This is a genomic window from Mesorhizobium montanum (genome assembly GCF_033977145.1).
Classification (GTDB): domain Bacteria; phylum Pseudomonadota; class Alphaproteobacteria; order Rhizobiales; family Rhizobiaceae; genus Mesorhizobium; species Mesorhizobium montanum.
In genome coordinates this window covers 170,804-281,451 of the sequence record NZ_JAVIJF010000005.1, presented here as the reverse complement: position 1 = coordinate 281,451, position 110,648 = coordinate 170,804, and the positions used below count along the sequence as shown (strand labels likewise).

111 protein-coding genes and 1 tRNA gene (2 of these 112 running past the window's edge) are annotated in these 110,648 nt (G+C 63.5%); 50 read left to right on the top strand and 62 right to left on the bottom strand.

Going from position 1 to position 110,648, the window contains the following annotated elements:
- A protein-coding gene (locus RFM68_RS09225; RefSeq protein WP_320232420.1) for a dihydroorotase crosses the window boundary here: on the bottom strand, positions 1-429 show its start. It extends 903 nt beyond the left edge of the window; 429 of the gene's 1,332 nt are visible here — the first part of the coding sequence; the start codon lies at positions 427-429; its stop codon lies off the left edge, out of view.
- An 85-nt stretch (positions 430-514) separates the two neighbouring features.
- Between RFM68_RS09225 and ygfZ the strand changes: the two genes are divergently transcribed.
- The 3 genes from ygfZ (at position 515) to RFM68_RS09210 (ending at position 4,224) form a co-directional block, all read left to right on the top strand.
- On the top strand, positions 515-1,378 hold the full coding sequence (ygfZ, locus tag RFM68_RS09220; RefSeq protein WP_320232419.1) for a CAF17-like 4Fe-4S cluster assembly/insertion protein YgfZ: 864 nt from the start codon (positions 515-517) through the stop codon (positions 1,376-1,378).
- Complete coding sequence (locus tag RFM68_RS09215; protein ID WP_320232418.1) at positions 1,378-2,016, top strand: YfbR-like 5'-deoxynucleotidase; 639 nt, start codon at positions 1,378-1,380, stop codon at positions 2,014-2,016. The genes ygfZ and RFM68_RS09215 overlap by 1 nt, the downstream gene beginning before the upstream one ends.
- Before the next feature lie 66 nt (positions 2,017-2,082).
- Positions 2,083-4,224 carry an EAL domain-containing protein gene (locus RFM68_RS09210; protein WP_320232417.1) on the top strand — a complete coding sequence of 714 codons (2,142 nt, stop codon included), beginning with the start codon at positions 2,083-2,085 and terminating at the stop codon, positions 4,222-4,224.
- Between the two features lie 17 nt (positions 4,225-4,241).
- Here RFM68_RS09210 and RFM68_RS09205 read toward each other — a convergent pair whose 3' ends face one another.
- Positions 4,242-5,159 carry a fatty acid desaturase family protein gene (locus RFM68_RS09205; protein WP_320232416.1) on the bottom strand — a complete coding sequence of 306 codons (918 nt, stop codon included), beginning with the start codon at positions 5,157-5,159 and terminating at the stop codon, positions 4,242-4,244.
- A gap of 83 nt (positions 5,160-5,242) precedes the next feature.
- Between RFM68_RS09205 and RFM68_RS09200 the strand changes: the two genes are divergently transcribed.
- Positions 5,243-6,166 (top strand): LysR substrate-binding domain-containing protein, encoded by a 924-nt coding sequence (locus RFM68_RS09200; RefSeq protein WP_320232415.1) that lies wholly within the window; start codon positions 5,243-5,245, stop codon positions 6,164-6,166.
- A 25-nt stretch (positions 6,167-6,191) separates the two neighbouring features.
- Here the strand turns inward: RFM68_RS09200 and RFM68_RS09195 are convergent, their stop codons facing one another.
- The 8 genes from RFM68_RS09195 to RFM68_RS09160 form a co-directional block, all read right to left on the bottom strand.
- Positions 6,192-6,464: a DUF3303 domain-containing protein gene (locus RFM68_RS09195; protein WP_320232414.1), complete on the bottom strand. Its 273-nt coding sequence runs from the start codon at positions 6,462-6,464 to the stop codon at positions 6,192-6,194.
- A gap of 37 nt (positions 6,465-6,501) precedes the next feature.
- Positions 6,502-7,965: a RimK family ATP-grasp domain-containing protein gene (locus RFM68_RS09190; RefSeq protein ID WP_320232413.1), complete on the bottom strand. Its 1,464-nt coding sequence runs from the start codon at positions 7,963-7,965 to the stop codon at positions 6,502-6,504.
- A gap of 4 nt (positions 7,966-7,969) precedes the next feature.
- Positions 7,970-9,067: a peptidase C39 family protein gene (locus RFM68_RS09185; protein ID WP_320232412.1), complete on the bottom strand. Its 1,098-nt coding sequence runs from the start codon at positions 9,065-9,067 to the stop codon at positions 7,970-7,972.
- A gap of 207 nt (positions 9,068-9,274) precedes the next feature.
- Positions 9,275-10,069 carry an anti-sigma factor family protein gene (locus tag RFM68_RS09180; RefSeq protein ID WP_320232411.1) on the bottom strand — a complete coding sequence of 265 codons (795 nt, stop codon included), beginning with the start codon at positions 10,067-10,069 and terminating at the stop codon, positions 9,275-9,277.
- Positions 10,066-10,584 (bottom strand): sigma-70 family RNA polymerase sigma factor, encoded by a 519-nt coding sequence (locus RFM68_RS09175; RefSeq protein WP_320232410.1) that lies wholly within the window; start codon positions 10,582-10,584, stop codon positions 10,066-10,068. Before RFM68_RS09175 ends, RFM68_RS09180 begins: the two co-directional genes overlap by 4 nt.
- Before the next feature lie 164 nt (positions 10,585-10,748).
- Positions 10,749-11,168, bottom strand: coding sequence for a type II toxin-antitoxin system VapC family toxin (locus RFM68_RS09170; RefSeq protein WP_320232409.1), 420 nt, complete (start codon positions 11,166-11,168; stop codon positions 10,749-10,751).
- Complete coding sequence (locus RFM68_RS09165; RefSeq protein WP_320232461.1) at positions 11,168-11,413, bottom strand: type II toxin-antitoxin system VapB family antitoxin; 246 nt, start codon at positions 11,411-11,413, stop codon at positions 11,168-11,170. Before RFM68_RS09165 ends, RFM68_RS09170 begins: the two co-directional genes overlap by 1 nt.
- Before the next feature lie 60 nt (positions 11,414-11,473).
- Complete coding sequence (locus tag RFM68_RS09160; RefSeq protein WP_320232408.1) at positions 11,474-14,224, bottom strand: DUF2339 domain-containing protein; 2,751 nt, start codon at positions 14,222-14,224, stop codon at positions 11,474-11,476.
- A 248-nt stretch (positions 14,225-14,472) separates the two neighbouring features.
- On the opposite strand from RFM68_RS09160, the gene RFM68_RS09155 reads away from it, so the two are divergent.
- Positions 14,473-14,937 (top strand): NUDIX hydrolase, encoded by a 465-nt coding sequence (locus RFM68_RS09155; RefSeq protein ID WP_320232407.1) that lies wholly within the window; start codon positions 14,473-14,475, stop codon positions 14,935-14,937.
- Here the strand turns inward: RFM68_RS09155 and recO are convergent.
- On the bottom strand, positions 14,934-15,710 hold the full coding sequence (gene recO / locus RFM68_RS09150; RefSeq protein ID WP_320232406.1) for a DNA repair protein RecO: 777 nt from the start codon (positions 15,708-15,710) through the stop codon (positions 14,934-14,936). The genes RFM68_RS09155 and recO overlap by 4 nt on opposite strands.
- Before the next feature lie 117 nt (positions 15,711-15,827).
- On the opposite strand from recO, the gene RFM68_RS09145 reads away from it, so the two are divergent.
- On the top strand, positions 15,828-15,950 hold the full coding sequence (locus RFM68_RS09145) for a hypothetical protein (RefSeq protein WP_320232405.1): 123 nt from the start codon (positions 15,828-15,830) through the stop codon (positions 15,948-15,950).
- Positions 15,951-16,077: 127 nt separating this feature from the next.
- Here RFM68_RS09145 and RFM68_RS09140 read toward each other — a convergent pair whose 3' ends face one another.
- The 6 genes from RFM68_RS09140 to RFM68_RS09115 form a co-directional block, all read right to left on the bottom strand.
- Complete coding sequence (locus RFM68_RS09140) at positions 16,078-16,971, bottom strand: aminoglycoside phosphotransferase family protein (protein ID WP_320232404.1); 894 nt, start codon at positions 16,969-16,971, stop codon at positions 16,078-16,080.
- A gap of 41 nt (positions 16,972-17,012) precedes the next feature.
- Positions 17,013-17,945, bottom strand: coding sequence for a GTPase Era (era, locus tag RFM68_RS09135; protein WP_320232403.1), 933 nt, complete (start codon positions 17,943-17,945; stop codon positions 17,013-17,015).
- Positions 17,930-18,664, bottom strand: a complete 735-nt coding sequence (rnc, locus tag RFM68_RS09130) for a ribonuclease III (protein WP_430694836.1) — start codon at positions 18,662-18,664, stop codon at positions 17,930-17,932. The genes era and rnc overlap by 16 nt, the downstream gene beginning before the upstream one ends.
- Positions 18,651-19,400, bottom strand: a complete 750-nt coding sequence (gene lepB / locus RFM68_RS09125; RefSeq protein WP_320232401.1) for a signal peptidase I — start codon at positions 19,398-19,400, stop codon at positions 18,651-18,653. The genes rnc and lepB overlap by 14 nt, the downstream gene beginning before the upstream one ends.
- Positions 19,401-19,479: 79 nt before the next feature.
- Positions 19,480-19,893 carry a holo-ACP synthase gene (gene acpS / locus RFM68_RS09120; RefSeq protein ID WP_320232400.1) on the bottom strand — a complete coding sequence of 138 codons (414 nt, stop codon included), beginning with the start codon at positions 19,891-19,893 and terminating at the stop codon, positions 19,480-19,482.
- Positions 19,890-20,474 (bottom strand): DUF2062 domain-containing protein, encoded by a 585-nt coding sequence (locus RFM68_RS09115; RefSeq protein WP_320232399.1) that lies wholly within the window; start codon positions 20,472-20,474, stop codon positions 19,890-19,892. The genes acpS and RFM68_RS09115 overlap by 4 nt, the downstream gene beginning before the upstream one ends.
- 215 nt (positions 20,475-20,689) lie before the next feature.
- Between RFM68_RS09115 and RFM68_RS09110 the strand changes: the two genes are divergently transcribed.
- The gene (locus RFM68_RS09110) at positions 20,690-21,205 is read left to right on the top strand and encodes a GNAT family N-acetyltransferase (protein WP_320232398.1); all 516 of its coding nucleotides are present in this window, start codon (positions 20,690-20,692) and stop codon (positions 21,203-21,205) included.
- A gap of 13 nt (positions 21,206-21,218) precedes the next feature.
- Here RFM68_RS09110 and RFM68_RS09105 read toward each other — a convergent pair whose 3' ends face one another.
- The 4 genes from RFM68_RS09105 to rpoZ form a co-directional block, all read right to left on the bottom strand.
- On the bottom strand, positions 21,219-21,599 hold the full coding sequence (locus RFM68_RS09105; protein WP_430694835.1) for a VOC family protein: 381 nt from the start codon (positions 21,597-21,599) through the stop codon (positions 21,219-21,221).
- Between the two features lie 67 nt (positions 21,600-21,666).
- Positions 21,667-22,245: an orotate phosphoribosyltransferase gene (gene pyrE / locus RFM68_RS09100; protein ID WP_320232396.1), complete on the bottom strand. Its 579-nt coding sequence runs from the start codon at positions 22,243-22,245 to the stop codon at positions 21,667-21,669.
- A gap of 102 nt (positions 22,246-22,347) precedes the next feature.
- Positions 22,348-24,579: a RelA/SpoT family protein gene (locus tag RFM68_RS09095; RefSeq protein ID WP_320232395.1), complete on the bottom strand. Its 2,232-nt coding sequence runs from the start codon at positions 24,577-24,579 to the stop codon at positions 22,348-22,350.
- A gap of 123 nt (positions 24,580-24,702) precedes the next feature.
- Positions 24,703-25,104 (bottom strand): DNA-directed RNA polymerase subunit omega, encoded by a 402-nt coding sequence (gene rpoZ, locus RFM68_RS09090; RefSeq protein ID WP_320232394.1) that lies wholly within the window; start codon positions 25,102-25,104, stop codon positions 24,703-24,705.
- 303 nt (positions 25,105-25,407) lie between these two features.
- Here rpoZ and RFM68_RS09085 point away from each other — a divergent pair, with 303 nt between their 5' ends.
- Both RFM68_RS09085 and RFM68_RS09080 read left to right on the top strand, forming a co-directional pair.
- Positions 25,408-25,989 (top strand): LabA-like NYN domain-containing protein, encoded by a 582-nt coding sequence (locus RFM68_RS09085; RefSeq protein ID WP_320232393.1) that lies wholly within the window; start codon positions 25,408-25,410, stop codon positions 25,987-25,989.
- Positions 25,986-26,657 (top strand): uracil-DNA glycosylase, encoded by a 672-nt coding sequence (locus RFM68_RS09080; protein ID WP_430694832.1) that lies wholly within the window; start codon positions 25,986-25,988, stop codon positions 26,655-26,657. The genes RFM68_RS09085 and RFM68_RS09080 overlap by 4 nt, the downstream gene beginning before the upstream one ends.
- 30 nt (positions 26,658-26,687) lie before the next feature.
- Here RFM68_RS09080 and RFM68_RS09075 read toward each other — a convergent pair whose 3' ends face one another.
- Entirely contained in the window at positions 26,688-27,149 is a 462-nt protein-coding gene (locus tag RFM68_RS09075) for an Lrp/AsnC ligand binding domain-containing protein (RefSeq protein ID WP_320232391.1), read from the bottom strand.
- 155 nt (positions 27,150-27,304) lie between these two features.
- On the opposite strand from RFM68_RS09075, the gene RFM68_RS09070 reads away from it, so the two are divergent.
- The gene (locus tag RFM68_RS09070) at positions 27,305-28,234 is read left to right on the top strand and encodes a DMT family transporter (RefSeq protein ID WP_320232390.1); all 930 of its coding nucleotides are present in this window, start codon (positions 27,305-27,307) and stop codon (positions 28,232-28,234) included.
- 35 nt (positions 28,235-28,269) lie between these two features.
- On the opposite strand, the gene RFM68_RS09065 is transcribed toward RFM68_RS09070, so the two are convergent.
- The 3 genes from RFM68_RS09065 to dapA all read right to left on the bottom strand — a co-directional run bounded on the left by RFM68_RS09065 (position 28,270) and on the right by dapA (position 30,452).
- A complete protein-coding gene (locus tag RFM68_RS09065; RefSeq protein ID WP_320232389.1) occupies positions 28,270-28,995 on the bottom strand; it encodes a glycoside hydrolase family 25 protein in 726 nt (241 codons plus the stop codon).
- Between the two features lie 70 nt (positions 28,996-29,065).
- Positions 29,066-29,545 carry an SsrA-binding protein SmpB gene (gene smpB / locus RFM68_RS09060; RefSeq protein ID WP_320232388.1) on the bottom strand — a complete coding sequence of 160 codons (480 nt, stop codon included), beginning with the start codon at positions 29,543-29,545 and terminating at the stop codon, positions 29,066-29,068.
- A 25-nt stretch (positions 29,546-29,570) separates the two neighbouring features.
- Positions 29,571-30,452 (bottom strand): 4-hydroxy-tetrahydrodipicolinate synthase, encoded by an 882-nt coding sequence (gene dapA / locus RFM68_RS09055; protein ID WP_320232387.1) that lies wholly within the window; start codon positions 30,450-30,452, stop codon positions 29,571-29,573.
- A gap of 260 nt (positions 30,453-30,712) precedes the next feature.
- Here dapA and RFM68_RS09050 point away from each other — a divergent pair, with 260 nt between their 5' ends.
- Positions 30,713-32,746 (top strand): lytic transglycosylase domain-containing protein, encoded by a 2,034-nt coding sequence (locus RFM68_RS09050; protein WP_320232386.1) that lies wholly within the window; start codon positions 30,713-30,715, stop codon positions 32,744-32,746.
- A 245-nt stretch (positions 32,747-32,991) separates the two neighbouring features.
- The gene (locus tag RFM68_RS09045; protein WP_320232385.1) at positions 32,992-33,882 is read left to right on the top strand and encodes an alpha/beta fold hydrolase; all 891 of its coding nucleotides are present in this window, start codon (positions 32,992-32,994) and stop codon (positions 33,880-33,882) included.
- A 187-nt stretch (positions 33,883-34,069) separates the two neighbouring features.
- Here the strand turns inward: RFM68_RS09045 and RFM68_RS09040 are convergent, their stop codons facing one another.
- Complete coding sequence (locus RFM68_RS09040; protein ID WP_320232384.1) at positions 34,070-35,146, bottom strand: tyrosine-type recombinase/integrase; 1,077 nt, start codon at positions 35,144-35,146, stop codon at positions 34,070-34,072.
- 242 nt (positions 35,147-35,388) lie between these two features.
- Positions 35,389-36,564 (bottom strand): porin, encoded by a 1,176-nt coding sequence (locus RFM68_RS09035; RefSeq protein WP_320232383.1) that lies wholly within the window; start codon positions 36,562-36,564, stop codon positions 35,389-35,391.
- Between the two features lie 449 nt (positions 36,565-37,013).
- Between RFM68_RS09035 and RFM68_RS09030 the strand changes: the two genes are divergently transcribed.
- The 3 genes from RFM68_RS09030 to RFM68_RS09020 all read left to right on the top strand — a co-directional run bounded on the left by RFM68_RS09030 (position 37,014) and on the right by RFM68_RS09020 (position 38,749).
- A tRNA-Ser gene (locus RFM68_RS09030) sits at positions 37,014-37,104 on the top strand.
- Between the two features lie 94 nt (positions 37,105-37,198).
- Positions 37,199-37,450, top strand: a complete 252-nt coding sequence (locus RFM68_RS09025; RefSeq protein ID WP_320232382.1) for a GIY-YIG nuclease family protein — start codon at positions 37,199-37,201, stop codon at positions 37,448-37,450.
- A 99-nt stretch (positions 37,451-37,549) separates the two neighbouring features.
- Positions 37,550-38,749, top strand: coding sequence for a porin (locus tag RFM68_RS09020; RefSeq protein ID WP_320232381.1), 1,200 nt, complete (start codon positions 37,550-37,552; stop codon positions 38,747-38,749).
- A 146-nt stretch (positions 38,750-38,895) separates the two neighbouring features.
- Here RFM68_RS09020 and RFM68_RS09015 read toward each other — a convergent pair whose 3' ends face one another.
- A complete protein-coding gene (locus RFM68_RS09015; protein WP_320232380.1) occupies positions 38,896-40,572 on the bottom strand; it encodes a tetratricopeptide repeat-containing sulfotransferase family protein in 1,677 nt (558 codons plus the stop codon).
- A gap of 233 nt (positions 40,573-40,805) precedes the next feature.
- Between RFM68_RS09015 and RFM68_RS09010 the strand changes: the two genes are divergently transcribed.
- The gene (locus tag RFM68_RS09010; RefSeq protein WP_320232379.1) at positions 40,806-41,918 is read left to right on the top strand and encodes a pyridoxal phosphate-dependent aminotransferase; all 1,113 of its coding nucleotides are present in this window, start codon (positions 40,806-40,808) and stop codon (positions 41,916-41,918) included.
- A 108-nt stretch (positions 41,919-42,026) separates the two neighbouring features.
- Here the strand turns inward: RFM68_RS09010 and RFM68_RS09005 are convergent, their stop codons facing one another.
- Positions 42,027-42,515, bottom strand: a complete 489-nt coding sequence (locus tag RFM68_RS09005) for a winged helix DNA-binding protein (protein WP_320232378.1) — start codon at positions 42,513-42,515, stop codon at positions 42,027-42,029.
- Positions 42,516-42,666: 151 nt separating this feature from the next.
- Here RFM68_RS09005 and RFM68_RS09000 point away from each other — a divergent pair, with 151 nt between their 5' ends.
- The 3 genes from RFM68_RS09000 to RFM68_RS08990 all read left to right on the top strand — a co-directional run bounded on the left by RFM68_RS09000 (position 42,667) and on the right by RFM68_RS08990 (position 44,925).
- Positions 42,667-42,948 carry an acylphosphatase gene (locus RFM68_RS09000; RefSeq protein WP_320232376.1) on the top strand — a complete coding sequence of 94 codons (282 nt, stop codon included), beginning with the start codon at positions 42,667-42,669 and terminating at the stop codon, positions 42,946-42,948.
- Positions 42,949-43,045: 97 nt separating this feature from the next.
- Complete coding sequence (locus tag RFM68_RS08995) at positions 43,046-43,696, top strand: TetR/AcrR family transcriptional regulator (RefSeq protein ID WP_320232375.1); 651 nt, start codon at positions 43,046-43,048, stop codon at positions 43,694-43,696.
- A 65-nt stretch (positions 43,697-43,761) separates the two neighbouring features.
- Positions 43,762-44,925 carry an isovaleryl-CoA dehydrogenase gene (locus RFM68_RS08990; protein WP_320232374.1) on the top strand — a complete coding sequence of 388 codons (1,164 nt, stop codon included), beginning with the start codon at positions 43,762-43,764 and terminating at the stop codon, positions 44,923-44,925.
- A 17-nt stretch (positions 44,926-44,942) separates the two neighbouring features.
- Here RFM68_RS08990 and RFM68_RS08985 read toward each other — a convergent pair whose 3' ends face one another.
- Positions 44,943-45,347 carry a hypothetical protein gene (locus RFM68_RS08985; protein ID WP_320232373.1) on the bottom strand — a complete coding sequence of 135 codons (405 nt, stop codon included), beginning with the start codon at positions 45,345-45,347 and terminating at the stop codon, positions 44,943-44,945.
- A 233-nt stretch (positions 45,348-45,580) separates the two neighbouring features.
- Between RFM68_RS08985 and RFM68_RS08980 the strand changes: the two genes are divergently transcribed.
- The 5 genes from RFM68_RS08980 to RFM68_RS08960 all read left to right on the top strand — a co-directional run bounded on the left by RFM68_RS08980 (position 45,581) and on the right by RFM68_RS08960 (position 50,724).
- The gene (locus RFM68_RS08980) at positions 45,581-47,188 is read left to right on the top strand and encodes a carboxyl transferase domain-containing protein (protein WP_320232372.1); all 1,608 of its coding nucleotides are present in this window, start codon (positions 45,581-45,583) and stop codon (positions 47,186-47,188) included.
- A 2-nt stretch (positions 47,189-47,190) separates the two neighbouring features.
- Complete coding sequence (locus RFM68_RS08975) at positions 47,191-47,721, top strand: O-acetyl-ADP-ribose deacetylase (RefSeq protein ID WP_320232371.1); 531 nt, start codon at positions 47,191-47,193, stop codon at positions 47,719-47,721.
- A gap of 119 nt (positions 47,722-47,840) precedes the next feature.
- Complete coding sequence (locus RFM68_RS08970; protein ID WP_320232370.1) at positions 47,841-48,212, top strand: hypothetical protein; 372 nt, start codon at positions 47,841-47,843, stop codon at positions 48,210-48,212.
- Positions 48,213-48,248: 36 nt separating this feature from the next.
- Positions 48,249-48,608, top strand: coding sequence for a hypothetical protein (locus RFM68_RS08965; RefSeq protein WP_320232369.1), 360 nt, complete (start codon positions 48,249-48,251; stop codon positions 48,606-48,608).
- A 151-nt stretch (positions 48,609-48,759) separates the two neighbouring features.
- Positions 48,760-50,724 (top strand): acetyl/propionyl/methylcrotonyl-CoA carboxylase subunit alpha, encoded by a 1,965-nt coding sequence (locus RFM68_RS08960; RefSeq protein ID WP_320232368.1) that lies wholly within the window; start codon positions 48,760-48,762, stop codon positions 50,722-50,724.
- Between the two features lie 126 nt (positions 50,725-50,850).
- On the opposite strand, the gene RFM68_RS08955 is transcribed toward RFM68_RS08960, so the two are convergent.
- Positions 50,851-51,972 (bottom strand): ABC transporter substrate-binding protein, encoded by a 1,122-nt coding sequence (locus RFM68_RS08955; RefSeq protein ID WP_320232367.1) that lies wholly within the window; start codon positions 51,970-51,972, stop codon positions 50,851-50,853.
- Between the two features lie 372 nt (positions 51,973-52,344).
- The gene (locus RFM68_RS08950; RefSeq protein WP_320232366.1) at positions 52,345-52,611 is read right to left on the bottom strand and encodes an SEL1-like repeat protein; all 267 of its coding nucleotides are present in this window, start codon (positions 52,609-52,611) and stop codon (positions 52,345-52,347) included.
- A gap of 435 nt (positions 52,612-53,046) precedes the next feature.
- On the opposite strand from RFM68_RS08950, the gene RFM68_RS08945 reads away from it, so the two are divergent.
- The 5 genes from RFM68_RS08945 (at position 53,047) to RFM68_RS08925 (ending at position 56,871) form a co-directional block, all read left to right on the top strand.
- Complete coding sequence (locus RFM68_RS08945; protein WP_320232365.1) at positions 53,047-53,388, top strand: DUF2147 domain-containing protein; 342 nt, start codon at positions 53,047-53,049, stop codon at positions 53,386-53,388.
- Between the two features lie 199 nt (positions 53,389-53,587).
- Complete coding sequence (locus RFM68_RS08940; RefSeq protein ID WP_320232364.1) at positions 53,588-53,722, top strand: hypothetical protein; 135 nt, start codon at positions 53,588-53,590, stop codon at positions 53,720-53,722.
- 66 nt (positions 53,723-53,788) lie between these two features.
- On the top strand, positions 53,789-53,992 hold the full coding sequence (locus RFM68_RS08935) for a hypothetical protein (protein ID WP_320232363.1): 204 nt from the start codon (positions 53,789-53,791) through the stop codon (positions 53,990-53,992).
- Between the two features lie 181 nt (positions 53,993-54,173).
- Positions 54,174-55,631 (top strand): AMP nucleosidase, encoded by a 1,458-nt coding sequence (locus RFM68_RS08930; RefSeq protein ID WP_320232362.1) that lies wholly within the window; start codon positions 54,174-54,176, stop codon positions 55,629-55,631.
- A gap of 229 nt (positions 55,632-55,860) precedes the next feature.
- A complete protein-coding gene (locus RFM68_RS08925) occupies positions 55,861-56,871 on the top strand; it encodes an endonuclease/exonuclease/phosphatase family protein (RefSeq protein WP_320232361.1) in 1,011 nt (336 codons plus the stop codon).
- Between the two features lie 117 nt (positions 56,872-56,988).
- On the opposite strand, the gene RFM68_RS08920 is transcribed toward RFM68_RS08925, so the two are convergent.
- Positions 56,989-57,582 carry a DUF922 domain-containing protein gene (locus tag RFM68_RS08920; protein WP_320232360.1) on the bottom strand — a complete coding sequence of 198 codons (594 nt, stop codon included), beginning with the start codon at positions 57,580-57,582 and terminating at the stop codon, positions 56,989-56,991.
- A 66-nt stretch (positions 57,583-57,648) separates the two neighbouring features.
- A complete protein-coding gene (locus RFM68_RS08915; protein WP_320232358.1) occupies positions 57,649-59,328 on the bottom strand; it encodes an electron transfer flavoprotein-ubiquinone oxidoreductase in 1,680 nt (559 codons plus the stop codon).
- Positions 59,329-59,578: 250 nt separating this feature from the next.
- Here RFM68_RS08915 and RFM68_RS08910 point away from each other — a divergent pair, with 250 nt between their 5' ends.
- The 3 genes from RFM68_RS08910 (at position 59,579) to RFM68_RS08900 (ending at position 62,069) form a co-directional block, all read left to right on the top strand.
- Positions 59,579-60,217 carry a hypothetical protein gene (locus RFM68_RS08910; protein ID WP_320232357.1) on the top strand — a complete coding sequence of 213 codons (639 nt, stop codon included), beginning with the start codon at positions 59,579-59,581 and terminating at the stop codon, positions 60,215-60,217.
- A 71-nt stretch (positions 60,218-60,288) separates the two neighbouring features.
- Positions 60,289-61,224: a uracil-DNA glycosylase gene (locus RFM68_RS08905; protein ID WP_320232356.1), complete on the top strand. Its 936-nt coding sequence runs from the start codon at positions 60,289-60,291 to the stop codon at positions 61,222-61,224.
- 32 nt (positions 61,225-61,256) lie between these two features.
- On the top strand, positions 61,257-62,069 hold the full coding sequence (locus RFM68_RS08900) for a helix-turn-helix domain-containing protein (RefSeq protein WP_320232355.1): 813 nt from the start codon (positions 61,257-61,259) through the stop codon (positions 62,067-62,069).
- A 3-nt stretch (positions 62,070-62,072) separates the two neighbouring features.
- Here RFM68_RS08900 and RFM68_RS08895 read toward each other — a convergent pair whose 3' ends face one another.
- The gene (locus RFM68_RS08895; RefSeq protein ID WP_320232354.1) at positions 62,073-63,020 is read right to left on the bottom strand and encodes a DMT family transporter; all 948 of its coding nucleotides are present in this window, start codon (positions 63,018-63,020) and stop codon (positions 62,073-62,075) included.
- Positions 63,021-63,234: 214 nt separating this feature from the next.
- Here RFM68_RS08895 and pepN point away from each other — a divergent pair, with 214 nt between their 5' ends.
- Both pepN and RFM68_RS08885 read left to right on the top strand, forming a co-directional pair.
- Complete coding sequence (pepN, locus tag RFM68_RS08890; protein ID WP_320232353.1) at positions 63,235-65,880, top strand: aminopeptidase N; 2,646 nt, start codon at positions 63,235-63,237, stop codon at positions 65,878-65,880.
- Positions 65,881-66,178: 298 nt separating this feature from the next.
- Positions 66,179-68,500, top strand: coding sequence for a PAS domain-containing sensor histidine kinase (locus RFM68_RS08885; RefSeq protein WP_320232352.1), 2,322 nt, complete (start codon positions 66,179-66,181; stop codon positions 68,498-68,500).
- A 54-nt stretch (positions 68,501-68,554) separates the two neighbouring features.
- On the opposite strand, the gene RFM68_RS08880 is transcribed toward RFM68_RS08885, so the two are convergent.
- From RFM68_RS08880 to RFM68_RS08865, 4 genes are all read right to left on the bottom strand, one after another.
- Complete coding sequence (locus RFM68_RS08880; RefSeq protein ID WP_320232351.1) at positions 68,555-71,521, bottom strand: bifunctional [glutamine synthetase] adenylyltransferase/[glutamine synthetase]-adenylyl-L-tyrosine phosphorylase; 2,967 nt, start codon at positions 71,519-71,521, stop codon at positions 68,555-68,557.
- Positions 71,522-71,532: 11 nt separating this feature from the next.
- On the bottom strand, positions 71,533-73,014 hold the full coding sequence (locus tag RFM68_RS08875) for a sensor histidine kinase (protein WP_320232350.1): 1,482 nt from the start codon (positions 73,012-73,014) through the stop codon (positions 71,533-71,535).
- A gap of 8 nt (positions 73,015-73,022) precedes the next feature.
- On the bottom strand, positions 73,023-73,697 hold the full coding sequence (locus RFM68_RS08870) for a response regulator transcription factor (RefSeq protein WP_320232349.1): 675 nt from the start codon (positions 73,695-73,697) through the stop codon (positions 73,023-73,025).
- A gap of 306 nt (positions 73,698-74,003) precedes the next feature.
- Positions 74,004-75,560: a Do family serine endopeptidase gene (locus RFM68_RS08865; protein WP_320232348.1), complete on the bottom strand. Its 1,557-nt coding sequence runs from the start codon at positions 75,558-75,560 to the stop codon at positions 74,004-74,006.
- Positions 75,561-75,765: 205 nt separating this feature from the next.
- On the opposite strand from RFM68_RS08865, the gene RFM68_RS08860 reads away from it, so the two are divergent.
- Together RFM68_RS08860 and RFM68_RS08855 are read left to right on the top strand one after the other, a co-directional pair.
- A complete protein-coding gene (locus RFM68_RS08860) occupies positions 75,766-76,035 on the top strand; it encodes a CopG family ribbon-helix-helix protein (protein WP_320232347.1) in 270 nt (89 codons plus the stop codon).
- The gene (locus tag RFM68_RS08855) at positions 76,032-76,346 is read left to right on the top strand and encodes a type II toxin-antitoxin system RelE/ParE family toxin (protein ID WP_320232346.1); all 315 of its coding nucleotides are present in this window, start codon (positions 76,032-76,034) and stop codon (positions 76,344-76,346) included. Before RFM68_RS08860 ends, RFM68_RS08855 begins: the two co-directional genes overlap by 4 nt.
- On the opposite strand, the gene RFM68_RS08850 is transcribed toward RFM68_RS08855, so the two are convergent.
- The 8 genes from RFM68_RS08850 to RFM68_RS08815 all read right to left on the bottom strand — a co-directional run bounded on the left by RFM68_RS08850 (position 76,343) and on the right by RFM68_RS08815 (position 83,533).
- Complete coding sequence (locus tag RFM68_RS08850; protein ID WP_320232345.1) at positions 76,343-76,807, bottom strand: cytochrome c-type biogenesis protein; 465 nt, start codon at positions 76,805-76,807, stop codon at positions 76,343-76,345. The genes RFM68_RS08855 and RFM68_RS08850 overlap by 4 nt on opposite strands.
- Positions 76,804-78,786, bottom strand: a complete 1,983-nt coding sequence (locus RFM68_RS08845; RefSeq protein WP_320232344.1) for a heme lyase CcmF/NrfE family subunit — start codon at positions 78,784-78,786, stop codon at positions 76,804-76,806. The genes RFM68_RS08850 and RFM68_RS08845 overlap by 4 nt, the downstream gene beginning before the upstream one ends.
- Positions 78,786-79,229, bottom strand: coding sequence for a cytochrome c maturation protein CcmE (gene ccmE, locus RFM68_RS08840; RefSeq protein WP_320232343.1), 444 nt, complete (start codon positions 79,227-79,229; stop codon positions 78,786-78,788). Before ccmE ends, RFM68_RS08845 begins: the two co-directional genes overlap by 1 nt.
- Positions 79,230-79,233: 4 nt before the next feature.
- The gene (ccmI, locus tag RFM68_RS08835; RefSeq protein WP_320232342.1) at positions 79,234-80,370 is read right to left on the bottom strand and encodes a c-type cytochrome biogenesis protein CcmI; all 1,137 of its coding nucleotides are present in this window, start codon (positions 80,368-80,370) and stop codon (positions 79,234-79,236) included.
- 130 nt (positions 80,371-80,500) lie between these two features.
- Complete coding sequence (locus tag RFM68_RS08830; protein WP_320232341.1) at positions 80,501-80,941, bottom strand: RT0821/Lpp0805 family surface protein; 441 nt, start codon at positions 80,939-80,941, stop codon at positions 80,501-80,503.
- A 152-nt stretch (positions 80,942-81,093) separates the two neighbouring features.
- On the bottom strand, positions 81,094-82,521 hold the full coding sequence (locus RFM68_RS08825) for an ATP-binding protein (protein WP_320232340.1): 1,428 nt from the start codon (positions 82,519-82,521) through the stop codon (positions 81,094-81,096).
- A complete protein-coding gene (locus RFM68_RS08820) occupies positions 82,505-83,170 on the bottom strand; it encodes a response regulator transcription factor (protein ID WP_320232339.1) in 666 nt (221 codons plus the stop codon). The genes RFM68_RS08825 and RFM68_RS08820 overlap by 17 nt, the downstream gene beginning before the upstream one ends.
- A gap of 63 nt (positions 83,171-83,233) precedes the next feature.
- Positions 83,234-83,533, bottom strand: a complete 300-nt coding sequence (locus RFM68_RS08815; RefSeq protein WP_320232338.1) for a hypothetical protein — start codon at positions 83,531-83,533, stop codon at positions 83,234-83,236.
- 227 nt (positions 83,534-83,760) lie between these two features.
- Between RFM68_RS08815 and RFM68_RS08810 the strand changes: the two genes are divergently transcribed.
- Positions 83,761-84,147, top strand: coding sequence for an ester cyclase (locus RFM68_RS08810; protein WP_320232337.1), 387 nt, complete (start codon positions 83,761-83,763; stop codon positions 84,145-84,147).
- A 139-nt stretch (positions 84,148-84,286) separates the two neighbouring features.
- Here the strand turns inward: RFM68_RS08810 and RFM68_RS08805 are convergent, their stop codons facing one another.
- Positions 84,287-84,694: a DUF3168 domain-containing protein gene (locus tag RFM68_RS08805; RefSeq protein ID WP_320232336.1), complete on the bottom strand. Its 408-nt coding sequence runs from the start codon at positions 84,692-84,694 to the stop codon at positions 84,287-84,289.
- Between the two features lie 241 nt (positions 84,695-84,935).
- On the opposite strand from RFM68_RS08805, the gene RFM68_RS08800 reads away from it, so the two are divergent.
- Complete coding sequence (locus RFM68_RS08800) at positions 84,936-85,994, top strand: flavin reductase family protein (protein WP_320232335.1); 1,059 nt, start codon at positions 84,936-84,938, stop codon at positions 85,992-85,994.
- 16 nt (positions 85,995-86,010) lie between these two features.
- Here the strand turns inward: RFM68_RS08800 and RFM68_RS08795 are convergent, their stop codons facing one another.
- Positions 86,011-86,856 carry a LysR family transcriptional regulator gene (locus tag RFM68_RS08795; RefSeq protein ID WP_320232334.1) on the bottom strand — a complete coding sequence of 282 codons (846 nt, stop codon included), beginning with the start codon at positions 86,854-86,856 and terminating at the stop codon, positions 86,011-86,013.
- Between the two features lie 170 nt (positions 86,857-87,026).
- Here RFM68_RS08795 and RFM68_RS08790 point away from each other — a divergent pair, with 170 nt between their 5' ends.
- The 3 genes from RFM68_RS08790 to RFM68_RS08780 all read left to right on the top strand — a co-directional run bounded on the left by RFM68_RS08790 (position 87,027) and on the right by RFM68_RS08780 (position 89,183).
- Positions 87,027-88,112 carry an amidohydrolase family protein gene (locus RFM68_RS08790; protein WP_320232333.1) on the top strand — a complete coding sequence of 362 codons (1,086 nt, stop codon included), beginning with the start codon at positions 87,027-87,029 and terminating at the stop codon, positions 88,110-88,112.
- Entirely contained in the window at positions 88,112-88,486 is a 375-nt protein-coding gene (locus tag RFM68_RS08785) for a Rieske (2Fe-2S) protein (RefSeq protein ID WP_320232460.1), read from the top strand. The genes RFM68_RS08790 and RFM68_RS08785 overlap by 1 nt, the downstream gene beginning before the upstream one ends.
- A gap of 73 nt (positions 88,487-88,559) precedes the next feature.
- Entirely contained in the window at positions 88,560-89,183 is a 624-nt protein-coding gene (locus RFM68_RS08780) for an HD domain-containing protein (RefSeq protein WP_320232332.1), read from the top strand.
- Between the two features lie 7 nt (positions 89,184-89,190).
- Here the strand turns inward: RFM68_RS08780 and RFM68_RS08775 are convergent, their stop codons facing one another.
- Positions 89,191-90,744 carry a trimethylamine methyltransferase family protein gene (locus RFM68_RS08775; RefSeq protein WP_320232331.1) on the bottom strand — a complete coding sequence of 518 codons (1,554 nt, stop codon included), beginning with the start codon at positions 90,742-90,744 and terminating at the stop codon, positions 89,191-89,193.
- 12 nt (positions 90,745-90,756) lie between these two features.
- The gene (locus tag RFM68_RS08770; protein ID WP_320232329.1) at positions 90,757-93,165 is read right to left on the bottom strand and encodes a GcvT family protein; all 2,409 of its coding nucleotides are present in this window, start codon (positions 93,163-93,165) and stop codon (positions 90,757-90,759) included.
- Between the two features lie 111 nt (positions 93,166-93,276).
- Between RFM68_RS08770 and RFM68_RS08765 the strand changes: the two genes are divergently transcribed.
- The 5 genes from RFM68_RS08765 (at position 93,277) to RFM68_RS08745 (ending at position 98,902) form a co-directional block, all read left to right on the top strand.
- Complete coding sequence (locus RFM68_RS08765; protein ID WP_320232328.1) at positions 93,277-93,915, top strand: TetR/AcrR family transcriptional regulator; 639 nt, start codon at positions 93,277-93,279, stop codon at positions 93,913-93,915.
- A gap of 156 nt (positions 93,916-94,071) precedes the next feature.
- Complete coding sequence (locus RFM68_RS08760) at positions 94,072-96,228, top strand: transglycosylase domain-containing protein (protein WP_320232327.1); 2,157 nt, start codon at positions 94,072-94,074, stop codon at positions 96,226-96,228.
- Between the two features lie 80 nt (positions 96,229-96,308).
- Positions 96,309-96,893 (top strand): DUF1214 domain-containing protein, encoded by a 585-nt coding sequence (locus RFM68_RS08755; RefSeq protein WP_320232326.1) that lies wholly within the window; start codon positions 96,309-96,311, stop codon positions 96,891-96,893.
- Positions 96,886-97,434 carry a DUF1254 domain-containing protein gene (locus RFM68_RS08750; RefSeq protein WP_320232325.1) on the top strand — a complete coding sequence of 183 codons (549 nt, stop codon included), beginning with the start codon at positions 96,886-96,888 and terminating at the stop codon, positions 97,432-97,434. Before RFM68_RS08755 ends, RFM68_RS08750 begins: the two co-directional genes overlap by 8 nt.
- 463 nt (positions 97,435-97,897) lie before the next feature.
- Positions 97,898-98,902, top strand: a complete 1,005-nt coding sequence (locus tag RFM68_RS08745; protein WP_320232459.1) for a DUF2336 domain-containing protein — start codon at positions 97,898-97,900, stop codon at positions 98,900-98,902.
- Positions 98,903-98,908: 6 nt separating this feature from the next.
- On the opposite strand, the gene RFM68_RS08740 is transcribed toward RFM68_RS08745, so the two are convergent.
- From RFM68_RS08740 to RFM68_RS08720, 5 genes are all read right to left on the bottom strand, one after another.
- Positions 98,909-99,256 (bottom strand): DUF1491 family protein, encoded by a 348-nt coding sequence (locus RFM68_RS08740; RefSeq protein ID WP_320232324.1) that lies wholly within the window; start codon positions 99,254-99,256, stop codon positions 98,909-98,911.
- A gap of 86 nt (positions 99,257-99,342) precedes the next feature.
- Positions 99,343-99,654 (bottom strand): type II toxin-antitoxin system RelE/ParE family toxin, encoded by a 312-nt coding sequence (locus tag RFM68_RS08735; protein ID WP_320232323.1) that lies wholly within the window; start codon positions 99,652-99,654, stop codon positions 99,343-99,345.
- Positions 99,655-99,656: 2 nt separating this feature from the next.
- Complete coding sequence (locus RFM68_RS08730) at positions 99,657-99,923, bottom strand: type II toxin-antitoxin system ParD family antitoxin (protein WP_320232322.1); 267 nt, start codon at positions 99,921-99,923, stop codon at positions 99,657-99,659.
- A gap of 96 nt (positions 99,924-100,019) precedes the next feature.
- The gene (locus RFM68_RS08725) at positions 100,020-100,811 is read right to left on the bottom strand and encodes a peptidoglycan-binding domain-containing protein (RefSeq protein WP_320232321.1); all 792 of its coding nucleotides are present in this window, start codon (positions 100,809-100,811) and stop codon (positions 100,020-100,022) included.
- Positions 100,786-102,516, bottom strand: a complete 1,731-nt coding sequence (locus tag RFM68_RS08720; protein WP_320232458.1) for a sensor histidine kinase — start codon at positions 102,514-102,516, stop codon at positions 100,786-100,788. Before RFM68_RS08720 ends, RFM68_RS08725 begins: the two co-directional genes overlap by 26 nt.
- Positions 102,517-103,071: 555 nt before the next feature.
- Here RFM68_RS08720 and RFM68_RS08715 point away from each other — a divergent pair.
- Entirely contained in the window at positions 103,072-103,464 is a 393-nt protein-coding gene (locus tag RFM68_RS08715) for a DUF5330 domain-containing protein (protein ID WP_320232320.1), read from the top strand.
- A gap of 188 nt (positions 103,465-103,652) precedes the next feature.
- The gene (locus RFM68_RS08710) at positions 103,653-104,081 is read left to right on the top strand and encodes a SufE family protein (RefSeq protein ID WP_320232319.1); all 429 of its coding nucleotides are present in this window, start codon (positions 103,653-103,655) and stop codon (positions 104,079-104,081) included.
- 77 nt (positions 104,082-104,158) lie between these two features.
- Here the strand turns inward: RFM68_RS08710 and RFM68_RS08705 are convergent, their stop codons facing one another.
- Together RFM68_RS08705 and RFM68_RS08700 are read right to left on the bottom strand one after the other, a co-directional pair.
- Complete coding sequence (locus tag RFM68_RS08705) at positions 104,159-104,587, bottom strand: Ros/MucR family transcriptional regulator (protein ID WP_320232318.1); 429 nt, start codon at positions 104,585-104,587, stop codon at positions 104,159-104,161.
- Positions 104,588-105,003: 416 nt separating this feature from the next.
- Positions 105,004-105,372: an SH3 domain-containing protein gene (locus RFM68_RS08700; protein WP_320232317.1), complete on the bottom strand. Its 369-nt coding sequence runs from the start codon at positions 105,370-105,372 to the stop codon at positions 105,004-105,006.
- 103 nt (positions 105,373-105,475) lie between these two features.
- Between RFM68_RS08700 and RFM68_RS08695 the strand changes: the two genes are divergently transcribed.
- Together RFM68_RS08695 and RFM68_RS08690 are read left to right on the top strand one after the other, a co-directional pair.
- Positions 105,476-107,575, top strand: a complete 2,100-nt coding sequence (locus RFM68_RS08695) for a S9 family peptidase (protein WP_320232316.1) — start codon at positions 105,476-105,478, stop codon at positions 107,573-107,575.
- Between the two features lie 100 nt (positions 107,576-107,675).
- Positions 107,676-108,065, top strand: coding sequence for an SET domain-containing protein (locus RFM68_RS08690; protein WP_320232315.1), 390 nt, complete (start codon positions 107,676-107,678; stop codon positions 108,063-108,065).
- Between the two features lie 12 nt (positions 108,066-108,077).
- Here the strand turns inward: RFM68_RS08690 and RFM68_RS08685 are convergent, their stop codons facing one another.
- The 4 genes from RFM68_RS08685 to RFM68_RS08670 form a co-directional block, all read right to left on the bottom strand.
- The gene (locus RFM68_RS08685) at positions 108,078-109,025 is read right to left on the bottom strand and encodes a cytochrome c (protein ID WP_320232314.1); all 948 of its coding nucleotides are present in this window, start codon (positions 109,023-109,025) and stop codon (positions 108,078-108,080) included.
- 6 nt (positions 109,026-109,031) lie between these two features.
- Positions 109,032-109,469, bottom strand: a complete 438-nt coding sequence (locus tag RFM68_RS08680; protein WP_320232313.1) for a c-type cytochrome — start codon at positions 109,467-109,469, stop codon at positions 109,032-109,034.
- 253 nt (positions 109,470-109,722) lie between these two features.
- Positions 109,723-110,325, bottom strand: a complete 603-nt coding sequence (locus RFM68_RS08675) for a superoxide dismutase (protein ID WP_320232311.1) — start codon at positions 110,323-110,325, stop codon at positions 109,723-109,725.
- A 171-nt stretch (positions 110,326-110,496) separates the two neighbouring features.
- Positions 110,497-110,648 carry the 3' portion of a branched-chain amino acid aminotransferase gene (locus RFM68_RS08670; RefSeq protein WP_320232310.1) on the bottom strand. It continues 727 nt past the right edge of the window, so the window shows 152 of its 879 coding nt (coding positions 728-879); its start codon lies off the right edge, out of view; the stop codon is at positions 110,497-110,499.

The window sequence follows — 110,648 nt, the reverse complement described above, 5'->3', positions numbered from 1 at the left end:
CGGCAGCCGTTCCAGTTCGCCGACATCGCCGGCATTGTCACGCGTGCCGCCGACCCAGAAGGCGAAGTCGCAATGCATGCGGCCGGTGGCGCGGCGCACCTTGTCGGCAAGCGCCGCCTCGCTGGTGGTCAGCGGATTGGTGTTGGGCATCTCGAAGACGGCGGTGACACCGCCGAGCACCGCGGCGCGGGAGCCGGTTTCGAGATCCTCCTTATGCTCCAGCCCCGGCTCGCGGAAATGCACCTGGCTGTCGACGACGCCCGGCAGGATGTGCAGGCCCGTGCAGTCGATGGTTTCGCCGGCCGAGGCCTGGCTAAGATCGCCGATCCGCGCGATGCGGCCATGCTTGACGCCAACGTCGCGAAAACCCTCGCCGTCATGGTTGACCACCGTGCCGCCTGTCAGGATGAGGTCGAAGGTGGTTGCCATGGGCAGGTCCAATCTCTTGCGGGGGGAGTGTGGCCGGCTTACGTAATGACCAAACGTTTTGCAAGATCAGGCCGATTTTACGCTCATGCCCTTTGCCCAACTCAAAGACCGCTCGCTCATTTCCGTGTCAGGCCCCGAGGCCGAGCATTTCTTACAGAACATCCTCACCACAGATCTCGACACACTTGGCCCCGGCCAGGCAAAGCCCGGTGCGCTGCTGGCGCCGCAAGGCAAGATCCTGTACGATTTCCTGATCTCGCGCGCCAGCGATCACGGTTTCCAGCTGGAATGCCGCGCCGACATCGCCGACGATTTCATGCGTCGGCTGATGCTTTACCGGCTGAGGGCCAAGGCCGATATTGCCAAGCAGGACCAGGCGCTTGTCACGGTCGCATGGGGCGATGATTCAACCGCCTCACCTTCCGATTCAACGGCGCTCGCCGACATGCGCTTCCGCGATGTGTCGGTAAGGCGTATTTATGGCGGCGAAGCAAAGGACGGTGCCGATGCGAATGCCTGGCAGGCCCTGCGCATCGCCAACGGCATCGCCGAGAGCGGCAGCGACTACCAGCTCGGCGATGCCTTCCCGCACGACGTGCTGCTCGACGAAACCGGCGGCGTAGGCTTCAAGAAGGGCTGCTACATCGGCCAGGAAGTGGTCTCACGCATGCAGCACCGCGGCACCGCGCGTCGACGTGTGCTGATCGCATCGGCCGACAGCCCCCTGCCCGCTTCGGGAACCGAGCTCACAATTGCCGGCCGGCCGGTGGGCGCGCTCGGTTCTGCCGGCGACCGTACCGGTCTTGCCATCGCCCGCATCGACCGCGTCAAGGCGGCGCTCGATGCCGGCGAGGCAATCCTGGCGGGCGAGGTTCCAGTAACGCTCGCGATTCCCGCATGGGCGAAGTTCTCCTTCCCACGGGACGCGGTCGGCGCGGAGGAGGCTTGATGGCGGCCGACCGGGCCGGCGCGCCGCCGCGCGCCTGGCAACGCATGCTTTCCGGCCGGCGGCTCGACCTGCTCGATCCATCGCCGCTCGACATCGAGATTGCCGACATTGCGCACGGCCTTGCCCGCGTTGCCCGCTGGAACGGCCAGACCAGCGGCGATCACGCTTTTTCCGTGGCGCAGCATTCGCTGCTGGTCGAGGCGCTCTATGGCGAGTTGGCGCCACAGGCCACGGCCGAGGCGCGGCTCGCCGCGCTGCTGCACGACGCGCCGGAATATGTCATCGGCGATATGATCTCACCCTTCAAGTCGGTCATGGGCGGTTCCTACAAGGACTGCGAGCTGCGCCTGCAGCACGCCATCCATCTGCGCTTCTCGCTGCCGGCGGAGCTTGCCGCGACCTTGCACAAGGACATCAAGCGCGCCGACCAGATCGCCGCCTATTACGAGGCGACGCTGCTTGCCGGCTTTTCGACCGCCGAGGCGACCGAGTATTTCGGCCGGCCGCGCGGCTTCTCCGCCGATCGTTTCGACTTCACGCCAAAATCCGTGACCTGGGCGCAGACGGCTTTTCTCAAGCGTTTCAAGACGCTGGAAGGCGGGCGCCAGTCTTCGCTTGTCGTGAATTCAGTCCCATAAAAGAACGCTAAATTAACCAGCGACTAGGACAGTATTGCGTTCGGTTACCGTCCGAAGGCGTGCTTCATGCCTGGCGCACATGTCAAGACTGGTTCGGCCGCTGGCCGGCGGAAGGCGGCCGGCATTGGTCCGGCGCGGCGAATAGCGGAGGAACTGCGCGCGCAAAACGAGCGTTTCTCGGCCGCTGTCGAGAACATGTCGCATGGGCTGTGCATGTTCGACGCCGATGAGCGGGTGATCATCTGCAACCGTAACTACATCGACATCTTCAACCTGGACGCCAAAGTGGTGAAGCCTGGCATTCGCTTCTTCGACATCTTGCAGCACAGCGTCGACATCGGCGTCGCTTCGCAGAGCGCCAGCGAGCTCTATGCTATCCGCAAGCCTTACATCGACGGCGCCAAACCTTCGACCTATGAGGAAGTTCTGTCGGACGGGCGCATCATCGTCATTTCGCACCGGCCGATCGCCGTTGGCGGCTGGGTGTCGATCTACCAGGATGTGACCGAACAGCGGCGCGCCGAAGCGGAATTGAAAGAGCAGCACCGCCGCTTCGACGCCGCTTTAGCCAACATGTCGCAAGGCCTGCTGATGTACAGCGCTCAGGGCCGCCTGATCGTGCGCAATCAGCGCTTCCTGGACCTGTGCAACGCCAAGGCCGCGGATTTCGCGCTTGGCATGACGCACAGCCAGATGCTGGAGAAACTCGTTCGTCTCGGCATCTTCGTGCCTATTGAAGTCGACGTCGAGGTGGGAAAGACGAAAGCGGCCCTGGAGGCGGGCCAGTCGCGTTCGAGCTATCGCGAGCTTGTCGACGGCCGCACGCTCTTTGTCTCTCGCCGGCCGCTCGCCGGAGGCGGCTGGGTTGCCACCTTCGAGGACGTGACCGAACGGCGGCGCACCGAAGAGCGCATGACCCATCTTGCGCATCATGACACGCTGACCAATCTGCCCAACCGCTCGATGTTTCGCGAACGGCTGGACCAGGTGCTTGGCGAGCCCAAGGCCAGGCCGCTGGCGATCTTCTCGCTCGACCTCGACCGCTTCAAGGCCGTCAACGACACATTCGGCCACCCGGCCGGGGACTGGCTGCTGAAGTGCGTTGCCAAGCGGCTGCAGCACGCCGTGCGGAGCAGCAAGGACGTGGTGGCGCGCTTCGGTGGCGACGAGTTCGCCATCATCCAGTTCGGCATCAAGAGCGCCGCCGACGCCGAAAAGCTCGCCAAGCGCATCGTCGAGATCATCGGCAAGCCCTATCGCGACAAGGGGCGCGAAATGCATGTGGGCGTGAGTCTCGGCATCGCGCTCCATCCCGGCGACGGGCATGATGCCGATACGCTGCTCACCAACGCCGACATGGCGCTCTACCGGGGCAAGAGCGAAGGGCGCAATGTCTATCGCTTTTTCGAACCGGGCATGGATGCCCTGATGCGGGAGCGCCGGGCGCTCGAGGTCGATCTTGAAGCGGCACTCCCCAAGCGCGAATTCGAGCTCGATTTCCAGCCGATCCTCAACATCGGCTCCGGCAAAATCGTCGGCGCGGAAGCCCTGATGCGCTGGCGCTCGCCGTCGCGCGGGCTGGTGTCGCCGGAAAACTTCATCGCCGTCGCCGAGGAGACGGGATTGATCGTGCAACTCGGCGACTGGGCGCTGCGCAAGGCCTGCAACGTGGCAGCGAACTGGCCGCCGGACATGCACATGGCCGTCAATGTCTCGGCCGCGCAGATCAAGAGCGGCGGCTTCGCCCGTAGCGTGATCTCGGCGCTTGCCTTTTCCGGCCTGCCGGCCAACCGCCTGGAGCTCGAAATCACCGAAACGGTGATGATGGATGAAAGCGACGCGGTGCTGAAGACGCTGAGCCAATTGCGCGGTCTCGGCGTGCGCATCGCGCTCGACGATTTCGGCACAGGCTATTCCTCGCTCGGCTATCTGCGACGCTTCCCCGTCGACAAGATCAAGATCGACCGCTCCTTCATCCGCGACTCCGACAAGCGCGACACGGCGGCGATCGTGCGCACGGTGATCGGGCTCGGCGCCGAGCTCGGCATCACCGTCACCGCCGAAGGGGTCGAGACCGAAGCGCAGCTCGACATGCTGCGCAAAGCCGGCTGCGGCGAGGCGCAAGGCTATCTGATCGGCGTGCCGGCCAAGGCGTCCGACATGACCCGGCTGCTGCGCTCGCAGACACTGCAGCGCCAGTCAGGCTGACGTCCAGCCCTCGCCAATCAGCGCAGCGTCTCGATGTATTTCTCGTGGAAGCTCACATAGCCGGGCTCGACCACCTTGAGATGGCGCTCGATCAACCGGTGGAATTCCGGCAGTTGGTGGAACGGCACGCCGGGATAGGCGTGGTGCTCGGCATGATAAGGCATGTTCCAGGCGAGCTTGCGCACGAACCAGTTGGACAGTGTCGTGCGGGTGTTTTCGAGCATGTTGGCGACGAAAGGGCAGCGGCCGTGCTCGGCCAGCAGATAAAGCCGCAGGAAGGGCTGGCCGAGCAGCGCCGGCACGATCCAGACATAGAGCAGCACGGATGCCTTGAACCAGACGGCAAGCGCCAGCAGGACGACGTAGAAGGCGATCATCGCCCTCGCCTCGGCCTTTACTTTCGGCAAGCCCTTTGGCGGCACGTAACTGTCCCGGCAGCCGCCGGTCGCATTGGTGTAGAGCGTCTTGAAATGGCCCCACCACACCGGCAGCCCGGAGACATGGACGATGTATTGCCGCAAGGTCTCGGGCTTCGGGAAGGCCAGTTCCGGATCGTGCTCGGGGTCCTGGGTGAAGCGGTGATGGGCGAAGTGGAAAAAGCGGAACCAGTCGGCGGGCAGCGCGACCGCCAGGCTGCAGAGACGCGCGACCACATCGTTCAGCCGCTGCGTTTCGAACGCCGTCCTGTGCACGGTTTCATGCAGCAATGTGAACAAGAACACGATGAGGACGCCCTGCGGCAGCATCAGCAGCGGCCAGAACGGCACTTGTGCCGCGATCAGCAGGCCAAGAACGATGATCGCGCCGAGATGCAGAGCAAGCTGGACAAGGCCCGGCCCATCCGATTTGCCGGTCAGCCGGCCGCGCTCCTCATTCGTCAGCGAGGCTATCACGTGGCGATGGTCGACGGTTTCGTGCCGATCGATTGCGTTCATGAAACTACGATACCCAGAAATAAACCTTTCGAAAAACGAGGATTTCTGCAAAATAGATAAGGCTACCTTATCTTTGGATCGCCATGGTCGCCCTTCCCTCCTTGCGCGGACTTCAGGCCTTCGAAGCGGCGGCGCGGACAGGCAGCTTTGCGGCCGCGGCGGAGGAGCTGTCGGTCTCGGCCGCCGCCGTCAGCCAGCTCATCCGCACCGTCGAGGAGCAGATGGGGCGAAGACTGTTCCACCGGGTCAACCGCCGCGCGGTGCTTACCGAGGCCGGGGTGGAGATGCTGCCGAGGCTCAGCATGGCCTTCCGGGAAATCGGCAGTGTCGCGCGCGATGTCGGCGGCGATGCGTTCCCGCCAAGGCTCGTCGTCTCGGTGCCGCCCTCCATGGCGATGGGTTGGCTCTCGGAGCGCCTCGCCGGCTTTGTTGCCGGCCATGGCGCCGCCGACATATCGCTCAGGGGCGATGACGATCCGGTGCCGTTCGATCATGAATTGATCGACATCCGCCTCTCTTACGGTCCGCATTATCGGGAGCATCCGACCGAGGAGATCGTCAGGGATGCCGTCTACCCCGTCTGCGCGCCGATGCTCGCCGGCGCGATCAAATCCGACAGCCTTGCAGGCCTGCCGCTCGTTCACACCGATTGGGGACCGACCGGTGCATCCTTTCCATCCTGGCGCAACTGGTTCGAGGCGGCGGGGAGCGAGCCGGGCCGCGCGACACAGCGCGGCCTTTCGGCCAACTCGTCGCGGGCAGCGCTCGATCTGGCCATTTCAGGACTGGGCGTGGCGCTGGCGCAAGGCGTCTACTGCGCGCAGGCGCTGGAAGACGGCCGGCTGGTCCGGCCTGGTGCCCGATCCTTGAAGTTGCGCCAGCCTTATTGCCTGACCATCCCTGAGCGCAGCGCAAGGCGCGATGTCGTGGCGGCGTTCCGTGAATGGCTGATCGAGGAATGCCGGCGCGCGGTCAAGTCACCGGTGCTCGACGCCCTGTCAATTTGAAAAATGGCGATCAAGATAAGCCCGCTCAAAGGTGTCCGGCCAAGGCCGTGACCATATCCTTGTTGGTCGCCACCGGTACGATCTCGAACTCGACCAGATCGTTCCACTCGATCGCCCAGCGCTGCAGGATTGTGACGTCGTCAGTTTCCACGAGCAGGAAGCAACGGCTCATGTCGCCAGCAATCCAGCTGTGATGGACGATGAGCTCGTCGGGCTTCAGCCGGCCACTCTCACGGAAGCGGCGGTAGATTTCCTTACGATCGCAGCCGCGATAATCCTCGATCACGAAAAACAGCATTCTCTTCCCTCAATGCAGACGATTACTTCTCCGGCCGCTACTTATCTGGTCTCTCCAGGCGCTCCAGAAACCATTGCGTCAGTCGCACCCAGAGCTCGTCCTTCTCGCCGGAATCCTCCCAGCCATGGTCGAGATTGGGATTGTCGTTGACCTCGATGACGAAGACCCCGTCCTTGGTTTCCTTGAGGTCGACGCCGTAGAGGCCGTCGCCGATGCACTTTGCCGCCCGGACCGCCGTCTCGACGACATGCGGCGGCGTCTGCTTCAGCGTGAAGGTTTTTATGCCGCCCTGGTCCGGCTTGCCGCTGGCCTTGTGGTTGACGATCTGCCAGTGCTTCTTGGCCATCAGATAATGGACGGCAAACAGCGGCTGGCCGCCGAGCACGCCGACGCGCCAGTCATATTCGGTCGGAATGAATTTCTGCGCGATCAGCAGATCGGAATCTTCCAGCCACTCGGTCGCGAGCTTGGTCAGCTCGAGCATGTTCTCGCATTTCTTGACGCCGCGCGAGAAGGACGAATCCGGGATCTTCAGAACCAGCGGGAAGCCAAGCGCCTGCGCCGCCACCTCGAAGTCGGACGTGCCGGCGATCATCACCGTCGGCGGCACCGGCACCTTGTTGTAGGTCATCAGCTCGTTGAGATAGACCTTGTTGGTGCAGCGGATCATCGACAGCGGATCGTCGATCACCGGCATGCCTTCCTGCTGGGCGCGGCGCGCGAAGCGGTAGGTATGGTTGGAGATCGATGTGGTCTCGCGAATGAACAGTGCGTCGTAATTGGCGAGCTTGGCGAGATCCTTCCTGGTAATCGGCTCGACTTCGACGCCCATCTTCTCGGCGATCCTCGCCCAATAGCGCAGCGAGGAAATCTCCGACGGCGGCAGTTCCTCATGCGGGTCGACCAGCGTCGCAAACGTATAGCGCGCCGGCGTGCGGCCCTTGGTGTCGCGCCATTCGCGATTGGTGTAGGTGTCCAGGCATTGCAGGAAGAATTCTTCCTCGTCCTCGGTCATGCGGGCGAGCGGCAGGAAGCCGATCTTGCGGATCGAGGCCCATTCGGCGCTGTCCTTGATATGGACCTCGAGCGCCGGAGCACGGAACCAGTCGAACAAGAGCTTGGCGAAACGGTCCCATATTTTCGACGGGCCGATGCCGAAAAAGATCGCGGCCTTCGCCGGAAAAGTCCCGCCGAGGTCCTTGCGGCATTTGTTGAGTGCGAGCTCGAGCTCGGGCAGCGCGTGCTCGTAGAGCTTGCGCTCCGAGAGGTCGATCATGGTCTCGACGGTCGGGATCACCCTGTGGCCGCGCGAGCCTGCAAGCAGCGAGGCATAGTAGCCTCGGCTCTGATAGCCGTAATTGTTCGACAGGTTGATCACCTTCGGCCGCTGGCCGCGGAACAGCGCCGGATGCGCGAGGTAGTCGCGGTTGGTGATGATCTTGTGGGGTGTGGCCACCTGATCGAGATCGTTCTGCCTGCCTGTTAAGATGACCCAGGTCATTGTCTCAGCGTTTTCCCAGAGTGATGGCGGCGCGCAAGCCGTCGCGGCCGAACTGCGCCATGTTCATAAAGATGTCGTAGGGCACCGGAATGTTCGCGGCATCGAGAATCGTTTCCTGCCTTTCATCCTCGACCCACGGGTCGTGGATCAGGATATGGTCGCCATCGTCGCCGATGGCCAGCACCCAATGCGGCACCTTCTTGCCGAACATCAGGAAGCCGCTGATCAGCACCACCACCAGTTTGCCCTCGGCCAGAGCGTCACGGATGTCGCCAATGCCGAACGGACGGTAATTGACGGGGATGCCGTAAAGTTCGGCGCGGCGGCGGAAATCGACCTGGGCGAGCTCCATGACCCGGCGCTTGTCCTCGCTGCGCACCGACTGCAGGAACAGCGCGCCGTAGAAGGAGACGAATATCTCGGCGGCAAGTCCGCTCTCGTAGCCGGAGACCGCCAGGCCGAAAGGCTCGCAGCCGCCCGGGCCCGACATCATGAAGACGGTGGTGGCCTCGCGCCACAAGCGGATTTCCATCACCGGATCGGGCACGAAGCCACCGTCGAAATTGGCCATCGCCATCATCAGGCAGCACGGGCCGCAGGTGAATTCGCAGGTCTGCTGGTAGAACGGAACTTTGGTCGCCGTCGGCGTGTCGCCGCGCAGCGTCTTTTCGTAACGTAGCGCCGTGGCGCCATCCTCGTAATAGTCGGGCTCGCGGCCCAGTTTTCGATAGCCGGCCCGCTCGTAGATGCGGATGGCGCGATCATTGTCCTCGCGCACTTCTAGGCGCAGCAGCAGCCGGTCGTGCTCGAAGGCCGCGTCCTCGGCAGCCGCCAGCAGAAGACGGCCGAGGCCGAGCCGGCTGAAGAAAGGGCCGACAGCGATGGAGTAGAGCCGCGCCACACCGCTGCCCTTGCGGAACAGCACCACCGCATAGCCGGCGACGCGGCCCTCGTTCTCGGCCACCAGCATCTCGGCGGTTTCGCGTTCGATGAACTGGCGGAAGGAACGGCGCGAGAGCCTGTCGCCCGGAAAGACAGCCTTCTCGATGGCGGCGAGGTCATCGACGTCTGACGCGCGGGCCTTTCGAATCTCGGCAGGCATGCGGGCTTGGGAAAACCTCGATTGGATTGTGGAAACGGCCCCGGCGGATGTGTCGCAAACACCGGCCGAACCGCCGGTATTCATCAAGCGCTATCGCTCCTTGATTTGGGCCGAATTGTGACAGGTTGCGCGGCGGCAGGAAAGGGCAAACTGTTTAAACAGAATTGCCGTTCTAAGGACTGCCGGCCGCCGAAAAACGCAGCCGGTTCAGCTCGATATGCCGGCTAGGAGCTGGCCATAGGCGCTCTTTGCGACATCCGACAGCCGCTCCGGCGGCAGCGAGCCGACAACGGCGCAGGCATAACCCTTGTCGAGCCAGTAAACCGCCTCCGGACTGCCTGCCTCGGCCGTATAGGTGCCCTTGGACGTCGCGGACGATTCGGCGGTGACGAAGAGCGAAATGCGTTCGCCCTTGGCATCCTCGTAGAGCAGCATCGCCGCCTTGCCCTGACCACCGGCCGGCAGCAGCCGGCCGCCCATCAGTTCGAAGCCCTCGGCCGCCAGATCGGGCGCAACCAGCTTCAGCCCGATCTGGTTCGACAGCCAGGCCTGGAGATGATCCTTGTCGCTCGCCGGGACCTCGACGGCATGGCGCTTCTCGGCGGCGTAGATGACATGGGCGGCGATCGCCTGCTCGGCGAGTTGGTCGTCGCCGTCGCCGCCACGGTCGACGCTGTCGATACCGGCGACATAGCCGCCGAACCCACCGACCGCCAGCACCACGGCAGCGGCAGCCGACAGCCACCAGCGCGAGCGCCAGGCAGGCGCCTTCGCGGGCGCTTGGCCAAACACTGCCTGCCGCAGCCTCGCCGGCACCGGCTCGTCCATCACGCCCGCCAGGGCGGCGCGCATGGCGGCGCGATCGGCAATGTAGCGCGCGGATCTTGCTTTCATCTCGGGATTGGCCTCGAGCCAGGCGTCATAAGCCATGCGCTCGTCGCCCGGCAGCTCGCCGTCGAGGGCCATATGGATATCGCGTTCGGAAAAATCGCGCCGGGTCATTTCTCGACGACCCTTATCGAGCGGCGGCGCGACGAGTCGTCGAGCAGACCGCGCAGTTCCTCGCGGCCGCGCGCGATGCGCGACATCAGCGTGCCGGCCGGCACGCCGAGGATGTTGGCGGCCTCGGCATAGGAAAAGCCCTCGATGGCGACCATGACCAGTGCCGCGCGGCGATCGGGGCTGATCGCCTGCAAGGCATCCATGATCTCGCGCGAGGCGATGGTCTCGACCTGATCGGCGGGCGCGGCCTGGGCTTCACCGGCTTCGAGAGGCAGCATCGCCGCCTCGCCGCGCCGGTTGACCTTCCGCATCTGGTCGATAAACAAGTGATGCATGATCGTAAACAGCCACCTCCGGGGGCTCTCGCCAGTCTGCCAGTTGTCGAGCCGCACGAGAGCCCGCTCCAGGCAATCCTGGACGAGATCGTCGGCGGAATCCCGTTCGCGCAGCAGCGAGCGCGCATAGCGCCGCAACCGCGGTATTTCGCTCAGGATCGCTGCCTTTTTGTCGTCCATGACCGCTTGTTTCGAGGTCGCTTTCCGTCCTGATAGAACGCGCCTTTCCGGCGCGGTGCAAGCAGTCAGAGCGAAGCGGCCCAACCGCTGCGGTTACCCAAGCACGTGAATAACGACGGCGGAAGCCGGTTTATTCCCGGCTATCCGGTTGTCGACGTTAAGATTTATGCCAAATCCGTTTGCAGGAAATCGCCGCCTTTGTAGAGCAGCGGAACGTCGAGCGCCTTGGCGCAGGCGTAAGCGAAGCAATCTCCGAAATTAAGGTCAGCCGAATGGCCGACCGCCTTGCCGTAGCGAATGCTGGCATCCAAGGCTCGGGTGCCGATGTCTTCGTCGACAGACACATTGCGAGCATCAATTTCGGCGATGAAGGTGTCCACCAGATCGCGTGCCGCCGACAGCATTTCGGGGCTCGGCTTTTTTTTGGTCCCTGCGCTCAGTCGGCCAAATGCCATTGTCGCCTCGACCCTGACCAGGGCTGAAAGATGAATCGGACCCGTGGTATCGAGAATCCGTTTCAGCAATTCCTCCCAGCCGGGTTCCTTCGCGAGGATTGCAACGATCACCGACGCATCGACGAACATCAATCCTCCCACATCTCGTCCGTGAACGCTTTCATGTCGAAGTCAGGATCGAACGGTCCCAATGCAGAGGCTGCCTGCGCCTGCAGTACAGCAATTCTTTCTCGCAGCGGCTTTCGAGCGCGATTGCGCTCCAACTCATGCAAAAGCGCGGTTCGTACGGCTTCCGTCTTGCTCGAAGCATTGGTCTCGCGCTGCAATTTTGTCGCCAGAGCGTCGACCTCGTCATCGCGAATGTAAAGCGGCATGAATATCTCCAATCGAATATTCATATATTCCATTTTGGATATTCAAACAAGGTTGAGCCATCAGGTCGCCCTCGCCGCCCGCGTCAAGAGCCGCTGATAGAACAGGCCGATGCCTATCAGCACAGCACCCAGACCGATGAAGGAGAGAGCGCGCAGTACGCCTTCCAGTTCCGACATGTCGAAGAGGAAGACCTTCACCACCGCGACCGCAATCAGCACCGCGGACGCGATGCGCAGCACCTGCGATTTCAGCCAGACGCCGGCGGTGAGCAGCGCCACGCCGATGACCAGCCAGAGCGCCGAATAGGTGTAGGTCTCGAGTTGGCCGAGCCCGCTCCACAAGGCGATGAACTCGCCCTTGAACAGGCGGCGCACCGATAGCGTCGCATAGGCGAAGGCAAGCAGCGAGGCGATCAATGCCAGCATCGCCGCGTACCACCTCGGACGCTTGTCGCGGACATAGAGCGCCAGCGCGCCGGCGGCTATGGCCGGCAGCAGATAGGCGAGGAACAAAAGGTTGAAGAGTGGGATCGTACCGGTCGACTCGTCGGTCAGCAGCGGGTTGAGCACCACGAAATGCTGAACGGCGATCAAGCCGGCTGAGACCACGCCGGCAGCCATCGACCCATAGCGCAGAACCGAGCTTGGCGAGCGCATGTCGATGGCGACCAGTATGGCGCCGGCGCCGAGCGCGACCAGCGTGTAGATCGCCTGTTCGGCAAGCGTCATGGTGCCGGTGTCGATGACGCCGCCATGCATGGCGTGGCGCACCAACATGGCAATGGTGAGCAGCGCGAACAGCGCCGAGGCAGCCTCCATGGCAAGGCGCGGCCGGCCGTTGGTGGTGCGGGCGAGTTGCCAGGCTGCGAAGCCGAAGGCGAGCGCCGGCACGCCGTAGCCCGGCAGCAGCCAGTTGAAGACCGGCGTCCTGGACAGAAACGCCGCGCCGACGATGGTCGGATCGAAGGCGATACGGCCAAGCACGGCAACCGCCGCGCCCACCGCGATCCAGCCCAGCACGGGGTATGACCGCCAGCGCGTGGCCAGCGCCGGGACGACCGCTGCTGCACCCAAAAGCACAGTCGTCCAGCCCGAACCGAACGCCATGTGCAGCATCAGCAGGCCGGCGACGCCGGCGCCACCGAGCGCGAATGACAAGGCCGAGCCGCCGGCCAGCGGCGGCTCCTCGGCGCGCGCGATCCATTCGCCGCCGGCGGCAAAGGCCAGCATCAGCAACAGCGCCGGCAGCGCATAGCCGAGGTCACGGTCGATATCGCCGAAGGTCAGCCACAGCGCCAGGAGCACGACCAGCGGGGCAATGACACCCCAGGCCGCCCAGCAAGCCGCGCGCACCGAAGCGGTGGCGGCAAGGCGGCGTGCCGCCCAGAAGCCCGCGGCGAGGAAGATCAGGCCAAGCGCGATGCCGATGCGGAAAGTCAAGGTGTCGGACGACGCGAAGGGCTGAGCGTCCAGCCCGACATCCAGCGCGTCCGCCCCGATCGTGGCGGGCGGGATGATGCCGAGATAGATCAGCACCGTCGCGACGCCGGCGGCAAAGACGAGCGGAAGCGCACGCGGCCGGTAGAGCGGCACAGCGACCAGCGCGGCCAAGAGGACCGCGCCGTGCAAGGCATCGCCGGCGCTGGCAAAAGCCGGATCCACGGACAGGCCCATCGCGCTCAGGGCGATGAAGAAGCCGGGCACGATCGACGGCCAGTCGAAGCCGCGCACAGCTGCGTCACGGCCAGCGAGCCAGACGAAGGCAAGCACGGCAAGCGTGGCCAGACTGATGAACAGGACGGCGGCGAGGTTCACGTCCGGCGCGTCGACCATGTAAAGAACGGTCCAGATACCGCTGCCGGCGAAAGCGGCAGCCACGAGCGCCTTCCAGTCACGGATGCGCGCGGTTGCCGCGGTCGCCGCAAGCACGATCGCCAGATAGACGAACAGCGCCCAGGGATTGGGCGCCTGCGAGGAAACCAGCGCCGGCGTGACCATGGCGCCGACGAGGCCGATGCCGGCCAGCGCCAAGCCATGCACAAGGGAAGCGGCAATGGCCGCGATGCCGATGGCGCCTAGCAAGGTGAAGGCGAGCGCCGGGTCGATGAAGCTGTAGATGCCATGCGCGGCATAGACGGTGCCGAACAGGATGAAGGCGCCGGCTCCGGTCAGGACCGCGGGAATATAGGCGCCGGCGGCGCCCTGTACCGGCACCTTGAAGCCGGTGCGGCGGATGAATTCGGCACCGGCAATCAGCGCGAGGCCGAGGATGCCCGCCATGGTGAGACGCACGCCGGGGCCGAAAATGCCGGCCTCGATGGTGTAGCGGATCAGGAACAGGCCACCGAGCGCCAGCGCGATGCCGCCGACCCAGACTGCCCAGCGCGTGCCCAGCGCCGTTTCGACGTCGGTCTGGCGCGCCGCCTTTGCGGGCGCGGGCGACCCCGCCGCGGGCGTCTCGGCGACGGAGGCAGGTTGCGGCGGTGCGGACGGCTCGGCGGATTGCGCCGGGCTCGTCTTGCCCTTCGTCCAGGGGCCAGCCACGGCGTCGCCTTCGACGGCCTCGGGCTTCGCGACGATCTCTTCGGCCGCGGCCGTGTCGTCGGCCAATGGCGCGACAGAGACCGCGGCCGGTCCGGCCTTCTCGGGAACACCTTCTTGTGCGGCGTCGGCAGCGCTGGGCGCCCCCGGCTGCACCAGGCCGCGCAGGACGGCGAGCTCGCGCTCGACCAGCGCGATGCGGTTCTGCTGACGTGAAACGATGACGAAAAGAGCTATGACGGCGGCAATGGCGATCAGGCTGAAAAACATGGCGGTTTCCCTCAAAACCAGACCAGTCGTGGCCAACAAATGCGGCAATGAGACGGCTGCTCCAAATCAGCGCGTCTTGCCGACTAACAAGATCGAGCATGTTTCGTCGCCGATTGCCAGCAACTTGCCGGTTTATCCCATATCAGGCCGCCTCGACTGCCCGCGTTTGCCGGCGAGATCGCGTGACTTCGGTCACGAAATACTCGTGCTATTCTCGTGCGATCGAAGGAAATGCCGTGAGGTGACCGATGCCGCAGCGAAGCGCTGGCCTGCTGATCCACAGGCGCACCGCCGGTGTGTTCGAATTTCTGCTCGTCCACCCGGGCGGACCGTTCTGGGCGCGAAAGGATGAAGCAGCGTGGTCTATCCCGAAGGGACTGATCGGCGACAACGAGGATGAGCTCAAAGCCGCCAAACGCGAGGCCGAAGAGGAGCTCGGTGTCGCCATCGACGGCGATTTCCAGCGGCTCGGCAGCTACAAGCAGCCAGGCGGCAAGATCGTGGTGGCGTGGAGCGTCGAGGCCGATATCGATGCAAATGCCATCAAGAGCAACATGTTCACCATGGAGTGGCCGCCGAAATCGGGAAGCATGAAGGGGTTCCCCGAAGTGGATCGAGCCGGCTGGTTTTCACTGCCCGAAGCCGGCCTCAAGATCCTCAAGGGCCAGCGCGCCATGTTGGACGATTTCCTGGAGCGTCGCGGTACCGATTAGACACGCCTGCCGTCCGATCCTGCTTCGCCCGCAATCGCTTTCGTTGCCGCATGATGCCGGCGCAATGCGGCGAGGAAGCCGGCGCGGGCGTCGGGCGGCCCGAGGCCGCGCGGCTCGTAGACATGGCGGGTGAAGAAGAAGCCGCTCAGCCGGAAGGCATCCTCGAGAGCTGCCTGATCGGCGTGCAGGCCGGAGCCGCGCTGCAGGAAAGCCGGCAGCGCCAGCATCTTGTCGTGCCAGGGCGCGCCGGCCTCGCGCGAGACAGCGCGTCCGGATTTCGGCGAGACATAGGCGAGATCCCGCCGTGAGCCGGTCGCCGCGCATTGGCTGAGATCGAGGCCGAAGCCCAGTTCGTCGAGGATAAGCAGCTCGAAGCGCGCCACCAGCTCGCCCGCGGCATCGGCATCGCCCAGATGGGAGATCATCACGACAAGCGCCTCATAGAGGCCGCCATGGGCGTCACGCTCGGGCAGAAGCCTGAGATGCGCCGCCATGGTCTGCAGGCCGTAGACCGCGACCGCGCTGTCCATCAGCCGCGCGGCGTTCATCTCAATCGCCTCGGCCTGGAAGATGCCGAGATGCTCGTCGAGCCGCGCCCGCCACAAAAGGTCGACGCGATTGCCGGCCTGCAGCACCGGCTGCTGCCTACGCGAGCGCCCTCCCCGCACCAGGCCGAGATGACGGCCATGGGCACGCGTCATCACCTCGAGGATGGCGCTGGTTTCGCCATGCTTGCGAGTGCCGAGAACGATTCCCTCGTCGCGCCATTCCATGAGCTGAGCTTTTCACCCGTTGGGCGGTGAAATCAAGTTGGACCCTGAATGTGGCTTTCGAGACACGCCACTGCCAATTCCCGCTGGTGTAGAATGCATACGATCAAAGAAACGATCATGCCCGGGCCATCGCGCGACGAACCCCATCGATACAACATCACGCCGAACGGCACCACCACAGTGGCCGAAACGATCAAGGTGTCCGAGAGCGATTTCAAGCGAATCCTGGAAACTGCTTGATAATAGCCCACGGCCCAACGCGAAATTGCAGCCGCCATCGCGGCTATGCCCGATACAATTTGATGCTATCACGATTGGGGCAAACGAGCCATGTCCCACATCATTTCGCCAACGGCCTGCCGTAGCCTCACGCAAACCTTGCGTGATCGGCAAGCACCTCGTCGATCACTTGGCGCTGCCTTGTCACCTCGGCCTGGTTGGCGTCGTGGCCGGCGACGGTGATCAGCGCCTTCCACAGCGTCCAGCCGCGGCCGCGCGCCCAGGTCGCGTCGTCGACGGCAATGCGGGTGCGAAAAGCCTCGCGGCTTTCGCCTTCGAGGAAGGTCCAGCTGATCGCCAGATCGCAGGAGGGATCGCCGACGCCCGACGTGCCGAAATCGATGACGGCGCTCAGGCGGCGGTCCTCGACCAGAAGATTGCCCGAGGCGACATCGCCGTGGAACCAGACCGGCGAACCGTGCCAGGTGGCGGCAAGTGCTGCGTCCCAGACGGCGGTGGCGGCTTGCGCGTCGATCCGGCCGTCGAGCGCGGCGATGGCTTGCCTCGCCTCGCCGTCATAGACGCTCAGCGGTCCACCGCGATGAAAATTGTGCAGGCCGGGACCTGGCCCGCCCGCTGGATCGATGCCTCGCAACGCGACAAGGAAATCGGCGAGCGCGACCGCAAACACGCCGAGATCGGCAACGCGCACGCTCTTCGCCGTATCGCCCTCGATCCAGCGGTAGACCGACCAATGCCATCGATAGCCCTCGGCCGGCTCGCCCATGGCCAGCGGCGTCGGAATGGGCAGCGGCAGCAACGGCGCGAGTTTCGGCAGCCAGCGATGCTCCTTCTCGACCTGCAGCGAATAGCGCGCAGCACTCGGCAGGCGCACCGTCATATCGTCGCCAAGGTGAAAGGTCCGGTTGTCCCAGCCGCCAAAGACGACCGGACTGACCGGCAGATCCCGCCATTGCGGAAACTGCGCGTCGACCAGCCGCCGTACGAGACCGGTGTCGATGGTTGCTTGCGGTTGGTGCATGTCGTTATCCCAAAACCGCTTCGCACTTTTGGGCGAATGCGTCAGTGCGGAAACTCCAGACCCATCTCGCGGTAGCGCTCGGGGTCGTCGCCCCAGTTCTCGCGCACCTTCACGAACAGGAAGAGGTGCACCTTCTGCTCTAATATGCCGGCGATCTCCATCCGCGCGGCCTGGCCGATGGCGCGGATCGTCTCGCCTTTGTGGCCGAGGACGATCTTCTTCTGGCTGTCGCGCTCGACATAGATGACCTGCTCGATACGTACCGAGCCGTCCTTCTTCTCTTCCCATTTCTCGGTTTCGATATGCGAGGAATAGGGAAGCTCCTGATGAAGCCTCAGATAAAGCTTTTCGCGGGTGATCTCGGCGGCGAGCTGGCGCATCGGCAGGTCGGAGATCTGGTCTTCCGGATAGTACCAGGGGCCGGCAGGCAACGCCTCGGCGAGATAGTCGAGCAGGTCCTTGCAGCCGGAACCGGTGAGAGCGGAGACCATGAAAGTGCGCTTGAACGGCACTTTCTCGTTCGCTGCCGCAGACAAGGCCAGAAGCGTCTCCGGCTTGACCCGGTCGACCTTGTTGAGAACGAGGAGCATCGGCTGCCGGACGTCCTTCAGCCGGTCGAGGATGGCATCGGCATCGCCCCTGATCCCGCGCTCGGCATCGATCAGCAGCACCACGACATCGGCATCCTTGGCGCCGCCCCAGGCGGTCGTCACCATCGCGGTGTCCAGCCGCCGCTTCGGCTTGAAGATGCCCGGCGTGTCGACGAAGACGATCTGCGCGTTGTCATGCGTGGCAATGCCGCGCACGATGGCGCGGGTGGTCTGCACCTTGTGAGTGACGATCGACACCTTGGCGCCGACTAGCTGGTTGACCAGTGTCGACTTGCCGGCATTGGGCGCGCCGATCAGCGCGACGAAACCGGAGCGCGTCGCGTGGGTCTCAGGGGTATCCGTTTCTGTCATGCCGCGCTCCATACGCCTTCGCGCAGCAAAAGAGTAGCCGCCGCGGCCTGCTCGGCCTCGCGCTTGGAGCGGCCGCTGCCGATCGCCGGGGCAAAAGACCCGACCTTGACACTGACGGTGAACAGCGGGTCGTGATCCGGTCCCTCGCGGCCGTCGATGCGGTAGGCCGGCACGGCGCCGGCGGCTGCCTGGTGCGCCCATTCCTGCAATTCGGTCTTGGCGTCGCGCCGCGCCGCGCCGATCGCTTGCGAGCGCGGCTGCCAGTAGCGGTGGATGAACGCGCGGGCAGTCTCAAGGCCACCATCCAGGTAAAGCACGGCAATCAACGATTCCAGCGCATCGGCGCGCAAATTGGTGCGCTTGCGCCCTTCCAGGTTGCGCACATCGGAGCCGGCGCGCACGAGTTCCGGCAGGCCGATCTCCTCGGCGATATCGGAGAGCGCCTCGGCATTGACCAGCGCGTTGAGACGCAGCGAAAGCTCGCCCTCGGCGGCATCGGGAAAGGTGGCGAGCAGCATGTCGGCTACGATAAGGCCGAGAACGCGGTCGCCCAGGAATTCGAAGCGTTCATAGTCGACGCCGGCATGGATCGAACGCGCGCTGGCATGGGTCAGCGCCCGCTGCAGGCGCTGGCGGTCGACAAAGACGTGGCCGGTACGCTCGACAAGCGCTTCGGCAAGGGCATCGGCGGTCAAACGCTTGCTGGCCGCCATGACCTTAGTGGACGAAATGGAACAGGCGCCCGGCGCGCATCAGCGACGGCCACTTCCATATCTCGAGCGGGCTCGCCTTGCCGGCGATCGAGAAGAAGATGAGATTGGCGCGGCCGACGAGGTTCTCGGCCGGCACAAAGCCGACGGCGAAACGGCTGTCGGAAGAATTGTCGCGATTGTCGCCCATCATGAAATAATGCCCGGCCGGCACGACGAATTCGCGCGTGTTGTCGCCGATCGAATCGGAATTGATGTCGAGCGTGTCGTAACTGACGCCGTTCGGCAGCGTTTCACGATAGACGTCGATCGGCCGGGTTTCCTCGGTGACATCGGGATTGTCGATCTGACCGGTCTTTTCGCGCGGCACGGCGACGTCATTGATGAAAAGCTGGCCGTTCTTCATCTGGATCTTATCGCCGGGCAGGCCGACGACGCGCTTGATGTAGTCGACCGACGGATCCGGCGGGAACTTGAACACCACCACGTCGCCGCGCTTGGGTTCCGAGCCCCAGATGCGGCCCGAGAAGAGATCGGGACCGAACGGCAGCGAATAGCGCGAATAGCCATAGGCCCATTTGGTGACGAAGAGATAGTCGCCTTCGAGCAGCGTCGGCCGCATCGAGCCGGAAGGGATGGAGAAAGGCTGGAAGAGCAGCGTGCGGATGACGAGCGCAAGCAGCAGAGCCTGGATGATGACGGAAAAAGTTTCACCAAGCCCGCCGGATTTCTTCTGCGATTTTTCAGCCACGCTCATGTCGTCCTCGATTGTGCGATGTTGGTATAGAGTCTCGGCGCGTGCCGAGCAACGTCATGCCGCCCGTGGTCAGATGGAATCAATGTGGCGCTTGTTCGGCGGGCACCGCCTCGATGATCACAAAGGCTTGAGCAAGCGGGAAATCATCGGTGATGGTGAGATGGATCAGCGCGCGGTGGCCTTTGGGCAGGATTTTCTCCAGCCTGGCCGCGGCGCCGGCGGTCAGCGCCATGGTCGGCGCGCCGCTGGGCAGGTTGACCACGCCCATGTCGCGCCAGAACACCCCCTCGGCCATCCCGGTGCCCAGCGCCTTGGCGCAGGCCTCCTTGGCGGCGAAGCGCTTGGCATACGAGGCCGCGCGGGCAGCACGCTTTTCCGACTTGGCCTGCTCGACCTCGGTATAGATGCGCTGGACGAAGCGCTGGCCGTGCCGCTCCAGCGATTTCTCGATACGTCTGATGTCGATCAGGTCGCTGCCGATGCCGATGATCATTCCGCCGGCACTTCCCGTCCGCCATGCCTTGCCTTTTCGGCGCGCTCGGCCATGCGCTTCTTGCGCCGCTCGCGAAACGCGGTCATGCCCCAGCGCGTGACGCCGTAGAACAAGAGCCCGAAGATCAGGCCGAGCGGCACCGCGCCGATCAGCATCGGCTCCAGAACGGGGTGCCAGAGCTTCGCGAAGGAGAGCTTGTGCATCATTTCGCCGAGATGCTCGGGCGGCCCATGCTTCGGCAGGTGCTCATGCAGAATGAGCTTGCCGGTTTCCCAGGACGCGCCCCACAGCAGCGGGAAGGTCAGCGGATTGCCGAAGAACACGGCGCCGAGTGCCGCCGCGACCAGATTGCCGGCGATGATCCAGCACAGCACGGCGGCGACAATGAAGTGAAAGCCAAGCGGGAAAAATGAGGCAAAAACACCTGCGGCGACGCCGGCGGCGACGGAATGCGGTGTCGCCTTCAGCCGCAGGATGCGTTTGGAAAAATACTGCACGGAACGCGAGAACGAGCGGCGCGGCCAAAGATAAGTACGCACCCGCTCAAGGAGGCCATCAGGCTCTCGGCGTCGAAAAAGCACTCTGTTCCAGTTCCCGGTCCAACACGCGCTGCCCCTGCCCACCGGGTCGCGCCAACACATCTTGCGCTTCGATGGCGCAGAAAGGCAACAAGACTTTGATATAGCGACGGCAAGGCCGCGTAACAACAAAAACGCCGCCGCGATGGTCTGCCGCAGGGCTGTAACAACAGCCTCATTCTGGCGAAACTGAGGAAAAGAACCGAAATACGGAGCCGATGATCACCATTCGACCGGCGCGGGGCGACGACGCCGAGGCGCTGCCGCAGATCGAGCAGTCGGCCGGGGAAGCGTTCCGCGCCATCCCGGAACTGGCGTGGCTCGCCGATGGAGACAATGTGAGCGTCGAGCGGCACCGCGCGCTGATCGCCGCGGGCGCATGCTGGATCGCCGCCGACGACCAGGACCGCCCGGTCGGGCTCCTGAGCGCCGGCATCGAGGGGGATGCGCTGCATATCTGGGAACTCGACGTCCACCTCGATCGTCAGGGTCGCGGTATCGGCCGCGCCCTGCTGCAACAGGCGATCGACGGCGCCAGACGGCGCGGGCTTGCGGCGATCACGCTGACCACCTTTCGCGACGTCGCCTGGAACGCGCCATTCTACCAGCGATGTGGATTTCGTATCCTGAAACCCAGCGAACTCGACGAGAGGCTGGCGAGGCTGTTGCACGACGAAGCAGCACATGGACTACCGACGGACCAGCGCTGCGCCATGCGGATCGATCTCGGGTGAGCCACGTGGGCAGCTACTCCAGATACTCGCTGACCTCGACCAGATTGCCGTCCGGATCGCGGAAATAGACCGACATCATCGGGCCGCGCGCGCCGGCCCGTTCGACCGGTCCGACTTCGATCGCCACGCCATTGGCTCCGAGGCTGGCCTGGATTTCGGCAAGCGGCACCGCGGCCACAAGGCAGAAATCGCCGGACCCCGGCGTCGGCGTCTTTGCCTTTGGCTCGAAAGTGCGGCCGACTTCGTGCAGGTTGATCTTCTGCGTACCGAACAGAAGCGCGGTCGGCCGGTTCGGTTCATCCAGGCGCCGCATGCCGAGCACGCGCCGGTAGAACTCACAGCTCGCTTCGACCGAGCGGACCGTCAGCACGAAATGGTCGATGCCGGCAATCATTTCTGCTTTTGCCTTGTGCATGTCGTTGCCCCCAAAACCGCTGCGCACTTTTGGGCGACATGCACCCTCAGATGTTGCGGCTTCCCGGCTTAACGGCCGGAATGGCGGCAAGTTCCGGCGGCAGGCGGTCGGCCGGATAGGCCGGCACTTCATACTCGGCAAGCGCGATCAGCGGCACGCCGACATCGGTCTTGCCGGCCGAGCGGTCGATGATGCAGGCGGCCGCCACGACTTCGGCGCCGAGCTCGCGCAGGCAGTCGATGGCCTCGCGGATCGACAGGCCCGTGGTGACGATGTCCTCGACGATGACGACGCGCGAGCCCTCGGCGATCTCGAAGCGGCGGAGCCTGAATTCGCCTCCTTCCCGCTCGACCCAGATCGCCGGCGCACCGAGATGGCGCGAAGTTTCATAGGCCGGGATCAGGCCGCCGATGGCCGGGCCGACGACATAGTCGATCCTGCCGGGCACCGCTTTGCGGATCTTTTCGGCCAGCGCCCTGCACAGGCGCTCGGTCTTGTCGGCATGCATGAAGACGCGCGCTTTCTGCAGGAAGACTGGGCTGCGCAGGCCGGACGTCAGGATGAAATGACCTTCGAGAACGGCGCCGGCCTCGCGGAAAATGCCCAGCACTTCGTCAGTGTTCATCGTTCGCTCCATGTCCGTGGGTAGTGAGTAGTGAGTAGTGAGATCACCTTCCTTCACTATTCACTATTCACTATTCACTATTCACTATTCACTACCTATTACTCACCCATTCACGCGCCGCGCATCGCTGACGCTCGAATTGTCCTTGAGCTGCGACAGCAGCCGGTTGAGATGCTTCAGGTCCCAGACCTCGAGATCGATCAGCATCTCGGTGAAATCGGGCGCCGTACGCACCATCGAGAGTGTGTGGATGTTGGCGTCGTTGGACGCGACGACCTGGGCGATGTCGGCCAGGGATCCCGGCGCATTGATGGCGGTGACCGAGATGCGCGCCGGGAAACGTTCCTTGGTGCGTTCGTCGATGTCCCACCGCACGTCGATCCAGCGCTCGGGCTGGTCGTCGAAGGCCTGCAGCGCCGGCGACTGGATCGGATAGATGGTGATGCCGGTTCCGGGCTGGATGATGCCGACGATGCGGTCGCCGGGCACGGCACCTTCCGGCGCGAAGCGCACCGGCAGGTCGCCTCGCACACCGCGGATCGGCACCGCGCCGTCGCGCGCCTGGTCCTTGTCCTTGCGCGCGGCTCGACTGCCGGGCATCTGGAACAGCATGCCGGCGGCGTTGCGGATCTTCGACCAGCCCTCCTCGCGCTGCTTGGGTGCCGCGACGGTGACGCGCTCGTCCTTATAGTCGGGAAAGACCGCCTTCATGACATCGGTGGAGCTCAGCTCGCCGCGACCGACCGAGGCCAGCACATCCTCGATGTCCTTGCGCGCCAGCCGGTGCAGCACCGGCTTCAGGCTATCCTTGGTGAATGTCTTGCCGGCGCGCTCGAAGGCGCGTTCCAGGATGCGGGCGCCGAGGCCCGAATATTGCTTGCGGATCGCATTCTTGGTGGCGCGGCGGATGGCGGCGCGCGCCTTGCCGGTGACCACGACCGATTCCCAGGCCGCCGGCGGCACCTGCGCCTTGGAGCGGATGATCTCGACCTCGTCGCCGTTCTTCAATTCGGTCATCAGCGGCATGATGCGGCCATTGACCTTGGCGCCGACGCAGGTGTCGCCGACATCGGTGTGGACGGCATAGGCGAAGTCGATCGGCGTGGCGCCGCGCGGCAGCGCGATCAGCATGCCCTTGGGCGTGAAGCAGAACACCTGGTCCTGGAACAGCTCGAGCTTGGTGTTCTCGAGAAAATCCTCAGGGTTGTCGCCTTCGGCCAACTGCTCGATGGTGCGCCGCAGCCAGGCATAAGCATTGGTCTCCTTGGAGATCGCGTGCGCGGCGCCATTCACCTTACCGCCCGTATCCTTGTAGATCGAATGCGCGGCGACGCCGTATTCGGCGATCTTGTTCATCTCCCTGGTGCGGATCTGCAATTCGACGCGCTGGCGCGACGGGCCGACGATGGTGGTGTGGATCGAGCGGTAGTCGTTCTGCTTCGGCGTCGAGATATAATCCTTGAAGCGGCCGGGCACCATCGACCAGGTGGTGTGGATGGCGCCAAGCGCGCGGTAGCAGTCGTCGACGGTATCGACCACGACACGGAAGCCGAAAATGTCGGAAAGCTGCTCGAAGGAGAGCGCCTTGGCCTCCATCTTGCGGAACACCGACCACGGCTTCTTCTGTCGGCTCTTCACGCTCGCCTTGATGGCGTGTTTTTCGAACAGGCCCGACAGCGCCGTCTCGATCTCCTGCAGGACGCCCTTGTTGCGCTCGAAAATCTCGGCAAGCCTTGCGGTTACGGCGCGATAGGCCTCCGGATTGATGTAGCGGAAGGCGATCTCCTCCAGCTCCTCGCGCATGCCTTGCATGCCCATGCGCCCGGCCAAAGGCGCATAGATTTCCATCGTCTCCTCGGCGATGCGCAGGCGCTTGGACTCGGGCATATGGTCGAGCGTGCGCATATTGTGCAGGCGGTCGGCGAGCTTGACCAGAAGAACGCGAATATCCTCGGAGATCGCGAGCAGAAGCTTGCGCAGGTTCTCGGCCTGCTCCGCCTTCTTCGAGACCAGATCGAGCTTCTTCAGCTTGGTCAGGCCCTCGACCAGCTTGCCCATCTCGGGGCCGAACAATTCGTCGATCTCGGCCCTGGTCGCGGTCGTGTCCTCGATCGTGTCATGCAGAAGGGCAACGGCGATGGTAGCCTCGTCCATATGCATGTCGGTGAGGATGGCGGCGACCTCGAGGGGATGCGAGAAATAGGGGTCGCCCGAGGCGCGCTTCTGGTGGCCATGCTTCTGCATGGCATAGACGTAGGCCTTGTTGAGCAGCGCCTCGTTGACGTCAGGCTTGTAGCGCTGGACGCGCTCGACAAGCTCATACTGACGCATCATGGGCGGGATCTCGCGGTGCTGAAATGATTGATGCGCCGCACCAGCGTGCGACGCATCTCTAGATAGCCACGAAACTTAAGATACGGAAGTCCTGGATGGTTGATCCAACCCGGACAAAAGCTCTTAGTAGTCGTCGCTCTTTTCCGGCGGTACCAGGCCCTCGATGCCGGCGAGCAGATCTTCCTCGCTCATGCGGTCGAAAGTGACGTTCTCCTCGGCGTCGTCGGTGTCGGCTGCAACGGCGGTCGCGCCGGTCTGATCGGCGATCGCCTCGCCCTCGGCCTCCGGCTCGTCGACCTCGACATGCTTCTGCAGCGAGTGGATCAGGTCTTCCTTGAGGTCGTCGGGAGACAGCATCTCGTCGGCGATCTCGCGCAGCGCGATGACCGGGTTCTTGTCATTGTCGCGCGGAACGGTGATCTGCGCGCCCTGGCTGATCTGGCGGGCGCGGTGGCCGGCGAGCAGCACGAGTTCAAAACGGTTGTCGACCTTGTCGATGCAATCTTCAACGGTTACGCGGGCCATGGACTGCCCCTTTCATGCGATGGATTTGATGGAAAGCTGGCGCGCTCCATAACGCGGGCGCGGCCGAAATACAAGCTTTATGGCGACGACGTCAGCTTTGCCAAGCCTTTGCCCGGCTCATCATCGGACCGCGCCATGACGAAGCTCACATAGTCGCGATCACAATTGCTTGCAATGCAGGGCGCGCCCTTGGATATCCATAAATCTCGCGTTATCTCGGATGTGACGGCGCCAAGGCCCATTTTCGGACCTATTCGTCAAACACTTTTAGACGGCAGAAATTTTCGAAAGGAATGTTTTTCAATGTTCGATCCTCGTGAAAAGATCGCTCTTTTCATCGACGGCGCCAATCTCTACGCCACGTCCCGCGCGCTGGGCTTCGACATCGACTACCGCAAGCTCCTGTCGAGCTTCCAGAAGCGCGGCTATCTGCTCAGAGCCTATTACTACACCGCGCTGGTCGAGGATCAGGAATATTCCTCGATCCGGCCGCTGATCGACTGGCTCGACTATAACGGCTTCAAGGTGGTGACCAAACCCGCCAAGGAATTCACCGACTCGACCGGCCGCCGCAAGATCAAGGGCAACATGGACATCGAGCTGACCGTCGATGCGCTGGAACTGGCCGATATCGTCGACCATTATGTGATCTTCTCCGGCGACGGCGACTTCCGCACGCTGGTCGAGGCGCTGCAGCGACGCGGGCGCAAGGTGTCGATCATCTCGACCATGGCTTCGCAGCCGCCGATGATCTCGGACGACCTGCGCCGCCAGGCCGATCATTTCATCGACCTGATGACGCTGAAGAGCGAGGTCGGCCGCGATCCGTCGGAGCGGCCGGCGCGCCGGCCGGAACCCGCCGAAGTCGACGAGGACGATTATTGAGAGCGGCGGCCTTGAGCGCCGCATCCTCGCCCGAACCCAGCCGTGACTGCCCGCTCTGCCCTCGGCTGCATGATTTCATCGCCGCCTGGCGCGAGCGCGAGCCCGGCTGGTTCAACGCGCCGGTGCCGACCTTCCTGCCGCCGGAGGGTGAAGACTCAGTCCGCCTGCTGATCGTCGGGCTGGCGCCCGGGCTGCGCGGCGCCAACCGGACGGGACGCCCCTTCACCGGCGATTATGCCGGCGAGCTTCTCTACGACACGATGATCGCGCAGGGCCTGGCGCGGGGCGAGTTCAAGGCGCGACCGGACGACGGGCTTGAGCTTGTCGGCACGGCCATCACCAACGCGGTGCGCTGCGTGCCGCCGGATAACAAGCCGGTGGGCGCCGAGATCGCCACCTGCCGGGCGTTCCTCAAGCCGACCATCGCGCGCTTCCCCAATCTGCGCGCCATCCTGACGCTGGGTTCGATCGCGCACCAGTCGACGGTGCGGGCGTTGGGCGAGCGCGTCGCATCCATTCCGTTCCGCCATGGCGGACGGCGGGAAACCGGCGGTGTCACGCTGTTTTCCAGCTATCACTGCTCACGCTACAACACCAATACGGGCGTACTGACGCAGGAGATGTTCGTGAGCGTGTTCGAGGAGATCGCGGCGTTCCTGAAGAACTAGATTCAGGTTCCTTGATGATCCGGCGCCCGCTCACACCGGCAGCGGCGCATCCGGCTTCACGTCGCCGATCGAGGCATAGGTATGCGTCTCCTTCACTCCGGGCAGCGGCAGGATGACCCGCGTCAGAAAATCCTGATAAGCGGCCATTTCGGAAATGCGCGCCTTTACCAGATAGTCGAAACCGCCGACGACCATATGGCACTCGAGAACCTCGGGCGCCTTCGTGACCGCCTCGGCAAACCGCTCGAAAATATGAGGCGCCGTGTGATCGAGGCGTACCTCGATGAAGACAAGCGTGCCGCGCCCGATCTTTGACGGATCGAGCACGGCCCTGACCGCGACGATAAATCCTTCGCGAAACAGCCGCTTCACCCGCTGGCTCGTGCCGGTTGGCGACAGGCCGACACGCGCCGCTAGATCGAGCGTGGTGCGGCGCCCATCCTCTTGCAGCAGCCGAAGAAGATTACGGTCGACGCCGTCGAGATCACTCACTTCAGGATTCACTTCAGAACTGCCTTTCTAATGTGAATTCCACTATCATCATCCCAAAAGAACGTATTTCAACGCAGGGGGTTGAACAATAGCCTGCGCTTTCGCCGCAGCGGTGGAGACGGTCTCCATCCCGGACATCACAGGGGTGGCAGGTCGTGGCAGACGCACGGGATTCAGGAAACCCAAGGCTGGCGATCATCGCCGGCCTCGCCATGATCGGCATCTACGCCATCCAATTCGTCGCCGCCCGCTTCAGCCTCCGGGAGCATCTGACGGCGACAGATTTGGCCACCTTGCGCTTTGGCGGCGCGGGGGTGGTCTTTCTGCCGATCGTCTGGCGCAGCGGCTTCGCACCCATGAGGGCGCTGGGCCGGCGACGGGCTCTGGCATTGGCGGCACTGGCCGGACTGCCTTATCCGCTGATCATCAATTGGGGCTTGACCTATGCGCCTGCCGCCCACGCGGCTGCGCTCTGCCCCGCGTCGATCGTCTTCTTTTCGTTCCTGCTGTCACGCATCGTCTTCAACGACGGCGCTTCGCGGCAACGGACCATCGGTGTCGTCACGATTGTCACCGGCCTGTTGCTGTTCATCGCGCCCGCGCGTGACGGCACCGGCGGCGTTCTCTTCGGCGATATGCTTTTCATCGGATCGGGTCTGATGTTTTCGACCTATGCCGTTCTTGTAAGGCAGTGGCGTGCCGATCCTGTCACGGCGACGGCTGCCGTCGTGCTGCTGTCTTGCCTGCCGCTGCCGGTTCTCTTCCTGTTCGCGCCAAGCCACTTCCATGCCGCGGCGAGCTCGGAGATCGTCAGCCAGATCGTGATCCAGGGCATTCTGGCCGGCGCGGCAGCCATGTTCCTCTACACTTACATCGTCCGGCAATTGGGGCCGCAGACGGCATCGCTGTTCCTGCCGGGCGTTCCGATCGCCACGGTGATTGTCGGCATGGCGGTGCTCGGCGAAACGCCGATGACGATCCAGTTCGCGGCGATTGCGATCATGGCCGTCGGGATGGGCTTGTCAGCGGTTGGGGGACGTATCGCAAGCGAACGTCTGACCGTCCCGGCACCCGGCGGATCGTGAACCTTTCAGCGGTGCGGCAAACTTCGGAAAAGCGATTAGAGGACCAGGCGATTCAAGGCGTCGGCGCGAACAACTCGGCCAGCCTCTCGGCTACCGTTCATGACGTTGAGATCGACATCGCCTTTGATGCCGTCGACGAGGCCCATATTGTGATACTGCCAGTAGATCCAGTCGTTCCCGCCCGGCCTGATCGCCAATGAGCGCAGCCAGCGCTGACGCGCGATGATGCCGCCGGAATAGGCGTCGGCCGCCTCGTCGGTCAGATAGAAAATCGCCTGCTTGCCGAACGCCGTCTCGACCGGGCCGAGGAAAGCGGCAAGTTCGGCGTTCAGCTGCTGCGGCGACGGACGCTGCGGGCAGTTGCCGCCGAACTCGATGTCGACCACCGGTGGCAAAAGCGGTTCGCCGGGCGGCACCGCCGAAATGAAGTTCTTCGCCTGATCGGCGCCCGGGCGGCAGAAGGTGAAGAAGTGATAGGCGCCGACCGCCAGGCCGGCCGCGCGGGCTTCGCGCAGGTTAGTGGCGAATTGGGTATCGACATGGGTGCCGCCTTCGGTTGCCTTGATGATGGCGAAGGCGACGTCGTCGGCCGCGACGCGCCGCCAGTCGATCTTGCCCTGGTGATGCGAAACGTCGATGCCCCGGATCGGGAACGCGGCGCGGTCAGGTGAAAAGCCACGGAACCAGAACAAGGCGGCCGCCGCGACGGCGCAGGCGACAACCACGCCGGCCAGGCCCCAGAAAACAATCCGCTTCCCCAAGACCATCCCCTGTCGGAAGGTGCGTTCGCGCCGGACCAGAGAACCGGCCGGTGACTTTTTCAGGCGACGCTCAGCCGCGCTCCTTCAGCAGCCGGCCCTTCTCGCGCGACCAGTCGCGCTGCTTTTCGGTCTCGCGCTTGTCGTGCAGCTTCTTGCCGCGGGCAATCGCCAGAAGCAGCTTGGCGCGGCCGCGGTCGTTGAAATAGATTTTGAGCGGCACCAGCGTCATGCCTTCGCGCTCGACGCTTTGCGAGAGCTTGGCCATCTCGCGCTTCGAGACCAGCAATTTGCGGCGGCGGCGCGGCTCGTGGTTGAAGCGGTTGGCCTGCAGATATTCCGGCAGATAGGAATTGATCAGCCAGATCTCGCCGCCCTCGGCCGAGGCGTAGCTCTCCTGGATGTTGGCCTGGCCCTGGCGCAGCGACTTCACCTCGGTGCCGGTCAGCACCAGGCCCGCCTCGAGCGTGTCGAGCACCTCGTAGGAAAAGCGTGCCTTGCGGTTTTCCGCAACGGTCTTGTTGTTGGGGTCGGCTTTTTTGACTTGATTCATGATGCGGAGAGGTGGCGCCTCATCCCTAATTAATCAAGCCGGCGTGCTTCATCGCCGCATCGATCTTTTCCGCGGTCGAAGCCTCGACCGTGACCAGCGGCGAGCGCACCATGTTCTCGATCCTGCCCAGCTTCGACAGGGCGTATTTTGACCCTGAAACGCCGGGCTCCATGAAGATCGCCTTGTGCAATGGCAGAAGCCGATCCTGCAGCTCGAGCGCCTTGGCGCTATCGCCGGAAAGCGTCGCTTCCTGAAATTCGGAGCAAAGGCGCGGCGCGACATTCGAGGTGACCGAAATGCAGCCGACGCCGCCATGGGCATTGAAGCCGAGGGCGGAGGCATCCTCGCCGGAGAGCTGGATGAAATCCTTGCCGCAGGTGGCGCGCTGTTCCGAAACCCGCTCGACCTTGCCGGTCGCATCCTTGACGCCGACGATGTTCTTGAAGTCGTGGCGCAGCATGCCCATCGTCTCCGGCATCATGTCGACCACCGAACGCGGCGGGATGTTATAGATGATGATCGGCAGCTTGGTCGCCCTGGCAACGGCGGCGAAATGCGCATAGAGGCCGCGCTGCGTCGGCCTGTTGTAGTAAGGCGTGACGACAAGGGCAGCATCGGCGCCAGCCTTCTCGGCATATTGCACCAGCCCGACCGCTTCCTCGGTGTTGTTGGAGCCGGCACCGGCGACGACCGGAACACGGCCCTTGGCCACTTCGATGCAGACCTTGACGACCTGGCGGTGCTCATCATGCGACAGCGTCGGCGACTCGCCGGTGGTGCCGACCGGGACGAGGCCCTTAGTGCCTTCGGCCAGCTGCCATTCGATGAAAGAACGAAAGGCTTTCTCGTCGAAGCGCCCGCTCTTTTCGAACGGTGTAACGAGCGCGGTCAGCGAGCCTCTCAGCATGTCGTCCAAACTCCTTAGGAACTATCGGGAACGTATCAGGTTTTAGCGATCGGTTTATCTGCGCGCCTTCTAACCGAAAGCGAAGCCGCGCACCATAGTCTCGACATGGTTTGGCGGCAAGCATCGGCGTAGTGCCAGCAAGCGCCATTCGAACAGCCTCGATAACCTTTTGTTTACGAGCCCTTCACGACCTAAGTTTAGGCTCTCGTTCGGGGGTCTTAAGTCCCCGCGTCCGCTGACGATGTGCTAGGATTGTGATAATGCCGACGAGGCGGCCTCATATCTTCGCGCTGCTTGGCGCGATCGTCGCGCTGACGCCGACCGTGGCGATCGGCGGCAGCGATGAAGTGCGGGTGACGGCTTCCATCCCCATGCCCGGTCCGCCGCAGGCGCCGGGCCAGACGTCGACCACTCCCGATGTAGCGCAACTGAAGAGCGGGCTCGATGCGCTCGCCGCCAACAACATTGCCGGCGCGCGCAATGCGCGCGACACGCTGCCCGCCACCTCGCTCGACCGGCATATCCTTGCCTGGGCGATCGCACTCTACGGCGGCGACCAGGTGCCGAGCGGCGAGATCGCCGATGCGGCCAAGATGCTGCCCGGATGGCCGGGCACGATCGCGCTGCGCAAGAACAGCGAGCGCGCGCTCTATCGCGAGGCCCCGCCGCCGCAAGTGGTTGTGCAGGCCTTCGGCCGCAGCCAGCCGCTGACGCCGGAGGGCGTGATCATCCTTGCCCGCTCGCAGGTGGCGCTGGGCAACCAGGCTGCGGCGCGCGCGGTGCTGGTGCCGTTCTGGCGCACCGAGAAGCTGGAAGCAAAGGACGAGGCGACCGTCATCAAGGAGTTCGGCACGCTGATCCCGGCGGCAGATCATCGCACCCGCATGGAGCGGATGTTTTATGCCGACCGGCCGGCCTCGGCGCTGCGCGTTGCGGGTCTCGCCGGCGCGCAACCGCTGGCGGATGCCTGGTCGGCGGCCGACAAGGGCGACAAGAACGCCGCCAGGCTGTTGAAGGCGGTGCCGGCGCCGCAGCGCTCGGCCGGCTATTTCTTCGCCGAGGCGGAATATCTGCGCAAGCAGCAGAAATTCGCCGATGCCGCTTCTGTCGTGATGAAGGCGCCGACCGATCGAGATTCGCTGGTCGACCCCGATGCCTGGTGGGTCGAGCGCCGCGTGTTGTCGCGCGAGCTGGTCGACCAGGGCGACATGAAGACCGCCTACAAAATCGTCTCCATGCACGCCGCCGAGAGCCCGCCGAACGCCGCCGAGGCCGAATTCCACGCCGGCTGGTATGCATTGCGCGGCCTCAACGATCCGGCGACCGCCGCCAGCCACTTCACGCGCATTACCCAGTTCGCCCAGGGGCCGGTCTCGCTGTCGCGCGCCTATTACTGGCTCGGCCGCGCGGCGGAAGTCGGCGGTCCGGGCAGCGCCACGGATTACTTCACGCGCGCAGCCAGCTACGGCACGACCTTCTACGGCCAGCTCGCCGGCGAGCGCGTAGGCTTGAGGACCCTCAACATCGTCTATCCGAAGCCGAGCGCCGCCGACCGCCAGAGCTTTGACGGCCGCGAAGCGGTCAGCGCGATCAAGCGGCTGCAGGAAGCGGGTTATGACCGCTATGTCGAGACGCTCTACCGCGACCTTGCCGGGCAGTTGACCAGCCCGGGCGAGTTGGCGCTGCTTGCGGTGCTGGCCGAAAAGCAGGGTAATCATTTCATGGCGCTGAAGGTCGGCAAGATCGCCGCCCAGCGCGGCATCGATGTCGGCGCGCTGTCGCATCCACTGGGCGTCATCCCCGATTCGGCCAATATTTCCGGGTCCGGCAAGGCGCTCGCCTATGCCATTGCCCGCCAGGAAAGCGAGTTCAATGTCGGCGCCATTTCCAGCGCCGGTGCGCGCGGCCTGCTGCAATTGATGCCGGGCACGGCAAAGCAGTTGGCGAAAAAGGCCGGCATGAATTTCTCGCAGGCGCGACTGACGACCGATGCCGGCTACAACGCGACGCTTGGCTCGGCCTTCCTCGGCGAGCAGCTCGACCGCTTCGGCGGCTCCTATGTGCTGACCTTCGCCGGCTACAATGCCGGCCCCAACCGCGCCGCCCAGTGGATGGCGAAATACGGCGACCCGCGCGGCAAGCAGATCGATGAGGTGGTCGACTGGATCGAGCGGATTCCCTACACGGAAACAAGAAGTTACGTGCAGCGCGTGATGGAGAATTACGAGGTCTACAAGATGCGTATTTCAGGCAAATACGACATTGTGGGGGATCTCGTGAACGGACGGAGCTGAGGGGTTTCTTCCCCTTCTCCCCTTGTGGGAGAAGGTGGATCGGCGCTTTAGCGCCGAGACGGATGAGGGGTGTTCCAGCGAAGTGAGACGTTGGCGTTCCCTGGAACACCCCTCATCCGACCTCGCTTCGCGAGGCCACCTTCTCCCACAAGGGGCCCACAAGGGGAGAAGGTTAGAGCTTCTCATTTGACGATCCCTGCTCTCGCCTGTAGCTGTCGGCCATCCCAGCGAGGAGCGGCATTCCGATGGCGAGCGATGAGTTCTCCGACTTCTTCTATACCGCCCCCGATGGCCTGAAACTCCATGCCCGAATCTATGGCGAAGCGAACACGAATGCCTGGCCGGTCGTCTGCCTGCCAGGCCTCACCCGCAATGCCCGCGACTTCCATGAGCTCGCGCTCTATCTTTCCAGCAAGGCGAAAATACCGCGCAAGGTCATCGCCTTCGATTACCGCGGCCGCGGCCAATCCGATTACGACCCGGATATCGGCCACTATAATGTCGGGGTCGAGGCCGGCGATGTGCTTGCCGGGCTGTCGGCGCTCGGCATCGAACAGGCCGCCTTCATCGGCACCTCGCGCGGCGGCCTGATCATCCATGTGCTCGGGGCGCTGAAGCCGGCCGTGCTGAGGGCCATCGTCCTCAACGACATCGGCCCGGTGATCGAGGCCGAAGGTCTTGCCCATATCCGCTCCTATCTGGACCGGGCGCCGAAACCGAAGACATCCGGAGAGGCGGTGGCGGCGCAACGGCGCGCGCATGGCGCCGATTTCCCAAGCCTCACCGACGCCGACTGGGCGCGCATGGTGGCTGCAATCTGCCGCGCCACCGAAGCCGGGCTGGTGCCGGATTTCGACCCGGCCCTGGTCGACACGCTGGCCGGCGTCGATTTCAGCAAGCCGCTGCCGGATTTGTGGCCGCAGTTCGACGCTTTAGCCGCCGTGCCGCTGCTTGCCGTTCGCGGCGCCAACTCTAAGCTGTTGTCCGCGGCGACGCTCAAGGAAATGCAGGAGCGGCATCCCGGCATGGAAGCAATCATCGTCGAAGGCCAGGGCCATGCGCCTTTCCTCGAAACCGGCGACCTGCCGGACAAGATAGCGGCATTCCTCGATCGGGTCGAAAATCAAGTCGAATAAAAGTAAAGCCTGAGACTAACTTAAAGCGCGTCGCGATGAAACGGATTCAGGCGACGCGCTTTAAGTCTTTGTTTTGATGCATGTCATTATCCCAAAACCGCCGCGCACTTTTGGGCGACATGCATTAGTCTCGGGCTTGTCGCTAAAATATAGATCCGTATCGGCCGGCGAGGCTGATCCGACCGGCCTATTTGCCTTTCGAGCGCTTGCGGGGCGCCTTCACCGGCTCCGACCCGCTCTCCTTCCGAGACGACGGGACCGGCGTCGGCGTTGTGAGAGGGGATGCAAACGCCGAATTTTCCGCCGGCCGCGCCGACTGCTCGTCGCTGCGCGGCTTTTCGAGAACGACGACGCAGCCATCGAGATCGTTGGTGGCCAGATGCGCATAACGCATGGTCATCGAGAGCGTCTGGTGGCCCAGCCACATCTGAACGCGTCGGATGTCGATACCGCCCTGAACGAGTCGCGAAGCGCAAGTGTGACGCAGAATATGCGGCACCACCTGGTCGTCGGCGCCGAGACCGACTTCGGCCTTCGCCTCATTCCAGATGGCACGGTATTGCGCCTGGGTGAGCTTGGTGAACGGACCTTTCGGCCGGCGTCCTTCGGTGTTCGGCGGCAGCTTGATCACGTCCTTGACGCGTTCGGTCATCGGAATGGTGCGGCTGCGGCCGGACTTGGTGATCCAGAAGGAGACCCGGTGTTCCTGAATGTCGTTCCAGATCAGGCCGAGCGCCTCGCCGAGACGGCAGCCGGTATCGACCAGGAAGACGGAAAGCCTGTAGGCATCCTCGCTGCGGCTCCTGATAGCCGCGAACAACCTCGCCTCTTCGTCCCTTTCGAGGAAACGAATCCGTCCCGCCCGCTCCTTCTGGCGGCGGAACTCGGGCAGGCTGTGGATATCTCCCATCTTGTGTGCCTTGCGCAGCAATTTGCTGAGGGCAGCCATCTTGCGATTGATGGTTGCGTTGCTGTTGCCGCGTTGGCGCAATGTACCGATAAGGTTGTCCAGGGTATTCTGGTCAAAGGTGCTGAAACGCTCTCCCAGAAGGATCTCGTCTATTTCACCGATGAAGGAGCTGACATTGTATTTATGCCGCCCGTCATCCCAGAGTATATCTCGATAAGCTGCAAAAAGCTCCCCGATCCGATACGACTTTACTTCTCTGATCTTGTTGTACGTGTAGTTGAACTTCGAATTCTGAGAAGAAAAGAACGCAAAATGACCAGAGGCCTCGGCCTCTTGAACCGCTTCATTCGACATTTTTTGGCCACACCCCCTGTGGTTATGGGTCCAGCCCTAACCGTTTGGAGATGTCCTTTCAAGAGTTTTCGAGTCTTATGGCCGATCCCATCCACCGCAGCGGATCCCACAAAATCATCCAACAGACTCAGTCAGCTTACCGTTTACCCCCATCCTTTCGTTTGCGTTGACCAACCGCGGAAAATAAAAACGGCCCGGGCGTAGAGACGCCCGGGCCGGATTTAGTTGTAGCCGTCCAGCCCTTAGAAGGAGCGCTGGAAGCGGAGGAGACCGCCGACGGCGTTCTTCTTGCTGCCTTCGATGCCAGTCCAGTTACCAAAGGTCGAGTGGTCGGTATGGGCCCAATCAACTTCGGCCGTGACCGTGAAGCCAGGAACGACGTTATAGGCAACGTTTGCTGCGAGACCAAAGTCCTTCGATTCATCATACGACGCCTGGATGTTGAACGAGGTCTTCTCGTTGAACTTGTAGGTGCCGCCACCCCAGACAGCCCAGTTCTCGCCCCACTGCTTGTAGAAGCCGCGATCGCCGGCCGGAACATGCCAGGTACCATCCGACAAATTGTCGTCGGTACCGTAGCCGCCCATGATGAACAGCGAGATCGCGTCGTTGACGTTCACATCTAGGCGAACCTTGCCGGCGACTTCCTCGTAGTTGCTGTCATAGGCAACGACGCCGGTGATGGCGCCCCAGCCCTGCGTCCACTTCAAGCCGCCGACAACATGCGGAACGTAGCTGTCGATCGTGCCGACGACGCCCGAACCTTCTTCAAGCGAGACCACGGCCGAGAAGCCGTTGCCAGCGTCGAAGTAGTATTGCACGACGTTGGTGTCGAAATCGCCGTAGGGAACCAGCGTATCCTGGATAACGTTGCCGGCGTAGCCGATGAACGTATTGAAGGCCGATTCGTCCTTACCGACGCGGAGGCCACCAAGCTGGATCCAGGCGAAGTTCAGCGAGACGCCGCTGTTGCCAGCAGCATTCGGCGCAAAGGTGGGATTCCCGGCTCCATCAGTACCGTCTTGCACGGCATAGGACCCATGGTTGGCGAAGTTGAAGCGGGTTTCGGTGTAGGTCTTCAAGGTGCCGAGCTCGGTTTCCTGGCCGGTCCAGGTCTTCAGCGTGAAGCGGGCATGCTTGTAGAAAGTACCCTGCTCGCCGCCATCTTCGTGATCGCCGGACTTCGCACCGTCGAACGAGCCGGGGTCGCCGACGCCGATGTCGTAACGGATATAGCCGCCGATGCGCAGGCAGGTCTCGGTGCCGGGGATGTAGAAGTAGCCCGAGCCGTACACGTCGCAGATCTTGACGTATTCAGCCGGTTCCGGCTCGGCGACGGTCACAGCGTCGGCGGCGCGGGCACCGGAAACTGCGATCAGGGCCGCAGCTGAGCCGAGAAGAAGGCTCTTGATGTTCATTTTCTGACCTCCAGTCAAAAGTTAAAAAACGGGTCTGGGTATTTTTTGCTGAAGGACAGCGTTCCCTGCCCCATCCCCACTACCGAAAAAGATGCGCACCGCGCCGCTCCTTCGAATGTGACCTTTACCCATGAGCCGGCGCCGTTCAACCACGATCGTATCGGCGCAAGGGCTGTCCGGATGCTATCCTTGGGGGTTGTTGCACAAATGACACGATTTGGCCTCACTCCGAAAGTTCTCGTTAACCATCGAGGCCGGCGAGGCCCTGAATCCGGGCGAATCCGGCAAAGGGCGGACCGAATTGCGGCGTGCCGGCGAGTCGGCTGCCAGGCAATTGCCGCAGAATCGCCACCTGAGGCCATGGAGCTGCGGCCGCTTGGCCTTTTTTCGCTGATTATGGCGCCGGCTTGTTGATTGTGCCGGCGCTTTTCTTTATCCAGCGGCGCGACGGAGAGGTGGCCGAGTGGTCGAAGGCGCTCCCCTGCTAAGGGAGTAGAGGTCAAAAGCTTCTCGTGGGTTCGAATCCCATCCTCTCCGCCACCCTACGCCCTGCGGGCTTCGGGTGGCAGGCCACCCGGAACCGCATTTGGGCGTGGGAGTGTCGCCCGAAGCTACGAAGTAGCGTAGGGGGACCATGTGGTACGTCTATTTCCTGCAGCTCCATAGCGGCGATGTCTATGTCGGATCGACAAACGATCTCCGGCGTCGCTTCGAATCGCATCAATTAGGACAGGTGACTTCGACCAAGGCTTATCTGCCTGTCACCTTGAAGGCCTATATCGGGGTCGAAACCGAGGCCAACGCGCGGCAACTCGAGCGATATTTCAAGTCCGGATCCGGCAAGGCCTTCGCCAGCAAACGCTTTTGGCAGACAGAGCCGCATTGACGGAATTAGACACTTATCCATTTGAAATAAAACAGAAAACAGCAGAATTAGCTGCTTTTTTTCGCTCTCCTCCGTTCGATTCTGACTGGAGGTCAGAAAATGAACATCAAGAGCCTTCTTCTCGGCTCAGCTGCGGCCCTGATCGCAGTTTCCGGTGCCCGCGCCGCCGACGCGGTGACCGTCGCCGAGCCGGAACCGGCTGAATACGTCAAGATCTGCGACGTGTACGGCTCGGGCTACTTCTACATCCCCGGCACCGAGACCTGCCTGCGCATCGGCGGTTATATCCGTTACGACATCGGCGTCGGCGACGTAGGCTCGTTTGACGGCGCGAGGTCGTTCGATCACCAGGACGGCGACGACCAGGCGACTTGGTACAAAAATACCCGCTTCACGCTGAAGACCTGGACCGGCCAGGAAACCGAGCTCGGCACGTTGAAGACCTACACCGAGACCCGCTTCAACTTCGGCAACCGCAACGGCTACGGCGCCTTCAGCACCGATGGCGATCCGATCGGCAATCCCGCCGGCAACAAGAACGTTTCGCTGAACTTCGCCTGGATCCAACTCGGTGGGCTGCGCGTCGGTAAGGACGAATCGGCCTTCGATACGTTCATCGGCTACGCCGGCAGCGTCATCCAGGACACGCTGGTCCCCTACGGCGATTTCGACACCAACGTCGTGCAGTACTACTTCGACGCCGGCAACGGCCTCTCGGCCGTGGTCTCGCTCGAAGAAGGTTCGGGCGTCGTCGGCACCATCGACAGCTACGTTCCGCATGTCGTCGGCGGCGTGAAGTACACGCAGGGCTGGGGCGCCATTACCGGCGTCGTCGCTTACGACAGCAACTACGAGGAAGTCGCCGGCAAAGTCCGCCTGGACGTCAACGTTAACGACCAGATCTCGCTGTTCGGCATGTTCGGCTACGGCAGCGACGGCAAACTCAATGATGTTAACCGCGATGGCCTCGGTAACATCATTGGTATCCCGGCTGGCGGCCGCGGCTTCTACAAGATCTGGGGTGGTAACTGGGCATTCTGGGCCGGCGGCACCTACAAGTTCAACGAGAAGACCTCGTTCAACCTCCAGGTGTCAGGGGATCAGGACAAGAACTATGGCGTGGCTGCGAACGTCGCCTACGACATCGTTCCCGGCTTCACGGTCACCGCTGAAGTCGACTACGATCACTTCGGCAAGTTTGACGAATGGACCGCCGACCCTACTTCGACCGTCAACTTCACTGGCGCCAACAAGAAGAACAGCGTCGGCGGCCTACTCCGTTTCCAACGCTCGTTCTAACAGGCACCGCCTGATTGAAGTCGAACCCGGCGGGCGACCGCCGGGTTTTTTGTAATGGAATGGCCATTGGATCAAGCTGCTACGATAGCACTGAATATCTGCGGGCTATCGTCCGCCGCAAATCGAACCGCCGACTGAAACTAAGGTCAGGTATCGGCCAGATCTCCCAACGCTTCGATCAAGGGCCGAATCTCGCTTTCGTAGTTCTTCCAGCGCTTCACGGACGACTTATAGATCGGCTGGCGAACCTGCCAATGGCTATAAGTATTTACCGATCCATCCCTGTCAAAAAAGCGCAAGCAAGCATCGTCCCAACGCAGCCCGAGATAATCTATGACACGGCGCGACTGCTCCTCTTGGTTTTCAATCAATGTCTCATAACGATTTTCGAGGATGCGACCCGGAATGACATTGTTCCAGTGTCGCATTAGGCGATCATATTCCCTGTAGTAGAGCCCGAGAGTCTGAAGATCGCTGCTGTAGCTATGCGCTTCACTGAACTGCAGGACGAAACAGGAGATGCAATTGTCTATTGCATCGCGGCGGCAATGAATGATGCGCGCGTTGGGAAAGAGAATGCCGATCAGTCCGATCAACTCGAAATTGTGGGGCATTTTGTCGACGATTCGAAGCGCGTCCGGGGCCCGCTCGCGCAGATAGGCAATGTGCTCCGATGCCAGCGTCTTGGTCAGTTCGGGAGTAATCGTCGCGACAGATTTGGCGATGGTTGCGTCGGGGCTGTCTCTGAGGCCCAGCCCATTGGCAATTCGTCTAAGCTTGCTGAGTTCGCCGGCGCCATGGACATGAGGATGGCTCGCGCAAATTTGCTCTGTCAGCGTCGTGCCCGAGCGAGGCATGCCGACGACGAATACAGGCACCTCCGAGGGATTGCCATAAGAGGCCATCGAAGCCACCAGTTCCGGTGTGAAGGTTTCGATCAGGGCATCGACCCAGCGACGGAAGGTTTCCAGATCGAATTTTTTGCCCCTGGCTTGATTCCCTCTCTTGAAGTGGTCCATCGCCTCTTGGTAGCGACGGAGGTCGTTGAGCAGCTTCCCGGCAGCGTAATGGAGCTGTGCCGTTCCCTCCGACCCATGGTCCATGTCTCGAAGCTCGGTTAGGATTGCTGCGAGTTCTGGCGGCTCTTCCGTGAATTTGCGCGTGTGCACAAGTGCGCTATAAGCAGCAGGTATCGCGATGCGCCGATCTATCGCCTCTTTCAGATGAACCGCGGCTTCGTCCATGCGACCGAGGCTTGCGAGCGCGCGGGGCAACCCCAACCGGGCCACAGGATGATTTCGGTCGATCTTAAGCGCCTTCTCAAACAGCGGCAGCGCCATTTCCCCCTTGTCAAACGCTTTGTAGGCGTCGCCCAAGGCGCAAAGCGCTTCCAGAAGATCAGGCTTCAAAACCAAGGCGTGCTGAATGTGCCTGATCGCCGGCGTGAATTCGCTAAGCCTCAAATAAGCTCCGCCGAGGCTAAGGTGGTAGTAGGGATTTTGCGGCTCCTCTGCGGCTGCCCTGGCAAAATACCGCAAGGCCTTCTCGTCGTCGTATCCGATGCCCAGGGTTCCCAGGATGTAAAAAGCCAGCGGATGGTTTGGCGTACGCGCCAGAACACGAAGGCAGAGTTCCTCGGCCTCCGGCAATTGCTCTGCTTTTTGCAACTCGAGCGCCTGCCTCAACAGCATATCGTCGGCCTGATTGCGGGGCGGATTGACCTTCGGCTGGGCTTTGGGTGATGCCGCTTTCGGCGATACCGCCCTCGCCGAGGGCTGCGTCTTGAGGTGCTTTGCCCAGGCGGGCGGCAATCGGTTGCTCATCCTGCCTCGCTAGCAAAAGCGGGAGGCAGAATCCAGCGATACGTCGTCCACATCGAACTCCGAGGCCAACAGCATGCGCCCGCCGCAACGTTCACCAGACCCATGCAAGCGGCAAACCTCTTAAGAGCTGGCGCTGGGTGCCTCAAGCCAGCCAATTTCAGCTTGTCACGCAACTTGCACCCACCCTTCGCCCGCGCTAGCAAGAAGCCCCCTTTCTCAACCGAGCCTAAGCCATGCGCCAGCGCCCTTCCCTCACGCCGATCATCGGTGCGCTCCCCACCACGGTGCCGTTCGTCGGCCCGGAAGCGCAGGAGCGCGAGCGCGGCCGGCCGTTCCGGGCTCGCATCGGCGCCAATGAAAGCAGTTTCGGGCCTTCGCCGCGCGTCATCGCCCGCATGGAGAGCGTGGCGCGCGACCAGTGGATGTATTGCGATCCCGACAATTACGATCTGAAGGTGGCGGCGGCCGCGCATCACGGCTTGGCCATCGAAAACGTGGTGGTCGGCGAAGGCATTGACGGCCTGCTCGGCCTGGTGGCGCGCATGTATGTCGGGCCGGGCGATGCGGTCGTGACCTCGCTCGGCGCCTATCCCACCTTCAACTTCCATATCGCCGGCGTCGGCGCCCGCCTGGTAACGGTGCCCTATGCCAACGACAAGGAAGACCTGGACGGGCTTCTCGCCAAGGTCGCGAGCGAAAAGGCGCCGCTGGTCTATCTCTCCAATCCGGACAATCCGATGGGAAGCTGGTGGGAGGCGCCGGACGTCATCCGCTTCATCGAGGCGCTGCCGGAAACCACCATGCTGGTTCTCGACGAAGCTTATGGCGAGTTGGGACCGGCCTCCGCGCTGCCACCGATCGATGTCGCGCGGCCGAACGTCATCCGCATGCGCACCTTTTCCAAGGCCTATGGTCTGGCCGGCATACGTTGCGGCTACGCCGTGGCTGAGACAGAGGTGATCCGCGACTTCGAGAAGATCCGCAACCATTATGGCGTCAGCCGCATGGCGCAGATCGCCGGCCTCGAGGCGCTTGCCGACCAGGACTATCTGCAATCGGTGGTGGCGCGCGTGGCCGCTGGGCGTCGACGCATTGCAGCCATCGCCGAAGAGAACGGCCTGAAGCCGCTGCCTTCGGCAACCAATTTCGTCACTATCGACTGCGGGCGCGACGGCGCCTTCGCGCAGAAGGTGATGAAGGCCATGCTCTCGCGCGACGTCTTCATCCGCAAACCGATGGTGCCGGTGCTCGACCGTTGTATCAGGGTCAGCGTCGGGCTCGACCACGAACTCGATATCTTCGCCGAGGAGCTGCCGGGCGCGCTGGCGGCGGCGCGGGGAAACTGACCAAACTCTGGCCTACGCGGTCAAGGTAACACCCGAGCGCGGCGCGGCTCGCTACGAACCTTGGATTTATGCCAGCCGACATCTGCTCCCGGCAAGCATGTCGACGATTCACATTCCCGCGGCAGCCAGCAGGCGCGTCACGCGGTTCAGCGCATCGGAAAGCTCGGCGGCTTCCTTGTCCTCGAGCTTGACGATCAGGCGGGCAAGGTCGCGGTTCGTCGCCGCCTCAAGATCGACCAGCGCGGCCTTGCCCCGCGGGGTCAGCGACAGAACCGGCAGCCCGTTCCCCGGGCCATCGCGCATCTCGGCAAGCCCCATGGCGGTGACTTTGCGAAGGAGCCTCATGAGATAGGCGGGAGCGAGGTGCAGTTCGCCGGCCAGTTCGGACGCCACCGGCGCGAGATCGAGATGAAACATGCGCGCCAGGAGACCAACCCTACCGCCGACGGGTCGAGGCTTGTGTCCGACCTCGAACAGCACGCGAGCTTCGGCCAGCGTGTAAGGGCTCTGCATCAACGTCTCATCAAGCAACCCGACCAGACCGGTATAGAACCGGTTGAAGCGACGGATCTCATAGACCAAGGCTTCGTGCGGCATGCAGACCTCCTCTCAGAGACATTGCGCTCCGATAATTCCGCCAATAATTGACTGAGTCAATTATTTAATTGACGGGGCCGCCTACCCTCAAAGCCCGTTGCATTTGACCCGCGCTGCTCCAGATTGATGAGGAAAGATTCTGGAGCGGACGATGCAGGGTAAGCAAAGGGCCGTTCGGGCCCGTGTTTCCGGTACGGTGCAAGGCGTCAGCTATCGGATTTGGACGCGGGACGAGGCAATACGGCTCGGCCTGACAGGCTGGGTGCGCAATGAAAGCGACGGTTCGGTGTCGGCACTGATCGCCGGTGCCGATGCAGCGGTTGCGGCGATGATCGAACGCCTGTGGCAGGGGCCGCGCGGTGCGCTGGTCTCGAATGTCGAGATCGAGGAAACAACTGACGAGGCGCCTGTGGACTTCAGGATCGTCGCTTAGATCGACCTAGGCCGTTCCCGACAATTCGCGACGCTAAACTGGCAGCACTTGAATTAATTGAACGTTCGTTTTATTATCGCTTCGTGACGAGGCGAACATGGCACGGACCACAGGTTCAGACGGAGAAAAAACCGAAGCTGCCGTTCGCGAGGCGGCGGTAAACCTGATCGCGCGGCTCGGCTATGAGGCGATGTCGATGCGGCAGCTGGCGGCTGAAGTCGGCGTGCAGGCGGCCGCGCTCTACCGCTATTTCCCCACCAAGGAAGACCTTCTATTCACGCTGATGCGCGAACATATGGAAGGCCTGCTCGCGGCCTGGAGCACGGCGCGACCGGCCGCGGCCGATCCGGTGAGCCGGCTTGCCGCCTATGTCGAGAACCACATCGCTTTCCACATCGAGCGGCGTCACGCCACCCATGTCTCCAACATGGAGTTGCGCAGCCTTTCGCATGAACGGCTGACGCAAGTTCTCAAGATGCGCACCGCCTATGAGAAGGAATTGCGCACGATCCTGCGCGACGGCGTCGAGGCCGGCGTGTTCAGCATCGACGACACGGGGCTCACCGCCATGGCGCTGATCCAGATGATGACCGGCGTCATCGTCTGGTTCCGGCCCGGCGAGCGGCTGTCGGTCACTGAAGTCACCACGACATATCTGTCCATGACAATGCGGCTCGTCGGCGCGAAGATCGACGCCTCCAGCGCCGCGCGTCCCTTCGGACGCGTAACGGACGCTGTAGCACTTTGAATTCGCGCATGATCCTTTCCGAAGATCGAAGTCGATTTTCGGGGTCAGGCGCAAGGAGGAAGACGATGTACACCAATACGCTGAACTTCGGACTTGATCCCGACATCGAGGCGCTGCGCGACACCGTGCGGCGCTTCGCTCAGGACAGGATCGCGCCGATCGCGGCCGAGATCGACCGCGCAAACGAATTCCCGGCGCATCTGTGGGGCGAGCTCGGCGCGCTCGGCGTGCTCGGCATCACCGCCGATCCGGACTTCGGCGGCAGCGGCATGGGCTACCTCGCGCATGTCGTGGCGATGGAGGAGATTTCGCGCGCCTCCGCCTCGGTCGGCCTCTCCTACGGGGCGCATTCAAACCTCTGCGTCAACCAGATCAACCGCTGGGCAACGCCTGCGCAGAAGGAAAAGTACCTGCCCGGCCTTTGCTCGGGCGAAACGGTCGGCGCGCTGGCGATGTCGGAACCCGGCGCCGGCTCCGACGTGGTGTCGCTTCGCCTGCGCGCCGAAAAGCGCAACGACCGCTATGTGCTCAACGGCTCGAAAATGTGGATCACCAACGGCCCCGATGCCGGAACGATGGTGGTGTATGCCAAGACCGACCCCGAACGCCATTCGCGCGGCATCACTACCTTCATCGTCGAAAAAACCATGACCGGGTTTTCGGTGGCGCAAAAACTCGACAAGCTCGGCATGCGTGGCTCCAATACCGGCGAGCTGGTGTTCGAGAATGTCGAGGTGCCGTTCGAGAACGTGCTGCATGAGGAAGGACGCGGCGTCGAGGTGCTGATGTCTGGCCTCGACTATGAGCGCGCGGTGCTTTCAGGCGGACCGATCGGCCTGATGGCCGCATGCCTCGACGTGGCGATCCCCTACGTGCACGAGCGCAAGCAGTTCGGCCAGCCGATCGGTACTTTCCAGCTGGTGCAGGGCAAGCTCGCCGACATGTACTCGATGATGAATGCCGCGCGCGCCTATGTCTATGCGGTGGCGGCTGCCTGCGACCGTGGCGAGACGACCCGCAAGGACGCGGCCGGCTGCGTGCTGTTCGCCGCCGAAAAGGCAACACAGATGGCGCTCGACGCCATCCAGCTGCTCGGCGGCAATGGCTATATCAACGACTATCCGACCGGGCGGCTCCTACGCGACGCCAAGCTCTACGAGATCGGCGCCGGCACCAGCGAGATCCGCCGCTGGCTGATCGGACGGGAGATCATGGCGGAGGGGGTATGATGTCTCCCTCCGCCACCTCAGCCGAACGCCTTGGGCAGGTCGTCGGTTGGCTTGGCGACGATCTGATGCGTATCGCGCCACAGAACTTCGCGTTGGCGCCGGGACGTGATCGAACGCACAGGCAAGCCGCCCTCCTCGATCAGCCACGCGCAATAGCGTGCACGGCTGATGGCTTCCTTGGCGTCCGGGTGGAACCAGCAGATACCCCAGATCGAATTCCGCCGCTTGAAATGCCGACCAACCCGACCAGGAAAGGGCAGATGCTGGTTGAACCAGTCGAACTGATCCTCAAGCTCACCATGAATCCAGTCAGGGCAGCCGTTACGGTGCAGATACCCGGACGCATGAAAAAAGCCGGTTTCCACCCGGCTCTTCGGATGGATCAGCGGCGTTACAAACCGCACATACATGATGACACCCACGACGCTCGCGGGCGCCGTGTTCCTCTTGCTCAAATTCGGGACGTGGAAGGCCGCCCTTCGGCGGCGTCAGGCCATGGCCGAAGGGAGACATTTGGTGAAGTGCATATTCATGCCTTTCATCGTCGCCTCCTGAGGGTGTCACTCGTACAAAAGATGCTACGCTTGGCACGCAGCATCCGGGCGCGGGCTGTTACACCGGTTCCGTTGCGGCATCAAGAGGTGTGAGGAACAACGTGGCCACACTGCAAACCCAGATCTCCCCCGCCTCCGACAGCTTCCGCGCCAATGCAGAGCGCATGCGGGCGCTCGTCGCCGATATCGCCGAGAAGGCGGCAAGCGTCGAGCGCGGCGGCTCGGACGAGGCGCGCGAGCGCCATCAAGGTCGCGGCAAGCTATTGCCGCGTGAGCGGCTGGCGCAATTGCTCGACACCGGCTCGCCCTTTCTCGAGGTTGGCCAGTTCGCGGCATGGTCGATGTATGGCGAGGAGATCCCCGCCGCCGGCATCATCACCGGCATCGGTCGCGTCGAAGGCACGGAGGTGATGGTCGTCGTCAACGACGCCACGGTGAAGGGCGGCACCTATTATCCGCTGACGGTGAAGAAGCATCTGCGCGCGCAGGAGATCGCGCTGCAGAACAATCTACCCTGCGTCTATCTGGTCGACAGCGGCGGCGCCAATCTGCCGAACCAGGACGAGGTGTTTCCCGACCGCGAGCATTTCGGCCGCATCTTCTACAACCAGGCCAACATGTCGGCGGCCGGCATCCCGCAGATCGCCTGCGTCATGGGTTCCTGCACGGCGGGTGGCGCTTATGTGCCGGCGATGTCGGACGAGACGATCATGGTGCGCAACCAAGCGACCATCTTCCTCGGCGGCCCGCCGCTGGTGAAGGCCGCGACCGGCGAGGATGTCAGCGCCGAGGAGCTCGGCGGCGCCGATGTCCACACCAGGCTTTCCGGCGTCGCCGACCACTATGCCATGGATGATGAACACGCCTTGGCTATTTGCCGGCGCATCATCAAGAACTTGAATCGGAACAAGGCCGTAGGCCTCAATCTGCAGAAACCTCTGCCGCCGCTTCACGATCCGAATGAACTTTACGGCGTCGTGCCGACGGATCTGCGCCAGCCTTATGACGTGCGCGAGGTGATCGCGCGGCTGGTCGATGGTTCGGAATTCGACGAGTTCAAGCAGAATTACGGCACCACCCTGGTCACCGGCTTTGCACACCTCCATGGCATGCCGGTCGGCGTCATCGGCAACAATGGCGTACTTTTCTCGGAAAGCGCGCTGAAGGGCGCGCATTTCATCGAGCTTTGCTGCCAGCGCGGCATTCCGCTGATCTTCCTGCAGAATATCACCGGCTTCATGGTCGGCCGCAAATACGAGGCCGGCGGCATCGCCAAGGATGGCGCCAAGCTGGTAATGGCGGTCGCCACCGCGAAGGTGCCGAAGCTCACCGTCATCATCGGCGGCTCGTTCGGCGCAGGCAATTACGGCATGTGCGGCCGCGCCTATTCGCCCCGCTTCCTGTGGATGTGGCCGAACGCGCGCATCTCGGTGATGGGCGGCGAGCAGGCGGCAACCGTGCTTGCCATGGTCAAGCGCGAAGGCATCGAGCGCAAGGGCGGGGAATGGAGCGCCGAAGAGGAAGCGAAATTCAGGAAGCCTATCCTGATGAAATACGAGCATGAGGGCCATCCGCTTTATTCCTCGGCACGGCTCTGGGACGACGGCATCATCGATCCGGCCAGGACGCGCGAGGTGCTGGCGCTCAGCCTCTCGGCCGCTCTCAATGCCGGCATCGAGGCGACGAAATTCGGCGTGTTCAGGATGTGACGATGGCTGCTCCCCGTGACAGGATCCGCATCCACACCGGCGACATCACCAGGCTCGCGGTCGACGCCATCGTCAATGCCGCCAATTCCTCGCTGCTCGGCGGCGGCGGGGTCGACGGGGCGATCCATCGTGCGGCCGGCCCGGAGCTCGTTGCCGAATGCCGTATGCTTCATGGCTGCAAGACCGGCGACGCGAAGCTGACCAAGGGCTATCGCCTGCCGGCGCGCTACGTCATCCACACGGTCGGGCCGGTCTGGCAAGGCGGCGGCAAGGGCGAAGCGGAACTGCTCACCTCCTGCTACCGGCGCTCGCTCGAAATCGCCCGTGCCCATGATTGCCGAACGGTCGCTTTCCCGGCAATCTCGACCGGCATCTACCGCTTTCCCAAGGATCAGGCGACCGAGATCGCCGTCGGCGCCGTAAGCGGCTTCCTGGAACACGACGCGTTGCCAGAGATCGTCACTTTCTGCTGCTTCGACGGCCAGACGGCGGAGCTTTACCGACAAGCCGTTGCTGGCGCCGGGAAAGGCTGAACTTATGGACCGACGGATTCTTCAATACAGGCAAATACGAATTTTCGGGCGCCAACTGGCGCGGGCGAAAAATATTCGCTATTCGTCATCTTGCATTGGGCGAATGGGGTTGGGTGGAAATGATCCTGAAATATTGCCGCAAGTCGACTGTTTCGATACTTGCAGGGTTTCTAATATTTGTGGCACCAGCCGCCCAGGCGGCCGAATCGCTGGCGGGCAGCAAGGGCGACGTGCGCTATCCGATGAACATTCCTTGGGGGGCCATAGGCGGCTGCGGGAAGGCCTATGCCGCTTACATAGCGGCTCCGGGTCATTCCGCTTTTGCGGCGACGCCGATCGCCCGGACCGTCGAATTTTTCATCTGCGGCGCGAAGCTGAACGCGCCTTCCCAGCAGGTGGCCGAGGATTTGGCGATGAAATCGTGCAAGGCCACCAGGAGCAAATACAAGGTCACGCTCGCCGGCGACTGCGCGATCGCGGCGTCGAAATAGGCAGCGGGCAGCTCTTTTCTTCCTGGGGGGAGCAGAATGAAGTTTGCGTTTTTCAAATTGGCGACAGCATCCGTGCTGGCAGGGCTGCTGATCATTGCGGTTCCGGGGCATGGGATCGCCGGGTCGCTGGCAGGCAGCGTGGGCGACAAGCGCTTTTCGCCAGTTGTGCCCGCCAGCGCCAAGGACCCATGCAACAAAGCCTACAAAGCCTACGTCGCCGCAAGCGGTCATTCGGCATACGCGACGACATCGTTTGTGCGGGTCATGGACGGCTACGTCCTGTGCGGCGCCCACTACAACGCGCCGTCGCAAAAGGCGGCCGAGGATTTGGCGATGAAATCCTGCCAGTCCGCTCGGACGCATTACAAGGTGGCCGCCGGCGGCGACTGCCAGTAGCCGGGCGAACGTCTAGAGCGTCTCACCGTTTCACGGAGACGGCGAACCGCTCTATCTCCTTGTTTTTACGCAATTCCGGACAGAAAACCGTTTCACACTTTTCCTGGAATTGCTCTAATCGGAACCGCCCGCACCAAATCCGGGAGGTTCCATGTTCGGCAACATACTGATCGCCAATCGCGGCGAGATCGCCTGCCGCGTCATCCGCACCGCCCGCAAGCTTGGCGTGCGCACCGTCGCCGTCTATTCGGATGCGGATGCCCGCGCCCTGCACGTCGAAATGGCCGACGAGGCGGTGCATATCGGCCCCTCGCCCGTCGGCGAAAGCTATCTGCGCGGCGACAGGATCATTGCCGCGGCGCTCGCTACTGGCGCCGAGGCCATCCATCCCGGCTACGGCTTCCTGTCGGAAAACCCCAACTTCGTCGATCAGGTGACTGCGGCCGGGCTCGTCTTCATCGGCCCGTCCGCCGCCTCGATCCGCGCCATGGGATTGAAGGACGCCGCCAAGCGGCTGATGGAAAAGGCCGGCGTGCCGGTGGTGCCCGGCTATCACGGCGAAGCGCAGGAGATCGTGCTGCTCGCCTCCAAGGCTCGCGAGATCGGCTATCCGGTGCTGATCAAGGCGCGCGCCGGCGGCGGCGGCAAGGGCATGCGGCGCGTCGACCACCCCGACGATTTCTCGGAAGCGCTCTCAGGCGCGCGGCGTGAAGCGAAAGCGGCGTTCGGCGACGACCGCGTGCTGGTGGAAAAATATGTCGACAAGCCGCGTCACATCGAAGTCCAGGTGTTCGGCGACAATTTCGGCAATGCGGTGCATCTTTTCGAGCGCGACTGCTCGGCGCAGCGCCGCCACCAGAAGGTCATCGAGGAGGCACCTGCCCCCGGCATGACGCCGGCGCTGCGCAAGGCAATGACGGACGCCGCGGTGACGGCCGCCAAGGCGATCGACTACTCCGGCGCCGGCACCATCGAGTTCATCGTCGATGCCTCTCAAGGGCTCAAGGCCGACCGTTTCTGGTTCATGGAAATGAACACGCGGCTGCAGGTCGAGCATCCCGTCACCGAAATGGTCACGGGCATCGACCTTGTCGAATGGCAGCTTCGCGTGGCGTCCGGCGAGAAACTGCCGAAAACGCAAGGTGAGATCGCGCTTGCCGGCCACGCTTTCGAGGCGCGCCTTTATGCCGAGGACGCCGCGAAAGGGTTCCTGCCGGCGACCGGCACTCTGCATCATCTCAAATTCGCCGACGCGGCACCGGAAGGCGCTGCGATGCGCATCGAGACCGGCGTGCGCGCCGGCGATGCGATCTCGCCCTTCTATGATCCGATGATTGCCAAGCTGGTGGTGCACGGCAACGACCGGGCCAGGGCGCTCGGCGCACTGCGCGAGACGCTGGCGCGGACGGAAGTGGCCGGCTCGACGGTCAACACCGCCTTCCTGGCGGCGCTCGCGGCCGACGCCGATTTCGCGGCCGGCGACGTCGATACCGGACTGATCGGCCGGCATCAGGAGGCGCTCACCGCCGTCCCTGCACCGAGCGACGAGACGATCGCCGCCGCGGCATTGGCTGCGACAGACGCCGGCGCACCGGGTCCGGCCGCCGATCCGTGGTCCACGCTTTCAGGCTATGCGCATTTCCACACGCTGTCGCGCCGCATCCGCCTGCGCCATGGCGAGGAGACCATCCTGGCCAGGGTTTCGGCACGGCCGGACGGCCGCTTCCAGGTGGCGCTGGAGGCGCCCCATGATGCGGTAAACACGCATGATCTGAGGGCCATGCCGCACACCACTCGCTGGCCCGGCCACGTCACCGTCTTCGAAGGCGCGCTGGGCTACACGTTCACGGTCCCCGATCCGCTTGCCAAGGCCGACGAGGCAGGAGCCGCCTCAGGCAGCCTGCGCGCGCCGATGCCGGGACTGGTCAAGCTGGTGCGGGCCGCGGTGGGCGATACCGTGATCAAGGGCCAGCCGCTTTTGATCCTCGAAGCGATGAAGATGGAGCACATGATCGCCGCCCCGCATGACGGCGTCATCGCCGAGATCGCGGCCGAAGGCGCGCAGGTCAGCGACGGCACCGTGCTGGTGCGGTTTGTGGAGGACGGCCAGGGCTGAAGCGGCTGTTCAAGAGGACATACCGATCAGGGGCGCCGTAGAGTGTCGACCTCGCTTTACGCCCAGGCCCATGCGCAAGAACGAAAATGGCCGGGACGAGCCCGGCCATTTTCATAGAGAACCGACTTACTGCTGGATCGGCGCGTATTTGCCGTCGTGCCACTGGTTGATGTCGTAGCTGGCGTTCTTCAGGTCGCCCTTCTCGTCGAAGGTGACATTGCCGACGACGGTGCTGAACGGCGTGCCGTTCTTCAAGGCCTCAGCGACCTTGGCCGGATCGTCCGTTCCGGCGCGCTTGACGCCCTCGGCGACGGCCTGGATCACGGCGTAGGAGAACAGCGTGAAGCCCTCAGGGGTAAAGCCGCCGGCCTTGATCTTCTCGACTGCTGCCTTGGCTTCAGGCTTGGCCTGCGGGTCGGACGGGAAGACGAACAGGGTGCCTTCACCGGCCGGGCCGGCGACCTGCCAGAATTCCGGCGAGGCGATCGAGTCCGGCATGATCAGCTGGAACTTGACGTTCTGCTCGGCCGCCTGACGCAGGATGAGGCCCGCTTCAGGGTGGTAGCCGCCGAAATAGACGACATCGGCCTTGAGTTCCTTCAGCTTGGTGACGAGGGCCGAATAATCCTTCTCACCGGCATTGATGCCTTCGTAGTCGACTTCCTTCAGGCCGCCGGCATTCATCGTCGCCTTCACGGCATCTGCGACGCCCTGGCCGTAGGCGCTCTTGTCGTGCAGGACGACGACGTTCTTGCCGGCGTATTTCTTGGCGATCCACGGGCCGATGAAGGCGCCCTGCGCGTCGTCGCGCGTGTAGAGGCGCATGATGGTCGGCCAGCCGGACTTGGCGGCGGCGTCGGTCAGCACCGGGTTGGACGAGGCCGGGCTCATCATCAGCGTGCCGGCTTCGGCATAGACGGCCGAGGCAGGAATGCTCGAGCCCGAGCAGGCATGGCCGTCGACGAACTTGACGCCGTTGGCGACAATGCGGTTGGCGACCGAGACCGCCTGCTTCGGATCGCACTGGTCGTCCTCGATGTCGAGCTTGATCTGGGAGCCGTTGATGCCGCCAGCGGCGTTGATGGCGTCGGCGGCGGCCTGCGCGCCCTGCTTGAACTGGTCACCGATGGTGGCGAGCTGGCCGGTCATCGGGCCGACCACCGAAATGGTGATGTCGTCGGCGAAGGCAACCGGGGCGCTCATCATCAGGCCGAATGCGGCCGCGCTCAAAATACCCAATTTTTTCATGACTATATGAACTCCTCCACTTGCGCGGGCCGTTCCGGCCGCGCTTCTTCCACAGAGCCGGGACAATTTCACCCTTCGCAGAAACTGTCGAGAGGACAGTGAGGCCGGTTTTGGTTCATTCCGGCGAGGATTTCTTGGGCCACACGCCTGCGTGATTACCGCGCATAATGCAAAAAGCCGCGCCGACCTTGTTTCGGTCGGTCGCGGCTTTTGCAGTCGAGCTCCCTAGACGCCCCCGCGCCTGAAACCCGCTCGCTTCCCTGTTTTGTAGCGCGGCTTTGAGCTGTTGGCCTGCCGCGTTCTTGGTTTTGTGAACCGGCCGTCTTTTTGCGGCCTTGTCCCAACGAATCCCTGAGAGCTACGCGTGCAGCATCAGTGCATCGTCATCCATTCGCGCGCTTCGCGCAGCGCCCTGGCGATCTCGATCTTCGACATCGTGGCCGACAGTTCCGAGCGCAGTTCGGCGGCGCGGGCCGAGCCCTTGATCGCGGCGATGTTGAACCATTTGTGGGCGGCAATGACGTCGGTCTCGCAATCGCGGCCGGTCGCATACATCATGCCCAGTTCGAAAAGAATGTCGGCCTGGGCAGTTGCCCCCATGGCGCCGAAGCCGTCTTCCTGCATTTCAAAACGTGCCATCTCAATCCCCTGTCTGGCTCCCGAGAGCTGCCTCCTTTTCCCTTGGTGTCCCTTGGGGCGGGCTGCTCTTTCGATGCTTTCGAGAATGACGGCTGGCCTTGAATCCGTCGTTAAATGGCTTGCTTAATTTGAGGAAAACAAAGCTAAAACAAGAGGTAAACGCGAAAATTCGTTAAGCATGGGAATCCAGCGTTTCAGCCATTTTGCGTCAAATTCGATGAAAATTGCCGCGAGCGGAATCAAGACTTCGCTAACCACGGAAACCGAAGCGTTTTTCCGGTCGCGTTTATTTTCAGTCGTCCGCGCGGCGAAAATCCCTGCAACCTTCCGTGGCGGCACCGCTTTTGTTTTGGCGGGAGCTGGATTAGCTTTACCTTTGCGTAAGGGGCAGACGGGCGGATCGGAGCCCCGCCGGAACCTACTGGGAGGACAGACATGTTTCGAAAAGTAAGCCTGGCCTTGGCGGCCACCTTGATCGTGGCGGGCACGGCATGGGCCGACCCGATCGAGGGCAATTGGAAGACGCAGGCCGGCGACACCGCGGCGATCGGCGGCAGCAGTTCCTTCTCCATCACGCTCAAGAGCGGCAAATATGCCGGCAAGACGATCGGCTCGCTGAAAGCGACCGGCGACAACAAATATGCCGGCAACATCACCGACCCGGCGAACGACAGGACCTATTCCGGCAAGGCGACGCTCTCCGGCACCTCGCTTAAGATGAGCGGCTGCGTGCTCGGCGGCCTGATCTGCAAGAGCCAGACCTGGCACAAGCTCTGATCGCCAATTCCAGACCATCCGAAGCGGGGCCCGAGCGGCCCCGTTTTCTTTTGTAGCGGCAGCGCTCCGCCGGACCGGGCCTGCGCCGCGGGCACCTGTTCAAAGAACTCGTCAATCAATTTGAACCGCAGATGAATACCGGTCTCAGAACCGGTTCAGAGGCATTCCGGCATTCTCTCCCGCATTGAAGGAGAGAGAAATGCTTGCGCGTCGCTTCACCATCGTCTGCCTGTTGATGAGCCTGTTCGGCATGCTCTTTGCCATTCTGGTGGCGGAGGCCGGCCATCCCGCTCGCTCGTGGGAACGGCCCGTGGCTTCATTCTCGGCTCAGTGAACCAAATCAAGCGCTGAAACGACCAAGCTGGAGAGCAATCAAGTGAACAACGGGGGACACCACCAAATGAACCGCATCGCCGCCATCGCAACAAAGACCCTTCGGCTGCTGCCGCGGGCGACGCTCATCCTCATGCTGCTCGCCGCCCCGGTTCTGGCGGTGCCGATGATGCGCGCCGACACCGGCCACCGGATCGAAGCGCCGGCGCACAAGAACAGGAGCGTCGGCTTTGTGCTGCTGGTCAGCCTGCAGCGCGGGCAAGCTCTATAGGTTGTCGGGCCGGAAGTTCTCGGGCCGGCCGTCTGTAATCCGAACCCGCTTTAAACACATCTGAAGAAAATCGACGCCGTCGGCCCTCGCGACACCGCCGCCCCCTCCCAAGCGCTCTCCTGAGTCTCTATATTGAGCCATGGAAAAGCGAATCTATCCCCAAGCCATCGAATCGGTCGTCATGCCGGAACCTTTCGGCAAGCAGGATTTCCACGACGCCAAAAAGGCCGTCGCGGCGCTGCAGGCGCTCTACGACCGCAATACCAAATTCCTGCGCGATTCCTTCACCACGCTTGCCGCTGGCGGCGACGAGAGCAAGCGTTACCGGGCCTTCTATCCGCAGATCGGCGTCACCACGACCTCGTTCAGCCAGGTCGACTCGCGCCAGGCCTATGGCCATATGCCGACACCCGGCCATTTCGCCACCACGATCACGCAGCCGCAACTGTTCGAGAACTATCTCATCGAGCAGCTTCGCCTCATCATGCGCAATCACGGCGTGACGGTGACCGTTTCGGAATCGACGACGCCGATCCCTCTGCATTTCGCCTTCCTGGAAGGCACCTATGTCGATGGCGCCGCCGCCGAGCGCATCAAGCGGCCGATCCGCGACCTGTTCGATGTACCGGATCTCGACGGCACCGACGACCAGATCGCCAACGGCACCTTCGAGGTGGCGTTCGGCGAGCCGCGGCCGCTCGCCCCGTTCACCGCGCAGCGCATCGATTATTCGCTGCACCGCATGACGCATTACACGGCGACCAGCCCGCAGCATTTCCAGAACTTCGTGCTGTTCACCAACTACCAGTTCTACATCGACGAGTTCGTGGCGCGCGCCCGCGAATTGATGGCCAATGGCGACAGCGGCTATGTCGAGTTCGTCGAACCCGGCAATGTCGTGACCAGAACCGGGGCCGCGGCCTCTGAAGGCACGCCGCCGCCGCGCCTGCCGCAGATGCCGGCCTATCACCTGAAGAAGCCCGGCCATGGCGGCATCACCATGGTCAATATCGGCGTCGGTCCCTCCAACGCCAAGACCATCACCGACCATATCGCGGTGCTGAGGCCGCACGCCTGGGTGATGCTCGGCCATTGCGCGGGCCTGCGCAACACGCAGGCGCTGGGCGACTATGTGCTGGCGCACGCCTATGTGCGCGAGGATCATGTACTGGACGACGACCTGCCGGTCTGGGTGCCGATCCCGCCGCTGGCCGAGATCCAGGTGGCGCTGCAGGAGGCGGTCGCCGAAGTGACCGGGCTTTCCGGCTATGATCTGAAGCGCATCATGCGCACCGGCACCGTCGCCACCATCGACAACCGCAACTGGGAACTGCGCGACCAGCGCGGACCGGTGCAGCGCCTGTCGCAGTCGCGCGCCATCGCGCTCGACATGGAATCGGCCACCATCGCCGCCAACGGCTTCCGCTTCCGTGTGCCGTACGGGACGCTGCTATGCGTCTCCGACAAGCCGCTGCATGGCGAACTGAAGCTGCCCGGCATGGCGACCGAGTTCTACAAACGGCAGGTGGCGCAGCATCTCACCATCGGCATCAAGGCGATGGAGAAGCTTGCCGAGATGCCGATGGAGCGGTTGCATTCGCGCAAGCTCAGAAGTTTTTCCGAGACGGCATTTCAGTAGGCGCGCGCTGGCCAGCGACGGCGAGGCAATCGGTCGTCTTGCTTGGGCCGCAATTTGCCCGATAAGCGGTCCGAACGGATAGCCTGAAGCAATTTCAGGAAAAGTGCGAAGCAGTTTTTCGTCCGGGATTGCGTCAGAACAAGGAGACAGGACATTTCGCCGTTTCCGTGAAACGGTGAAATGTCCGGGGCGGTCGGAGCAGATGACAACGGGCGGTGCGCGCTTGAGCATGATGGCTCAGCTGACATTCCTGGCGATGATGGCATTCTCGGCCGCGCTCGTGGCCGGGCTCTTCGGCGCGCTGCATCCGGCGTTCGATTCCTTCTCGCATTTCCGCATGCATCTGAGCGTGCTGACGGCATTGCTGGCGCTGTCGCTGCTTGCCAGCTCCTACCGGCTGCAAGCGGTCGCGGCACTGGTCTTCGCCATTGCCTGCTTCGCCACGACGATGAGCGCGCTACCCAGATTTGCGCCGCAACAGGCGGTCGCAAAGCCGGCCGACCGGATCGTCTACAGCCTGTTGCAGATGAACCTGCGCTTCAACAACCCGACGCCCAAGAAGGTGCTGGCTCTGATCGGACGGACCAATCCCGACGTCATCACGCTCGACGAGGTGTCCGGGATGTGGGCGACCGAGCTCGGTTATATTGCCAGCGCCTACCCCTATCGCATCCTTTGCGACTATCCCAACGGCATATTCGGCGTCGCGCTGCTGTCGCGCCGCCCGTTCGCCGCCGGCATCGCGCCGCGTTGCGAGCCGCGCGGCGCGATGGCGACCGCCACCATCGATTTCGGCGGCATTCCCGTCGACGTCGCCGCGATCCATCTGAGTTGGCCGTGGCCGAAGGAGCAGTACTGGCAGATCGGCGAACTGGCGGAGCCGCTGGCCGCGCTTGGCGAAACCGCTATCATGGCCGGCGATTGCAATGCCGTGCCGTGGAGCGCTGCGGTGCGACGGGTGGCGCGGCTCAGCGGCATGACGCTGATGCCGTCGGCTGGCCCGACCTGGATCCACCGTACGCTGCCCGACTTCCTGCGCCGCTATGCGGGCCTGCCGATCGACCAGGTGTTCAGCAAGGGCGGGGTGACAATCCTGTCGTCGACCCGGCTGGAGGATACCGGCTCCGACCATCTGCCGGTGCTGGTCGAGTTCACTCTGCGGCCGGACAGCAGCGCGCCCGAGGACGAGCATGAGTCGGCTCTGGCGGCGAACGATGCGCCGGAGAAGCCGCGAGTCTGACACGCTCGCTGGGTCTCGCTAGAGCGTTTCACCGTTTCATGGAAACGGCGAACCGCTCTATCTCTTTTTTGACGCAATTCCGGACAGAAAACCGCTCACACTTTTCTTGGAATTGCTCTAAGGCTTGATCAAAGCCATGACCAGATGCTCGACGTGGCCGCCGTCGCGATGCTCGCTCACATCGAAGGCGTTCTGCTTCGCCTCGTAATCGGCATAGATCGTGTCGATGCGGCGCCTGGCGTCCCAGCGGAGGCCGGTGCAGAACCAATTGTCCTGCAGCTCAAGCCCGGCAAGCGCCGTCTCCGTCGCCCGCATCATCTGCTTGGCGATGCGGCCGTGGGTGTGCTCATGCTGGCGCACGCCGGCCATGAAACGGTCCCAGCGCCTGCTCAGGGCCGGGCTGGACGGGGACGTGCGGCGTGGAAACGTGTAGGTCAGGTCGATCGTGCCGTCCGCCTGGCGCAGCCGGCAGATGCCGTTGTCGCGCTTCACATCGAGTTGCCAATGCACAGTGTAGCCGGTCTCGGCGATGGCGCGCGTGGCGTGGCCATGCCGCGGCCCCAGGCCATCCATCGCTTCGATCAGTTCCGCGCCGGTCCTGCCGGCGACATCATAGGTGCGCACATGTACGGTCAGCTTGGTGCCGGCGGAAGCGGCTCCGCAAAAGAGCACGCCGGCAGCAGCTAATATCGCCAGGCTGGTCGGCCACATGTCCGCCTCCTTGTTCGAAGGCGAAGCAGATCATACTCGGCGCGCGGCTTCAACGGTCTTGACGACTCACATGCCCTGGTAGACCGGGCCTTCGCCACCTTGTGGCGGGACCCAGTTGATGTTCCGGTTCGGGTCCTTGATGTCGCAGGTCTTGCAGTGGACGCAGTTCTGCGCATTGATGACGAAGCGCACGTCCTTGGCCGACGGATCGGCGGCGGCGTTGCCGTCCTTGTCCACCCACTCATAAACGCCGGCCGGACAGTAGCGGGTCGAGGGACCGGCGAAGACATCGTGCTCGGAACGCTGCTGCAGCGCCATGTCGCCGACGATCAGATGCACCGGCTCGTTTTCCTCATGGTTGGTGTTGGAGAGGAACACCGAGGAGAGCCGGTCGAAGGTCAGCACGCCATCCGGCTTCGGATAGGCGATCTTACTGTGCTTGGCCGCCGGCTCGAGCGTCGCATAGTCGGCCTTGCCATGCTTCAGCGTGCCGAAGGGCGAGAAGCCGAACAGCGTGTTCAGCCACATGTCGAGGCCGCCGATGCCGACGCCGACGATGGTGCCGAAGCGCGACCAGAGCGGCTTGACGTTGCGCACCTTCTTCAGGTCCTTGCCGATGTCAGTGCCGCGCCAGGCGTCCTCATAGGAAGCGATCTCGTCATTGGCGCGGCCGGCGGCGATCGCCTCGGCCACATGCTCGGCCGCCAGCATGCCGGAGAGCACCGCATTGTGCGAGCCCTTGATGCGCGGCACGTTGACGAAGCCGGCAGCGCAGCCCATCAGTACGCCGCCCGGGAAGGAAAGCTTCGGCACCGACTGCCAGCCGCCTTCGGTGATGGCGCGCGCGCCATAGCCGATGCGCTTGGCGCCTTCGAAGCTACCTTTGATCGCCGGATGCGTCTTGAAGCGCTGGAACTCCTCGAAGGGCGCGAGATAGGGGTTCTTGTAGTTCAGGTGGACGACGAAGCCGACCGCCACCTGATTGTCTTCGAGATGGTAGAGGAAGGAGCCGCCGCCGGTCTTCATGTCGAGCGGCCAGCCGAACGAGTGCTGCACCAGACCGGGCTTGTGGTTCTCGGGCTTGACTTGCCACAGTTCCTTGAGGCCGATGCCGAATTTGCCCGGCTCGCGACCGTCGGCAAGCTGGTACTTCGCGATAAGCTGCTTGGCCAAGGAGCCGCGCGCGCCCTCCCCGATCAACACATATTTGCCCATCAGCGCCATGCCGGGCGCGTAAGCCGGGCCATGCGTGCCGTCCTTCTCGACGCCCATGTCGCCAGTGATGACGCCGGTGACGGCGCCGGCGTCGTTGTAGACGAGGTTCGCCGCGGCAAAGCCCGGATAGATCTCGACGCCCAGCGCTTCCGCCTTGGTTGCCAGCCAGCGGCAGACATTGCCGAGCGAGACGATGTAATTGCCGTGATTGTTCATCAGCGGCGGCATCAGGAAGTTGGGCAGGCGGAACGAGCCGGCCGGACCCAGCACCAGGAAATGGTCCGCCGTCACCGGTGTCTTGAACGGATGACCCTCCTCCTCGCGCCAGCCGGGCAGCAGGCGGTCGATGCCGATCGGGTCGACGACGGCGCCGGACAGGATATGAGCGCCAACCTCGCCGCCCTTCTCCAGCACGACGACTGACAGGTCCGGGTTGAGCTGCTTCAGCCGGATCGCGGCGGCAAGGCCGGCGGGGCCAGCGCCGACGATAACCACATCAAATTCCATGCTCTCGCGTTCGATTTCGCTCATCGACCCCTCACTGGCTCGCCACGTTTTCGCATTCTGCTGGCTCACGCGCTGCATAGCGCATCAATTCGCGACGCGAAACCGGCGCTGACGTGACAACGCCTATTTCGACAAAAAGTCGCGGTTTTCCATGCGAAACAAGCGATGGCGCGGCTTGAGCCAAGCATAGACCAGGGGCAATCGGTTGGAGGGCCACGCCGCGTCCGCGTGTTTTTAATTGTTCGACGGCTTGGTTATCGGCAATACTTGACCCATGCGCACGCCTGAGCCCCACGGCTTTCCATTGAAGCGCTTACTCTTCACGCCAGGCACGGCCTGGCGCGCGGTTCTTCTGCTCCTCTTTTTGATCGCGCCGGCACATGCCGATCCGGTGAAGGTGTGGGCGACCGGCGCTTATTCCTTTTCCGACGAACTGGGCGGCTTCCGCATCACCGGCGCTTCCGGCATCGGGACCAAGGACGACCCGCTGGTCATCAAGGAGGAGCTGAACACGGCGACGCCGGTGACGCTGACCATCCGCGCGACCAAGCCGATCGAGCCCTTCGGCAGGGCCGGCGAGGTCGCCAATGGGGTGATGTATATGCGCATCGACGTGCTCAACAACAGCGCCCTGCCCTGGGTGGAGTTCCAGTTCGAGCTGCAGGAGATCCTCGACCAGCCGAGCGTGTTCGGCGATGGCCTGTCCTTCGACCAGCGCAACAAGATACCGGACAACATCTGGTCGAGCAATTTCGCCGATTTCGAGCGTAAGTTCGAACCTTACGACCAGTTGCTGTTCAGGAACGGCAAGGTCGACCCGCTGAAGACGGCGACCTTCGATTTCCTCGTCACCGATTACACGCCGCGCTGGACGTTTTACATCGTGCAGGATCCGCGAATTCCGACGGGGTAATCTCGCCCCTCGAGAGGGAGATATCCGTCGCCAACCTTGCAAATCGGCGCCGCGCGGACGATGGTGACGCCATGACTGCCGCCTCCCCTAGCACCCCAGCCGAGATCGCCGAGCTGCTCGCCTTCTATGCCAGCGCCGGCGTCGACGATGCGCTTGAGGATACGCCGATCAACCGGTTCGCCGAACCGGCTGCGAGGCCGGCCGAACGGGCACCAGCCGCGCCACGCCGCGACCCCAGGCCCGAGAGCCGACCGGCGCCCGAGCAAGCTCTGGGGCAGGTCAAGCCACCTGAGCGGCCAACACCATCATCCGGTCTCGACGCGAGCAATATTCCGGACGCACCCGCGCGGATGCCGGCGGCCGCGGCCGTTCCCGACGAGGCACAGGCCGCCGCGGCCAGGCAGCTTGCCGCCCGCGCGACGACGCTCGATGAACTGCGCCGGCACATGGCCGCCTTCGACGGCTGCAATCTCAAATTCACCGCCAAGAACCTGGTGTTCGCCGACGGCAATCCCAACGCCGATCTGATGCTGGTCGGCGAGGCGCCGGGCCGCGACGAGGACCTCGAAGGCCTGCCCTTTGTCGGCCGCTCCGGCCGGCTGCTCGACCGCATGCTCGCCGCGATCGGCCTCGACCGCAGCTCGGCCTATATCGCCAATGTCATCCCGTGGCGGCCGCCGGGTAACCGCACGCCGACGCCGCATGAGACTGAGATCTGCCGGCCCTTCATCGAAAGACAGATCGAGCTGGTCAATCCAAAAGTGCTGGTCAATCTCGGCGGCCCGTCGGCCAAGACGCTGCTCAACACGACCGAGGGCATTCTCAGGCTGCGCGGCAACTGGCGGGTGCACACGACGGCCTCGGGCATAGCCATTCCGGCGATGCCGACGCTGCATCCGGCTTATCTATTGAGGTCGCCTGCGCACAAGAAGCTGGCGTGGCGGGATTTTCTTGAAGTGAAGGCGAAACTGAAGGATTGGGTGAGCCATAACCTCCGAGGTAATTGAATTGCGCCCCTCGCCCGCCTAATCCTGCTCCCATGACCACATCCGACATCTCCGCCGGCGGCCTGATCCGCGAATGGCGCGCGCGGCGGCGCATGAGCCAACTCGACCTCGCCATGGAAGCCGATATCTCGCAGCGGCATCTTTCCTTCGTCGAAAACGGGCGCGCCCAACCTTCGCGGGACATGGTGCTGCATCTGGCCGAGCAGCTTTCGATTCCGCTGCGGCAGCGCAACCAGCTCTTGCTCGCCGCGGGCTTCGCGCCGAGTTTCAGCGAAAAGTCGCTTACCGACGCAACGCTTGCGCCAGCGATGGCCGCGGTCGAGACCATGCTCAAGGGCCACGAACCCTTTCCTGCCCTGGCTGTCGACCGGCACTGGAACCTGGTTTCAGCCAATACCGCGACCGCCCCGTTCCTTGCCGATATTTCCGAGCCGTCCCTGCTCGCGCCGCCGGTCAATGTGCTCAGGCTCAGCCTGCATCCGGGCGGCGTGGCGCCGCGCATCGTCAATCTGGCGGAGTGGCGGGCACATCTCATCGAACGGTTGAAGCGCCAGAACGACGCGACCGGCGATCCGGTGCTGATCGAACTGGAGCGCGAGCTGCGCACCTATCCGTCCGGGCTGAAGAGCAGCCGGCCGGCACCGGTCGAGCCGAGCGGCATCGTCCATCCGCTGCGGCTCGCGCATGGCGATGCCGTGCTTTCCTTCATCAGCACGATCACCGTGTTCGGCACGCCGCTCGACGTCACCCTGTCGGAGCTGGCGATCGAATCCTTTTTTCCGGCCGATGAGCAGACGCGGGCGGTGCTGGTGCGGTTGGCGAAAGAGCGGTCGGCTGGCTCGTAGTCGTTACCCCTGTGGCGGCGCAGCCGTCCTGGTGCGCGTGCGCTCCAAACCCAGCCGCCGCTCACGCCAGATGATGAAGATGCCGGCGGCGACGACGATCACGCCGCCGGCAAGCGTGTTGAACGAGGTCACGTCGCCGAAGACGAAAAAACCGACGACGACGCCGAGGATCATCGAGGTGTATTCGAACGGCGCCACGACCGAGGCTTCGGCATGGCGATAGGCCGCCGTCATCAGGATCTGGCCGAGCCCGCCGCAGAAGCCTGCGAAAACGAGCAGCGCCGCCTGCATCGGCGACAGCGCCTGCCAGCCGAAGGGCAGCGTGAAGAGCGACAGCACCGAAGCCGTCGAGGAGAACCACAGCACGATGGTGGCCGTCTTCTCGGTCTGCACGAGATTGCGCACCAGCAGCATGGCGACCGCCGAGATTGCCGCGGCGATCAACGCCGCCATGACTCCCAACGCCTCCTGGTCGTTTAGGCCTTCATCGGAATTGAGCAGCGTCAGTTCCGGCCAGGAGATGATCAGTACGCCCGCAAGACCGACGGCAACCGCGCTCCAGCGATAGACGCGGATCGTCTCGCCGAGAAAGACCGAGGAGAACACCACGACCAGCAGCGGCTGGGCGTAGTTCAGCGTGATCGCTTCCGGCAGCGGCAGCCTGGTCAGCGCGAAGAAGCCGAGCCCCATGGCACCGACGCCGACCAGACCGCGCGCGATGTGGTTGAACGGCCGCTTGGTCGTGAATGCGCTGGCGAGCTCTCCCTTGAAGGCCAGGAAGGCGATAATCGGGAAGATGGCGAAGAAGGAGCGGAAGAAGACGATCTGCCCGGCGGGCACGTCGCCGGCCGCCTTGATGCAGGTCTGCATGCCGACGAAGACCGTCACCGAGACGATCTTCAGCGTAATGCCGCGCAGCGTGTTGTGGCCGACCGCATGATCGACGGTCATCTTGCCTCGCAAGGATGGTCGGAAAACGAAGCCGCGAAATAGCCTAAGAGCAATTCCGGGAAAAGTGTGAAACGGTTTTCCATCCGGAATTGCGAAACACACCCTATCCCGCAGTTTTGTCGAGTGGCCGTTTCGTGTAAAGAGCGCGCACCTCAATATTCTTGGACCAGCCAAGCCCGCTGGCCGACCCAAATCGACAGGAAAAGCATAGGGAATGCGCACAGATACCGGCCATGTGTTCAAGCTCGAAGACTATCGCCCCAGCGACTATCTCATCCCGAGGACCAGCCTCGACTTCCGCCTGTCGCCGGACGCTACCCATGTCACGGCGCTGCTCACCATCGAGCGCCGCGAGGGCGTCGCCGTTTCCGCGCCGCTGGTGCTCGAAGGCGACGGGCTGACGCTGCTTGGCGTTGTCGTCGACGGGCAAGCGCTCGCGGCCGGCGACTACGAGGCGACACCGGACCGGCTGACGATCCTGAAGCCGCCGGCGGCGCAGCGCTTCGAGCTTCGCCTGGAGACGGAGATCGCGCCTTCGCGCAACGAGGCGCTGATGGGCCTCTATCGCTCCAACAACGTCTATTGCACGCAATGCGAGGCCGAGGGCTTTCGCCGCATCACCTATTTCCTTGACCGTCCCGATATCCTCTCGGTCTACACCGTGCGCATCGAGGCCCCGCACAACGAGGCGCCGCTGCTGCTCTCAAACGGCAATCCCGTCGACCGTGGCGCGCTCGCCAACGGCCGGCATTACGCGGTCTGGCACGACCCCTTCCCCAAACCCTCCTACCTCTTCGCGCTGGTGGCGGGCGCGCTCGGCAAGGTGGCGGGCAGCTTCACCACAATGTCCGGCCGGGAAGTCGAACTCGGCATTTATGTCGAGCCGGGCAAGGAGCGGCTTGCCGGTTACGCGATGGACGCGCTGAAGCGCTCGATGAAATGGGACGAGGAAGCCTTCGGCCGCGAATACGACCTCGACGTCTTCAACATCGTCGCCGTGTCGGACTTCAACATGGGCGCGATGGAGAACAAGGGCCTCAACGTCTTCAACGACAAATATGTGCTGGCCGACGAGGAGACCGCGACGGATGCCGACTTCGTCAATATCGAGGCGATCATCGCGCATGAATATTTCCACAATTGGACTGGCAACAGAATCACTTGCCGCGACTGGTTCCAGCTCTGCCTGAAGGAAGGTTTGACGGTTTACCGCGACCATGAGTTCTCCGCTGACCAGCGCTCGCGGGCGGTGAAGCGCATCGCCGAGGTACGCACGCTGCGCGCGCATCAGTTCCCGGAAGACCAGGGGCCGCTGGCGCATCCGGTCAGGCCGCGGCGCTACCGCGAGATCAACAATTTCTATACGGCGACAGTCTACGAAAAGGGCTCGGAAGTGGTGCGCATGATCCGCACCATCCTTGGAGCGGAAACCTTCCGCGCCGGCATGGACCTCTATTTCGAGAGGCATGACGGCGAGGCCGCGACGATCGAGGATTTCCTCAAAGTGTTCGAAGACGTCTCCGGGCGGGACCTGGCGCAATTCGCGCTCTGGTATCACCAGGCCGGCACGCCGAACCTGACAGTGAGCTCCGCGCACAATGCGGCGGCCAAGGAATTCACGCTGGAGATCGAGCAGTCGGTGCCGCCGACGCCGTCCGAAAGCCGCAAGCGGCTGATGCATATCCCTTTAGCCTTCGGCCTGGTCGGTGCCGACGGCAAGCCCGTCGCCTGGGACGCGGTCGAGGGCGCAACGGTGGATGACGGCGTCATCCATATCCGCAAGCGCCGGCACACGGTGCGCTTTTCGGGCGTTTCGGAACGGCCTTCGGTGTCGCTCAACCGCGGCTTCTCGGCGCCGATCACGCTTTCGGTGCAGCAGAAGGCCGACGACCAGTTCTTCCTCGCGGCGCATGACAGCGACGCCTTCTCGCGCTGGCAGGCGTTCAACACGCTGCTGACCGACGCGCTGATCGCGGCCTTCCGCCATATCCTCGGCGGCAGGGAGCCGGTCTTCGCGGCGCGGCTCGCCGGGCTTGCCGGCAGGATCGCCGGCGACGAGATGCTGGAGCCGGCCTACCGGGCGCTGGCGCTGTCGCTGCCCGGCGAAGCCGACATTGCCCGCGACATCGGCAAGGGCATCGACCCCGACGCCATCTTTGCCGCGCGCGAGGCGCTGGCGCGGGCGATCGCCGAGGCAAACCGCGAGGCCTTCTCAGCGCTCTATGACAGCCTCGCCGACAAGGGGCCGTTCAGCCCGGACGCGGCGAGCGCCGGGCGCAGAGCCCTGCGCAATATCCTGCTGGACTATCTATCGCTGCTGCCGGGCGGCGCGGACCTCGCCACGCGCCACTTTAATGCCGCCACCAACATGACGGACCGCGCCGCGGCGCTTGCCGTTCTGGCGCATCGCCATGCGGGCACGGCCGAAGCCGAAGAGGCGCTGGCCGCCTTCGAGACCCGTTATCGCGGCGACGCGCTGGTGCTCGACAAATGGTTCCAGATCCAGGCCGGCGTGCCCGGTGCCAAGACCGTCGAGAGAGTGCGCGAGCTCATGCGCCACCCGGCCTTCTCGATTGCCAATCCGAACCGGGTGCGTTCACTGATCGGCACCTTTTCCAGCGCCAACCAGACCGGCTTCCATCGCGCCGACGGCGAAGGCTACCGCTTCTTCGCCGAGACGGTGCTGGAGGTCGAAAAGCGCAACCCGCAAGTGGCGGCGCGGCTGGCAACAGCGCTCAGGTCCTGGCGTTCGCTGGAGCCTGGACGGCAGGCCAAGGCCAAGCAGGCGCTGCTCGATATGGCGAAGGCCGAGAACCTGTCGGCCGATCTGCGCGATATCGTAGAACGGACGCTGGTGTGATGCCCTCTCCTTCTCCCCTTGTGGGAGAAGGTGTCGCCGAAGGCGACGGATGAGGAGGGTTCCAGGGAACACCCATGTCTCATTCCGATGGAGCACCACTCATCCGTCTCGGCGCTACCGCGCCGATCCACCTTCTCCCACAAGGGGAGAAGGGAAAACGGCAAATTTCAATCAACTTTTAACCTTTTTCGCCCGCGCCTCTGGACAAGGCGAATCACCTTTGATTCTTTAGTGGCGATTCGGGCGTGCGGCGTAGCCGGATCATCAAGTAAATGCGGCAAATCGGGGAGTGCCATTTATGGCCAAGGCGGACGCGTGGGGCGCGCCCGGAGGGAAGGCTTTTGCGCGTCGCAAGGCAAGGAGCGATGGACTTGCCGGCAATACGCGCCTGATCGCCGAACCCACATATCAGCGGCTGCTGGCCGCCGAACCGCTGCTGCGCCGGTCGATCCCGGCGCTGATCGTCGTTTTCCTCGCCGTCATCGCAGCATTGCGCTTCCTGTCGCTGATGAACGAGCACGACGAGATCGAGCGCGACGCCAAGGCGGTGCAGGCGCTGGCCGCGGGACAGATGGCGCAGGCGATCACCGCGAACCCCAACGCGGCCGGCGCCAACGCAATTGACCTCCTGCAAAACACCAGCCGCCAGGGCGCCATGAGCCGTGCCCATGTGCTTGCCATCACCGACGGCGCCTTCAAGGTCATCGCCGTCTCGCCACTGTCGACGGGCTGGCAGGGCCGCACGCTCGACAGTCTCGTGCTGGGCGGCCAGCCGCTGTTCATGTTCGGCGACCGCGCCGGCGTGATGGATGTCAGCATCGGCGGACAGGACTGGTTTGCCGCCGTCAGCCTCACTGGCGACCACAGACACGCGGCGGCCGTGCTGGTGCCGCAGGAAGCGGTGTTCGACAGCTGGCGCAAGTCGATGTCGCTCAACGTCACGCTGTTCGTGCTGACGGCGGGCGTGCTGATCGTCATTCTCTACGCCTATTTTGGCCAGGCGGCGCGCGCCCAGGCGGCGGACCGCATCTATCTCGAGGCGCATCAGCGCATCGATATGGCGCTGGTGCGCGGCCGCTGCGGCTTGTGGGACTGGGACATGGTGCGCGGCAAGATGTACTGGTCGCGCTCGATGTACGACATGCTGGGCTATGAACCCTGCGACGCGATGCTGTCGTTCGGCGAGGTCGACGAGATCATCCATCCCGACGACGGCGACCTGTTCGAGCTCGCCAACCGCATCGTCGAACGCGAGATCGACCATATCGACCAGGTCTTCCGCATGCGCCATGCCGACGGGCAATGGGTGTGGATGCGGGCCCGCGCCCAGGTGATCGACCCGGAAGCGCCGGAGATCCAGCTGATCGGCATCGCCGTCGACGTCACCGAGCAGCGCCACCTGGCGTTGCGTTCGGAGGCGGCCGATATGCGACTCAGGACGGCGATCGAGAACATCAACGAATCCTTCGTGCTGTGGGATGCAGCCGAACGGCTGATCATGTGCAATTCGAAGTTCCAGAAGGACAACGGGCTGTCGGACCGGGACGTCGTGCCCGGCGTCGTTCGCGACGCGCTGGAGGAGCGGATGGTGGCCTTCGCCTCGGAGCGCAGGCTCGCCAACGCCAACGGGCCGCAGGGCGGCGTCAGCTTCGAGCGCCAACTTGCCGACGGCCGCTGGCTGCAGGTCAACGAGCTCAGGACCCGCGACGGCGGCATCGTCTCGGTCGGCTCCGACATCACCCAGATCAAACTGCATCAGGAAAAGCTGGTCGACAGCGAACGCCGGCTGATGGCGACGATCCACGATCTCAGCCTCGCCCGCCGCGCCGAGGAGGAACGCGCCAGCGAACTGGTCGACCTCAACCGCAAATACATGAAGGAAACCGAGCGCGCCGAGGCGGCCAATCGGGCCAAGTCCGAGTTCCTCGCCAACATGTCGCATGAATTGCGCACGCCGCTCAACGCCATCATCGGCTTCTCCGAGCTGATGCAGCAGGGCCTGTTCGGGCCGCTCGGCTCCGAGCGCTACGAGGAATACGCAACCGACATCAACGGCAGCGGCAAATACCTGCTCGGCGTCATCAACGACATCCTCGACATGTCGAAGATCGAAGCCGGCCAGTTCTCGCTCGATCGCGAGGAGATCGACCTTTGCCCGCTGATCAAGGAAACCGTGCGGGTGATCTCGCTGCAGGCGGCGGAAAAGTCGATCAATGTCGAGACGCGCATCGCCGATACGATGCGGGTCTACGCCGACCGCCGCGCCATCAAGCAGATCGCCATAAACCTGCTCTCCAACGCGGTGAAATTCACCGGACAGGGCGGCAAGATCACGGTCAGGGCACGCAACACTTCGGGCGCGCTGCTGCTCACCATCGAGGACAATGGCTGCGGCATCCCCAAGCCGGCGCTGAGCAAGCTCGGCCGGCCGTTCGAGCAGGTGCAGAACCAGTTCTCCAAGAACCACACCGGCTCGGGACTCGGCCTCGCCATCTCGCGCTCGCTGGCCGAGTTGCAGGGCGGCGCGCTGAAGATCCGCTCGACCGAAGGAGCCGGCACCATCGTGTCGGTACGCATTCCGCTGAAGAAGTCGCCGCCGATGGTGAAGGCGGCGGCTTAGAACCGGAGCTGAAACCTCCCAACGTCGGCGGGACGCGAAAGAATGAGACGTGGATTAATCTCGCGAGGCCGACGTTCCCGCGCGAAGCAGACGGTCGAAGTCCTTCCTGACGTTCCGAGACGTCTCCTTGAGATGTGCTTCCAGCACGCCGAAATCCGGCAGGTCGGTGACCGCCAGCAGCAGGTCCGAAAGCCCCGGCGGGACATCGTCGCGCTGGAACTCGCCGGTGAGGCAAAGCCTGATCATCTGGGTCAGCGCCAGATAGAGCCGGTAGGCATCGCCGAGTTGCTGCCGGACATCCGAACCCGCGAAGCCCGGCTCCAGCCGCGCCAATATCTCGGCGGTCGCGGTTACGCGGCGACCGGCTTCGATATTGCCAGTGACGACCGCGACCTGGGCGATGAATTCGAGATCGATGAGCCCGCCGGGGATCAGCTTGATGTCCCAGAGGTCGCGAGGCGGCTTCTCCTTGTCGATCAGCGTCCGCATGTCCGAGGCCTCGGCTTTCACCTTGGCGGCATCGCGCGGCTGCGCCAGCACCGCCGCGACCTCGTCATCGAGCTCGGCGCAGAGTTCGGCGTCGCCGCCGATGGCGCGGGCTCTTGCCAGCGCCATATGCTCCCAGGTCCAGGCATCCTGGCGCTGATATTTCTTGAACGCGTCGATATGGGTGGCGACGGGGCCCTTGTTGCCTGACGGTCGGAGGCGCAGGTCCAGTTCATAAAGCACGCCTTCGGCCGTCGGCGCCGAGACGGCGGCGATCAGACGCTGCGTCATGCGGGTATAGTAATGCGAAGGCGCCAGGGGTTTCTCGCCGTCGGAGTCCTCGGCATCCGCATCATGGTCGTAGAGCAGGATGAGATCGACATCCGAACCGGCCGTGAGTTCGCGGCTGCCGAGCTTGCCCATGCCGAGCAGCGCCACCCTGCCGCCTGCGATCCTGCCGTGGCGCAGCGCGAATTCGGCGATCACCGCGTCGAGCGCCGCCTCGATGGTGAGGTCGGCGAGGTCGGAGAAGGCGCGGCCGGCACGCGCCGGATCGATCGAGCCGGCAAGCAGGCGCACGCCGATCAGGAATTTCTGCTCGGAGGCGAAGATGCGCAGGCGGTCGAGCACATCCTCATAGGCGCGGTCGCCTTCGATGAAGGCGGCAAGCCGCGCCGAGAGGTAGGCGCGTTCGGGCAGTTCGGTGAGCAGCGCCGGATCGAGCAGGCCGTCGAAGACGTGCGGGCGGCGGGTGATGATGGCTGCCAGCCTCGGCGCGGCGCCCATGATCGTCGCCATCAGCTTGAGCAGCGCCGGATTGGATTGCAGCAGCGAGAAGAGCTGGATGCCCGCCGGCAGGCCGGCGAGGAACTCGTCGAAGCGCATCAGAGCCTCATCGGCGCGCCGCGTCTGCCCGAAGGCTTTCAACAGCGCTGGCGTCAATTCCGTCAGCCGCTCACGCGCTTCGGCCGACTGGGTGACGCGGTAGCGGCCGAAATGCCAGCCGCGGATGACGCGGCAGATGTCGCTCGGCCGCTGGAAGCCCAGGCGATCCAGCGTCTGCAGCGTATCGGGATCGTCGACATCGCCGGTGAAGACCAGGTTGCCGACGCCGGCCGACAGTTCGGGAGCGGTCTCGAATAGCGCCGCATAGTGGCGCTCGACCTGCTGCAACGAAGCGCGGAAGCACTCCGTGAATTCCGCCTCGCCGGCAAAGCCCAGCATCAGCGCGATGCGCTTCAGCTCCTCGTCGCTGTCCGGCAGGATGTGCGTCTGCTCGTCCGCCACCATCTGGATGGCGTGCTCGACGCGGCGCAGGAACCAGTATTGCTTGGTGAGCGCATCGCGGGCATCGGCGGTGATCCAGCCGCGCGCGGCGAGCGCGTCCAGCATCGGCACCGTCTCGCGGCCGCGCAGCTCCGGAAAGCGGCCGCCGGCGATGAGCTGCTGGGTCTGGACGAAAAACTCGATCTCGCGGATACCGCCTCGGCCGAGCTTGACGTTGTGGCCTTTCACTGCGATCTCGCCATGGCCTTTATGGGCGTGGATCTGGCGCTTGATCGAATGGACGTCGGCGATCGCCGCATAGTCCATGTATTTGCGCCAGACATACGGTTGCAATTCCTTGAGGAAGGCCGCGCCCGCGGCAAGGTCGCCGGCAACCGGCCGCGCCTTGATCATGGCGGCGCGCTCCCAGTTCTGGCCGCGTGCCTCGTAATAGCGAAGCGCCGCCTCGACCGGGATGGCCAGTGGTGTCGAGCCGGGGTCGGGACGGAGCCTCAGATCGGTGCGGAAGACATAGCCATGCTCGGTGCGGTCCTGCAGGATGCGCACGAGACGACGGGTGAGCCGGGAGAACAGCTCCGTCGCGTCGAGCGGATCGATGACGGCCGGCGCTTCCGGATCGAAGAAGACGACGAGGTCGATGTCTGAGGAAAAGTTCAGCTCATGCGCGCCGAGCTTGCCCATGCCGAGCAGGATCCAGCCTGAGTCCCTGGCCGGTTCGGCCGGATGCGGCAGCTTGAGCTTGCCTTGCCGGTGCGCGTCAAGCAGCAGGAAATCGACCGCGGCGCATGTGCAGGCCTCGGCAAGATCGCTCAGGCGGCGCACCGTCACCGACGTCTCCGCCTCGCCTGAAAGATCGGCCAGCGCGATCAGGAAATGCGCTTCGGTCTTCCATTGCCGCAGCGCCATCATCAGGCTCGATTCCGAGGCGTCATCCGCCTTGGCCGCGCCGCCGATCGCCTCGCCTATGGCGCCGATCCGCGCTTCGATCGTCCGGTCGAACAGCGTGTCGAGAATTGCCGGCCGCCGGCGCGCCACATCGCGCAGGAAGGGCGAGAGGTCGAAAACGGCCGCCAGCAGGTCCTGCAGCGACCCCTCGCCCGCCAGGAACGCGGTGAGACGGGAAAGGCCCTCTTCCTCCGCGGCATCGGCGATTTCCGACAGTTCGCGCCGGGCATGATCCGCGTCCAGGGGGCGGAGCTCCAATGCCGGGCTAAGCCGCAACTCGGATAAGACTTTCTTCTTCGCCATCGTCCTCGCCGTCAATGCGTCTCCCGTAACGGGAAACTCATGACCACGGACAATCCGGGATTGGCGGGCAAAAGATCAAGCCTTCCGTTGTGGAAAGTCATGATTGCCTTGGCGAGGCTGAGGCCCAGGCCGGAGCCCGGTTGCGAGCGGCTCTTTTCCAGACGCACGAAGCGCTCCGTTGCTCGGGCGCGATCGGCGTCGTCCGGAATGCCGTGGCCATTGTCGGTGACGGTGAGCTTGATCTCGCTTCCGGCGCGCTCCAGCGCAACGCGAACTTTCGGCGTCTCGGCAGCGTCGGTCGAATATTTGATGGCGTTGTCGACGATGTTGGACAGCGCCTGGCCGATCAGTTCGCGGTTGCCGTTGATCGTGAAGGCCTCGGGCACGGTCGATTCGAGCACGACGCCCGCTTCCTCCGCCACCGGCTCATAAAGCTCGACGACATCGCTCACCGTGGCGGCGAGATCGACGGGACCGGTCTGTTCCGAGGAATAGCCGGCCTCCAGGCGCGAAATCATCAGGATGGCGTTGAACGTCTTGATGAGCTGATCGGACTCCGCGATCGTGCCTTCCAGCGCCTGGCGGTAGTCTTGCGTCTTGTGCCTGCCGGCGAGCGTCGCCTCGGCGCGGTTGCGCAGCCTGGTCAGCGGCGTCTTCAGATCATGCGCGATGTTGTCGGAGACCTGCTTCAGCCCCTCGTTCAGCATGGCGATCCTGGCCAGCATCGAATTGAGGTTTTCGGACAGGCGATCGAACTCGTCGCCGGCGCCGGTGACCGGCAGCCGTCCGGACAAGTCGCCGCCCATGATGCGGCGGCTTGCGTCCGAGACGCTGTCGATGCGCTTCAGCGCGGCGCGCCCGACGAAGAACCAGATCAGGATGCCGCCCAGCCCCATCATGCCAAGCGCCAGCGTCAGCGCGCGGCTGATGACGGCGCGGAAACGCTCGGGCTCGCCGAGATCGCGGCCGACCAGCATGATCATCTGATTGGGCAGCCTCAGCACCAGAGCGATCGCGTTGTGGCCCTTTTCCCCCGTGGACTGGGGACTGTTGCCGTCGTTGGCCGGAGGCGTGGGCTGGTCCGTATTGCCGCTGCTGCGCAGCCGATCGAGCTCGCCCTCGCCGAAGCGCTGGTAGGAAAACGGGTCCGTCGTCCAGCCCTCGGTCTCGATGACCCCCGGCTCCAGGCTTTGCACATTGCCGGTCAGGATCTGGCCGTTGGCGTCGGCGATCAGATAGAGATTGGCGCCGGGCTGGCGCGAACGGGCCTCGACGACGCGCACCAACACCGGCAGGCCGCCGCGCTGATAGGCGCGGGCCAGGCCCAGCACCTCGTCGTTGATGGTCTCCTGCGTCTGTGCGGTCAGCATGCGCGCCGACAGCGACGTCATATAGAGGACCAGCAGCACGGCGCAGAGCGCGAAGAGCAGAAGATAGAGCGCCGAAAGCCGGGCCGCCGTCGTCTTCATGATGGCCGGCAGGGAGAGAGCCATCTGTGGCTTCACCCGCCCTTCAGCATGTAGCCGGCGCCGCGGATCGTATGCAGGATCGGCTTGTCGAAGCCTTTTTCGATCTTGCCGCGCAGGCGCGAGACATGGACGTCGATGACGTTGGTCTGCGGATCGAAATGATAGTCCCAGACATTTTCCAGAAGCATGGTGCGCGTCACCACCTGGCCGGCATGGCGCATCAGATATTCGAGCAGGCGGAACTCGCGCGGCTGCAGCGTGATCTCGCGCCCGGCGCGCTTGACCGAATGCGACAGCCGGTCGAGTTCGAGATCGCCGACGCGGTAGACGGTCTCGGACTCGCGCGCGCTGGCGCGGCGGTTCAGCACCTCGACGCGGGCGAGCAATTCGGAAAAGGCGTAGGGCTTGGTGAGATAGTCATCGCCGCCGGCGCGAAGGCCGGTGACGCGATCGTCGACCTCGCCCAGCGCGGAAAGGATGAGCACCGGCGTGGTGTTGCCGCGCGAGCGAAGCGCGGCGATCACCGACAAGCCGTCGCGGCGCGGCATCAGGCGGTCGACCACCATCACGTCATAGTCGCCGGCATCGGCGAGCGCGAAGCCGGTCTCGCCGTCGCCGGCGACGTGGGCGGTGTGACCCGCCTCGGCGAAGGCTTTCCGCAAGTAGTCCGCTGCCTCGCGATCGTCTTCCATGACGAGAATCTTCATGGGGCCGTTATACGCGATTTCGCTGGAAGTTTGAGGGGCAGTCATTGCTGTTGCCTTGCCTTCATCAGTCGCATGTCTTCTTCCCAAAACCGGTGCCCACTTTTGGGCGACATGCATTTCGTTCCGCATGTCGTGATCCCAAAACCGGTGTCCACTTTTGGGCGACATGCGATAAAGCGGCAGCGGGTGATGGGAAACCCGCTGCCGCCAGGAGCGAAACACGGTGACTGACTTACGTGCTCGGCCCCATGTTTTCCCCACGGCCGCTCGGGGGTGTTGATACCGCCGCAGGGAAAAGCTGAGATATCAGCCCTTGCCGACCGGCAGCGCCACGAAGCGGTTCGAGTCGTCGCGGGTGATCTGCATCAGCACGGCCTTGCGGCCGGCCTTGGCGGCATCCGTCATCGCCTTGGAGACGTCGTCGGTGGTGTTCACATCGTTCGAGTTGATCGAAGTGATGACGTCGCCAGGCTGGATGCCGCGGTCGGCCGCGTCGCTGTCGGGATCAACGTCGGTGACCACGAGACCCTTGCCGTTCTCCGCCTTGGTGACGGTCAGGCCGAGATCACCCAGCGTGTCGGCCTTGGCGGCGGGCGCCGACTGCTTGTTGTTGTCGTCGTTCGAGGCCTGCTTGTCGCTCGCGGGCAGCGTGCCGAGATCGACCTTGACCGTCTCGTCCTTGCCGTTGCGCCAGACGGTGACGTCGACCGATTTGCCCGGCGCGAACGCGCCGATCAAGCGGGCGAGTTCCTTCGGCGAGGCGACATCCTTGCCGTCGATCCGGGTGATGACGTCACCGGCGACAATGCCCGCCTTCTTGCCCGGACCGGCATCCTGGGCGCTCGACACCAGCGCTCCCTTGTCCGACTTCAGGCCGAGCGACTCGGCGATGTCGGAAGTGACCGGCTGGATCTCGACACCGAGCCAGCCACGCTGGACGGAGCCGCTCTTCATCAGGTCCTGGACGACCTGCTTGGCGGTCGAGGCCGGGATGTCGAAGGCAATACCGACGCTGCCGCCCGACGGCGAGAAGATGGCGGTGTTGATGCCGATCACCTGGCCGTTGAGGTTGAAGGTCGGGCCGCCCGAATTGCCGCGGTTGACCGAAGCGTCGATCTGGATGAAATCGTCATAGGGACCGGCGCCGATATCGCGGCCGCGGGCCGAGACGATACCGGCAGTGACGGTGCCGCCGAGGCCGAACGGATTGCCGACGGCAACCACCCAGTCGCCGATGCGGATCTTGGAATCGTCGGCGAAGTCGACATAGGTGAACTTGTTGCCACCGCCGTCGACCTTCAGCACGGCGAGATCGGTGCGCGGATCGGTGCCGATCAGCTTGGCGTCGAGTTCCTTGCCGTCATTGGTGACAACGCTGAAGTCCGAGCCTTCCGAAACGACATGGTTGTTGGTGACGAGGTAGCCGTCCTCGGAGATGAAGAAGCCCGAGCCTTGAGCGACCGGACGCGGCTGGCCGTTGCCATGGTCGCGGTGGTTGAAGTGGCGCTGGCCGAACTGGCCGCCTTGACCCTGATCGCCGAAGCCGCGGAATTCCTTGAAGAAGCGGCGCAGCTGCGGATTGTCGGGCAGGTTGTCGAAGCCGTCCTGATTGTCGGAACCGTCGTCGGCCGTCGGCTGGATCTTGGCCTTGACCTTGACGCTGACCACTGCCGGCGAGACATGCTCGACGACATCGGCGAAGCTCGGCACCTGCGGGGCTTCGACACGCACGGCATCGGCGAGCACGGGCGCGGTGCCGGTGGCAAGCGCGCCCACGCCGACCGCGCCGATAACGGCCAGGGACGCTGCAGCCGCCATCAGGCGCTTTCGGGTGCTGGAAAATGAATTGGGGGCGTTATTCATGGGGGTTTCTTATCCTCTATCGAAGCGGATGCGCTCAGGCGAAGCATCCTCGGGCAAGAGGATTAGAGAGCCGCACATTACGGCGCCATTTCCGGTACATGAAAGTTTTGTAATGTTGGGGGCAGGCAAGGGGGCGCACAAAAATCCCTTGGCTACGCTCGCCTGCTGTCCTATCTTGTACACAGTTTAGCACAAGGCTTTTACGATGACAGCAAGTACCACCATGACAATCCGGGTTTCGACTGAGACCAAGTTGAAGCTTGAGCGGATCGCCACCGACACACGGCGCAGCAAATCCTTCCTCGCGGCCGAGGCGGTTTCGGCGTATGTCGATCGCGAGCTTGAGATCATCGAAGGCATCAAACGCGGCATGGCTGACGCGGCGGCTGGCCGTGTCGTACCCCACGACGAAGCCATGGCGGAGATTGACGCCATAATCGAAGCGGCGGAAGCAAAGCGCGCAGGCAAGTCGTGAAGCGGTTTGTCGCTTGGTCGCGAGATGCGCTGAACGACATAAAACAGCAAGTCGACTTCATCGCGCTAAATAATCCGGCCGCCGCCAGACGACTTGCGGATCGCATTCGCGAGGCGGGCCAGCGTCTTGGCGACATGGCGACGGGCCGACCTGGCCGGGTAACAGGCACTTATGAGAAGCCTATCGGTCGCCTGCCCTACATCGTTGCCTATGCCCTGCGGCCGATCGCCGGCCGTGAGAGCGTCGTTATCCTGCACGTCATTCATACGTCGCGGGATTGGCCACCCGAGGAATGGCCCAATTCCAATTAGTCGCGCAGCATCTTGTTCAGCGCCGCCTGTTCCTCGGCGCTCAGGGTGCTGTCCGGCGCGAGGCGGCGCGAGCGGGCGCTAAGCACTATGAAGATGCCGCCGGCCAGAAGCAGGAGCACCGGGGTGCCCCACAAAAGCGCATTGCGCAGGCTGAAGCGCGGCTTGAGCAGCACGAACTCGCCATAGCGCGAGACGATGTAGTCCATCACCTGCTGGTCGGTGTCGCCGGCGACGAGGCGCTGGCGCACGAGAACGCGCAGGTCGCGGGCAAGATCGGCGTCGGATTCGTCGATCGACTGGTTCTGGCAGACCATGCAGCGCAAACCTTCCGAGAGCGAGCGCGCCCTCGCCTCCAGCGCCGGGTCCTGCAACACCTCGTCGGGTTTCACCGCCTGCGCGGCGCCGGCAAAGACCAGAACCAGCAGCAGGACCAGCGAGGCGAATGAAAATCTTGCCCTCATGTCGGGCTCGCCAACGCGGCGGCCGGCTTTCGCCGGCGCGACGGCGCGCCGACGCGCAGGCGGCGGTCGAGCAGCGACATGGCCGCGCCCGCCATCATCACCAACCCGCCGCCCCAGATCAGCGTCACCAGCGGCTTCCACCACAGGCGCACGACGACGGAGCCGTCATTGTTCTCGTCGCCGAGCGACAGATAGAGCTGGCTGAAGCCCAGCGTCCTGATGCCGGACTCGGTCGTGACCGTCTGGCGAACCGGATAGAAGCGTTTGGCCGAGGTGATCTCCCCATCTTCATTGCCGTCCGAGATCAGCAGGAAGCGGCCGCGATCCTCGGTGAAATTCGGACCTTTCTGCGGCGACAGCCCCTCGAAGCGCAGCGTGTGGCCGGAGAGCTCCACCGTCTCGCCTGGGCGCATCGAGAGGATTTTCTCGGTGCCGAAGCAAAGCGTGCCGACGATGCCGAGCACGGTCAGTCCAAGGCCGAGGTGGGCAAGCGCCGTGCCGAAGACCGAGCGTGGCAGGCCGGCGAAGCGGCGCAGCATGACGGCCGGCGCCACCGAGCCGAAACCGGATTTGACGGCGAGGTCGGTCAGCGCGCCGACGACCAGCCAGACGGCAAGGCCGACGCCAAGCGCGGCGAAGACCGAGGCACCGTCGATGAACAGGCCGGTGACCAGCATCGCGGCGATTGCCAGCGCAAAGGCCGCCATCAGGCGCTGCGAGGCGGCAATCACGTCGCCGCGCTTCCAGGCAAGCAGCGGGCCGAAGGGGACGATCGCCAGCAGCGGCAGCATCAGCGGGCCGAAGGTTAGATCGAAGAAGGGCGCGCCGACGGAGATCTTGCCGCCTGTCAGCGCCTCCAGCGCCAACGGGTAGAGCGTGCCGACCAGCACCGTTGCGGTGGCGGTGGTGAGGAAAAGGTTGTTGAGGACCAGCGCGCCTTCACGCGAGATCGGGTGGAACAGGCCGCCGGCGGTCAGCGTGGAAGCGCGCAAAGCAAACAGCGCCAGCGAGCCGCCGATGAACAGCGTCAGGATGCACAGGATGAAGACGCCGCGTGCCGGATCGGTGGCGAAGGCGTGCACGGAAGTCAGCACGCCGGACCGCACCAGGAAAGTGCCGAGCAGCGACAGCGAGAAGGTGAGGATGGCAAGCAGCAGCGTCCAGATCTTTAGCGCCGAGCGCTTCTCCATGACGATGGCCGAATGGAGCAGCGCCGTGCCGGCGAGCCAAGGCATGAAGGAGGCGTTCTCGACCGGATCCCAGAACCAGAAGCCGCCCCAGCCGAGCTCGTAATAGGCCCAGTAGGAACCCATGGCGATGCCGCCGGTGAGGAACATCCAGGCGACCAGCGTCCATGGCCGCACCCAGCGCGCCCAGGAGGCGTCGATGCGGCCCTCGATGAGCGCCGCAACCGAGAAGGAAAAGCAGATCGAGAAGCCGACATAGCCGAGATAAAGCATCGGCGGATGGATGGCGAGGCCGAGGTCCTGCAGGACCGGGTTGAGGTCGCGGCCCTCGATCGGCGCCGGATTGAGGCGGATGAAGGGGTTGGATGTCGCCAGGATGAAGAGGAAGAAGGCGGCGCCGATCATGCCCTGCACGGCCAGCACATTGGCCTTGAGCGTTGCCGGCAAATTGTTGCCGAAGACGGCGACAAGCGCGCCGAAGAAGGTCAGGATCAGCACCCAAAGCAGCATCGAGCCTTCGTGGTTCCCCCAGGTGCCGGTGATCTTGTAGATCATCGGCTGCAGCGAATGCGAGTTCTCCCACACGCTCGCCACCGAGAAGTCCGATCCGGCATAGGCGCTCGCAAGGGCGGCGAAGGACAGCGCGGTCAGCGCGAAGCCGGTGACCGCGACCGGACCGCCGACCGCCATCAGCCGCTGGTTGCCGGTACGGGCGCCGACCAGCGGCACCAGCATCTGCACCAGCGACAGCGCGAAGGCGAGAACGAGCGCGAAATGTCCGGTCTCTACCATTATTGACTCTTGCTCTCTTGCCACACGCCTTTGGCCTTAAGCCCGTCGGCGACTTCCTTGGGCATGTAGCGCTCGTCATGCTTGGCTAAAACGCTGTCGGCGACGAACACGCCGTCCGGACCGAAGGCGCCCTCGGTGATGACGCCCTGTTCCTCGCGGAAGAGATCGGGCAGGATGCCGGTATAGGTGACCTTGACCGATTTCTGCTTGTCGGTGACCGAGAAGGCGACGGTGGCGCCCTGGCCGCGCGCGATAGTGCCTTTCTCGACGAGACCGCCCAACCGGATGCGCTGGCCGGGTGGCAGGCTTGCGGTGGCGAGATCGGCGGGCATGTAGAAATAAGACGCCTTCTGGCCGAGCGCATAGAAGGTGAGTCCGGCAGCGGCGCCGAGGAAGGCCAACCCAGCCAGGATCACCGACATTCGCTTCTGCTTGCGCGTCATTGCCTTACTCCGTCGCCGTCACGCCGAGCGAGGCGGCGAAGGCGGTGAATTTCTTCGCTTGTTCGCTGTCCGCCCCAAACACGGCGACAGCGCGGCCGAGGGCACCGCGGGCCTGGTCGGCCTTGCCGAGCACGACATAGGAACGAATGAGGCGCATCCATCCTTCCTCGTCGCGGGGGTTCTGTTTCAATTTGTCGTCGAGCCCGGCGACCATGGTCTCGATCATCGCCTGCCGGTCCTGCGGCGACATCTGCTGTGCGGCTTCAACCTGTTGCGCATCCGGGCCATTTGTCGGCGTGCCCGCGGCGACCGTCGGCTCGCCCGCCTCGGCAAGCGCCTGCCGGACGGCGTTGCGCCAAGGCGAATCCGGCGCGAGCTGGCCGAGCATCTTTTGCCAGGCGGCAACAGCCTCGGCCTTCTTGCCTTCCTGCGCAAGGCCGACCGCCAGGTAGAAATTCGCCTTGGCGTTGGCCGGATCGAGCTTCAGGGCCGCCTCGAAAGCGTTTTGGGCGTCGGCCGAAACGATGCCGCCGGCGGCGCTGGCGATCGCCTCGCCAAGCCCTGCCTGGCGCACCGCGCTGTCGCCGTCAAGGCGGATGGCGTTGCGATAGGCGATGACCGCGTCGGGGAAGCGCTGCAGGCGAAGATAGATCGGCGCCAGAACGTCCCAGCCCTTGCCGTCGGACGGATTGGCGGCAAGGTGGGCCTCGGCGCGAGCGACCAGCTCGTCGACCGAGGAATCGGCCGGGTTCTTGGCGAGACGTTCGGCCAGCGGCTGCGAAGGCAGATCGGGAGAGCCGAGCATGCCGTACAGCCCCCAGCTCAGCAGCGGAACGGCAAGCACGGCCACGCTGGCGAGCAATCTGGCGCCGCGCGAGGGCGCTGCGTTGGCGGAGCCCGGTCGCTCAGCCACACCGAGACGCAGGATGCGGCGGCCGATCTCGGTACGCGCCTCCTCGGCCTCCCCCGGCTGGATCAGGCCGCGCGCCATGTCGCGGTCGAGCTCGGAAAGCTGGTCGCGATAGACTTCGAGGTCGTGATCGCCGGCAGACGACGCGCCCTTCATGCCGCCGGTGAGCGGCAACAGCACCGCCAGGCTGGCGCCCAGCGTGAGAATTGCGGCTATGACCCAGAACAGCATGGCTCTTCCAATAAAGGCAGAGCCCTGCCCTGCCAACACAAGCGTAGTGCGACGCTTTGACGGCAGATCGACCGCCTGACCTTGATCGACGTCAACCTGACCGAATAATGATGCCGGCCCGGTTTCCTTTTTAGGTCAGCGGCGTCCAGCTGCCGTCGGAATTGCGGCAGGCGGTGCCACGCGCGGTGACGCCGGACGTGCCGCTGGTATAGATGGTGTGGGTGTATTGGCGGCAATCCTGCGAGCCGACACGGTAGGGCTGGGCGGCGACGACCTCGCCATAATGCGAGGAGTTGTCGCTCTTCCACGTCACCTTCTGGCCGCTGGTGTTGTATTCCAGCGCCTTGTACTCCGCCTCCAGCCCCTTGCGCTTTTCGGCATCGCTGAGGCCCGAGCCGATCGATCCGCCGATAAGCCCGCCATTCATGGCCGAGACGATGCCGGTCGACACCTTGCCGCCGGCAGGCGGCGTGGAAACGGGCGTAACGGGAGAGGTTGGGCCACTCCTGCCCAGCGTCGTGCAGCCGGAAACGGCGAGCAGGGCGGAAACGAGCGCGACGCGTATCTTCATGCCAACAACCGGTTCTCTGGAGCGAGATCTTGATGGACTTCTTGAGCGAGATGGATTTGGGGCCGCGCCATCAGGAAGGATAGCGAGCCCATAATATTGATACTTGTCGGAAATTTGGCTGTCAGCCGCTGCACGCAAATCGATAAAAAACATCAGTGAAGGCTCCGCAATCTGACCACCGCCCTCAAGCCGCCCATGCCGGAGCGTTCCAGCGCCAGCGAGCCTCCATACTCGTTGACAAGGTCGGCGACAATGGCCAGCCCGAGCCCTGTTCCCGGCTTCGTCTCGTCGAGTCTCTTGCCACGCTTCAACACTTCCCGCGCGCTGTCCTCGGGAATGCCCGGGCCATCATCTTCTATAACGATTTCGAACAGGTTGCTCATTCCCGGCGAGAGCGCGACCGAAACGGCAGCGGCGCTTCTTGCCCATTTCATCGCGTTGTCGAGCAGATTGCCGAGCAGTTCCTCCAGGTCCTCCCGCTCGCCGGCAAAGACGATCTCGGCCGGCGGCAGCGACAGCGTCAGTTGCGTTTGCGGGTTGAGTTTCTGCAGGACGCGCACCATGCGCTCGACCAGCGGCGAAACCGGCGTGCGGAACACGACGCTGTCGCGCTGGGCAGCAACGCGGGCGCGCTGCAGATAATGGTCGACCTGCTTCTGCATCGAGGTGGCCTGGTCGGCGATCAGCCGGCCCTTGGCGCCGCCAAGCGCGCGGCCCTCATTGATCAACACGGCAAGCGGCGTTTTCAGCGAGTGGGCCAGGTTGCCGACCTGGGTGCGCGAGCGCTCGACGATGCGCCGGTTGTTCTCGATCAGCGCATTGGTCTCGTTGGCCAGAGGCTCGATCTCGGCCGGGAAGCTGCCGTCGAGGCGCTGCGCAGTCCCTTCGCGCACCATGGCGAGCGCATTGCGGACCCGCCGCAGAGGCTGCAAGCCCAACAGGATGGCGATGGCGTTGATGGCGATCATGCCGACGCCGAACAGCGAGAGATAGGTGAGCAGGCGGCGCTGGAAGCTCGCGATCTCCTGCTCGAGCTCGCTGTGGTTGCCCATGACCCGGAAACGGGCGGCGCGGTTCTTGGCGTCCAGTACGAACTCGCTCTCGAACACCTGGAGTTGCTCGCCCTTGATGCCTTCCATCGAATAGCTGCGCTGGAAGTTCGCGTTGAACGGCACGTCCGCGACGCTGGGCGACAGGATCGAGGTCGTCATCGAGGAGGAATGGATCTCGCCATGCACGCCTTCGGAGGCGGGTTCCACCGACCAGTACCAGCCGGAATTCGGCTCCGAAAAGCGCAGGTCGCCGAGGTCGGGCGAGCCGGTGAGCGCGCCATTGTCGGAAATGCCGACCGAGCCGATCAGGTTGAACAGATGCGCCGAAAGCAGGCTGTCGAAGCCGCGTTCGCTGGCCTGGCGGTAAAGCGTTGTGATGAGGGTGAAGATGACGACCAGCGTCAGGATCGCCCAGATCGTCGAAAAGCCGATGACGCGAAAGGTCAGCGAGCGCGGCCACAGCCGCAGCCTCGAAAGCCGCGTGCTTATGGTTGGCTTCAGCGGTTCCGCGTCACGCCTCCGGCTCACGCATGCGATAGCCCATGCCACGCACGGTTTCGATCATGTCGATGCCCATCTTCTTGCGAAGCCGGCCGACAAACACCTCGATGGTGTTGGAATCGCGGTCGAAATCCTGGTCATAGAGATGCTCGACCAGCTCGGTGCGCGACACCACCTCGCCCATGTGATGCATCAGATAGGTGAGCAGCCGGAACTCGTGCGAGGTGAGCTTGAGCGGCACGCCGTTCACATCGGCCTTGGACGCCTTGGTGTCGAGGCGGAGCGGCCCGCAGGTGAGTTCCGACGATGCATGGCCTGCCGCGCGGCGGATCAGCGCCCGCACCCGCGCCAGCACTTCCTCGATGTGGAAGGGTTTGGTGACATAGTCGTCGGCGCCGGCGTCGATGCCAGCCACCTTGTCGCTCCAGCGATCGCGCGCGGTCAGGATCAGCACCGGCATCTTGCGGTCGCCGCGGCGCCAGCGTTCGACCACGCTGATCCCATCCATCTGCGGCAGGCCGATGTCGAGGACGACGGCATCGTAAGGCTCGGTGTCGCCGAGGAAGTGCCCCTCCTCGCCGTCATAGGCGCGGTCGACGACGTAGCCGGCGTCGACCAGCGCATCGGCCAACTGCCGGTTGAGATCCTTGTCATCCTCGACGACGAGCACGCGCATGGGTTGAAGCCTGTTGACGGGTAGAGCTATAGGCCGATTCCGCCGGCCTGGGAACGATGGGCGTCAGCCCGCCGGGACGACGATCTCCGAACGGCGTGGGCGCTGGCCTTCCTTGCCGGGAACGAGCACGACGATGACGCAGACCTGCTGGCCGCCCCGCGTCGCCTGCGACGCCTTGGCCAGCGTGCCGCCATTCTGCGCGGCGACCTGCTGGCCGATGGCATAGCAATCACCAGCGGCGAGCACGACCGGCTGATCGACCGACGGCTCGATGATCGGCAAGGCGATCGCTTGCGACGCAAAGAGGCCGGCCGCGGCAAGCGCCAGCACTGCTGCGCGGAAATGGGAGCCAAGGTTTTTCATGATCACGGTTCTAACCCATATGGGCTGAACGTGAAATGAACGGTGAACAACCGAAAATCCATGCCCGCCATCCCCTGCGCGAGACATCCTGTCGATGCCGAGGCTCCCTCAAGCCCGGCTTGGAATTCATAGCCGGAAAAACAGCCGGTCCGCTACGCTTTTTGGATGCGGATTCTCCGCTCAGCGCTAGCTAGTGTGGAAAGGCCGGACGACGACGGGAGCATGCAATGGGACGTGAGGATATTGCCGATCTCTACCGGGGCTACATCGCCTGCCTGAACGATCAGGACTGGGACAATCTCGGCCGCTTCGTCGGCGAGGAGGTGCAGTATAATGGCGAGACGATCGGGCTTTCGGCCTATCGCCGCATGCTGGAGGGCGATTTCGAGTCCATTCCGGACCTGCGCTTCAACATCGAGATTTTGATCTCGGAGCCGCCGCGGGTGGCGGCGCGCCTGCATTTCGACTGCCGGCCCAAGGGCGTGCTGTTCGGCCTTCCGGTCAACGGCAAGCGGGTTTCTTTCGCCGAGAACGTTTTCTACGAATTCCACGACAGCCGCATAAGCGAGGTCTGGTCGGTCATCGACAAGGCCGCAATCCAGGCGCAGCTTTAGAGCAATTCCAGGAAAAGTGTGAGCGGTAGGCTCGGCCCCTTCGCCGTAGCCTTCCGTCCGGAATTGCGTCAAAACAAAGAGATAGAGCGGTTCGCCGTTTCCGTGAAACGGTGAAACGCTCTGGCGTAGCGCCAGCCTCTCAGGCGGCTTCCTGCGTGAGCGCACGGAAGCGCAGAAGCCCGTGATGGACCGCAAGGTCCTCGTCATAGCGGGCTTCGGCGAATTCCAGCGACAGGCGCGTCTGGCCGCGCGAGCCGATGGAAAACGCCGCGCCATCGAGACGCGCCCTGATGCTGTCCATGATGAGGCGTGTCTCGGCCTCGCCTTGAGCCTTCGACCAGACATGGAAGGTGACCAGCTGATCATTGTCGTTGTCGGCGCCGCTTTCCAGATTGAAGGCGCTGGTGCGCCCGTAGGTGACGTTGGGAAATGCCGCTTTGTCACTCGCGCTTTCGAGCAGGCCGACGCCGCCAAGCAGCGCCGACAGCGAGGCATCGGTCTTCAGCCTCAGGAACAAGGCTTGCATCAAATCGCCAGGCGCCGTCATATGTCATTCCTCTCGCCTGCCGCGGCTGGACACATCGCCGATCGCAACCTAGTCGCCCCGGATGGGTTTCGCCAGACTGGAGCAACGGCAAATTCCGGATCCACCGATCACCTCGGCAACGGCTGCCGCGCGACATCAGTCCAGGCGAAGGTGTGAACGCTTTTCTCGATTAACGAGCTGCGACATTGGCTGGCTCCGATCTGCTATCGCAGGCCAGATCACCTGCCCTTGGAGACGACCCATGAATGTCGTGCCCGCTTTAGCCGGCAACGGCGCCTGCCTTGACACGTCGCGCCTGTGTATCTGCACGGACCGCATTCAGGAGACGAGCGACGTCGTCACGCTGGTTTTCGAACGCATCGATGGCCGAGGCTTCAAATTCCTCGCCGGCCAGTTCGTCACTATTCGCTTCTGCTGGAACGGTGAACAGTTTTCCCGCGTCTTCACCATAGCCTCGCCGCCAAGCCGTCCGCAGCGTATAGCCTTGACGATCAAGGCCGCCAGGGACGGAAAGGCAACCCGCATCCTCCACAATCATTTCGGCGAGGGCGCAACAGTCGAGATCAGCGAAGCGGGTGGCGAATTCACGCTAGAGGGCCGTGCCTTCCACAAGGCCCTGTTCCTTTGCGCCGGTAGCGGCATCACACCGTTCATGTCGATGCTGAGGTCGCTGAACGATGCCGGCAGCGACCTCGACATCAAGTTCATCCAATGCGCGCGAACGCCCGACGATGTTCTGTTCGAGGACGAGTTGCGAAACCTTGCCCGCGCACCTAGGCTGCGGGTGGAGACAGTCTGCAGCCGGGTATCCGGCGACCCCGGCGCGAGCGGCCGGCTTACCGTGGCGAAGTTGGCTGAACTCGTACCGGACGCGTCGGAACGCACCGTTTTTCTGTGCGGCCCCACGGCTTTCATGGAAGCCATGCGCCGGCATCTTCTGGAACTTCGGGTTCCTGCAAGCGGCATCTTCGAAGAGGCTTTCGGCACGACGCTCTCCGGTGCCATCAAGCCCTCGGGCCGCGAAGATCAATGTGGCGAAGCAAGAACCATTCTTTTCCAGCGTTCTGGTATCAACGGTGCCGTTGGTGTAGGTCAGACTATTCTGGAGCTCGCCGAGGCCGCGGGCATCCATGTCGAGACGTCCTGCCGTATGGGCCTGTGCGGAACATGCAAGGTCAGGCTTGCAAGCGGCGCGGTGGAGATGAACGACATGGGCGGCCTGTCGGATGCCGAGCGCGGAGCGGGATTTGTCCTTGCCTGCTGCAGCACGCCGACAAGCGATGTCGCCATCGATCTATAACCGGTGCCTGCGGTGGCTATACTGTCATCAGCTTGAGCGCCTTGAGCAAGCGGGCATGGGTGTGCGAGTGGTGATGCCGCACATGCACCGCGGAATAGATTGGATGCGAGATCCTTGGCGCATCGGCGACGAGCTGCGCCACGTCCTCCTGCCGCAATTTCGTCGCAACCGCCTCAGTGACGAAGGCTGTGCCGCCGTGGCTTCTCAGGAGATGGGCCACAGCGCCGCCGTTTCCGGTTGAAACCGGGCTGTTCTCAAGCTCGGGCAGCATCTGCTTGTGAGCGCGGTCGAAGGAGGCGGAATAGTTGGCGCGGATGTAGTCCGCCGGCGTGACGTCCTTGAAGGCCACGCGGTGGGTTGAGACCATCACGAAAGTTTCCTCGGCGATCTGCTCGTAGTGAATGTCGGGAAGGTGCTGGGGCGAATAAAGGACGGCGAGATCGAGGCTGCCCGTGGTAAGGTCAAGGATCATCTGGTTCGAGTAGTCGATCTCGACGTAAATCGCCAGCTTCGGCATCGTTGTCCTCACCCAACCGAGCCAATCCTGCAGGACGCGTTCGTAAAGCTCGAACTGGATGCCGATGCGGATGAGACGGTCGAACTTGCCGACCGACTGGATTTCGCGGCGCGCATCCAGCCATCTGAGTTTTACCGCGCGCGCATGCTGCTCGAAACGCACGCCCGCGGCGGTCGGTTCCGTCCCACTCTTGTTGCGAATGAAGAGCTGCTTCTCCAGCAGCGCCTCGAGGGTGCGGATGCGACTCGATACGGTGGACTGGGTGATGCCAAGCCGTTCCGCGGTCCTGTTGAAGTTCCGGGTCTCGATGAGATCGAGGAAGGTATCGAGCAATTCTATCTGCATTCGAGCCACCAAAGAACGAGCCGATCCCCGATCGGCTAACGCTTTTTTTCCCAAGTAGACAATGGGTAATCGGTTTCTTCGATTAAACTGCGGCTGGCGATTGCGTTGCCGCCGACGGCGCTGAAGTCCACCGTTCCGGCATTCAACCCTCCTCGGCAGGTGATGCATCAATGTTTATCGTCGACACGGACGTCCACAACTACTGGTCCAGTGCTGAAGTCCTCCTCCCCTACCTTGAGCCCTACTGGCGCGATTTCCTGGTCCGCGGCGAAAAGCCCGGCCCGACGGGTAGCTTCCCACATGGGCATCGCCCATGGCTTCATCCAGAGGGGTTTTCGCGGCATGACATCAAGCCGCAGACCGAGGAAGACAATTACCTGATCATGAAGGAGAAGCACCTCGATCTCTACGACATCGACGTTGCAATCCTTACCGCCGACGAGCCGTTGGAAGCCTCGACGCTGGCCAACTACCACTACGCCAATGCGCTGGTGAGTGCCTACAACGACTACATGATCGACTGGTGGCTGCCCAAGGACAAGCGCTTCAAGGGGTCGATCATCGTCTCTCCGACCGATCCCCATGGGGCAGCGGCTGAAATCAGGCGCCTGGGCGGACACAAGGACATCGTCCAGGTTCTGGCAAGCCACGGCTCGCAGCGCCCCTACGGCGATCCGTTCTATCACCCGATCTTCGAGGCTTGTGCCGAGGTTGGCCTGCCCTTCGCGATCCATTTTGGCGGCCAGGGCGGCGTCAATCACAACGCCGTCGCGAGCGGCCCGACCGCCTATTACTGGGAAACGCATGCGCTGCTCAGCCAGCCGGCGATGACCCATGTGGTCAGCATGATTTCCAACGGCGTTTTCGAGAAATATCCCGAGCTGTATTTCATCGTCATCGAATGCGGGGTTTCGTGGGTGCCTTCATTGATGTGGCGGCTCGATGCCAACTTCAAGGCGCTGCGCAAGGAGACCCCCTGGCTGAAGATGCTGCCGTCCGAATATTGCCGCCGCAACGTCCGCTTCAGCACGCAGCCGCTCGAACAGCCGCAGAACGTCAAGCATCTGTGGGAGACGCTTGAGCACATGGATGGCCAGAATACCTTGCTGTTTGCTTCCGATTACCCGCATTGGGATTTCGACGCGCCGACCAACCTACACATACCGCCAGCCTGGCGCGAAAAGGTGATGGGGCTGAATGCGCTCGACGTCTATAAGCGCATCGAAGCGCCGGCCGCTTCCGCGAGGGTCGCGTGATGAAGCCTGCGGTATCTGCGGCCTGGACCTATGCATGCAAGGTCGCCGAGGTGACAATCGGGCAGCCGAAGATCGCAACCTTTGGCAGAATGAGCGTCGGTATCTTCCAACTCGGCGATGGCTACGCCGCCTTGCTGAACATATGCCCGCATCGCGCCGGCCTGCTCTGCGAGGGCCCGATATGCGGAACCACGCGACAGACCGACAAGACCGAGTTCGTCTATGAGCGGGCCGGCGAACTCGTTCGCTGTGCCTGGCATGGATGGGAGTTCGACATCCGGTCCGGAAAGTGCCTCGTCGACGATAGGCTCAAGGCACGAACCTTCCCGGTCCACCTGGACGGCGAAGACCTCTATGTCGAATTGGGTCGATAGTCAGACGCAACCTACGGCGGAGCCACATGATTAAATGCGATAGCTTGACGACAACACCTTAGAGGCAGCGACCATGGAAACCGTGAAATTTACGCAGATGAAGGATGGTGACCGCGAGGACTACGCGTTTCTCACCGAACACGAGATCGAATATGCCGCCGGTACCGCCCATCGGCTGCTCGCGGCCATGGTCGACCTCGACAAGTCGCTTTCCGGCTACAAGGTAACCAGGCTCGGCCATTCCCTGCAGGCGGCAACGCGGGCATGGAATGCCGGAGCGGACACAGACTGGGTGGTCTCGGCACTGCTGCACGACATCGGCGACATCTACGCGCCATACAACCATGACGAATATGCGGCAGCAATCATCCGGCCATTCGTGCGCGAACAGTGCGCCTGGGTCGTCGAGAAGCATGGCGATTTTCAGCTGCTTTACTACGGCGAGCATGTCGGGGCCAATCCGAACAAACGGGAAGCCTTCCGGGACAATCCTTACTTCGAGGACTGCGCCGAATTCTGTGAGAGATGGGACCAGTCCAGCTTTGACCCCGACTATTCGGCCCTGCCGCTGACATTCTTTGCACCGCTGGTGGAAGAGGTGTTCTCTCGCAAGAGCTACGACCCAGCGGTGACAAGGGCCGGGGTCCGCGTGCCTCTATCGGATCAACGGACCGCTGCCATCCGATCTGGGAAGTAAGTTCTGCTCAGGACACCGGCGCAGCGCCGCCTTCCTCGGTGCGCTTCGCGATGAACTCGTCGAGCACGCCCGCGGTGGCGGCAGCAGCGGGCGGAGGCTGGAAATCGGCGAGAATGCGTTTCCAGATGCCGGTCGCGCGCTCCGTCGCCGTCTTCGAGCCGGATTGCGTCCAATTGCCGAAATTCGACCAGTCGGCGACCAGCGGCTCGTAGAAGGCGGTGCGATAGCGCGCCATGGTGTGGGCGGCGGAGAAGAAATGGCCGCCCGGCTGCACCTCGGCGATGGCCTCGAAGCCGATAGCGTCGGCGTCGCCCGGTGTTTGCGCGCAAAGCTCGGCGATGGTCTGCAGCGCCTCGATGTCGGTGATCAGCTTCTCCAGCGAGACGCTCAGGCCGCCTTCCAGCCAGCCGGCGGAGTGGATGCAGACGGTAGCGCCCGCAAGCACCGAGCCCCACAGCGCGAACTGCGTCTCATGCGCGGCCTGCGCATCGGATATGTTGGCGGCGCTGCCGCCGCCGGAGCGCCAAGGCAGGCCGGTGTAGCGGGCCAGTTGGCCGGCCCCCAGCGTCGCCTTGATGTGTTCCGGCGTGCCGAAGGCCGGAGCGCCGGACTTCATGTCGACATTGGACGAGAAGGAGCCATAGACCACCGGCGCGCCGGGACGCACGATCTGGGCGAGCGTCAGGCCGGCCAGCGCCTCGGCATGCTGCAGGGTCAACGCGCCGGCAACCGTGATCGGCGCCATTGCGCCGGCCAGGCAGAAGGGCGTGATGACCAGGACCTGACCAGCCTTGGCGAAGTCGATGATGCCTTGCGCCATCGGAATGTCCAGCTGACGCGGCGAGTTGGTGTTGATGACGGTGTAGCAATAGGCGCCGGCGCGGAACTCATCCTGCGAAAGGCCGCGCGCCAGTCGGATCATCTCGAAACCGTCCTCGACCTGCGGCGTGCCGCGCGCGAAGACGAACGGGAACTTGTCCGACAGCGTCAATTGCGCCCGGTTGACGGCATAGTGGCGGAGACGGTTGTCGATGTCCTGCGGCTCGACGCAAGGCCCAAGCATATGCAGCACGTCGAAATGCTGGATCAGCTTGATGAATTCCTCGAAGGCGGCGAGCGTTCCCGGCCGGCGGCCACGCTCGAGATCGGTGACGTTGGGGGCGCCGGAGCCGGCAAGGAAGGTCATCGAGCCGAGCTCGAGCGTGAGATCGCGGGAGCGGTCGCCGCCAAGGGCGGGAATGGAGCGCGGCGCCGAGGCGAGTGCCGCCCCGACCATGTCGCGACCGATCCTGACCATCTGGCTGTCTTCATCGACCAATGCACCCGCCTTGGCGTAGATCGCCCGCGCCTCGGGCAGCAGCACTTTGATGCCGAGCTCCTCCAGAACCCGCAGCGCGGTATCGTGGATGGCCGCGACCTGGTCGTCGGAAAAGATCGGCTGCGGCAGAAACGGGTTTTTCAGCGAGCGGTAGTTCGGATGGCGGCTCGACTCGCTGCCTGCTTCGCCGATCCGTCCGCGGCGGCGTTCGCGCCTGAGATCACGTGCGGCCTCGTCAATCATGGCGGTTCCTCCTCATTGCCGCATCGCCTTGCCTTCAGCATCGTAGGGCGAGGCCGCGATGACGCGCGCCGGCCGTTCGACGCCGACAATGTGTACGGAAAGTTCGGTCCCCTCCCCGGCGAAACCGTCATCGAGCAACGCCAGGGCGACGCTCTTGCCGAGCGTGTAGCCGTACCCGCCGGAGGTGACGAAACCGACGCGCCGGCCCTCGCGCCAGACCGGCTCGAAACCGCTGGCATCGGCATCGACGGCATCGACGTCCAGCGTCACGATGCGCCGCGACACACCGGCCTCGCGCTCCTTGAGCGCCGCGTCGCGGCCAATGAAATCGCACTTGTCGAAGGCAATGAAGCGGTCGAGCCCAGTCTCGCCGGGCGTGTAGCCCTGGGTGAACTCGCGTGACCAGATGCCGAAGCTCTTCTCCAGCCGCAACGAATTCAGCGCGTAGTAACCGATCTCTGCAAGGCCGAGATCCTCGCCGGCGGCGAGCAGCGTCTCGCGCAGGCTCGCATGCATGATGGCCGGGCAGTTGATCTCGAAGCCAAGCTCGCCGGCGATCGACAGCCGGGAGACCCGGGCACGGACCATGCCGATGTCGAACCCGCCGCAGGCCATGAAGGGGAAAGCCTTGTTGGAAAGGTCCTGATGCGTGGTGCGTTCGACGATCTTCCTTGCGTTCGGGCCGGTGACGAGGAAACCGGATACGGTATCGGAAATGTCGGTGACGATGACGCCATCTGTCAGATGCGCCTCGAACCAGCGCATGTGGAATTCGCGCAGGTAATAGGAACCCATGATCCAGTACTCGCCGCCCCAGTTGAGCACGGTGAGATCGCCCTTCAGCCGGCCGTCATGACCGAGCATCGGCGCAAGCCGGGCGCGCCTCGGCTTCGGCAGCCGGCAGGCAAGCAACCGGTCGAGCCAGGCCTCGGCGCCCGGCCCTGACACGGCGTAGCGCGAGAAGGCGGTGGTATCGACAAGGCCGGCGGCGCGGCGGACCTGCAGCACCTCGTCGCCGACGATGTCGAAAGCGTTGGAGCGCTTCAGCGTCGTTTTCTCGCGAAAGCCCATCGGCGCGAAATAGGCCGGGATTTCCAACCCCCACGATGCCGTCCATTCGCAACCGGCCGCCGTCATGCCGTCATAGGCGCCGGGCCGCTTCAACGGCCGGCCGGCGGGGAGCCGCTCATTGGGGAAGGTCATGACGAAGCGGCGCGCGTAGAACTGGCGCGTGGTTTGCTTGAGATATTCGCGGTTGGCGGCGAAGGCACCGTAGCGGGCGATGTCCATGCCAAAGATGTCGGCTTCCGGCTCGCCGTAAATCATCCATTCGGCCAGCGACTTGCCGACGCCGCCGCCCTGGCTGAAGCCGGCCATGACGCCGCAGGCGACCCAGTAGTTGCTCAGCCCCCTGACCGGGCCGACCAGCGGATTGCCGTCCGGCGTGAAGGTGAAGGCGCCGTTGACCCATTTGCGGATGCCGGCCGTGGCCAGGCACGGGAAGCGTTCATAGGCCCTGGCAAGCTCCGGGCTGATGCGGTCGATATCCTCCGGGATCAGCTCGATGCCGTAATTCCAGGGCGCGCCGTCCATGTTCCAGTGCTTCGGGTTCTGCTCGTAGACGCCGAGCAGGATGCCCTTGCGCTCCTGCCTGAGATACGAAAAGCCGTCCAAATCGACGACGACGCCTATCTCCTTGTCGAGCGCGGCGATCTCGGGAATGTCCTCGGTGACGAAATAATGGTGCTCCATCGGCGTCACCGGCAGGTCGACGCCGGCCATCAACCCGACCTGCTTGGCCCAGAGGCCGCCGGCATTGACGACATGCTCGGCAACGATGGTGCCCTTCTCGGTGACGACATCCCAGGCGCCGTCGGCACGCTGCCTCAACTCGACGACACGGTTGCGCAGGATGACATCGGCACCGCGTTTCCTGGCGGCGCCGGCATAGGCGTGCGTGGTGCCGTAAGGATCGAGATGACCCTCGTTGGAATCATAGAGGCCGCCGAGCACGCCGCTGACATCGGCGATCGGGCAGATTTCCCTGATCTCGTCGGGCGTGACCAGCCGCGCCGTCTCGATGCCGACCGACTGGAACACCGCCCAGGCCGATTTCAGCCATTCCCAGCGCTGCGGGTCGCTCGCCAAGTTGACGCCGCCGGTCATGTGCAGGCCGGCATTCTGGCCGGACTCGGCTTCGATCTCGCGGTAGAGCCGGATGGTGTAGTCCTGTAGTGCCGCGACAATGGGATCGGCGTTGAGCGCGTGGAAGCCGGCCGCCGCATGCCAGGTCGAGCCGGCCGTCAGCTCGGCGCGTTCGATGAGCGCCACGTCGCTCCAGCCGAAGCGTGTCAAGTGATAGAGCACCGAGGCGCCGACCACGCCTCCCCCGATGACGACCGCGCGATAATGCGACTTCACGAGCCTCTCCCTCTCGTTGGAAGTCGTACGATACATAGTCTGTACACATGTGTCTAGACACTTCTGTCCAGAGCTTGCGCGCCGCTCCGCGCCGTGCCACTTGTTCGGGTTATGACCATGACCGCTCCCCAGGACGAGCCGGCGGCCGGCAATATCAAGGTGACCCGCGCGGACTGGATCAACCTCGCGCTGCAAACGCTGATTTGCGACGGCATCGAGAGCGTGCGGGTGCTTACGCTCGGACAGAAGCTGGGCGTGTCGCGCTCGAGCTTCTATTGGTATTTCGAAAGCCGGCAGGACCTGCTCGACCAGTTGCTCAAGCACTGGCAGGACACCAACACCAAGGCGATCGTCGAACGGGCACGCCGGCCGGCCGAAACCATCATCATGGGCGTGATGAACGTATTCGAATGCTGGGCCGACGAGCGCCTGTTCGATCCGCGGCTCGATTTCGCCATCCGCGAGTGGGCGCGGCGTTCGGCCGACGTACGGCGCGTGATCGACCGGGCCGACGAGGAGCGCCTTCTCGCCATCCGCGACATGTACCGGCGGCACGGCTATGACGGCGAGGACGCCTTCATCCGCGCCCGCGTCCTCTATTACATGCAGATCGGCTATTACGTGCTAGACCTCAAGGAACCGGTCGAGGCTCGGGTCAGCCACCTCGCCGCCTATCTGCGCTCCTTCACCGGCCTGGAGCCGAGCGAGGCGGATGTGGCGCATTTCATGCGCTTTATCGCGGCGCGGTGATATCGCCGCGCACAATCAACCTTAGCCTTCAACAAAGCTTGCGCTGTGGCTTCGCTGCTCTTGTGAGCGGTGCTAAAATGGTCGAATAGTCTGGCCGGGTATGCGCTGAACCTGCCTGCATGCGGCTCGGTGAAAGCGCAGGGGCGGAAAGCTGGAATGGCAAGTCCTTCGAAACCACACAAGAGAAGAGGCCGGATCGCCTCGGCGCTGCTTGGCATTGACGCGTGGCTCGATTCCTCGCTCTACGAGATCGGTTTCAAGGCGCGCGAATTCTGGGAAGCGGCGACCATCTTTTCCCGGCGGTTCCGTGTGCATGGCTGGCGCCGCGCCATCATCGAGGTGCTGAGCGAGGGCTTCACCATGGGCGCCGGCGGCTTCGTGGTGCTGCTTGCACTCGCCATGCCGGCCTTCGACATCACCACCAGCGACTGGCGCAACCAGGGCGACTTCGCCGTCACCTTCCTCGATCGCTATGGCAACGAGATCGGGCAGCGCGGCATCATCCAGCGCGATTCCGTGCCGGTCGACGAGATGCCCGACATTGTTATCAAGGCTGTGCTTGCGACCGAGGACCGGCGTTTCTTCGATCATTACGGAATCGATGTCCTGGGCCTGTCGCGCGCGATCTTTGAAAACGTGCGCGCCAATTCGGTGGTCCAGGGCGGCTCCAGCATCACGCAGCAGCTTGCCAAGAACCTGTTCCTGTCCAACGAGCGCACCCTCGAGCGCAAGATCAAGGAAGCCTTCCTGTCGCTGTGGCTGGAGGCGAACCTGTCCAAGAAGGAGATCCTGCAGCTCTATCTCGATCGCGCCTATATGGGCGGCGGCACGTTCGGCATCGAGGCGGCGGCGGATTTCTATTTCGGCAAGAGCGTCAAGGACCTGAGCCTCGCCGAGGCGGCGATGCTGGCCGGCCTGTTCAAGGCACCGACCAAATACGCTCCGCATATCAACCTGCCGGCGGCCCGCGCGCGCGCCAATGTGGTGTTGTCCAACCTCGTCGACGCCGGCTTCATGACCGAGGGCCAGGTGCTGCAGGCGCGGCTCCATCCGGCCGACGTCGTCGACCGCGGCGAGCTGAAGAGCCCGGATTATTTCCTCGACTGGGCCTTCGACGAGGTGAAGAAGATCGCCAAGCCCGGCCAGCATTCGCTGGTCGCCCACACCACCTTCGACGCCAACATCCAGAAGGCGGCCGAGGAATCGGTCGAGTTCCACCTTCGCCAGTTCGGCAAGGAATACAACGTCACCGAAGGCGCGGTGGTGGTGATCGAGACCAATGGCGCGGTGCGCGCCATCGTCGGCGGCCGCGACTATGGCACCAGCCAGTTCAACCGCGCCACCAAGGCGCTGCGCCAGACCGGTTCATCCTTCAAGCCTTATGTCTATGCCACCGCCATGGAACATGGCTTCACGCCAGACTCGGTCGTTTCCGGCGGCCCGATCAGCTGGGGCAGTTGGACGCCGCACAATTACAGTGGCGGCTCTGCCGGCAATGTCACGCTGCTCACTGCAATCGCCAAGTCGATCAACACGGTGCCGGTACGACTCGCGAAAGACTATCTCGGCATCGGTCCAATCAAGGCGATGGCTGAATCGATGGGCGTGGAATCGCCGCTGGAAGCGCACAAGACCATGGTGCTCGGCACGTCGGGCATGACGGTCATGGACCAGGCGACCGGTTACAGCGTCTTTGCCCAGAACGGTTTCGTCGGCTCACGCCATGGCATCACCCAACTCGTCACCCGCACCGGCGAGGTGGTCTATGACTGGGTCAAGGACGCGCCGCCGCCGCATCGCGTGCTGTCGGAAAAGGCGCTGAAATACATGAACACAATGCTGGCGGCGGTGCCGGTGATCGGCACCGCCCGGCGCGCTCAGCTTCCCAACATCGTCGTCGCCGGAAAGACCGGCACGACGCAATCCTACCGCGATGCCTGGTTCGTCGGCTTCACCGGCAATTACACGGCCGCCGTCTGGCTCGGCAATGACGACTTCACGGCGACCAACAAAATGACCGGCGGCACGCTGCCGGCAATGGTCTGGCAGCGGCTGATGGTCTATGCGCACCAGAATATCGACCTAAAGCCGATCCCCGGCATCGACCATCCGTGGGTCGATCCGGAGGTCGCGGCCAAGGCCGAGGAAGCGGCGAAGAAGGAAGCCGACGCGGCGGCGGCACAGGCCGAGGCCGAACGCCCGCCGGTGCTTTCCAGCCGCACCACCCAGACGCTGAGAGAAATGACCAAGACGTTCCAGGCCGCGCCCGTGCTCGATGCACCCACCCTGCCAGAGACGCTTTCGGCGCTTTAGGACCGCCCGCGCGTGAAGCCGGCTTGCCACGGCACCCCGCGCCGCGATATCCCGTGCAACCTCCTTTGTTTGCGGCTCTCATGCTCAAGAACGCCATCCTGACGCTGCTTTTGCTTGCCATGGCCATCGGGCTTGGCGGCTACAGCGTCTGGTATGCGCTCAATGCGCAGGATGGCGTCGGCGCGATCCGCATCGGCCAATGGACCGCCTTCCCCGAAGTCGGGACGCTCACCGCCGACCCCTACTCGAAGGCGCGCGTGGCGCGCGAGGGAGTGCTGGCGCTCGGCCAGGCCGAAGGGCTTGCCTTCGTCGCCGAGCGCGACGATGCGGGCGAGCCGCTGAAACGCGAATGCGCCTATACGATCGAAGGCGGTTATCCGACTGCCCGGTTCTGGACGCTCTATGCCGCCGACCAGTCGCTTGGCGTGATCGGCACCGGCAAGCCGAGACAGTCGGCGCTGCAGTCCTATGAAGTGCTGCGCCAGCCGGACAATTCCGTCGTCATTTCCGTCGGCAGCCGCCCGGCCCCCGGCAACTGGCTACTCACCGGCGGCTCGGGCAAGATGTATTTCGTGCTGACTTTCTACGACACGCCGATCGCCTCGAGCACCGGCCTCTCCGACGTGACGCTGCCGCGCATCCTGAAGGCGGGGTGCAATGCGTAGCCTGTTGCATGCCCTGATCCTCGGCCTGCTCGGCGCCGGCATCGTGCACATCGTGGTGCTGTTCCTGGTGCCCGAATTTTCCGAACGCGATGCCTGGTCGCGGCTGGCGATGGCCTCCGACCTCTACAGGATGACGCGGCTGGACGCCGAGGCCGGCGGTGCGCCGGTGGTGAAATCGGTCGATCCGCTCTTCTATGCCGCCGCCTGCCGCTTCGACCTTGCCGACGGCCTGGTGCGGATCAAGGCGCCCGGCGACGTGCCGTTCTGGTCAGCCTCGGTCTATGACCGCAACGGCCATAACATCTATTCCTTCAACGACCACAACGCCAATGGCGAGAAGCTCGATACGGTGGTGCTGACGCCGGCGCAGATGATCGATGTGCGGCGCGACCTTCCGGAGGATCTGCAGGGCGCAATCTTCGTCGAGGCACCGATCGAGGAAGGCATTTTCGTCGTCCGCGCCTTCGTGCCGGACGAGAGCTGGAAGCCGATCGTGTCACGCTTCCTGGAACAGAGCGCCTGCGAATTGCAGGACTACTGAGGCAAGCAATTCCGGGAAAACCGTGAAACGGTCGGCTCCGCGACTTCGCCGTAGCCTTCCGTCCGGAATTGCGTCAACGCCTATCAGTGATGTGGCGTGGAAGGTGGCGGCGAGCCGGGCTTGTCCGAACTGCCCGGCTGGGCCTCACTGGCCTGCGGACGCAATTCGTAGCGGACGCCGGGGAAGATGATGACCGCCGCCGCCGTAGTGGTGTCGTGACTTGCTCGATTTACAGGTGCCGATCGCGGCACAAAAGACAAGACCATGCCCATGGTTCGCGCATTCCTCTCGGTTTCCCCGGAGCACAACGCAACGCCCTCCAAAATTGATTAAGGAGCTTAGAGGGTTAACGGAGCGCTAACGGATCGCGGCTAATTTGATGTTTGTTTCTTCCTGGAGTTGCGAAACCAGCCCGGCTGGATTGTGCGGTTCAGGATTGTGTCGAGTGTCGGGCGTATCCTCCGTGTCATCTTCGGATTTCAGGCAAATCGCTATCCGGACCGAAGCGGGAAAGGCCGAAAGGCTGTTCCGCGCCGTCGTGTCGGCATTCTGCTCGCTGACGCGCCCCTCGCGCCGTGAGATCGCCCAGCTCGAGGACCTGACGCTGCCGCTGTTCGACGACGTCTCGGTCGAATCGCGCCGCTATGTCGCCGCCGCCCTTTCCGAATGCGAGTATGCGCCGAGGGCACTGGTGAGGCGGCTGGCCGAAGAGCCGGTCGAGATCGCAGCACCCCTGCTCACCCGCTCCAACGCGTTGAGCGACATCGACCTCATCGCGCTGATCGGCCGGCACGGGCTGCCGCACGCGCGCGCCATTGCGCGCCGCAAGGAGCTCAACCCGACGATCGCCGACCTGATCCGGGCGCTGGAGAGACCGACGCTGGTCAAGACGCGGCCGCCGGAGACGGTCACCAAGTTGGCGCCGAAACCGGAACCCGCGGCCAAGGCGGACGCCGGCCGTTCCGTTCCGGGCGAAGCAGCGGATAGCGCGCGGCGCCGCCTGCGTTCGATGATGCGCCCGGCCGACGAAAGCGCCGACGTCAACACCTTCCTCGGCCAGCCGGCCTATGTGAAGTTGCGCGAGACGGCGCTGACCGGCAATGCGGCCTTCTTCCAGACCGCCCTTGCCGACGCGCTGGAGATCGACTTCGCGACAGCCCGCTCGGTGACCGGGCAGTCGAGCTATGCCGCATTGCTTGCTGCGCTGCGCGCACTCGACCTCAGCGAAGACAGGGCCTTTCTTATCGCGGTCGCGGTCTATCCCGGCGAGTTCCCGCATCCGCAGGCGATCCGCCTGTTCCTCGACCGCTACCGGCTGCTGCACCGCGAGGCGGCGCTCGACAAGGTACGCGCCTGGAAGACCGAGACTCTCTCGCGGGCGATCCGCGGCAAGGCGCCCGACGCATCCGGCGCCGAGCACCAGGCGTCAAACAACGACGAGGCGACCGCCAGCCTCAAGGCGTCTTGATCCGGTCTATTCCGCCTTCACGGAAAGAAGCTCTTCGGCGGGAACTGTTCCGCCCTCGATCTCGACCACCCAAATGTCGGGATCGAATTTCTTCTCCCGCTCCAGCCGCGCATCGAAGGCCACGCTATCGTCGCCGGCATCGAGCATGGTGAAGAAACGCTCGTCGGGCTTGGCCGAATCGTAGCTCGTCTGCGGCGCCGGCCCGTAGAGGGTCACCTCCCCCATCTGCCCGCGCGACAGCACGAAAACGGCGCCCGCCTCGGTCGCGCCGCGCTTGACCACTGCGGCAAAGCCGCCGGCGCCGAACACGCGGCGCACAAGGGCCGAAACCCAGAGATCGGTGGTCACGCGCATGGGAAAGTTCCGGACGGCATGCGTGGTTCCCTATAGCATCGAGCTAACGCCCGGAACGGTAAAAGCGGCGTAGGCTGACTTAGGCGCTATAGTCGTTCCTTGAACAAGTCAGGCGTAATGTTGCGCCCGCCATAGAAGATGCCCAAGATCAGCACGCGTTCGCCCTCGATCGCAAAGGCGATGCTGACAGTACGGCGATAGCCGACGAGACGCACGCCTGGCATGATTTCGGTCCGTTCGGTACCTCGCTGAGGAAACGTCGAGAGACGACCGCAATGATCTCGAATGCCGGCAACGAAATTCCATGCGATTGCGGGCGAAGCGCGCTCTGCAATGTGCTCGTAGAGTTCCTCTAATTCAGCCTTTGCCTGAGGATGGAAAACAACCTCATAATCCATCCTTACTTGGCTTTCGCCAGGTTGGCGCGGTGGCGAGCTTCGAGTTCGGAAAAGACCACGTCGGCCGGGATACCTCTTGCCGGATCCTGTCGAAGTTCAGCAAGGCGGGCCGGTATTTCACTGCGCAACCACTTTTCTCGTTCCGCCTCGAAATCCTCCAGCATTCGCAGCCCAGCGCGGACGACCTCGCTGGCATTGTTGTAGCGGCCGGATTCAACCTGCTTGCGGATAAAGCTTTCATAGTGATCGGTAAGGGCGTAGTTCGGCACGGCATCCTCCTGCCTGATTGCCTCTACATATAGCAATAGATGTCAACTATTGGAACCTTGGACCGCTTGGCGCGGGAGCTGTGCGGACGACGACGCTCAGTTCGTCAGGCCGATCTCGCGCATTTTGACGTAGACGGCCTCATCCGGCTCGCCGGTCTCGGGCAGGCCGAACAATGCCTGGAATTCCTTGATCGCGGATTTGGTGCGGGCACCGACCTTGCCGTCGAGTTGCATGTCGTTGTTGCCGAAGGCCTTGAGGCCGGCCTGGATCTTGACGATGTGGGCGTCGGGCGATTGCGTGGCTCCGTCGGCCGGCGCCGAGACCGGGATCACGGGCGGCTTGGCGGCGGAAACGTTGGCGGCGCCATCGGCTGGCCGCGGGATCGGGTGGGGAATGGCCGCCGTAGTCTGGCGGGCGCCAAGCTGGTCGAGCAGCGTTGCGTCGATCTCGCCCGAGCCCGGCAGCCCGACTTTTAGCTGGTAGGCCTGGATAGCCTTGCGCGTGGCCGGGCCAGTGAGCCCATCGACCGTGCCGTCGTAGAAGTCGAGGTCTTTCAGGATGCCCTGCACCTGCTGGACAACCGGATCCGGCTTGACGGCCGGCTGCGCCGGTGCCTGTCGCACGATGTTGATGGTGGTTTCCGGTTCGTCGGAAACGGTATGCGGGAAATTCTCGATGCTTCGGGTGGCGAAGAAGGCGCTGGTATGCGGAAAAGGCTGATACCAGAGCGCATTGGCCGAGACGTAGAACAGCGTCACCAGGAAGGCAGTCGAGCCGCCGACCAGAACCGGATTGCTTGCGATCAGTTGACCGATGGCAACCGCGCCCTCGGCAAAGACGCCGCGCTCGGGTTCGACCACCTTAGGCCGTTTTGCGGAGCGAGCCATTTCTCTCCCCATCTTTTTCCCCCTTCGGCTTCGCCGCCGGCATGGCCAGCACGCCGGAACGCCGCTTCGGCCCGTTCACCGGCAGGCCGATCGTCACCGTGGTGCCCTCACCCGGCGCGCTCTCGATCGACATTGTACCCTCGTGCAGCGCCACCAGGCCCTTGACCAGCGACAAGCCGAGCCCGGTTCCCTCGAAGCGGCGCGTGTAATCGTTCTGGATCTGCATGAACGGCTTGCCGAGATTGGCCATGTCCTCCTCGGCGATCCCGATGCCGGTGTCGCTCACCCAGAAATGCAGGCGCGAGCCGACGCGCTTGGCGCCGATCACCACGCTGCCGCCATCGGGCGTGAACTTGACGGCGTTCGAAGCGAGATTGATCAGGATCTGCTGCACCGCGCGGCGGTCCGCATTGATCTCGCCCGTATCCGGTGCGATCTGCGTGGCAAGAATTATGCTCTTGGCGTCGGCCAGCGGCCGCATCATCGAACGGCACATGTCGACGGCATCGACGAAGCGGAACGGCTCCAGCTCGGTCGCATAGGCGCCCGCCTCGATGCGCGATACATCGAGGATCGAGGTGACGACGGACAGAAGATGCTGGCCGGACTCCCTGACCAGGCCGACATATTCCTTCTGGCGCGGATCCTTGAAGCCACCGAACATCTCATGCAGCAGCATGTCGGAAAAGCCGATGATGGCATTGAGCGGCGTGCGCAGCTCGTGGCTGACCACCGCCAGGAAGCGGCCCTTGGCCACTTCGGCGGTTGCAGCGGCTTCCCTCGCTTCCGCAAGCTCCTCGCGCAGCGCGGCGACGCCATCGTTCTCGCGCAGGACCAGGGTGAAGACGTCGCGGTCGGCTTCGCCGCGCATCAGATCGAGGCTGAACGGACGGAAATTGTCGGCCGCGCCGGAACCCTCGCGCGGCAGGCGGATGCGCAGCTCGAGCCGGCGCTTCGGCGCATCCTCGCGCATGTCGGCCAAAGCGGTGAGATAGGCGACACGGTCGGAAAGATGGACACGGTCGAACAGGCCGCTACCGAGCAAAAGCTCCGGTGCCAATTTCAGGATCGAACGCGCCTTGGCGGATGCGTCGAGCACCTCGCCCTGGCGTCCGACGCGCAGCACGACGGCGTCGATGACATCCTCGAGGCGATCGCCGGCCGGCTCCGCCGGCCGTAAGCTGGCCGGATCGGCGAAGGCGGCGGCACGCGGCAACAGCGTCAGCGCCCAGGCAAGCGGCAGCAGCCAATGCCAGGTGGCGATTTCGGAGGCGCCAAGCGACAGGATCCGGCCGGCAAAGGGTTGCAGCATGATGGCGGCAACCGCCGCCAGCGCGCTAGACAGCGCAGCACGCCGCGACCCCGAGACCCACCAGGTTTCGACCGGCAATGCGATGGCAAGCAGCGCGACCGGCGAAGCCAATCCGCCCGCAGCCACTATGGCGCCGGCAAGAGCGAAGCCACCCAACACGACCGCGATGCGGCCGGCGAGCGCCATATGGCCGGTGGCCGCGACCAGAAGCGCCGCGAACCAGCACAGGCCGAAAGCGGCAAAGATCGCGGCTATGGTGACGGCCGCGCCGAGGCTCGAGGTGACCAGCGTGACCGCGGCGCCGGCTGCGAGAAAGGGCGCGGCGAGCATGACGCCGATGAAGCGACGCTGGCGCAGGCGTTCTGCCTCACCCGTCACGGTCGGGTGAACCATGCGCTCGCAGCCGGCGGCAACCGCGCCAGGCAATTGAACGTATCTGGCTGAAATCGAACTCAACGCACGCGTACCCGGTGGTAAAAAACGTCCTGCCTGGCAGGTGACTCATCAATTGGCTTGAAACTCGCATCCAGCATTTAAGGAATGGATAAGGCTGACGGAGCCGGCGACCCCGCCCAAGGCAAATATTGTGATGCCGGCCCCGCAAAGCACGCCGAGTTGCCGCCATGGTAAACGGCGGGTTAGCCGCGAGGCCTGTGCCAAAACGGGCCGAAACCTAACCCGGCTAACCGCTTTCATGAATAAAATCTTTTAATAACAAGGCGATATATGGTTATCGTAACGTTAATGCAATCGATGAGATTCGCGGCAAGTTCATGCCAAAACCAATCCTTTCGAATTTGCCTAAAATTTGAGGAAAATTCGCGGCTTCGATGCAAGCCGTCCTTTGTGTGACCGTGCCACTATCGTGCCCATAAAGAGGTCATGCCGATGGACGCATGATCCGTCACGGATGGATGCATCATCCATCCCGGATGAGAGGCAAATAAGATGGGCTTTCTGATCAGGATGGCTTTCTGGTTTTCGCTGGTGCTGCTGGCACTGCCGCTCGGTGTAGGCCCAGGCGAAGACGGCCAGCAGAGCGTCGGGCCGATCCAGGCGTTGTTTGCGGCGCGCGAGGCGGTCGGCGACATTGCCGGGCTGTGCGAGCGCAAGCCCGATGTCTGCGAAACCGGCAAATCGGCCATGTACACCATTACCGTCCGCGCCAAGGAAACGGCCAAGATCGCCGCCGCCATGATCGACGACAAGCAGTCCGGGCAGCCCGGTGCCCCCGAGACCAAGGTTGCGGATGGCGCCGTCACGACCACCGGCAGTGTCGCCGAGGACATCGTACTGCCCGCCAAGGTCAATATCCCGGTGATGTTGACGGCTAAGAACTGAGATTTCAGCCGTTCGCACCGTCTCTTTTGGCGCAATTCCGGACGGAGGCTACGGCAAAACCGCCGAACCTAACCTTTTCACGCTTTTCTTGGAATTGCTCTAACGCCGCGGGCCCGTCCGACCTCTCGACGCCCGCGGCGTCTTTCTTTTTCCGTGACGCGGCAGTGCCGGGCCACTATATGCGGGTAATGGCCGCCCCGATCCAAATGATCCGCGACGACTTTTCCCTGCTCGATGAGTGGGAGGACCGTTATCGCTATGTCATCGAGCTTGGCGAGGGCCTGCCGCCTTTCCCCGAAGAGGAGCGCACGGCCGCGAACAAGGTGCCCGGCTGTGTCAGCCAGGTGTGGCTCGTCACCGAACAGGGAGCGGGCGCCGACCCGGTGATCAGCTTCCAGGGCGATTCGGACGCCCATATCGTGCGCGGCCTCGTCGCCATCATGCTGGCGCTGTTTTCAGGCCGGCGGGCAAGCGAAATCCAGAGCACCGAGGCCGAAGCGACGCTGAAGGAGCTCGGCCTTGACGAGCATCTGTCGCCGCAGCGCGCCAACGGCCTGCGCTCGATGGTCAAGCGCATCAAGCGCGACGCGGAAGCGGCGTTGAAGCAGACGGCCTGATATCTCCTCAAACGACTGCTGCCGGAAAGCAAACGGCGCCCCGAAGGGCGCCGTCGAACTGTCGAATGTGAGCGCCGCTATCGGCGGCTCTTGGGCTTGCGGCCCAGACCCATCTTCTTGGCGAGCTGCGAGCGGGCGGCCGCATAGTTGGGGGCGACCATCGGGTAGTTGGCGTCCAGGCCCCACTTCTCACGGTATTCTTCCGGCGTGAGATTGTAGTGGGTCATCAGGTGCCGCTTCAGCGACTTGAACTTCTTCCCGTCCTCGAGACAGACGATGTAGTCGTCATGGACGGAGCGTTTCGGGTTGACGGCCGGCTTCTGCTTCTCGGCCGACGGCTGCTCCGGCGAGCCGCCGACACGGCCCAACGCGGCGTGGACGTCGGCGATGAGGTTCGGCAGTTCCCCAACCGGCACCGGGTTGTTGCTGACATAGGCGGCGACGACATCGGCGGTCAGCTCGATCAGCGCATCACCGTTTTTCGGAGGTGTTTCGACGATTTCCATAGTGCTAAGGCCCCAACGAGAGTTGTTTCTAAAACCGTGCCCTTTTTTTGGATCGGGCATCGCGCGAATTTCATGCAGGAAAGGCCCTGCGATTCGCGTCGCTCATCTTAATGACGCTGCATTGCAAGTAAGTCAATTCGCATATTGACTTATATTCGCCGATATTCATCAAATATTGCTGATTCAGCTTCAAAAATTCGTGCGTCGTGTAACTTCGCGAGATTTTTCTGGTCAGACCAGCATGCCATGACGCTACGGCATCCGTATGTTAAACATCCGATCGCCGCTCGACATGGCGCTCAATGCTTGGCCAATGCTTGGATGCCTATTGCCCCAGCACGATGAATCCTGCGGCGCAACGAAGCGCGGGACCTCGCCCTGCCAGCAGGCCGACAAGACTGGGTGACGGGGATCCCTCAATAAGGCGCGATATATTTGCCGTAGACCCAGCCGGTGACGAAATGGCCATTCTGCGCCCGGTCGTGCCAGATCTCGCACCAGCGATAGCGGATAGCCTGGCGCTGCTTCCATTGCGGCTGCCGGGCAATATCGAGCAGGTTGACGCCACCGGTGCAGCGGCCTGTCATCTGCAGCACGGTGCCGTTCGGATACGCGACCTGCTTTTGCGATGCGTCGGAAGGATATTTTCGGGCATTCAGCGTGTCGCCGAGCGGCACGCCCGCCACTTGCCAGGCGGCAAAGACGGTTGCATGAGACTGATCGGAAGAAACCAGAACCGCCGCGAAGACGGCAACAGACATTGCGATAGAAAAGCGGGATTTCATCTTTCCCCCTCAACTTGGCTAAACCACCTTGAACCGCGCCCCTTGAACCGCCACCGAGCGGCGTGTTCATTCGTCATTCAAGCAAATTCCGCAGCGAGACGTAATGACCAGAGCTTCCGCCTTCCCGACCGCCAGCCCGCCGATCCCCGAGAAACACCCGGTTTCCGACACGCATCACGGCATTACCCGCAGCGACGACTATGCCTGGATGCGGGCCGGCAACTGGCAAGCCGTGTTCAGGGACCCTTCCCTGCTCGACGGTCGGATTCGCGCACACCTTGAGGCTGAAAACGCCTATCAGGCCGTGCTGATGGCCGGCACGGCGGACCTGCGCGGCAAGCTGTTTGCCGAGATGAAAGGGCGCATCAAGGAAGACGATTCATCCGTGCCGATGAAGGACGGCCCCTATGCTTATGGCTCGTCCTTCCGGCTGGGCGGCGAGCAGCCGCGCTATTTCCGCACGCCGCGCGACGGCGGCGCCGACGAGATCCTGCTCGACGGCGACGCCGAAGCCGAAGGCAAGGCCTATTTCCGGCTCGGCGGCGTCGACCATTCGGCCGACCACAGGAAGCTGCTCTGGGCCTTCGACGACAAGGGCTCGGAGTTCTTCACGCTGCGCGTGCGCGAACTTGCCAGCGCCGAGGAACTTGCCGATCAGATCCCGGATACGGGTGGTGGCGGGGTGTGGAATGCCAGCGATGACGGCTTCTTCTATACCCGTCTCGACGACAACCATCGCCCGTCAAAGGTGTTCTTCCATGCGCTCGGCGACAAGCATGAGAACGACCGGCTGATCTATGAGGAGACCGATCCGGGCTTCTTCATGGATGTCGGCGGCACGCGCGCCAATGACTGGATCATGATCGGCATCAACGACCATGAGACTTCGGAATACCGCCTGCTGCCTGCCAATGACCCATCGTCCGAACCGAAGCCCGTGGCGGTGCGCGAGACCGGGCTGCAATACGACCTGGAAGAAGGCGGTGACATCTTCTTCATCCTCACAAATGCCGACGGAGCCAAGGATTTCAAGATCATGACCGCGCCGGTCGACAATCCGGTGCGCGCCAACTGGCAGGAACTGGTGCCGCATGAGCCCGGCCGGCTGATCCTCTCGGTGCTCGGCTTCAAGCATCACATGGTCAGGCTCGAGCGCAAGGAGGGCCTGCCGCGCATCGTCGTGCGCGAGCGCGCCAGCGGCGAGGAGCATTTCATCTCCTTCGACGAGGAAGCCTTCTCGCTCGGCCTCTCCGGCTCTTATGAATACGACACCGAAGTAATGCGCTTCACCTATTCGTCGATGACGACGCCGGCGCAGATCTTCGACTACAACATGCGCAGCCGCGAACGCGTGCTTTTGAAGACGCAGGACGTGCCCTCCGGCCACGATCCTGAGCACTATGTCACCCGCCGCCTGATGGCGCCGGCCACCGATGGCGAGCTTGTGCCGATCTCGCTGCTATACCATCGCGACACGCCGCTGGACGGTTCCGCGCCCTGCCTGCTCTATGGCTACGGCTCCTACGGCATCACGGTTCCTTCGGCCTTCAACACCAACTGCCTGTCGCTGGTCGACCGCGGCTTCGTCTATGCCGTCGCCCATGTGCGCGGCGGCAAGGACAAGGGCTACGGCTGGTACGACGACGGCAAGCGCGCCCGCAAGATGAACACCTTCACCGATTTCATCGCCTGCGCCCGCCATCTCGTCGCCGAGCGTTACACGCAACATGACCGCATCGTCGCGCAAGGCGGCTCGGCCGGCGGCATGCTGATGGGCGCGATCGCCAACATGGCGCCGGAAAGCTTCGGCGGCATCGTCGCCGAGGTGCCGTTCGTCGACGTGCTGACCACCATGCTCGACGCCAGCCTGCCGCTGACGCCGCCGGAATGGCCGGAGTGGGGCAATCCGATCGCCTCAGCCGACGACTACAAGACGATCGCGGCCTATTCGCCCTACGACAATGTCGCGGCGCTCGACTATCCGCCGATCCTGGCGCTGGCGGGCCTCACCGACCCGCGCGTCACCTATTGGGAGCCGGCGAAATGGGTGGCGCGGCTGCGCGAACGCAAGGCAGGCGGCAACCCTGTGCTGTTCAAGATAAACATGGATTCCGGCCATGCCGGCGCGTCAGGCCGGTTCTCGCGGCTGGAGGAGATCGCCTACATTTACGCCTATGCCCTGAAAGTGACAGGCAAGGTCTGATTTTTACTCGCAATTGCGACGGCCTCGCGTTACGCAATGCGCCGTCCTTTCAGGCGCGGCCTTCCAGGTCGCACGGTTTGTCCATTCGCCAGGGTCCGCCATGCTGCTCGTCGACGTCTATCTCGACAAATCGCCCATCCAGGGCATCGGTGTCTTCGCCAAGCACCACATCCCGCGCGGCACGCTGATCTGGAAGCTCGATCCAAGGTTCGACCGGTGCATACCCGTGGAGACCTATGAGGGTGAAAGCGGACCGGTGAAGTCCTATCTCGACCGCTATTCCTATCCCGACCGGCGCGATCCTAACTTCATCGTGTTCGAGGCCGACGACGCGCGCTACATGAACCACGCCGACGAGCCGAACTGCGACGTCTCGTCGCCCGAGGAGACCTACGCGTTGCGCGACATCGCGCCCGGCGAAGAACTGACCTGCGACTACAACCATTTTTTCGAAACCGGCTTCGACTTCCTGGGCGACCGCCACGCGTAATCCGCGCGCAGTTCAGCTCGCCGGCTTGCGCGCCGGATAGCCGTTCGGATGCGGCGGGACGGCCTTGAGATAGGCGGCGATCGCGGCACGGTCGTCGGCGGTCAGTTGGGCCATGTTGCGTTGCACGTCGACCATGGCGCCGCCGACGGAATCGAACTCGGGCGTGAAGCCGGTCTCGAGATAATTGGCGATGTCGGCTTCCGACCAGTCCTTGGTGCCGCGCCCGCCGGGTGTGACGTTGGGCACGATGCCTGAGCCTTCGGCGGCCACCGCGCCCGCGAGCCACTCGCTCTTCTTGACCCCGCCGGCGAAATCGCGCGGCGTATGGCATTCGCCGCAATGGCCCGGCCCTTCGACAAGATAGCGACCGGCCAGAACCTTGTGGGGCGTGCCGTCGGACACCGCGATCACCGGCTCGGGGCTGAGATAAAGCCGCTTCCACAGGCCGATGCCGCGGCGGATGGTGAAGGGGAAGGAAAGCTTGTGATCCGGCGCCTTGCCGGCAACCGCCGGCAGCGTCTTCATGAAAGCGTAGAGGTCGGCGACGTCGGCCGGCTTCATGCGCGCGTAGGACGCATAGGGAAAGGCCGGATAGAAATGCTCGCCGGAAGGCGAAACGCCTTTCAGCATGGCATTGGCGAAGTCCTCCTCGCTCCAGGCGCCGATGCCGTCCTTTTGATCCTGCGAGATGTTGGGCGGCACGAAGGTGCCGAACGGCGTCTTGAGCTCGAGGCCACCGGTCAGTTGCAAGCGGGCATCGCCCTGCGATCCCGGCTTGGCGTGGCAGGAGGTGCAGCCGCCGGCAAAGAAGATGCGCTTGCCGCGGGTAGCGTCGCCGGGGCCAAGCTGTGCGAGGGTCCCAGCGTCAAGCCTGACGGGCGCCGACAGAACCCAGCCGGCGACCGCGCCGGCGCCACCCAGAATGATGACGGCGCCGACGAGCTTTTTCAGCCAGGCCATAGGCGATCAGCTCTTCTTGATCCTGTAGCTCTGGTGGCAGGCGCCGCAATCGCCGCCAAGGGTGTTGAGCTGCGCCTTCAAACCGTCGACATCGCCAGGCGGCGAGGCGACCGCTTCCTTGGCGTTGACCAGGAACTTGTCCTCGGCGGCCTTGAAGCCCGCCATGTCGTCCCAGATCTTCGGCGCGGCCGTGGTGTCGCCTTTGTCGCTGCCGGCCGGAAACATCTTTTCGGCATCGAACTTCTCGGCATTGGCCTGCAGGGCCTTTAGCATGGTCAGCACAGCGGTAGCGTCGAAGTCCTCCTCGCCCTTGACCACCTTCGACAATTGGCCGGCCAGCTTGCCGCGCTCCTTCATCAGGGCCTGGCGATCCTGGATCGGATCGGCAGAGGCGACCGAACCGGCAAAGGCGAGCATAGAGATGGCGATGACAAGCTTTCTCATTCAATTGGCTCCATGGTGAAGAGAATTCGCGACTGAGGCATTTCGCCGTCTCACGGTGAAATGCTCTATCTCCTTGTTGGCGCAATTCCGGACGAAAAACCGGTCCACACTTTCCTGGAATTGCTCTGAACGTTAACGGGCGAGGCAGTGGGATTATTCCCCTTCGCCGTGACCATTTTTGCTGCCTGACCTGGGGTTGCTCCCGCCCGAAAAAGAAAAGCCCCGGCGTACCGGGGCTTTTCAACAAAACTGATCAGCTTTTGGCCTTCTCGTAGAGTTCCAGGACGTGGTCCCAGTTGATCAGGCTGTCGACGAAGGCTTCGAGATATTTCGGCCGCGCATTGCGGTAGTCGATGTAATAGGAGTGCTCCCAAACGTCGACGCCGAGGATCGGCGCGCCGCCGTGAACGAGCGGGTTCTCGCCGTTGGGGGTCTTGGAGATTTCGAGCTTGCCGTTCTTGACCGAGACCCAGGCCCAGCCGGAACCGAACTGGGTGGTGCCGGCGGCGATGAAATCCGCCTTGAACTTGTCATAGCCGCCGAGATCACTGTCGACGGCCTTCTGCAGCGCGGCCGGCAGTTTGTTGCCGCCGCCGCCCTTTTTCATCCACTTCCAGAAATGGATGTGGTTGTAGTGCTGGGCTGCGTTGTTGAAGAGCCCGGCATTCTTGCCGAAGGACTGCTTCACGACCTCTTCGACCGACAGGTCGCCCATTCCGGCCTCGGCGGCCAGCTTGTTGCCGTTGTCGACATAGGCCTTGTGGTGCTTGTCGTGGTGATACTCCAGCGTCTCCTTCGACATGTAAGGCTGCAGGGCCTCGTAGTCATAGGGCAAGGCGGGCAACTCAAAAGCCATGGATGGTACTCCCTCGAGGAAAAGTCCGGTGATACTGCCGAACTAAGATAGGTCTGGAATGGGTCAGGGCAACTCCGGAATGGAGCGCCGGGCGATTTTTAGAACAATTCCAGGAAAAGTGTGAAACGGTTTTCCGTCAGGAATTGCGTAAAATTAAAGAGGCAGAGCGGCTCATGCGGCGGAAGTCGAGTGCGCCCATTCCCAATAGAGGTCGCGCGCCTTCTTGGCCACCGGTCCGGGCTGCAGGTCGCGGTTCTCTATGCGCGTGATCGGCACGACCTTCGAATGGTTGCCGGTCGAGAATATCTCGTCGGCTTCGAGAA

Bases quoted from the DNA above. Each gene is read 5' to 3' on its own strand.
- dapA (WP_320232387.1), bottom strand. From the start codon at position 30,452: ATGCTGAGAGGCTCGCTGACCGCGCTCGTTACACCGTTCGAAAAGAGC.
- RFM68_RS08850 (WP_320232345.1), bottom strand. From the start codon at position 76,807: ATGAGGGCAAGATTTTCATTCGCCTCGCTGGTCCTGCTGCTGGTTCTG.
- RFM68_RS08750 (WP_320232325.1), top strand. From the start codon at position 96,886: ATGCGTAGCCTGTTGCATGCCCTGATCCTCGGCCTGCTCGGCGCCGGC.
- RFM68_RS08775 (WP_320232331.1), bottom strand. From the start codon at position 90,744: ATGATTGACGAGGCCGCACGTGATCTCAGGCGCGAACGCCGCCGCGGA.
- RFM68_RS08785 (WP_320232460.1), top strand. From the start codon at position 88,112: ATGAAGCCTGCGGTATCTGCGGCCTGGACCTATGCATGCAAGGTCGCC.
- RFM68_RS08820 (WP_320232339.1), bottom strand. From the start codon at position 83,170: ATGCGCGTGCTCGTCGTCGAGGATGACAAGGATCTCAACCGGCAGTTG.
- RFM68_RS09000 (WP_320232376.1), top strand. From the start codon at position 42,667: ATGCAGGGTAAGCAAAGGGCCGTTCGGGCCCGTGTTTCCGGTACGGTG.
- RFM68_RS09015 (WP_320232380.1), bottom strand. From the start codon at position 40,572: ATGAGCAACCGATTGCCGCCCGCCTGGGCAAAGCACCTCAAGACGCAG.
- RFM68_RS08955 (WP_320232367.1), bottom strand. From the start codon at position 51,972: ATGAAAAAATTGGGTATTTTGAGCGCGGCCGCATTCGGCCTGATGATG.
- RFM68_RS08935 (WP_320232363.1), top strand. From the start codon at position 53,789: ATGAACCGCATCGCCGCCATCGCAACAAAGACCCTTCGGCTGCTGCCG.
- RFM68_RS09160 (WP_320232408.1), bottom strand. From the start codon at position 14,224: ATGTTTTTCAGCCTGATCGCCATTGCCGCCGTCATAGCTCTTTTCGTC.
- RFM68_RS08970 (WP_320232370.1), top strand. From the start codon at position 47,841: ATGATCCTGAAATATTGCCGCAAGTCGACTGTTTCGATACTTGCAGGG.
- RFM68_RS08735 (WP_320232323.1), bottom strand. From the start codon at position 99,654: ATGGATTATGAGGTTGTTTTCCATCCTCAGGCAAAGGCTGAATTAGAG.
- RFM68_RS09170 (WP_320232409.1), bottom strand. From the start codon at position 11,168: ATGTTCGTCGATGCGTCGGTGATCGTTGCAATCCTCGCGAAGGAACCC.
- RFM68_RS08965 (WP_320232369.1), top strand. From the start codon at position 48,249: ATGAAGTTTGCGTTTTTCAAATTGGCGACAGCATCCGTGCTGGCAGGG.
- RFM68_RS08695 (WP_320232316.1), top strand. From the start codon at position 105,476: ATGACCAGAGCTTCCGCCTTCCCGACCGCCAGCCCGCCGATCCCCGAG.
- rpoZ (WP_320232394.1), bottom strand. From the start codon at position 25,104: ATGGCCCGCGTAACCGTTGAAGATTGCATCGACAAGGTCGACAACCGT.
- RFM68_RS08900 (WP_320232355.1), top strand. From the start codon at position 61,257: ATGACCACATCCGACATCTCCGCCGGCGGCCTGATCCGCGAATGGCGC.
- RFM68_RS09105 (WP_430694835.1), bottom strand. From the start codon at position 21,599: ATGATTGCCGGCATCGACCATTTCGTGCTGACGGTCCGCTCGGTCGAA.
- RFM68_RS09185 (WP_320232412.1), bottom strand. From the start codon at position 9,067: ATGCCTGCCGAGATTCGAAAGGCCCGCGCGTCAGACGTCGATGACCTC.
- RFM68_RS08880 (WP_320232351.1), bottom strand. From the start codon at position 71,521: ATGGCGAAGAAGAAAGTCTTATCCGAGTTGCGGCTTAGCCCGGCATTG.
- recO (WP_320232406.1), bottom strand. From the start codon at position 15,710: ATGGAATGGCGCGACGAGGGAATCGTTCTCGGCACTCGCAAGCATGGC.
- RFM68_RS08995 (WP_320232375.1), top strand. From the start codon at position 43,046: ATGGCACGGACCACAGGTTCAGACGGAGAAAAAACCGAAGCTGCCGTT.
- RFM68_RS08725 (WP_320232321.1), bottom strand. From the start codon at position 100,811: ATGGCTCGCTCCGCAAAACGGCCTAAGGTGGTCGAACCCGAGCGCGGC.
- RFM68_RS09195 (WP_320232414.1), bottom strand. From the start codon at position 6,464: ATGCTGTTTTTCGTGATCGAGGATTATCGCGGCTGCGATCGTAAGGAA.
- RFM68_RS09165 (WP_320232461.1), bottom strand. From the start codon at position 11,413: ATGCCGCTTTACATTCGCGATGACGAGGTCGACGCTCTGGCGACAAAA.
- RFM68_RS08925 (WP_320232361.1), top strand. From the start codon at position 55,861: ATGATGGCTCAGCTGACATTCCTGGCGATGATGGCATTCTCGGCCGCG.
- RFM68_RS08860 (WP_320232347.1), top strand. From the start codon at position 75,766: ATGACAGCAAGTACCACCATGACAATCCGGGTTTCGACTGAGACCAAG.
- RFM68_RS08975 (WP_320232371.1), top strand. From the start codon at position 47,191: ATGGCTGCTCCCCGTGACAGGATCCGCATCCACACCGGCGACATCACC.
- RFM68_RS08920 (WP_320232360.1), bottom strand. From the start codon at position 57,582: ATGTGGCCGACCAGCCTGGCGATATTAGCTGCTGCCGGCGTGCTCTTT.
- RFM68_RS08685 (WP_320232314.1), bottom strand. From the start codon at position 109,025: ATGGCCTGGCTGAAAAAGCTCGTCGGCGCCGTCATCATTCTGGGTGGC.
- RFM68_RS09050 (WP_320232386.1), top strand. From the start codon at position 30,713: ATGCCGACGAGGCGGCCTCATATCTTCGCGCTGCTTGGCGCGATCGTC.
- RFM68_RS08780 (WP_320232332.1), top strand. From the start codon at position 88,560: ATGGAAACCGTGAAATTTACGCAGATGAAGGATGGTGACCGCGAGGAC.
- RFM68_RS09020 (WP_320232381.1), top strand. From the start codon at position 37,550: ATGAACATCAAGAGCCTTCTTCTCGGCTCAGCTGCGGCCCTGATCGCA.
- RFM68_RS09095 (WP_320232395.1), bottom strand. From the start codon at position 24,579: ATGATGCGTCAGTATGAGCTTGTCGAGCGCGTCCAGCGCTACAAGCCT.
- RFM68_RS09005 (WP_320232378.1), bottom strand. From the start codon at position 42,515: ATGCCGCACGAAGCCTTGGTCTATGAGATCCGTCGCTTCAACCGGTTC.
- RFM68_RS08800 (WP_320232335.1), top strand. From the start codon at position 84,936: ATGAATGTCGTGCCCGCTTTAGCCGGCAACGGCGCCTGCCTTGACACG.
- era (WP_320232403.1), bottom strand. From the start codon at position 17,945: ATGGAGCGCGGCATGACAGAAACGGATACCCCTGAGACCCACGCGACG.
- RFM68_RS08765 (WP_320232328.1), top strand. From the start codon at position 93,277: ATGACCATGACCGCTCCCCAGGACGAGCCGGCGGCCGGCAATATCAAG.
- RFM68_RS08830 (WP_320232341.1), bottom strand. From the start codon at position 80,941: ATGAAGATACGCGTCGCGCTCGTTTCCGCCCTGCTCGCCGTTTCCGGC.
- acpS (WP_320232400.1), bottom strand. From the start codon at position 19,893: ATGATCATCGGCATCGGCAGCGACCTGATCGACATCAGACGTATCGAG.
- RFM68_RS08990 (WP_320232374.1), top strand. From the start codon at position 43,762: ATGTACACCAATACGCTGAACTTCGGACTTGATCCCGACATCGAGGCG.
- RFM68_RS08845 (WP_320232344.1), bottom strand. From the start codon at position 78,786: ATGGTAGAGACCGGACATTTCGCGCTCGTTCTCGCCTTCGCGCTGTCG.
- RFM68_RS09155 (WP_320232407.1), top strand. From the start codon at position 14,473: ATGCCGCAGCGAAGCGCTGGCCTGCTGATCCACAGGCGCACCGCCGGT.
- RFM68_RS08675 (WP_320232311.1), bottom strand. From the start codon at position 110,325: ATGGCTTTTGAGTTGCCCGCCTTGCCCTATGACTACGAGGCCCTGCAG.
- RFM68_RS08870 (WP_320232349.1), bottom strand. From the start codon at position 73,697: ATGAAGATTCTCGTCATGGAAGACGATCGCGAGGCAGCGGACTACTTG.
- smpB (WP_320232388.1), bottom strand. From the start codon at position 29,545: ATGAATCAAGTCAAAAAAGCCGACCCCAACAACAAGACCGTTGCGGAA.
- RFM68_RS09215 (WP_320232418.1), top strand. From the start codon at position 1,378: ATGGCGGCCGACCGGGCCGGCGCGCCGCCGCGCGCCTGGCAACGCATG.
- RFM68_RS09010 (WP_320232379.1), top strand. From the start codon at position 40,806: ATGCGCCAGCGCCCTTCCCTCACGCCGATCATCGGTGCGCTCCCCACC.
- RFM68_RS08930 (WP_320232362.1), top strand. From the start codon at position 54,174: ATGCCGGAACCTTTCGGCAAGCAGGATTTCCACGACGCCAAAAAGGCC.
- RFM68_RS08690 (WP_320232315.1), top strand. From the start codon at position 107,676: ATGCTGCTCGTCGACGTCTATCTCGACAAATCGCCCATCCAGGGCATC.
- RFM68_RS09140 (WP_320232404.1), bottom strand. From the start codon at position 16,971: ATGCACCAACCGCAAGCAACCATCGACACCGGTCTCGTACGGCGGCTG.
- RFM68_RS08805 (WP_320232336.1), bottom strand. From the start codon at position 84,694: ATGACGGCGCCTGGCGATTTGATGCAAGCCTTGTTCCTGAGGCTGAAG.
- RFM68_RS08715 (WP_320232320.1), top strand. From the start codon at position 103,072: ATGGGCTTTCTGATCAGGATGGCTTTCTGGTTTTCGCTGGTGCTGCTG.
- RFM68_RS08795 (WP_320232334.1), bottom strand. From the start codon at position 86,856: ATGCAGATAGAATTGCTCGATACCTTCCTCGATCTCATCGAGACCCGG.
- RFM68_RS08910 (WP_320232357.1), top strand. From the start codon at position 59,579: ATGCGCACGCCTGAGCCCCACGGCTTTCCATTGAAGCGCTTACTCTTC.
- RFM68_RS09035 (WP_320232383.1), bottom strand. From the start codon at position 36,564: ATGAACATCAAGAGCCTTCTTCTCGGCTCAGCTGCGGCCCTGATCGCA.
- RFM68_RS08815 (WP_320232338.1), bottom strand. From the start codon at position 83,533: ATGAAAAACCTTGGCTCCCATTTCCGCGCAGCAGTGCTGGCGCTTGCC.
- RFM68_RS08810 (WP_320232337.1), top strand. From the start codon at position 83,761: ATGGGACGTGAGGATATTGCCGATCTCTACCGGGGCTACATCGCCTGC.
- RFM68_RS08790 (WP_320232333.1), top strand. From the start codon at position 87,027: ATGTTTATCGTCGACACGGACGTCCACAACTACTGGTCCAGTGCTGAA.
- RFM68_RS09040 (WP_320232384.1), bottom strand. From the start codon at position 35,146: ATGTCGAATGAAGCGGTTCAAGAGGCCGAGGCCTCTGGTCATTTTGCG.
- RFM68_RS09045 (WP_320232385.1), top strand. From the start codon at position 32,992: ATGGCGAGCGATGAGTTCTCCGACTTCTTCTATACCGCCCCCGATGGC.
- RFM68_RS08700 (WP_320232317.1), bottom strand. From the start codon at position 105,372: ATGAAATCCCGCTTTTCTATCGCAATGTCTGTTGCCGTCTTCGCGGCG.
- RFM68_RS08895 (WP_320232354.1), bottom strand. From the start codon at position 63,020: ATGACCGTCGATCATGCGGTCGGCCACAACACGCTGCGCGGCATTACG.
- ccmI (WP_320232342.1), bottom strand. From the start codon at position 80,370: ATGCTGTTCTGGGTCATAGCCGCAATTCTCACGCTGGGCGCCAGCCTG.
- RFM68_RS08950 (WP_320232366.1), bottom strand. From the start codon at position 52,611: ATGGCACGTTTTGAAATGCAGGAAGACGGCTTCGGCGCCATGGGGGCA.
- RFM68_RS09190 (WP_320232413.1), bottom strand. From the start codon at position 7,965: ATGACCTGGGTCATCTTAACAGGCAGGCAGAACGATCTCGATCAGGTG.
- lepB (WP_320232401.1), bottom strand. From the start codon at position 19,400: ATGAGCGTGGCTGAAAAATCGCAGAAGAAATCCGGCGGGCTTGGTGAA.
- RFM68_RS09200 (WP_320232415.1), top strand. From the start codon at position 5,243: ATGGTCGCCCTTCCCTCCTTGCGCGGACTTCAGGCCTTCGAAGCGGCG.
- RFM68_RS09085 (WP_320232393.1), top strand. From the start codon at position 25,408: ATGTTCGATCCTCGTGAAAAGATCGCTCTTTTCATCGACGGCGCCAAT.
- RFM68_RS08915 (WP_320232358.1), bottom strand. From the start codon at position 59,328: ATGAGCGAAATCGAACGCGAGAGCATGGAATTTGATGTGGTTATCGTC.
- RFM68_RS09180 (WP_320232411.1), bottom strand. From the start codon at position 10,069: ATGACCCGGCGCGATTTTTCCGAACGCGATATCCATATGGCCCTCGAC.
- RFM68_RS08755 (WP_320232326.1), top strand. From the start codon at position 96,309: ATGCTCAAGAACGCCATCCTGACGCTGCTTTTGCTTGCCATGGCCATC.
- RFM68_RS08740 (WP_320232324.1), bottom strand. From the start codon at position 99,256: ATGCGCGTGACCACCGATCTCTGGGTTTCGGCCCTTGTGCGCCGCGTG.
- RFM68_RS09175 (WP_320232410.1), bottom strand. From the start codon at position 10,584: ATGGACGACAAAAAGGCAGCGATCCTGAGCGAAATACCGCGGTTGCGG.
- RFM68_RS08865 (WP_320232348.1), bottom strand. From the start codon at position 75,560: ATGAATAACGCCCCCAATTCATTTTCCAGCACCCGAAAGCGCCTGATG.
- RFM68_RS08945 (WP_320232365.1), top strand. From the start codon at position 53,047: ATGTTTCGAAAAGTAAGCCTGGCCTTGGCGGCCACCTTGATCGTGGCG.
- RFM68_RS08680 (WP_320232313.1), bottom strand. From the start codon at position 109,469: ATGAGAAAGCTTGTCATCGCCATCTCTATGCTCGCCTTTGCCGGTTCG.
- RFM68_RS08875 (WP_320232350.1), bottom strand. From the start codon at position 73,014: ATGGCTCTCTCCCTGCCGGCCATCATGAAGACGACGGCGGCCCGGCTT.
- RFM68_RS08720 (WP_320232458.1), bottom strand. From the start codon at position 102,516: ATGGTTCACCCGACCGTGACGGGTGAGGCAGAACGCCTGCGCCAGCGT.
- RFM68_RS08710 (WP_320232319.1), top strand. From the start codon at position 103,653: ATGGCCGCCCCGATCCAAATGATCCGCGACGACTTTTCCCTGCTCGAT.
- RFM68_RS08705 (WP_320232318.1), bottom strand. From the start codon at position 104,587: ATGGAAATCGTCGAAACACCTCCGAAAAACGGTGATGCGCTGATCGAG.
- RFM68_RS09145 (WP_320232405.1), top strand. From the start codon at position 15,828: ATGCCCGGGCCATCGCGCGACGAACCCCATCGATACAACATCACGCCG.
- RFM68_RS08885 (WP_320232352.1), top strand. From the start codon at position 66,179: ATGGCCAAGGCGGACGCGTGGGGCGCGCCCGGAGGGAAGGCTTTTGCG.
- RFM68_RS09025 (WP_320232382.1), top strand. From the start codon at position 37,199: ATGTGGTACGTCTATTTCCTGCAGCTCCATAGCGGCGATGTCTATGTC.
- pyrE (WP_320232396.1), bottom strand. From the start codon at position 22,245: ATGAACACTGACGAAGTGCTGGGCATTTTCCGCGAGGCCGGCGCCGTT.
- RFM68_RS08905 (WP_320232356.1), top strand. From the start codon at position 60,289: ATGACTGCCGCCTCCCCTAGCACCCCAGCCGAGATCGCCGAGCTGCTC.
- RFM68_RS09210 (WP_320232417.1), top strand. From the start codon at position 2,083: ATGCCTGGCGCACATGTCAAGACTGGTTCGGCCGCTGGCCGGCGGAAG.
- ygfZ (WP_320232419.1), top strand. From the start codon at position 515: ATGCCCTTTGCCCAACTCAAAGACCGCTCGCTCATTTCCGTGTCAGGC.
- RFM68_RS08760 (WP_320232327.1), top strand. From the start codon at position 94,072: ATGGCAAGTCCTTCGAAACCACACAAGAGAAGAGGCCGGATCGCCTCG.
- RFM68_RS08940 (WP_320232364.1), top strand. From the start codon at position 53,588: ATGCTTGCGCGTCGCTTCACCATCGTCTGCCTGTTGATGAGCCTGTTC.
- RFM68_RS09110 (WP_320232398.1), top strand. From the start codon at position 20,690: ATGATCACCATTCGACCGGCGCGGGGCGACGACGCCGAGGCGCTGCCG.
- RFM68_RS08960 (WP_320232368.1), top strand. From the start codon at position 48,760: ATGTTCGGCAACATACTGATCGCCAATCGCGGCGAGATCGCCTGCCGC.
- pepN (WP_320232353.1), top strand. From the start codon at position 63,235: ATGCGCACAGATACCGGCCATGTGTTCAAGCTCGAAGACTATCGCCCC.
- ccmE (WP_320232343.1), bottom strand. From the start codon at position 79,229: ATGACGCGCAAGCAGAAGCGAATGTCGGTGATCCTGGCTGGGTTGGCC.
- RFM68_RS09205 (WP_320232416.1), bottom strand. From the start codon at position 5,159: ATGAACGCAATCGATCGGCACGAAACCGTCGACCATCGCCACGTGATA.